We start from the raw sequence: 115,343 nt of genomic DNA on the forward strand, positions 1-115,343 counted from the left end.
GAGCGGGCTTCTTGAAGTAGCGCCTCTGGAGTTCCCGAGAATAAGATTTCTCCTCCGCCTTTACCGCCTTCGGGGCCTAGGTCAACAATCCAGTCCGCCGTTTTTATCACATCCAAATTGTGTTCAATTACTACCACTGTATTACCATGGTCTCGTAAGCGGTGAATGACTTGTAACAGCAATTCGATATCGTGGAAGTGCAAGCCTGTTGTTGGTTCATCCAAAATATATAAGGTTTGACCGGTATCTCTTTTACTGAGCTCGCGTGCTAGCTTAACTCGCTGTGCCTCGCCACCGGATAAAGTGGTGGCCGATTGACCCAATTTGATATAAGTAAGACCCACATCAATCAGGGTTTGCAGTTTTCGGGCGATCGCGGGGACTGCATCAAAAAATGGCCGAGCTTCTTCAACTGTCATTTCTAATACTTGATGAATGCTCTTGCCCTTATATTTTATTTCTAAGGTCTCACGGTTATAGCGTTTACCTTTACAGACATCGCAGGGGACATACACGTCTGGTAAGAAATGCATTTCCACCTTGATTACCCCATCACCCTGACAGGCCTCACAGCGACCGCCCTTTACGTTAAAACTAAATCGACCGGGTTTATAGCCGCGTGAACGAGATTCTTGAGTTGCCGCAAATAATTCACGTATTGGCGTGAATATACCGGTGTAAGTAGCGGGGTTGGAGCGAGGGGTTCGACCAATAGGACTTTGATCAATATCGACGACTTTATCGAGCTTATCTAAACCCGCTACTCTGTTGTAGGGGGCGATATCCTCTCCAGCCGCACCGTTTAGCTCTTTTTGAGCAATCTTGTATAAGGTGTCGTTGATTAGTGTGGACTTTCCGCTACCCGATACTCCAGTAATACAGCTGAGTAGTCCAAGCGGTAGGCTAAGGTCTACCTGTTTTAAATTATTGCCGCTAGCACCAAAGATCTGCAGCCAGTCTTCACCGGCCGGATGGCGTTTTTCGGGCACACCGATGCTTCTCGCCCCTGATAGGTATTGGCCAGTTAAGGAGCTTGGGGAAGCCAGTATTTCTGTTAACGAGCCTTGAGCGACCACCTCACCGCCATGTACCCCCGCTCCAGGACCTATGTCTACGATGAAGTCGGCGGCGCGAATGGCATCTTCGTCGTGTTCTACCACGATGACGGTATTACCAAGATCGCGCAGATGGTTAAGTGTGGCGAGTAAGCGCTCATTATCACGTTGGTGTAGGCCAATAGAGGGCTCATCAAGCACGTACATTACGCCTACTAAACCGGCGCCTATTTGACTGGCCAGACGAATACGCTGGGCCTCGCCCCTGATAAGGTATCGGCACTGCGATCTAGTGATAGGTAATCTAAGCCAACATTGATTAGGAATTTTAAACGCTCACAAATCTCTTTAAGGATCTTATCGGCAATTTGTGCCCGTTGGCCGCTGAGATTCAAACTCTCAAAAAAGGCCATCGCTTCGCCAATCGATTTGCAACTTATTGTAGGTAGATTGGTGCTACCAATAAACACATTACGCGCTTCTTCGCGTAAGCGACTGCCGCTACAAGAGGGGCATTCTTGATTACTAATGTATTTGGCTAATTCCTCACGAACAGCGTTTGATTCGGTCTCTTTGTAGCGGCGACGCATATTGGGAATAATGCCCTCAAAGGGATGTTTGCGAACCGTAACATCACCACGGTCATTCATGTATTTGAACTCGACGCTGGTGCGCCCAGAACCTTGTAATATGACTTTTTTGTGTTTTTCATCGAGGCTGTCAAAGGGGGCTTCTAAATCAAAGTCAAAGTGTGCCGCTAAAGATTTGAGCATTTGATAGTAGTAGAAATTACGTTTGTCCCAACCTCGAATGGCCCCGCCTGATAAGCTTAAAGACGAGTTAACAATGACTTTGTTGTCGTCGAAAAACTGATCCACGCCTAAACCATCACAAGTGGGACAAGCGCCAGCAGGGTTGTTGAAAGAGAAGATCCGTGGCTCTAACTCACTCATGCTATAACCACATACTGGACACGCAAAATTAGCAGAGAACAGATGACGGGTTTCGCCACTATCCATATCGACTAAAATGGCGCTACCTTCGGCTAATTCTATGGCGGTTTCAAAGGATTCTGCTAAACGTTGTGCCAGATCTTCACTGGCTCTTACCTTGAAGCGGTCTATCACCACTTCAATGTTATGTTTTTTATGCAGCTCCAATTCTGGAGGATCGCTAAGATCGCAGACTTCACCATCGATACGGGCGCGAATAAAACCTTGAGCCGCTAAGTTTTCTAGGGTTTTAACATGCTCGCCTTTGCGGTCTCGTACCACGGGAGCGAGTAGCATCAATTTGCTATTTTCTGGTTCCTCAAACACTTTGTCGACCATTTGGCTAATGGTTTGAGCGGCTAGCGGTTGGTTGTGGTGGGGGCAACGAGGTTCGCCAACCCTTGCATATAGCAGTCGTAAATAATCGTAGATTTCAGTAATTGTACCTACGGTAGAGCGTGGGTTATGCGAAGTCGACTTTTGCTCAATTGAAATGGCCGGTGACAGTCCTTCAATATGGTCGACATCGGGCTTTTCCATCAGAGAAAGAAACTGTCTAGCGTAGGCGGATAGTGATTCAACGTAACGACGTTGTCCCTCGGCATATAGGGTGTCAAATGCCAGTGAAGATTTGCCTGAGCCTGATAATCCCGTGATAACAATCAGTTTATCGCGAGGAAGAGTCAGTGAAATGTTTTTAAGATTGTGAGTGCGCGCTCCGCGAATATCGATACTGTCCATTATTACCTGTTCACTGCTGCAGTAAATCACCCAGTATTACACATTATTGCGGGAAATGCGCCGTGCAAACTTAAGCTGAAAGTGACTCATGCAGAGCCATCTTAAGCTGGTTTGCAGCTTGCCGCTTGTGTTAGCATGACCGGCTCTTGATTGATGAATTTTTGATGGTTGTATTTGTGCAAGACGGTTTAAATCCAACTGAAAAACGTGGTGCTTATTCTCTCGCTTTACTATTCGCTTTACGAATGGCTGGCTTATTTATGCTGATGCCGGTGTTAGCCGTGTATGGGCAACATTTGCAAGGTTTTTCTCCCTTATGGTTGGGCTTTGCCATAGGCGCGTATGGCTTAAGCCAAGCCTTATTTCAAATCCCCATGGGCTGGCTATCGGATCGTTTTGGTCGAAAACCAATTATCTTTTTAGGCTTGGCTATTTTCACTCTGGGCTCAGTGGTGGCAGCCATGGCTGACTCTATCCATGGTGTGGCTCTAGGTCGAGCTTTGCAAGGGATGGGGGCAATTGCCAGTACCGTGATGGCTCTAGCCGCAGACTTAAGCCGTGAAACCCAGCGAGCTAAAGTCATGGCTTTTATTGGCGTGAGTATTGGCTTGGCCTTTGCCGCGTCCTTGGTATTAGGCCCTGTTATATCTGCTGTATTAGGTTTATCTGGCTTGTTTTGGTTAATTGCTGGGCTGTCTATCTTAGCGATGTTAGTGGTGCAGTTTGTTGTGCCCAATGCCCAGTCAGTGGCGCCTAAGAGTGAGGTGAGTGCCAACTCACAACAGATGCTGAAGCTATTAAAACATCCTCAGTTATTAAGGTTGGACTGGGGAGTCTTTACCCTGCATTTAGTACTAACATCGCTGTTTGTGATTATTCCGTTGCGCTTAGTTGGCGCTGGCTTAGCGGCGGCAGATCATTGGGCCGTTTACTTGCCCGCGGTATTAATTTCGTTTGTACTGATGGTGCCCATGTTAATTATTGCCGCCAAACGTAATCAACAGCGTGGATATTTTATTTTTGCGATTGGCTTGTTGTTACTCGCCAACGTTTTGCTGCTAACTGAGCATGCTTCGATATGGTTATTGGCTCTAGTGCTCACTATTTTCTTCACCGGCTTTAATTACTTGGAAGCGAGTTTGCCGGCGCTTATTTCTAGTCTTGCTCCTCCGGGGAATAAAGGCGCGGCACTGGGGGTATTTTCAACCAGTCAATTCTTAGGTGCCTTTATTGGCGGCTCAAGTGCTGGAGCCCTGTATATGTGGACGGGCGCCTTAGCGGTCAATCTATTTATCAGCGTTTTGTTGCTATGTTGGATTGCGGTGAGTTGGGGAATGCGTGCGCAAAGTGGCATAAAAAGTTATTCATTGACGATATCATCGGCGGATCAAACAGCTAGTTTATTAAAAAAATTGCAGGTTTTACCGGGGGTTGTAGAAGCCGTTCTGATTGCCAGTGAAGGCACTGTATACCTGAAAGTAAAAGCAAAAGAGTTTGAATTGAATAGAGCATTGGATTTGGTGCGGGCAGGCTAGTATGATAGCGGGTCTTCCTCGCCACAACAGATAGATATAGGAGCGATATACATGGCCACTCGGGGCATTAATAAAGTAATTTTGGTTGGTAACTTAGGGCAAGATCCTGAAGTTCGATTTATGCCAAACGGAGGGGCCGTCGCCAATATTACTATTGCTACTTCCGAAAGCTGGAGAGATAAGCAAACTGGTGAACAAAAAGAGCGTACCGAATGGCATCGTGTTGTGTTGTTTGGCAAGTTAGCTGAAGTAGCTGGCGAATACTTGCGTAAAGGTTCACAGGTTTATATTGAAGGTCAATTACAAACACGTAAATGGCAGGATCAGAATGGCCAAGACCGTTACTCCACTGAAGTAGTGGTACAAGGCTTTAATGGTGTAATGCAAATGTTGGGTGGTCGTCAAGGTGGCCAAGGCCAAACAATGGGTGGCGCACCTCAGCAACAAAATCAAGGTAATTGGGGTCAACAACAGGCTCCACAAGCTCAGCAAGGCGGGTTCCAACAACAGGCTCCACAAGCTCAGCAAGGCGGGTTCCAACAACAAGCTCCGCAGCAGCAATCAGCACCACAACAGCAAGGCGGTTTTCAACCTGCGGCGAAGCCTGCTCCACAGCAAGCACCTCAACAGCAGCCTGCTCCGCAGTTTAACGAGCCGCCAATGGACTTCGATGACGACATCCCGTTCTAATCTTCCGGGTATCTGTTTTGTATAGTCATTAACTCTGAAAGCCCCGTCGTACGGGGCTTTCTTTTATCAATTAACTGTATAGAGGTTAATCAGGGGCTAGGTCCGACAAGCAAAATACCTTGCTCTAGAATCGGTATACTCGTGCAGTACACGTATCCACTTTTATCTCTCATTTTCCATATATTAAGTCACTAAGTCGTGCGTAGCACGGCCTAACGCAAAACTTAGATACTAAAAATCGTCTTTAGTCAACCTGGTTGTGTGATTTTTATCACGTTTATTTCGTTTGATTTTTTCCTTTGCATTGAGTTTGACGCGAACTATAGCTCTGAGCAACAAGATAAATGCTTTGGAGCGATTCATGATATTAAAGAAAGTTAAATTACTTGGTTCGAATGAGGTAATGCCGCTTGTTGAGGGGTGTGATGGTTTACCAGTTCTTCGGGTCAACAACTACGCATTAAGTGTTCTAAAAAATAAAGCCGCTCAATCTATTAAGAACGATGTCCGTGCGGTTATGCACTTAGAAAAGTGGGCGAGTAAGATAGGAACCTCTTGGAGGGAAGAGCTCAGTTCAACAAAAGCTTTTCCCCCAGCTCGATTTACTTCTTTAGTTATTCATCTGACGTACAAGTCACAAGATAATAATGATGCTGTTACTCCCTTGCTCCCAGAGCCCGTTGGGCAGGACTATTTCAATCATCGGTTGACTACCGCAGCTGGATATCTCGAATTCAATCATGACTCGGTGATGATAAGTCGCAAGATACGAATGATGACGTTACTCCCTCACTCTAAGAGTCGGTATAGTAAGGCTATTTCGCTCATCGGTTAAAGACAGCTGCTGAATATCTTGAATTTATCCATTACAAAGTTATCAGTAAAGGGCGCTATAATGAAACCGAAACATAGGTCCTAATTAATAAAATGGGGGGGCTCTGATTACTGTGCTCAAAAATTTGAATTTTCAACATGGTAGATTGAAATCAGTTAGATTAGTTTTACAAATGTTTCAGCGACTTAATTGTTCGAATTGATGTGGAACACCAGATATATTTTTTGTAATTTCTTCACCTATCATCCAAGACCCTGCTAATGATAGGTGGCTAGAATCTCTATATAAAGGAGTGCCAGTGTTAGTGTATGCAGAGCAATATCCATTGCTACATAGATTTTCCACAATATCAAAGTACCGTACGTTCTCTTTGTCGAGTGTGTAATCTTTTAGTATTTTATTTATAGCTACGATTTCTTCATCTAATTTATATTTTTTGTTACCATCACATATTATACTTGGTATTCCAATTGACTTTTCCTTACAAACTCGATCATAACCTTTAACATATGGAACGGTTCCTAGAATTATAATGACCTTTCCATTCTTTCTTAAGGTTTCAATGGTTTCAAAAATTGATGGGATAAATCTATTAGAACGAGCGTTATACTCTGCCCACGCGCTAGCCATTATTATGACATCATAGTTATAAATTATGTTTTTTATTTTTTTTAGCGATTTCCGGCATTTGTCTATTCGTTTGATTTCAACGAATTCTAATGATTCAACAAGTACCGGAGGGCAAGACGAGTGCTCTAAGTTTTTAAAGGTGAAGTTTGCATTTTTTGAAAATGCACCTATGATACCAATATAGTGTGCGGCATTTGAATCCCCCATAAAAGAACTTTAGGTTCTTTTTCTGTTTGAGCGTTCCCAATTATACATTTTTTATTTTTTATGTCTTCATCCTTAATTTCCCATCTTTGACAAACATAGTCATATTTATATGCGGGTTTTACACTTATCTTTTCGTATGCATTCTGATTTCTATGCATAAACATCCCATCTGATTTGTACATCATGAAGCTTAATGATGATATTATTATAGTGGGGATTAGGTATAAGTAAGAGGCTGTTTTAAGTACGCTTCCGTTGTATTTCCTTGTCGGTTTTTCTATAAAATAATATGAGGCCGTGGAAATGATTAATGTTGTTATGAAAATTAAAATTCCATTGATGAGGTTTATTTCAATCAAAGAGTAGCGGGAGAAGGAAAGTAACGGCCAATGCCAAAGATATGCAGAATAAGATATAAGGCCAATAAATACTAGTAAGCGATGCATTAGTATTCTCTTTATCCAACAAGTTCCATAATGCCCTGAAAGTATTAGCATTGCAGTTCCAGTTGTCGGTATTATAGCATAAAGTCCAGGGAAAATAATGTTTTCTGAAAAATAAAATAAAGAGGCTACGATTAGCGAAATTCCAGTTAATGAGAGCAGGAATAAAATGGAGCTGGGAATGGTGAGTATTGTTTTTTTTGAAACCAAATATGCGGTCAGTGAACCGATAAGCAATTCTCCCCCTCGAGTCGGGAGCATATAATAAACAAAAGATGGAGAACTTGCATATATATATTGCCCTAAAGAAAAAGAAATAAATGAGATGACAAATAGCGAGATTATAAAAGATGTTTTTTTGTGTGATTTTTTAAAAAATAACAGCGTCAAAGGCCAAAATATGTAAAATTGTTCTTCTACGCCTAATGACCAAAAGTGAAGGAGTGGTATTTCTTCGCTGGACTGAGCGAAGTAGCTTGAATCTTGGAATAGCCAGAAATAGATATTTGATAAAGAAAATAAAGCTGCAATGCTTGTTTTTGCTACTTCTTTAGTGTCTTCTGGTCGTTGAATTACCAAGCTGCATATGATAACACTAGCTATAACTACAAGCATTACAGGAGCTATGCGTTTAATTCTTCTTTTATAAAAATCAAATATGGAGAATTTATTTGATTTGATGTCGCTTAATATGTGAAGGGTGATAAGGTATCCGGAAATCACAAAGAAAATATCTACACCTATGAATCCACCGGGTAATATGGCTTTATTTATATGGAATATTATGACAGATAAAACCGCAATTGCTCTTATCCCATCTATATCCGCACGATAATTAGAATTAGATAGGGAGGGGAGGTTTAAATACATAGTTTAAGAATTCCGTTTCGCACAAAAAATATATTTTATTAGGTTTGGTAATTATGTTATCACGTGATAAATAGCATAATTAAAATAACTTGTCTAATGTTAATTTCTTGGTGTTTCAGCGGCCTAATAGCTCCGTTCAGAGCTATGAGAGTCGTTAACACAATGTCTCTGTCCCGCTGTATTCGGCTAGCTGATGAACGGGCATGCCTAGTCTGTCCCCGATTTCAAACAATAAGTTCGGCATTCATGAAAAGGTGTATGGGGAGGAAGCCAACTGCCGAAAGAGGCATGCTCTTTTCGTCAAAGAAACCAGCTGCACTTAGATGAATAATCAGATGACTATGGGGAGAAGATATCTGATTTTAGTTTTTTGGGACAGGGAATTTCAATACTAGAAACTACTTAAATGCCGCTGCTTGACAGGTTGGCGAACGTTATCGACGAGGCAAGATAGAGAAGAAGACTGTTATCAAACGTGCGTTTTTGTTATATGAAAGGCCAGACTTTGTTGAGAGCCGAGAGAGTTTTGGTCGTAGGGAAACTGATAAGGCTTTAGATGTATTAGTTCGATTTTTATTCAGGCATCAGTGCTCGTTCTAGTTATTTATTTTTAAAAGTTGATAGTAATTTTTGTAGATGAACTATTGGGATTGCATAGCTAATAGCACTGGGATCAGAGAGCACAGCTTCTTTAGTGGTTTTCACAAAGACTTTGTTGATAACGGCAATTACTTCACCAGTTTGGGGTGGTAGAGTGGGCTACCACTATTTCCGGGGTAAGCTGTCGCATCTAACTGATAAATATTATAGGGAGACTTAAGCCTTTTTAGTTGGGCTAGGCTTAATTCATTTGCATTGCGCGCCGGGATAACCACTGGCGTAATACTGGAAATGATACCGCGATGAGTTACCGGATAAAGCCCTAGCACTGCACCAATGGGAAAGCCGGTGAATGCGTATAATTCACCTTCTCTTACCTTTTGCTGGGAGAGAGTTAATGCTTGTAAGGCTTGGCCTTCTACTCTTAATATGGCTAAATCATGCTCTGTATCGCTGGCAACTAAGCTAACAAAGCGTATTTCAGGGGAGCGTCCTTGGCCAATAAATATGACTAGTTTTTCCTTTTGTTGTTGATTGAGGCTCTCTGGTAATACATGGGCATTGGTGGCCACTAAATGGTCTGCTATAACAAAACCGGTGCCGCGAAGGTTGGCGCGAGGGGAGTTTAAGCGGTTATAGGTGCCGATGCCTACCACTGAGGGCTTCACTTTTTCAATAGTATCAGCAAGTGCGCTGGAAGCTTCTACACTAAACAGTGATGAAACCAAGCTAATGATCAGAACCAAGGTGATTTTCATAGAGGATACTTCCTTAAACTAGGCTTTCATCTTAATTTTTAGCTCTAGCTAAGGCAAATTGCTTAGAGTAAAAATGACTGGAGTACCCTTGTACTCAGACAGATATGATAGGGACATTAAGTGATGAGTTTTAACTACCAAGATGCCTTTTCTAGAAATATTGGTTGGATAACAGAAGCCGAGCAACAAGTGCTTAGGGGAAAACGGGTTGCCATGGCTGGCGCCGGTGGTGTGGGCAGCGAACACATTGTCACCTTAGCGCGTTTAGGGATAGGTAAGTTTCATATCTCTGACTTCGATGAATATGAAGTGCATAACTTTAATCGTCAAGCCGGTGCTTTTATGTCGACCGTTGGTCAAGCAAAGGTCAAAGTTATGGAAAAAATTTGCTTAGATATAAATCCTGAAGCGGAGCTTAAGTCATTTCCTGAAGGCATATTCGAGCATAATGTCGATGAGTTTTTAGACGGTGTGGATGTTTATGTTGATAGCCTAGATTTTTTCGCTTTGGAAGCTCGAAAGTTGGTGTTTAAAAAGTGTTTAGAAAAAAATATCCCTTTGGTGACTGCCGCACCTTTAGGTATGGGCTGCGCTTTTCTCTGCTTTATGCCGGGAGGCATGAGTTATGAAGAGTACTTTCGTTTTGAAGATGCTAAAAGTGAAAATGAACAGTACATCAAGTTTCTAATTGGCCTTTCGCCCGCCATGTTACAACGGCCTTATTTGGTTGATCCGAGTAGAGCAGATTTTCATGCTAAAAAAGGTCCGTCCACGCCGATGGCTGTCAAGCTGTGCGGCGGAGTGGCAGGCACTTATGTGCTTAAGATTTTGTTAAACCGAGGTGAGTTGGTTACCGCTCCTTACGGCATTCACTTTGATGCTTATCGTAACAAGTTTAAAAAAACCTGGCGCCCTATGGGCAATCGAAATCCTTTACAGCGTTTAATGTTTAATATTGCCAAGAAGATCGTTTTGAAATAATGGCTATACTCAGGCCTTAGTCAGTGGCTGCTAGCAGTGTCGATTTATTTTACATTCTAATGACAAGTTTTTATTTGCTTTGTTTTATGTAACTGATAAATAAAGGTTTTTAAAGTTGGCATTGCAATTGCTTTACTAGGTTTGTATCTCGACTAGTGATGACCAAATGGATGGGCGATATGAATAAATTTAAATTAACTTGTTTAGCGGCAGGCTTAAGTGTGGCAAGCATTTCTGCTAACGCTTTTCTGATTACCGACTGGACATATCTTAATGATGCCGGCTTTGATCAATGGACTTCCAGTACTGATTCTATTGATCCTTCAGGTATCGATGCTACAGGGGCAACCTTAGATGTATTTGATGTTGAAGATTTATTTGGTGGTGAGTTACCTAAAACTCTAACCTGGGGGGCCCCCTATGGTTCAGGCAACCCGCGTAGCGCTTTGGAAATTGGTGAGGCGCAATCTGATTCAGTAACTACCAGCGTTGTTGATGGTGTTGGCACCTTAGATTTTGCAACAGGTACCGGCCTTACCCATGAAAACTGGGGTGTAACCGGTGATACTTTGGTTGCGGCTACATTATTTGATGGTTTGTTTTTAACACCTACCGCACCCGTAGTGGGCCCCGAGCTTATTGCTCCCGTGCTTCAATTTGCTGTTATTTTTGAAGAAACTTATAACACACCCACTGGTGGTGTTTGTAAATATGGTGATACTTTAGTGGGCGAAGAGGGGATTAACGTAGCTGGTTGTTCTGACTTATTTACTTTGGTATTGGGGCCAGACGTGACTTATCAAGTGGTGGATGGGGATATCTACTTGACTAACAGCTTTACTATCCCATTCGATGGGTATAATGAGTATGAGTATACCTTGACTACTCGTCTTCAGGGTTTAACAGTGCTGGATGATATCGATTGTGGTGACGCTGCAACTTGTATTGGCTTCTTAACAGAAGAACAAAAAACCAATGAGTTACAAGCTGGCTTTGCTATCTCGGCAGCTCGTGTTCCTGAGCCAGGTACCTTAGCTATCTTTGGTTTAGGTTTGTTAGGCTTAGCGTCTATTCGCCGCCGCGCATAATAATGAATAAAGCTGCTTAATGTGTAGCATAATAATAAAAAGCGCAGCTCTGTCTGCGCTTTTTTTATCAAACCTATCTAAACTAATAATAATTTGAATCTGGTGTTTTGATTAATTTCAAACTTTGAGAGCCAATTATGATTCGTAATAAATATGTCAAAAATCTCGCATCTTACCCTTATATTGGAGCCGTAGTAAGGGGAGGTATTTCGCTATTGGTTAAGCGTGAGGCGAAGTTAATTGCTCAGCATTTTTCTGAATATTTACGCCCAGTAGTGGCTTATGAGCCCGATACAGTAAAAGAAGCATTTCGGATCCGCCATGATGTATATTGCGAAGAGCTTAATTTTGAACCGATCCGTGAAGATGGAATGGAGCAGGATGAATTTGATGAGTATTCACGATTTTGTTTGATTGAGCATAAACCCAGCTCTCGTTTTGCGGGCTGCGTGCGTATTGTTTCGCCTTCGAATAATAATGAATTGTTGCCCATCGAGAAGTTTTGCTCAAAGGCGATTGATGGAGCAAAGTTTCATCCCTCGCAGTTTTCAAGAAATGAAATCTGTGAAATATCGCGTTTAGCGGTGCGTCCTCAGTTCCGTCGTCGTAAGTCTGATCAGTTTGAAGGCGCGGCAGCGGGTGCGATTAATGAACAAACCTATTCAGAAGAAGAGTTACGTTGTTTTCCTTTTTTAGCCATTGGTTTGTATCTTTCTATTGCTGCATTAGCAGTAAGAGCGGGCACTCATCATGCCTTTGTGATGATGGAGCCGCGTTTAGCCAGAAGTATGAGTTTCTTAGGTATTAAGTTTGAGCAACTTGGTCCCGCTGTCGATTATCATGGTTTACGGGCACCTTATTACATCAGTGCTGGTATGTTAACTCGTAGTTTACCAGTGGGATTTCAGGCTTTAATGAACAATATCGATAAAGAAGTTGAAAAAGGGTGTTTGGCAGCGCGCAATAGTGACAACGACGATGGCTACATTAGGAAAATGTATTCCTCACGTTTTAATCACAAGGTCTCTAACTCGCTTAGTTTGAGAGAAGATTATTCTTGGTCTGAAGAGCAGGGTTTGTACCTGCCTCGGCATAGTTGAGGCAGGTATCGAGTTAGATTTAAGATTTAGTTAAGCAGGGCTTCTAGCTCTGCTTTTTTATTTAACTGTTCAGGATTGAGCTCTTGTAAATTATTTAATACTTGCTGGGCTTTTTCTGTTTGCTGGTTGGTTATCAAAGCCTCAACGAAATGTAGCGCAATTTCATTATCATTCTGCAATAAGTAGCTTTGCTCTAATACAGTTGCCGCTTCGGCTGAGTTCCCCGATTTTAGAAGCATGTATCCGTAGCTATCTTTAACTTGAGCGATATTGGGATTTAATTCATGCGCTTGCTTGGCATAACTTAAGGCCTCGTCAAATTCCCCCATATCGTGATAAATCCAAGCTAAGTTGTTTAGCGCAATAATATTATTAGGCTCTTGTTGAAGAATATTTTGATACTCGGCTAGGGCTTGTTGTGGGTTAGCCTGCATTTGCAATTCAGCTAATTGTAATTTAAGCGGATTAGCCGCATCTTGATATTTTTCTATGGCGGCTTCAATAAAAGCAATGGCTTTAGCATTGTCACCGGCGCCTTTATAGGCTCGAATTAGTAAGTTAGCTGTTTGGGTGCTTGGGTAGTTTTGATATAGCTGCTCTAGAGTCGTAATGGCAGAGTCCCAGTTTTGTTGAACTAGGTAGATATAGCCTTGTTGCTGGAGTGCCGCTGGCGTTTGCTGTTGGCGAGCATTTAATTGATTTAATGCCTCTTGGCTCGCTTGCGCTTGGCCTGCTTTAAGCAGCAGTACTGAATGTACAAATATTAGTCTCTGATTATTTTTAAATAATTTTACGGCTTGTTCGCTTAAGCTTATGGCTTCTGTTAGTTCACCTTTTAGCTCATGCTGGTGGATGTTCTTTATGTAGGCCGCCAGTGAGAGGGGAGAGTTGTCTAGCCAGCTACGGTAAGTTAGCGCTGCTTGTTCGCTCTGCCCCGACTCTAGGTAGCTGTCCCCCAACAGTTGCCATACTCGGTCATCGCGTTGCAATGGACTTATTTGTTCGAGGCGTTCAATTGCGCTGGCTAGGTCTTGATTAGACAAAAAGTAGCGGGCTTGCTGTTCTATCAGTAGAACAGAATCTGGTGAGGCCTTTAGCTGCTCATCAATTAAGGTTTTTACTTCTTGGCTGCGGTCTAGCTGGGTAGCAAAATTCAATAAAAATTCAAACGCTCTTAAGTTATCAGGCTGTTGCTGCTTCACTTCTAAGGCTATCTGATAAGCTTTTTCGAGTTGCCCTTTTTGTGCATAGATGGACGAGCTAAACAGCAGCGCTATGATATCTTTAGGGTTATTTTTAAGAATTGCTTGGTAACTGGCTAGCGCTTCGTCGTAACGTTCTAGTTGCTCAAGAATGGCTCCTTTGAATAACAGCACGCTTTGCTCGCTAGGGTGCTTCGCTAACCACTCATCTAAGGCCTGTAATACCTGCTGCTGCTGCCCTTGTTGATAATAATAGGTTTGTAAGCCTAAAAAGGCCTGAGCATGATTAGGACTCTCTTCTAATACTTGCTGAAGCAGGGGGACGCCGGATGGATCATCTTGCTTGAGTTTGAGCAAACCAAGTTTGGCTTTTTCAGACAGACCGCCCACGTTGGCTGCTTTTTCGGCGATTTGTAGCGCCTCTGCCGGACGCCCTAAGCGGTTTAGTTGTAGGCTTACGGTGCTAAGAAAGTCACTATCTTGGTTGTCGGATACACTATCCTGATTGAGTTGATTGAATGCATCATCTAAATGACCAATTCTGAATTGGGTTGTTACATACAAGCGTTGCGCTAAAGCATTTTGTGGCTCTTTGCTCACCACTCGTTCGAGTTGGGTGAGAGCTTGCTGGTATTTTTGTAGTTTGTAGGCTGAGATCCCCGCAACCAGTTGAGTCGCGGTATTGTTAGAGCCGTTTTGTAAGGCCTTGGTAGCAATATTGAAGGCTTGCTCATAATCTTCGCTTTGAAAACGAATATAGGCTTTTAGCTGATTACTCAGCATATGATTGGGTGCAATTTGCAAAATTCTGTCGAGGTAGGGCTCGGCTTCAGAGAACTGTTTGTTTTTAACCAAAGCCTGTGCCAAATAAAGTGTATATTGACTGGCATCTGGTGCCAGCTCTACGGCTTTTCTGTAGGCCTCTACAGCATTAACATTATCGTTAGACATAGAAGCTAAGTGGCCTTTGAGTAACCAAATGTCGGTATTGTTTGGAGCTTCTTGGCTAAGCTGTTCAAGGGTTTGATTGGCTGCATTAAATTCATTGTTGGCTGCGGACAAGCTGGCCTTCACCATGCGAGAGTATGTGCCTTCATAACCCAACTCTTGTGCTTGATTTAAACTCAATTGCGCTTCATCAATTTGCCCGTTTCTAAATAATGACAAGGCATGAATGGCTAATAGTTCTGTTTCAACTTCGATATCAAAGGGGCGATTATTATTAATTAGTTCGGCTATCTGCTCTGATTGACCTTGATTAAGGTAAGTTCTAGCAAGCAAAGGGGCTAAGCGTTGCTTGTTGGCACCTAAGTCCTTGGCGCGTTCAAGTTCCTTTGCGGCAGCGGGGTAATTGCCTCTATCTAAGTATATTTCTCCTAGCTCAAGGCGAGCCTGAGCTAGGTTTGCATCCTTTTTAATGGCATTTTTTAACTCAATAACGGCTGCATTTTGCTGGTTTTCTTTGAGGTAATTTTGGGCTTTCGCTAAGTGCTCTTGGGCGCTGTCTCCGCCGCAGGCATTTAAGGTTAAAGCCAAGGCGGTGCAAAGGAAAATTTTTTTCATTCCAAACCTACGATTTATCATGCTCGTCCCTGTTTGTTGCTTGGATAAATTACACTAAAATAATACAGCTTAATTTAGCCGCTGTCTTACTTTGTCGGGGATTTGTTGTTTAGTCGAATTAGGCTCTTACTTTCTGCTTCAATATGCGGTTTAATTGCTGTTAGAAAATGTTTTTTAATTTGAAATGGATATAAACATGGACGTGAGTATTGCGGTAATTGGCTTGGGCTACGTGGGGCTGCCATTAGCAGTTGAATTTGCTAAAAAACGTAGTGTGGTTGGTTTCGATATTAATCAAACCCGAGTTGCTGAATTGCAACAAGGCCAAGACCTCACTCAAGAGGTGAGCAGTGAAGAGTTAAGCGCTGTTTCTGCCAACATGTCTTACAGTTCCAAGATTGAAGATTTAGCTAAATGTAATGTGTTTATTGTGACGGTGCCAACTCCAATCACAGAACATAAACAACCCGATCTTACCCCTTTGATTCGCGCTAGTGAAACAGTGGCGAAGGTACTCAAAACCAACGATATTGTGGTCTATGAGTCAACGGTTTATCCCGGCGCGACTGAAGAGCAGTGTGTGCCTGTTTTGGAAAAACATTCAGGGCTGACTTTTAATAAAGATTTCTTTGTGGGATATAGCCCAGAGCGAATTAACCCTGGCGACAAAACTCACCGTGTATCCACCATCAAAAAGATTACTTCTGGTTCGACACCCGAAATAGCCACCATCGTTGACGAGCTTTACAGTGAGATTGTGGTAGTGGGCACCCATAAAGCTAGCAGCATTAAAGTGGCTGAGGCTGCTAAGGTGATAGAGAACACTCAGCGCGACGTTAACATAGCGTTGATTAATGAGCTCGCCTTGATCTTTAATCGCTTGGGGATTGATACAGAAGCCGTACTAGAAGCGGCTGGTACGAAGTGGAACTTCTTACCGTTCAGACCCGGTCTGGTTGGCGGTCACTGTATTGGTGTAGACCCGTATTACCTAACTCATAAGGCTGAGTCTATCGGTTATCGCCCTGAAGTTATCTTAGCCGGTCGGCGTATTAACGATAACATGGGCCGTTATGTGGTATCGCAGTGCATTAAAGCCATGGTTAAACGTAATATTTCAGTAGTAGAAAGCAAGATTTTAATCTTGGGTTTAACCTTCAAAGAGAATTGTCCAGACATTCGTAATACCAAGGTTATCGATATTGTGCATGAGTTTGCTGATTATGGGGTTCAGGTGGATACCTATGACCCATGGGCCGACCAGCAAGAATGTCATGATGAATACGGCATCGATTTGGTGGAAGCGCCGCAACAAGGGCATTACGATGCAATTATTTTAGCGGTAGCGCATCAGCAGTTTAAAGATATGTCGGTTGAACAGATCCGCGCTTTTGGTAAAGCCGAGCATGTTTTGTACGACTTAAAATATCTATTGCCAGCTGACAAAAGCGATTTGCGTTTATAAGGAGTGCTTTTGGTGACACGATTTAATCAGGTTTGCGAGCAACTTCAACAACAACCCAAACGCTGGGCTATTACAGGCGTGGCGGGCTTTATTGGTTCTAATTTATTGGAAGCGCTGTTGAAGCTAAATCAGCAGGTTGTTGGCTTAGATAATTTTGCCACCGGCCACCAACATAACCTTGATGAAGTCAAAAGCTTAGTCAGCGAAGAGCAATGGCAGCGCTTCACTTTTATTGAAGGGGATATCCGTCAGCCTCAAGATTGCAAAGCCCTTATAGCTGATTGCGATTATGTGTTACATCAGGCCGCTTTAGGCTCGGTTCCACGTTCCATCAATGACCCTATCACCACCAATGATGTGAACATTTCTGGCTTCTTAACTATGTTACAAGAAGCCAAGCAGCAGCAAGTTTCAGCATTTGTGTATGCGGCTTCTAGCTCTACTTATGGCGATCACCCAGACTTGCCAAAGGTGGAAGATATAATTGGTAACCCTCTGTCGCCTTATGCGGTAACCAAATACGTAAATGAGCTCTATAGTGCGGTTTTTCAACGCAGCTACCAGTTCCCATCAATTGGCCTACGTTACTTCAATGTATTTGGTCCTCGTCAAGATCCTAATGGTGCTTATGCTGCAGTTATTCCTAAATGGACGGCTGCCTTGATTGATGAGGAACAAGTGTTCATTAATGGCGATGGTGAAACCAGCCGTGACTTTTGTTTTATCGACAATGTAGTGCAAATGAATATTTTGGCAGCCACTGCGGGTTTAACCACCAGTGAAGTCTTCAATGTAGCCTTAAATGATCAAACCTCTTTAACCCAGCTTTACGATTTATTACGTGACAACTTAGCTAAGCATGGTGTGGAGCGCTCGGCAAAGCCTGAATATCGCGATTTTCGCGCTGGTGATGTTCGTCATTCTCGAGCCGATATTAGCAAGGCTCAAACGCTGTTAGGTTATGCGCCGCAGTATAATATTGGGCAAGGCCTATCCCTAGCTATGCCATGGTATATCGAGCAAGCCCGAGCGAAGGCCTAGCGTTGAGAGTAATGCCTTTGCTTATTCACCTTACTAAAGGCTTAACCCTATTATGCGCCTCATTTAGTGATTTGGGCGTTCTGGTTGAGGAAGGCTAGCGTGCCTGAGCGCAGTAATATTCAATGGCAAGAAATTTCACAATTAGATCGCTTATTTAGCTTGGATGCCCAGTGGAAAAACTTAGCCAGTTTATGCGGTAGTCATTTATTTAATCGCCCCGAGTGGCTACGTTTGTGGTCGACTCAATTTTGGGATAAACACTGCAAGCTTCATTGCTTAGCCGGTTTTGTCGATGGCAAATTGGTGGCATTGGCTCCTTTTTATATTCGCCAGCTGGGGCAGCTGTTAAAGTTGCGACGTTTACACTTCCTAGGGCAGGGTGAAGCAGAAGAGGCTGAGCTTGCCGCCGAGTATCCAGATTTACTGGTGCAGCCAGAGTATTATGCGCAAGCTAAGGCATATATTACTCAATGGCTCGCCGCGCTGCGTTTTGATGAGTTGCATGTGCGGGCGCTAGTCGAAGGGAGCCTGTTGCATCAGTTATTGGCCCAATGGTCGACATGTTGTGAGAGTAAAGCCACCGCGTATTCTGTTCGTCCTTCGCTATGGTCTTGTGAGCAACTTGGGCGTAATGCTCGTTCTAAGTGGCGTCGAAGCGAGAAGAAGTTGGCAAAGCTTGGCGCCGAGTTTAAGTGGTTATCAGCGCAACAAGTAGAACAATATTGGCCGCAGCTGGTGGCAATGCATCAAGCGCGTTGGCAAGAGCTAGGGCAGTTGGGCGCATTTGCGGATCCGCGTTTTTTGTCGTTTCATCAACAGTTGCGTCAGCAGTATCCTGAACAAATAGCCATGAGCGGTATATTTGTTAAGCAACAAGCGGTGGCTTTAAATTACTATTTACGTAGTTCAGAATGTGCTTGTTTTTATCAATCCGGCTGGCAGCAAGCTTATCGTGAGTGTTCGCCGGGCTTTGCGTTACATGTGTGGAGTATTTTACATAGTCCTGCTAAACGTTATGACTTTATGATGGGTAATCAAGGGCAAAGTTATAAAGCACAATTTGGTTGTGATGAGATAAACTTGGTCACCTTACATCTGATTCAGTCTCCAGGGAGGAGAGCATTATTCAAGCTCGTCAGCAAGGTTCTTTAAACAAAGGTAAAGCGCTTGGTACGAGAAGGACACTTCCGATTAGGCCTAGAACCGCACCCGCAGCCTTCTTTTTCTTATGTTTATACAGTATTTCGGTACTGATCCGCCCGCACGAGTTTTCTCCGGCGACGTCTGAGTATATCTTTATTAAAATCTTTGCGATGCTGTCGTTTGTACTAACTCTATTTACGCTAAGGCCGATAACTTTGCGAGCCCAGCATTATATGTTGTTGGGCTTGGTGCCAATTATCATGGTTTCGGCTTTTTTGAATGGCTGGGGCACAGGCGGGATTTTTCAAGCTGAGCGACTGTTTGTTAGTTCTATTATTCCCTTCTTTTTATACAGCGTACTGATTAATTCTCCAGGGCGGCAGCGAGTGCTGATGTGGATCTGTATCGCAGCAGCCTTAGGCATGGTTTATAACGGCCATGTGCAACAGTCTAGCTTTAACGGCAGCTATGGTGCTGGTATCGGTGGCAGTATTACTGTGGGTCGAGAAGAAATGCGCATCAGCTATTTGGGTTTCTTCAGTGATCCCAATGATTTGGGTATGTTCTTAGTGATGAATATGCCATTTGTGGCCTACTTCTTTGCTAGAGGTGGCAAGTTGATGAAACTGCTGATGTTAGCGGTGATTGTGGCGCTGGGTTATGGCGTTTACATGACAGGATCTCGCGGCACCTTATTGGGTACCGTGGCGGTGGTGGGGATTTATTTCCTAATTAATAACGCCGGTGCCAAACTGATTTTATTTGCTGCCTTTAGCGCGCCTATAGCTGCGACCTTAATTGCTTCCTTTGGTGGTTTATCTTCCTCGGAAGCGTCCGCCGCTGGACGTTTAGATGCTTGGTATGACGGTATTCAAATGCTTATTTATAATCCGGTGTTTGGAGTGGGCATGGGGAACTTTATTGACCGACACGGTATTGTTGCTCATAACTCCTATGTGCATGTGGCGAGTGAGCTAGGCGTATTGGGCTATAGCTTATGGGGCGGAGCCCTAGTGATGAATATGTTAGTGGGCTACGCTATTTTGAAGCAGTTTAATCACTATAGTGAGGATGAGTCTGAAACCGAGCATGCCGACGAAACATTGGTCGAGAAGTACCGTGAAGAAGTGCTCCTTAACAAAGTATTGTTTTACTCAATGATTGGTTTTATGGTCACCGCTTTCTTTCTTAGTCGGCAGTTTACCTTATTGTTATTTATTTTTATGGGCATGCAAATGGCCAGTCACTTTCGCCTATTAAAAATGCGCCCCAGTCTACTTGAGATGTTCTCCGGTAAGATGGTGTGGCGCAGTATGGGTTATAGCTGGACAGTGATTGTAGCCGTGTATATTACCTTAAAAGTTGGCTTATAAGCGCGACCTGAAAGCATTCTGCCGAGCAGATTACAAGGATGAACGAAACAGACGATGCAATTATTTTATTATAAAGATGAGGTTGGTAATTTTGGTGATGACCTTAACCCTTGGTTGTGGCCAAAATTATTACCTCAGTTAATTGATGACGATGCAAGCGAGTTGTTGGTGGGGATTGGCACCTTACTTAATCATCGTTTACCTGAAGATAAAATATTACATATTGTGGGTTCTGGCGTCGGTTATGGGCATCTGCCACAGGTCACCGATAAATGGAAAATTCATGCCTTAAGAGGCCCTTACAGTGCGCAAGCCTTAAACCTTGACCCTCAGTTGGCGGTGACAGACTCCGCCTTATTGCTGCGTAATGTGATGGAACCGCAACACCTAGAGAGTGGTGATGTGGGCTTTATGCCGCATTATCTTAGTTGCCGTAGTGCCGATTGGCAAAATATTGCACAGGCTTGCGGTTTGCGTTTTATCTCTCCTGAATGGTCTGTGGAACGGGTGTTTGCAGAGATGGCGCAATGCCGTTTATTGCTCACTGAAGCCATGCACGGGGCGATTGTAGCCGATGCTTTGCGTTTGCCGTGGAAAGCATTAGTTCTAGGGGAGCATGTCAATCGCCATAAATGGCAAGACTGGTTATCCACCGTCAATATGACATATCAACCATTGCAATTGCCGAGTTATTTTCACCATGCTTCAGGGCTGGTCGCTGGCGCTAAAGATGAGCTTAAACGACAGTTACAGAGTCTTGGTTTGGGTAAACATTGGTATCCGCCTAAGCCGCGTAATTCTGGTGGCAAACGTCGCGCGCAAGTGTGTAGAAGCTTGACAGATATAGCTCGCCAAGTTCAAGGCGAGTTGAGTCAAGAGCAGCAGCAAAACCACTTGCTTACTCGGCTTAATCAAAGCCTAGAGCAACTTCATAACTAGCTTAGAGACAGGTCAAAAGATGACAGTGACGGTCAGTGTAATTATTCCCGCTTATAATTCTGCCAGTTTCATCCATAAGGCGATTGATTCAGTACTTGCTCAAAGTTTCGAAGATTACGAAATTATCGTGGTGAACGATGGCTCAAGTGATAATACCGTTGAATGTTTGGCCTCGTATGCTGGGCGTTTGCAGGTGATTACTCAACCCAATGCGGGAGCTTCAAAAGCAAGAAACACTGGCATTCAGGCGGCCAAGGGTGAGTTTGTGGCCTTTCTTGATGCCGATGACTTATGGCGCCCGAGTAAGTTGGAACAGCAGGTAGCCGCGCTACGAGCTAAACCCAATTGGGTGGCTTGTTATACCGAAACCTCTTATAAAGCGGATGAAGAAACTCAGATTCAACAACCAGAGCCACTTGCTAAGCTCGTCACTAAAGATCTGCAGCAGGTGTTTTTACATCCTTATTTAGTCACCTCCTCATTCATGGTGAGACGTGAAGTGCTAAATCGGGTTGGCTATTTTGATGAGGGTTTGAAGACGGCAGAAGATATTGATTTGTATTTGCGTATAGCTGAGCAGGGGCCGATTGGTTTGCTACAAACTAGCTTGGTATGGAAAGCCGATATAGAGGGCAGTTTAGGAAGCCTGTTGTCATCCTATCAAGATAACCTAACGGTCGTGGAGCGTTTTTTACAGCGACAGCAAGCCACAGAGCCGCATTGGCGAGTTTTAGCCAAGCAAGTAAAGGCGAAAATTTACCTCGATTGGGGCAAAGACTTGCTGTGGAATCAGCAAGCTGGTGAGGCGTTTAAAGTACTGTTTTGTTCTTTGCGGCTTCGTTGTTGTGGCCAGACCGCTTGGTTGATGCTGAAAGCTGTAATAAAGATGTTAGCGCGCAGAGGCTAGTGAAGTCTGTTTTTTAACTTAACTAAGCTGCGAATGAGGGATGAGTCTCTATGGTTTTTAATCGTTGCTTTTATGCGATGCTGTAATAGTGCTAGCTCCACAGCTAGGAACTGTCCGGGCTGAGTCGTTAAGCCGAAGTTGTTACAAATTTCTTGGCTTAGCGCCTTTGCCTTATAGCTAACTTGGTGGATACCTGAATCGACTACGCTGCCCTAGAAATTCATCATTTGGCCGTATTAGTGGTTTCTGATACTGAATGAAATACCCATTTTTAAAAGGGTCGAGAGCTGACACTTTTCCCCTCGTCTGCTGCTAATAGCTGGTGGTATAGCTTGTTTTTTGTCCATAAGAGCTTGCCACTTTCTGCTCTTGACTTGCTCTCCTGCACTGTCCTATGAATGTTTCAGTTATTGTCTGAGATCTTGGTTAGTTAATTTTTGTTTTATGTTTACTAAGTTACGAATCAATAATGTGTTTCTATTCTTTTTAATACTTGCTTTGAAACGATAGCGGAATAATTCTTGGTACCTTTTTAAAAGCAGGCTAGGTCGAGTCTGTAAGGCAAAGTCTTCAATGATTGAGGCATTTAAGGTTCTGGCCTTGAAGGTGACTTGATTGATTCCGCTGTCATTCTCCCCGTTATCGATGATATACATTGCGGCCGCAAACGGAACGTATTGGAACTTAGCATGTGAGCACTGAAATAGCTCATTGGCATGCTTGTGGCTGCCAAGTATTTTGTAGGTCATAAAATCATCAACACTATTTAGGATCGTTTGCTGATTTGTAAATATGGCTTGTTCTAAATAAGGAGTAAAGAGTTCCGCACGGTAGATGTTACAAGTGCCACAGGAAAGGTTGAATGGTTCGATTTCGTAGGCAATGTTACTACCTAATTTGTAACCAAAACCTTTATCGATGATGAAACCATCATAAGTCTGATTGTTTTGAGTAATGTGCTCTACTAGCCCTTTATGTAAATAGTCATCACCATCAACAAACATAATGAATTCAGGCTTGTTCTTAAGGGCGGCGTTTAAGCCAGCTAGGTATTTTGTTCCCTTGTCTTTACGAACGGCATTCCATTTATCCTGCTGGCTTTGTTCATCTACCACTACGATTTGCTCGGTTGGTGGAAAGTCAACATAGATCATGTTGGTTTTAATATCATAGGTGTCGAGATTAAACTGGCGTTGTTTCCTAAATCAGATTGAACTAACTCAGCAGTCGCGGATCTGATCTGTATCTATATCTGTCGGGTCACCAAACATGGGTAAAGCGAAAGGCAACATCACCAACTGGAAGCTGTACAACAGTGCACTGAAGCAACGCGGCTCATTGACCTTCTGGATGGATGAGAAAGCCATAGAACTATGGAATAACACTGAGCGTAGTGGTCGTCGAGGGCGCAGCCAAACTTACAGTGACACCGCTATCGCAACTGCGCTGATGATTAAAGGCGTATTCAAGTTACCACTGCGCGCTCTTGAAGGCTTCATCAACTCATTGTTTCGCCTGCTCAAGGTCGACTTAAAATCTCCCGATTACAGTTGTATAAGCAAGCGAGCAAAGACTGTTGAAGTCAACTATCGCCTACCTAGCCAAGGTCAAGCGGCTCACCTCGTTATCGATGCTACAGGTCTTAAGGTGTTTGGCGAAGGAGAGTGGAAGGTGCGTAAACACGGCGCTGAAAAGCGTCGAGTCTGGCGAAAACTGCATATGGCAGTAGATGCCCAGAGCCATCAGATAGTGAGTGCTGAGGTCTCGATGGACTGGGTTCACGATAGTGAAGTGTTACCCACCTTGTTGAGACCGCTGCGGCGCAAAGTGAAAGCAGTAAGCGCTGATGGTGCCTATGACACACGGCAGAGCTATCAAGAAGTACAACGTAAGAAGGCTGTTGCACTAATCCCTCCACGCAAGAATGCAGGTATGTGGGAAGCGGATCACCCACGGAACGTTGTAGTAAAAGCCTTGAAGCAAGGTGAGTTGGAAAACTGGAAACGGGACAATGCTTACCATCTTCGTTCACTATCGGAGACGGCGATGTATCGTTTCAAACAACTGCTTAGCGACAAGTTGAGTCTACGTTGTTACAACGCCCAAGTCGGCGAAATCATGGCCGGAGTGTGCGCGTTGAACAAAATGAGCAGGCTAGGTATGCCTGCTCGTCAGCTAGCTGAATAAAGAGGAAAGCGCCTTGGGGTTACTGCATTCTTGGCTCTGAATTGATCAACAAGGCCGATTAAACTCTGAACCTTGATTACAGACGATGAACAGCTCAAAGTTTTTATTTGTTTGGTTAGGCGTTGTTTCCTAAATCAGATTGAACTAACTCAGCAGTCGCGGATCTGATCTGTATCTATATCTGTCGGGTCACCAAACATGGGTAAAGCGAAAGGCAACATCACCAACTGGAAGCTGTACAACAGTGCACTGAAGCAACGCGGCTCATTGACCTTCTGGATGGATGAGAAAGCCATAGAACTATGGAATAACACTGAGCGCAGTGGTCGTCGAGGGCGCAGCCATACTTACAGTGACACCGCTATCGCAACTGCGCTGATGATTAAAGGCGTATTCAAGTTACCACTGCGTGCTCTTGAAGGCTTCATCAACTCATTGTTTCGCCTGCTCAAGGTCGACTTAAAATCTCCCGATTACAGTTGTATAAGCAAGCGAGCAAAGACTGTTGAAGTCAACTATCGCCTACCTAGCCAAGGTCAAGCGGCTCACCTCGTTATCGATGCTACAGGTCTTAAGGTGTTTGGCGAAGGAGAGTGGAAGGTGCGTAAACACGGCGCTGAAAAGCGTCGAGTCTGGCGAAAACTGCATATGGCAGTAGATGCCCAGAGCCATCAGATAGTGAGTGCTGAGGTCTCGATGGACTGGGTTCACGATAGTGAAGTGTTACCCACCTTGTTGAGACCGCTGCGGCGCAAAGTGAAAGCAGTAAGCGCTGATGGTGCCTATGACACACGGCAGAGCTATCAAGAAGTACAACGTAAGAAGGCTGTTGCACTAATCCCTCCACGCAAGAATGCAGGTATGTGGGAAGCGGGTCACCCACGGAACGTTGCAGTAAAAGCCTTGAAGCAAGGTGAGTTGGAAAACTGGAAACGGGACAATGCTTACCATCTTCGTTCACTATCGGAGACGGCGATGTATCGTTTCAAACAACTGCTTAGCGACAAGTTGAGTCTACGTTGTTACAACGCCCAAGTCGGCGAAATCATGGCCGGAGTGTGCGCGTTGAACAAAATGAGCAGGCTAGGTATGCCTGTTCGTCAGCTAGCTGAATAAAGAGGAAAACGCCTTGAGGTTACTGCGTTCGTTGGGCGTTGTTTCCTAAATCAGATTGAACTAACTCAGCAGTCGCGGATCTGATCAGTATCTATATCTGTCGGGTCACCAAACATGGGTAAAGCGAAAGGCAACATCACCAACTGGAAGCTGTACAACAGTGCACTGAAGCAACGCGGCTCATTGACCTTCTGGATGGATGAGAAAGCCATAGAACTATGGAATAACACTGAGCGCAGTGGTCGTCGAGGGCGCAGCCAAACTTACAGTGACACCGCTATTGCAACTGCGCTGATGATTAAAGGCGTATTCAAGTTACCACTGCGTGCTCTTGAAGGCTTCATCAACTCATTGTTTCGCCTGCTCAAGGTCGACTTAAAATCTCCCGATTACAGTTGTATAAGCAAGCGAGCAAAGACTGTTGAAGTCAACTATCGCCTACCTAGCCAAGGTCAAGCGGCTCACCTCGTTATCGATGCTACAGGTCTTAAGGTGTTTGGCGAAGGAGAGTGGAAGGTGCGTAAACACGGCGCTGAAAAGCGTCGAGTCTGGCGAAAACTGCATATGGCAGTAGATGCCCAGAGCCATCAGATAGTGAGTGCTGAGGTCTCGATGGACTGGGTTCACGATAGTGAAGTGTTACCCACCTTGTTGAGACCGCTGCGGCGCAAAGTGAAAGCAGTAAGCGCTGATGGTGCCTATGACACACGGCAGAGCTATCAAGAAGTACAACGTAAGAAGGCTGTTGCACTAATCCCTCCACGCAAGAATGCAGGTATGTGGGAAGCGGGTCACCCACGGAACGTTGCAGTAAAAGCCTTGAAGCAAGGTGAGTTGGAAAACTGGAAACGGGACAATGCTTACCATCTTCGTTCACTATAGGAGACGGCGATGTATCGTTTCAAACAACTGCTTAGCGACAAGTTGAGTCTACGTTGTTACAACGCCCAAGTCGGCGAAATCATGGCCGGAGTGTGCGCGTTGAACAAAATGAGCAGGCTAGGTATGCCTGCTCGTCAGCTAGCTGAATAAAGAGGAAAACGCCTTGAGGTTACTGCGTTCGTTGCACTGAATTGATCAACAAGGCCCGTTCGTTGCACTGAATTGATCAACAAGGCCTGTACAGCGAATTGTGTCATTTAGGACTTTATATTGGCGTTGTTTCCTAAATCAGATTGAACTAACTCAGCAGTCGCGGATCTGATCAGTATCTATATCTGTCGGGTCACCAAACATGGGTAAAGCGAAAGGCAACATCACCAACTGGAAGCTGTACAACAGTGCACTGAAGCAACGCGGCTCATTGACCTTCTGGATGGATGAGAAAGCCATAGAACTATGGAATAACACTGAGCGCAGTGGTCGTCGAGGGCGCAGCCAAACTTACAGTGACACCGCTATCGCAACTGCGCTGATGATTAAAGGCGTATTCAAGTTACCACTGCGTGCTCTTGAAGGCTTCATCAACTCATTGTTTCGCCTGCTCAAGGTCGACTTAAAATCTCCCGATTACAGTTGTATAAGCAAGCGAGCAAAGACTGTTGAAGTCAACTATCGCCTACCTAGCCAAGGTCAAGCGGCTCACCTCGTTATCTATGCTACAGGTCTTAAGGTGTTTGGCGAAGGAGAGTGGAAGGTGCGTAAACACGGCGCTGAAAAGCGTCGAGTCTGGCGAAAACTGCATATGGCAGTAGATGCCCAGAGCCATCAGATAGTGAGTGCTGAGGTCTCGATGGACTGGGTTCACGATAGTGAAGTGTTACCCACCTTGTTGAGACCGCTGCGGCGCAAAGTGAAAGCAGTAAGCGCTGATGGTGCCTATGACACACGGCAGAGCTATCAAGAAGTACAACGTAAGAAGGCTGTTGCACTAATCCCTCCACGCAAGAATGCAGGTATGTGGGAAGCGGGTCACCCACGGAACGTTGCAGTAAAAGCCTTGAAGCAAGGTGAGTTGGAAAACTGGAAACGGGACAATGCTTACCATCTTCGTTCACTATAGGAGACGGCGATGTATCGTTTCAAACAACTGCTTAGCGACAAGTTGAGTCTACGTTGTTACAACGCCCAAGTCGGTGAAATCATGGCCGGAGTGTGCGCGTTGAACAAAATGAGCAGGCTAGGTATGCCTGCTCGTCAGCTAGCTGAATAAAGAGGAAAACGCCTTGGGGTTACTGCATTCTTGGCTCTGAATTGATCAACAAGGCCTCTTGAGGTTACTGCGTTCGTTGCACTGAATTGATCAACAAGGCCCTTTATATTTATTGCCTTTTTTTTGATGGAGAGCTTTGGGTGAGGGTTTAGGTTGTATTAACTTTACCGCTACAATTTTAACGAATTTAAATTGACGTATGTTTGATGCTTAATTTTATGAATGTTTATAATTTTTGTTTATGATGTTGGTCTAGTTGGAGGGCTTGATGCTTGTAGGGTATTTACATTTTTTTCGCTTGCTGATAGGTTGTTGTGTAATTAAATGATATTTATATTTTTAGTGGTTTTGCTGAAGATGTAAAAGTTAATGATACGTGGCAATGTTTTATTAATTTTAAGGAGGGGTTATGGGACTAGTTATACTTCCGTTGCTTGTTGGGTGGGTTGTAGGAATTGGATATACATTGTATATGTTTTATTCATTGGTAACTAGCGAAAGAACCGTAGTATATGCTTTGGTGGCGCTAGGTACCGCTATACTTCTTTCGATAATATATGCGAATTTTTCTTTGTCGGTGTTCAAAGGCAAGGAGTCAGTTTGGGTTTTCGAGATTCCTATTTTTTTTCTGCTTAATAAGTTGGCAATTCTTGTTTATACGTTAGCTGTAACGTATAAACTATGGGGGCAAAGTTTGTCTCAATACTCACATATGCCAGCAGTTTGTTTTATTTTAGCGTTTTCTATATCAGTGGGAACTTGTATAGGTTGTGTTTACTCTGAAATATATGTGAAAAATAATAATATAAAAGTAACGCACTGATATTGTTTCTTAAATTATGTGGTTCTAATCTTATTGGGTGGCTCATGGGTTTTAGTTGTTTTATTTTTATCGTTATGCCTAGAGTGATTTATTATTAGCATGCTATTGGTTAGTGATATCCTCTATGGAGTTAGTAATGCGACCCGCTTGATTACCCTGAGTGACTGATGCAGGGGGCGTGTTTTAAACTAAACCAGTACTACAGCCCCGCCTCTTTAATATTCCGCCTTATTTATTATTGCATGTAAATTAATGATTAATTTAACAATATTGTTGGCGAAGTTATTATTAGGTTGGTAGCATCGCCAACTTATTGACTCTATAGTTAATATCCCATTGTTCGAGCAGCAAGGAAGCATATGTTTAAGGCAATCACAGCGAGCGGGGTATAAGGAAAGATGATGCAAGCTCACTCAGGCCCCACAGAGTACTCTAGGTTTAAGCAAACACGCTTAGTAGACGAGTTTGGCCAGTCTTATATTTTGTTACCAAAGCATCTTAGTCACTCAGCAATGCTAGGTGAAGCAGTTAACCGCCACATCGATAGCTATCGGGCGCAATCGCTATTACTCAACCACAACAGCATGTGGGGGCACCGTTTTGATGTAAACAAGCTTTACTTCGATCTATCGGGTGACTACATGGCTAAGTACAAAAGCGAGCAACAAAAAATTGCTTGGCTCAGTAATGGTATAGCCAGTGGTGAAGTCAAAGTATTTAAAGGCGAAAGTTTCGCAACGCCACCTCCTGGCAATATGGAAGGAGGCTTACCTGTTGCCACCGTTCCAGATGACATAACGTCACCAAAATCTAAAGCTGGCACCCCTAAGGATGCTTTAGGTCGTGGAGGTTTTGTCAATCAAAGTAGGCGAGTTACTTTAGATACAGTTAGCGATAGAAAAGAATTGAGTGATACCACTCTTTTGTTGCCAGATGATTTCGCGAAACTAGCCCTTAGCTATGGCGATTCTCCAAAGCAAATAGCTGCTAGAGAAAAAGTCGCAAGAGAATATTTGGAAAACAATGGCTTTACTAAAGAGCAGATTCACGACGCTCTAGGTGCTCCTGATGGAAGCAAAGACGGAGGAATTGATTTTACTCAGCCAGTTGAAGTTATAAGCTTTCCTCCTCCAGAAAGTATGACTCAGCATGTTAAGTCTCATGGTTATCCGGGAAATTGGTTTGACCCAAACTCTAACCAGGTACCAGACTCTTTAGGTATTAGTGGTGAAGGCAGAACAGTGAAGAAATTTAAAGTAGTTGAAAGCACTGGCTTAAAATCTGTAGCAAAACCTGTAATTGATAATTGGACGACTCCTGGCGTTGATGTTCATTGCCGCGGGGGAGGGACTCAGTTGTTAGTAAATGATGATACGAAATCTCGAATTATTAATATAAACCCTAAAGGTATTTAAGTGAATTATAAGAAACTTTCAGAGGCAGCAAACAAAGCGTTAGATGAATTCTCTAAGAGAAATGTATCTACAATTGATACAGTTATTTATGACTCAATAATTGAACAAATGCGCTTTATAAATAGTGAGGCAAGTTTAGGGCATGATCCCAGAAAAAGCCTTCCAGACGGAAAAACATTTACCTACGGCATTATTTCATCTCGCGCTTTTGCTTCTCCAGATGAACTACAGCTAAAACGACTGTTAGAGGATGTTACTTCAAATCTTTATCCTGAAGATTTTTGTTAAAAGCCGAAGTGTTGGATAATCCTTAGGGCTTTAGGGCTTTAGGGCTTTAGGGCTTTAGGGCTTTAGGGGCGTTGTTTCCTAAATCAGATTGAACTAACTCAGCAGTCGCGGATCTGATCAGTATCTATATCTGTCGGGTCACCAAACATGGGTAAAGCGAAAGGCAACATCACCAACTGGAAGCTGTACAACAGTGCACTGAAGCAACGCGGCTCATTGACCTTCTGGATGGATGAGAAAGCCATAGAACTATGGAATAACACTGAGCGCAGTGGTCGTCGAGGGCGCAGCCATACTTACAGTGACACCGCTATCGCAACTGCGCTGATGATTAAAGGCGTATTCAAGTTACCACTGCGTGCTCTTGAAGGCTTCATCAACTCATTGTTTCGCCTGCTCAAGGTCGACTTAAAATCTCCCGATTACAGTTGTATAAGCAAGCGAGCAAAGACTGTTGAAGTCAACTATCGCCTACCTAGCCAAGGTCAAGCGGCTCACCTCGTTATCGATGCTACAGGTCTTAAGGTGTTTGGCGAAGGAGAGTGGAAGGTGCGTAAACACGGCGCTGAAAAGCGTCGAGTCTGGCGAAAACTGCATATGGCAGTAGATGCCCAGAGCCATCAGATAGTGAGTGCTGAGGTCTCGATGGACTGGGTTCACGATAGTGAAGTGTTACCCACCTTGTTGAGACCGCTGCGGCGCAAAGTGAAAGCAGTAAGCGCTGATGGTGCCTATGACACACGGCAGAGCTATCAAGAAGTACAACGTAAGAAGGCTGTTGCACTAATCCCTCCACGCAAGAATGCAGGTATGTGGGAAGCGGGTCACCCACGGAACGTTGCAGTAAAAGCCTTGAAGCAAGGTGAGTTGGAAAACTGGAAACGGGACAATGCTTACCATCTTCGTTCACTATCGGAGACGGCGATGTATCGTTTCAAACAACTGCTTAGCGACAAGTTGAGTCTACGTTGTTACAACGCCCAAGTCGGCGAAATCATGGCCGGAGTGTGCGCGTTGAACAAAATGAGCAGGCTAGGTATGCCTGTTCGTCAGCTAGCTGAATAAAGAGGAAAACGCCTTGAGGTTACTGCGTTCGTTGCACTGAATTGATCAACAAGGCCGACTTTAGGGCTTAGATTTTTATTGGTGCCATCGCCGCAAACCGAGTGCGCCATTTAGGCAAGCTTGGTGGCTTATTTAAAAAGTTTGCTAAGCAACTAAAACAAAAAGCCAGATTTAAAACTAAATCTGGCCGTACCGGCGGAAAAGTTGAACAACAAATTGCTAAGCCTACGGGGGCGCAAGTGCCTACTGATGCGGGTAAACGCCGCGCGCTACTTAGCAACAAAAGAAGTCGACCTGAGCCTGATGAGTGGGTTTCTTATAAGACTCATAGTATCCAACAATCGCCAATGCAGTCCGAGCAGGGAAGAAAACTAGTAAAATCTTACGAACACACTGGCTTATCAAAAGCACAAGCTATACGTCGGGCTGATGAATTGATAAGAAGTGGTAGTACCTTGCCAGAAGCTGTAGCATTGAAGAAAGGGGATAAGTTATACAAATTAGTGCCTGAAGGTGAATATCCTGGGGAGTATTCCCCATATTTTGCTACCAAATCTGAGATTAAATCATTTGAACAGGCAAGGTATGATGAAATTACTGACAAAATTGGAATTCCATTGGAAAGTCAACAAACTAATAGGTTTGAAGTTTTTGAGGTAGAAGCTAAGCGAGATGTTGAGGTATTCGAGTCGATAATTGCTCCTACTACGCAAAAAGGATATTCACAGCCAGGCGGTGGAATGCAAACATTGATTACTGATAGGAGTGAATTTAGTAATCCTAAGTCGACAAATTGGAAGCTACCATGAGCGTACAAAAAGTAAGAGTAAATGAAAGAACGGGCCGTTTCATCGATATAGATCTAAATAAAGCGAATAGGCAAGCTTTAGAATTAAAAAATTATATTTTACATACATATACGCCATCTAACGATGTATATGATGTCATAGGTCAAGTCCTACCATTATGTGAATTAGTTTTAAGTGGGGGAATCAAAGAAGCTGTGGACGTAAATGAGTTGCCATTAAGATACCATACTAGAGAAGGACTGTTGCCTAACGATTTGGATGTATTATTTTCTGAGCTTTGCCTTACTATTACAGGAACCCCAAGGCGTTTTCCTCTTTATTCAGCTAGCTGACGAGCAGGCATACCTAGCCTGCTCATTTTGTTCAACGCGCACACTCCGGCCATGATTTCACCGACTTGGGCGTTGTAACAACGTAGACTCAACTTGTCGCTAAGCAGTTGTTTGAAACGATACATCGCCGTCTCCTATAGTGAACGAAGATGGTAAGCATTGTCCCGTTTCCAGTTTTCCAACTCACCTTGCTTCAAGGCTTTTACTGCAACGTTCCGTGGGTGACCCGCTTCCCACATACCTGCATTCTTGCGTGGAGGGATTAGTGCAACAGCCTTCTTACGTTGTACTTCTTGATAGCTCTGCCGTGTGTCATAGGCACCATCAGCGCTTACTGCTTTCACTTTGCGCCGCAGCGGTCTCAACAAGGTGGGTAACACTTCACTATCGTGAACCCAGTCCATCGAGACCTCAGCACTCACTATCTGATGGCTCTGGGCATCTACTGCCATATGCAGTTTTCGCCAGACTCGACGCTTTTCAGCGCCGTGTTTACGCACCTTCCACTCTCCTTCGCCAAACACCTTAAGACCTGTAGCATCGATAACGAGGTGAGCCGCTTGACCTTGGCTAGGTAGGCGATAGTTGACTTCAACAGTCTTTGCTCGCTTGCTTATACAACTGTAATCGGGAGATTTTAAGTCGACCTTGAGCAGGCGAAACAATGAGTTGATGAAGCCTTCAAGAGCACGCAGTGGTAACTTAAATACGCCTTTAATCATCAGCGCAGTTGCGATAGCGGTGTCACTGTAAGTTTGGCTGCGCCCTCGACGACCACTGCGCTCAGTGTTATTCCATAGTTCTATGGCTTTCTCATCCATCCAGAAGGTCAATGAGCCGCGTTGCTTCAGTGCACTGTTGTACAGCTTCCAGTTGGTGATGTTGCCTTTCGCTTTACCCATGTTTGGTGACCCGACAGATATAGATACTGATCAGATCCGCGACTGCTGAGTTAGTTCAATCTGATTTAGGAAACAACGCCGTTAGTAATGCGACCCGCTTGATTGCCCTGAGTGACTGATGCAGGGGGCGCGTTTTAAACTAAACCAGCACTACAGCCCCGCCTCTTTAATATTCCGCCTTATTTATTATTGCATGTAAATTAATGATTAATTTAACAATATTGTTGACGAACTTGTTATTAGGTTGGTAGCATCGCCAACTTATTGACTCTATAGTTAATATCCCATTGTTCGAGCAGCAAGGAAGCATATGTTTAAGGCAATCACAGCGAGCGAGGTATAAGGAAAGATGATGCAAGCTCACTCAGGCCCCACAGAGTACTCTAGGTTTAAGCAAACACGCTTAGTAGACGAGTTTGGCCAGTCTTATATTTTGTTACCAAAGCATCTTAGTCACTCAGCAATGCTAGGTGAAGCAGTTAACCGCCACATCGATAGCTATCGGGCGCAATCGCTATTACTCAACCACAACAGCATGTGGGGGCACCGTTTTGATGTAAATAAGCTTTACTTCGATCTATCGGGTGACTACATGGCTAATCACAAAAGCGAGCAACAAAAAATTGCTTGGCTCAGTAATGGTATAGCCAGTGGTGAAGTCAAAGTATTTAAAGGCGAAAGTTTCGCAACGCCACCTCCTAGCAATGTGGAAGGAGGCTTACCTGTTGCCACTGTTCCAGAAATTGTAAAAACTCGCTCGGCGTCGACTGAAGAATCCCTCGGTCACGGCGGTCAATCTACAGAAGACATTCGCGAAGCTTTAGAATTGTATTGCGCATTACCAGATGGCTCACCTGCGGCCAACTTGCCTTACAAAGCAACCTTAGCAGATGGCACAGTATTAAAAGGCATGCTCGATGCTGATGGTCAAGCTAACATAGCAAACCTTGAACCTAACAATGTAGATGTTGAATTTGGCGAACAGCCTGATGTTGCTGCGATAGCGGCAACCAGAGCAGAAATCACTGGCGTGTTAGATGCCATCATCGCTGCTGAACGTGCCGAAGGTGCGCAAGTTGCAGCCGATTATAATGAGCTTAACTTCGCTCAAAAGGGAATCGCTAGTATAGGTTCGCTGCTAACGGGGCTAGCAGGTGCCTTAGCCGATACGGCAGAATGTAGCTACAACCTTATAAAGCTTGGCTCTATGCAAGGGCAACTTAAGCGAGCCCTTAACGCTGGTTGGGATGCCTACAATGTAGATGACGATAAAGGCTGGGCAGAGAGCTTTGCCAGTAATTGGAGCACCAACCAGCACCAAGCTTATGTAAAAGCATTGGGTTTTGACCCCGCCTCCATCACTAAACAAAAGCTTGCTGAAGCCTATGAAATTGCTAGTTTCATTAGTGATGACAGTGAAATACAAGCCGCTCTAGTACAGTTTGTTAAAGATTTTGCCAAAGCGCAGCACCACACCGAGCTGACAGAAATGGGCGGGGCTGCCATCTTCGACATTGTACTAAGCGCCATTTTAGTGGCCCTTAGCGGGGGAACAGCAAGCGCCGCCATCGCCGTAAACCGAGTGCGTCATTTAGACAAACTTGGGGGCTTATTTAAAAAGCTTGCTAAGCAACTGAAACAAAAAGCCAGATTTAAAACTAAATCCGGCCGTACCGGCGGAAAAGTTGAACAACAAATTGCTAAGCCTACGGGGGCGCAAGTGCCTACTGATGCGGGTAAACAAAAGCCTGCTAATCATAAGCCAAAGCGTATTAGCCCAGTACAAACTATCGATGAAGCAGAAAAGCGCTTAAGCAGAGCTAAAGATGCTATTGCCGAAGCCAGAGCCTCTAATTCTCCACTGCCAAAAACACCCTATACCCTTGAAGATAAGCTGAATATTGTAGAAAACGGCCTTAACGAGAATGTGTTAGTGCGTATTATTGAGACTGGTCACTCAAAGGACTCTGGCACAATTGGTCAGGTTAAGAATGGCCGCGCAGTGACATGGACCGCCCCCATGAGCCAAGTCGAGCATGCGGATAGCGACGCGAAACTCATACTGAATGCTTTTGGTACTAGATATGACCCAAATAAAAATTACACGATGTTGCTTATCGATAATCAACAATTGGCTGAAGCAGGGGATGTAGTATCTATTATTCCCACTTTCGATAACATAAATAAAATAATTGCTAATAACCCTGATATGGGGATTGGCCCAAGCATTGCTAAAAAAGTAATGAACGAGGATTTTGCTCCTAAATATGAAGATTTTGCCAATAAAGCGTGGGAAGCGGGTGTGGATATGGATGATTATCAGGAAAGAAAAGTTTTTGCGAAGTCGCTGGGACATGATATTGACACCGCTGAGTTATTGAGCGAGCGGCATGATATAGCTACCAAAATTAGCGCATGGGAAATATTCACTGGTAACGGTATGACTCGTGATACTAATGTTGTTGAGAAAGTAGCTTATGGCCCTGTCGAAGTCTTTACGTATGATAAAAATCCACAGCAACTAGGTAAGTTAGAAAGCCTGGGGGTGATTAAGCGAATTGATTTATAAGGTAATCTAAATGAGATTTAAAAATTTACATGTTGAAGATCTAGATAATAATCCAAATACCGTTTTAGTCTTTAAGTCATTAAGGTCTAACGGTAAATATCGTTTCTTTTACTTGTTGTTAATGCATGATTATCTAGTGTTGGCATCAAAAGGGTGTTTTCCTGCGGTAAATGGCCAACCAGAAAAGTGGTTAGGTGGCACAGATATAGAAATACCTAAGTCAGGTTTATCTTGGTTTATCAATGCTATTGAGCAGAAGTTCATGAAAACAGAGGCTGAAGGTGGTTTAAAAAGGGAGGTGTTCACATATAGCACGGTGATTGACGGTGAGAAGCTAGTAGTTAAAAGGCAATTTGGCGTGCCAGGGTACGGTTTAATGAATTTTAACCGCAAGGAATACGTATTTAATGAGTCACCTCAGCTTGCAGAGTTCACGGACCAGATGCTATTTGAAAATGGTTTATTAGATGAACTCAAGCTGGTTGCTAAAAAAATAGACAATGGCGAGCTCTAGAAGTACCTCAGTTATTCTGATGTTAAGTGAACAAAAAGATGATGTTATCGCAATCTCTAACTACTTACTCGATCGATTTAGTGAGTATGCAATAGTCGACTCTAGTCCTGAAGGGCGTTTGCAAGCGCAGTTACTTTGGGTATTAGATAAGCTAAAGGAACCAAACTTTAGTTTGCCTTTGCCAGCAGAGCAGCTTAGCACGCTGCGTTACATATATACTGATGGCACTTTGAGCTTCCGAGCTAGTAACCCTGACGATATAAACTCTATATTTAAAGAGATTGAACTTCCGCTAGTGCAGCTTATATCCATAATAGTTGATAATGAGTTACTGGTTAAAACAGACTATTACCCGTACATTTCTAGAGTTATAGCGGAGTTAATCTCTTGCTTGGAAAATGCTTCTAGGGTTCTCAGTACAAATGAAGTCATTTTTCTCAAAGAGTTGGAGGAGCTAAAGTTAGATATTGATAGTGGTAAGCAACAACTGCCTTTCCAAAGCCATTTACCTAGATTTCCTGGTTACACTGAAGTTAAAAGCTTTAGAGGGAATACCATTGATGACATACCTAGGGCTAAAAATCTGTTTAAAATATTTAAAAATGCTGTGTTTAACGGTGTAAGGCCAAAAAGCTGGGTAAATGAAGCTGCGGCTAAACAAGCGGTAGAGGAACTTATTATTAATTCATAGTATGAATAACCTCCCTGTCTTTGATGCATCTACTTTTGTGCCAGTGCCTCGCAAGCCAGAATGGCCGGTATACCAGCCGGAAAACTTACCTAGCGCTTGGAAAAAAATTGCCGAGATTACTGATGTTAGGTTTAAAGATACGGTTCGTGATTGGCAGCTTTACTTTGATGGAGCTATGTTAATTATTCATTATTGGAATGATGGTATTAGCCCTTTTAGTGGTGAACCATATCGCTATGTAGAGCAATACGAGTTCCCCATTGGTGCAGCGGCTTGGTTTGTAGAAAACCTACCGCGTTTTTTCAATGCTGGAGACCCCTCTAAGCCACAACCCTCAAAGGGCTTTCATCACTACGACCGCACGGGTAGTGGCGGCGAAGGTTTAGGGATATCTAGGCTCATCCACTCTATAGGCAAAGATATTCCCGGTTACGGTTTAGATAACCTAAGCCGCTGCGGTCATCCTAATATGGTTCTATGCTAAAGCTTCGAGATGATTGATGGTTTTTTGTTCGATTTTTATGCTTTTAGTCAATATCAATAAGCGCCAACTCTGCCAAGCTTTAGCCTCCATTAGCACAGAAACTAGCCGGAGTGGATATGGACGGCAGAGTAAAGCATGTAGATATCGCAAAGGGTATTTCGATTAGTCTAGTGGCCATGCACCACAGTGAGTTACGGACTCTGTTTCCTGATTTGTAGGCCTATGCAGGTGATTGCTAGCCCTATGATTAAGCTTAGTTTTAATGTCATGATTAATTCGTCTAGTAAGCGCTCCACTCTTTAGAGCAGAGCGCTTAAACTTAAGCGCTTTAGTTTAATTAACGGGTTAAAATCCATTTACCGTTTTCGCGGCGGAACATCATGGGGTAGCTACTGTAAGTGCCGTTTGAATTAACAAAGCCAATGGCATTGCTGTCTTTATCACGGGTTAAGCTGACTAATTTACGGTTGTCTTCAAGGGTTATCCCAACATTTTTAGGAGCTCTGATGCGCAGAACCCAATCCGGGTCATCGATGTCTTCTTGCATACCGTCACGCAGAATTTTCTCTAAGCCACCTTTTTCATAATAAAAGGCGGCATCCCCCTCACGATTACGCTCAGCAAACATTGGCATGATGGAGTCGATATCATTGGCTGCCAGTGCGTCTTGTACTTTTTTATATTCGACAAATAAATCATTTACTACGGCGTCATAATCCTCATCGTTCATAGCATAGTAATCAGGTAGGGTATCACTATTAAAAAACGCCCATAAAGGTAGGCTGTTGGGTATGGTGACTTGGCGCTTATAGGTTAAGGCGCCTTCATATTCTGTTTCGACTATCTTGTTTATTTCATCTAGGTAGATATCACCATTGCCTGCTACTACTTGGTTATTATCGGTTAAACGGTATTGGCCTGCCGCTAGGCTTTCTGTCATTTCAGTATTAGCTTGCAGTTGTTTGCTATCAAACATCAGTAGAGGCAAGCGATAACGCACCTCCGAGTTATCTTCATCTTCGATCAATAAAGCGACTTTTATGAATGCGCCGGGTAAAAACTCACCGCCTCGCTCTGGCGGCAAAATTAAAAATTTAAATTCACTTTGTTCGGGATGCATCCACTGGTTAACAGGAAGATCTACGGTGACTTGATTAGCAGGATTGTATTCCCGAATGGAAGTTGCTCCATTTACATCGACATAATATGCGAGGCCATAAGCACTCAGCTCAAGTTTAAAAACAGGTTTGTTTTGTAACACACTCTCTTCTCCTAAAACTACAGCCCTCAAAAAGACCAAAATAAATAACGTGATAGTTACGGCAAAAGTTTTTCGTTTCTTAAAGATGAACATTATCTAATGTCGCTCCTTGTTTTGACCTGCCTGTATCGAAAATAGTAATCGGCTCTAGCAATACCTTCTCACCACTAACTTTCTTCTCTGATGAAAGCCCTCGACTTATAATACCGTTGCGCCTCCTGCTACTATTTGCTTTGCCTTTACTACTAGCTTCTTCAACCATCACTTTAGCGTGATAGCTATAAACCAACTTCATGCCGCTAAATACCGCTTTACCTGCCATAGAGGGTTGGTTGTTGATTTCAGTAGCATAAGCGGAAAATAACAGGCCAACGCCTTGCGCTCCTTCGGCGCCTTCTGCTTTTATTTCACTGCCAATTTGTACGCTAATAATAAATACTTCTACCTTTGCGTCGGTTACCGCTTTTAGGCTAATGCCTATACCCGCCTCAACTTTGCTTGCATCTGCGCCCTGAGTAGGTAAGCAACGGCCATCGGGTTTAAATTCCCAACCCAGTAGAGAGTCTACTCGCCCATCCATGCTTAGCTCTATCTCTACATTAGCGCTGGCTTTCACTTTGCCGTTGCCGAGTTTTACTCCCTCTTTAGTGGCTTTTCTCGCTTCTAGAATGGGGTCGGCCAGCTTGCCTGGAAATACTCTTTTAATAACGGCGGTAATTACATCACAGCTAAAGCTAAAGCCAATTAGGGGTTCAAATTTCAGGTCTAAATTGCCTTGTAAGCCTACATCGGGGCTGGCCTCCCGTTCAGCGAGCTTGAGCCCTCCACCAATGCTTAATTTAGGAGCGCTAAAGCCTGATTTAAATATTTCATAGCCATGACCGTTTTCGGCTTGCCCAACCAGAGATTTAACTTGTTGGATAATGCTGTTTAGTTGGTTTAAAAAATTTGAAAAACTATTGTTAGCTGAGGCGGTTTCTAGTGACCATTCAGATGCGCCCATTTTTCCTTTTAAGGACGAGGTGACTTCCCACTTGTTTACATAGCCTAGTGTTAAGCGTCCATCCCATTGATAAGGATCATAAGCGTGCACCTCTGCTGAAGATTGTCCAGAGCTACAACCTTGCGCTTTGAGTTGATAGCTTTGATAAGAGTCATACCCGTTGCTTATAGAGCCAATAAAGTCCTTTAAGTTAGCAACGTTTCGCCCACTGCTGGATGGTGCGTTTACCGAAAATTTAAAATTGCTCGCTTTCTTGGTAACGGCTATATCAGGACCGGTGACATTGATGCTTGGACATATTGAGCTGCCATTAGCACAGGAACCTTGTTGTTTCACAGTGATGCTGTCTTTACCTACCACCGCAAACCGCATTTTAGGGTTATCTGCTTGGGGTTTAAGAACATCAAATTCGTAGCCTCTCTTAGAGTGTCCGCAACTAATACTAAAGGCTGTTCGGTGGCATTCTGGTGTGATATCTGCCACTGTTTGAGGATTAAGGCCTGCGCTTGCTAAATTAGGGTATGGCTCGGTATTTGGTGCAGTACAGAGTGAGTCTTCAGCATATATGGCAGCGGGGACGCCATCTGTGTATCCTCCACGACCAAGTGAAGTCTCTTCACTTCTTGGGGCCGTTTGTGCCTTAGACGCTTGCGATGCAGAAGTGGCAGCAATGGGAATAGCACCCGTAGCGCTTGTTGGTGGCATAGGCGCAAAATTATTGCCTTTTAGTACTTTTATTTCACCGCTAACCATCGCATTGCTTAGCCAAGCGATTTTTTGTTGTTCACTCTTGTGGTGAGTCATGCAATCGCCAGACAGCTGAAAGTACAGCTTGTTTAAGTCGAATTGATGCCCCAAGTGCGACTGTGGTTTTTCAGTAAGGATTGTGCCCAATGAATATCTATCCGTTGGGTTACCAACTCACCTAGATTCGGCGAATGATTTAGTTGTCTGGGTAGAAATATGAAAGACTGGCCAAAAACATCCACTAACAGTGTTTGATTGAATACAGATTGCTCGATAGGGTTAGTGTTTAAATACATTCTTATCCCCTAAACCGTCCTTAGTTTGAACTGTCCTAGACATGCGACTCCCTGTCTGTTTGGCTGTTTAATATTGACTCCAAAGTCAATAGTGAGGGGATGCTATCAGGCTAGTAATAAGTTAGTCAACATAGATGTCTAAATATGTTTAACACTACTGTAAATGGTTTGCCAAAGCTTTGGGATGAGTGATGATTTTTTGTTTAACCAAGGCATGCTAGAGCTGTTTAAAGACATTGCTAAGCGCCATGCTGAAGGGGCGCTTTAAACTGAATTAAAGACTCGTAGGCTTTTGCGCTTGGGTTTCATTCTTGCCATTGGATTGAGTCGCTCTTCCCATTATTAGCTAACTTTGTAGCATCGGCTATTCTGCTATTTAAGAGCTTTTCAGTAAGGCTCTAGCTTCTTCATCACTCAACTCTTTGCCTACATGCACCACCACCTTATGGGCGCCTGAACTCAAGGCCAATTCTTTGAAAATCCGCTGTTCCACTTCCGATAATCCACCTTCTACCATCGCCATGGGATGAATTAATACTTTGGCACTTTTCTTAAGCAGTGCCTTTGGCTGAAGCTGTTTGATGAGAGTGGCTAGCAGCGGCGCAGCTACTGAAAACTGGCCCACTAACAGCCGCTCGGTGGTAAATGGGCTGGGCGCGCTGAGGGTTTTCCAGCCTTCGTTTAAAGCGAGGTTTTTCGCTGCAAAACGGCGTTGTTTCCTAAATCAGATTGAACTAACTCAGCAGTCGCGGATCTGATCTGTATCTATATCTGTCGGGTCACCAAATATGGGTAAAGCGAAAGGCAACATCACCAACTGGAAGCAGTACAACAGTGCACTGAAGCAACGCGGCTCATTGACCTTCTGGATGGATGAGAAAGCCATAGAACTATGGAATAACACTGAGCGCAGTGGTCGTCGAGGGCGCAGCCAAACTTACAGTGACACCGCTATCGCAACTGCGCTGATGATTAAAGGCGTATTTAAGTTACCACTGCGTGCTCTTGAAGGCTTCATCAACTCATTGTTTCGCCTGCTCAAGGTCGACTTAAAATCTCCCGATTACAGTTGTATAAGCAAGCGAGCAAAGACTGTTGAAGTCAACTATCGCCTACCTAGCCAAGGTCAAGCGGCTCACCTCGTTATCGATGCTACAGGTCTTAAGGTGTTTGGCGAAGGAGAGTGGAAGGTGCGTAAACACGGCGCTGAAAAGCGTCGAGTCTGGCGAAAACTGCATATGGCAGTAGATGCCCAGAGCCATCAGATAGTGAGTGCTGAGGTCTCGATGGACTGGGTTCACGATAGTGAAGTGTTACCCACCTTGTTGAGACCGCTGCGGCGCAAAGTGAAAGCAGTAAGCGCTGATGGTGCCTATGACACACGGCAGAGCTATCAAGAAGTACAACGTAAGAAGGCTGTTGCACTAATCCCTCCACGCAAGAATGCAGGTATGTGGGAAGCGGGTCACCCACGGAACGTTGCAGTAAAAGCCTTGAAGCAAGGTGAGTTGGAAAACTGGAAACGGGACAATGCTTACCATCTTCGTTCACTATCGGAGACGGCGATGTATCGTTTCAAACAACTGCTTAGCGACAAGTTGAGTCTACGTTGTTACAACGCCCAAGTCGGCGAAATCATGGCCGGAGTGTGCGCGTTGAACAAAATGAGCAGGCTAGGTATGCCTGTTCGTCAGCTAGCTGAATAAAGAGGAAAACGCCTTGAGGTTACTGCGTTCGTTGCACTGAATTGATCAACAAGGCCGTTTGGTTATGTAATGAATTAATAGTTTTTTGTAATAATTCATTAATTCGCCCAAAATCTTTGGCTGTTGCAGGATGGCGAATACAGGTGATAATCGAAAGCACAATAAATTCCTTTTTAGTGGCCTTAATTTCCTTTATTTCTTACTAAGGCTAAAGCTTCTTTGACTGAATTCTTATCTAGCATATTAATTAAGGCTAAGTAACTTAGGCCGCCAACAGCAATCTGTACTATTAAATTAAGCGCTAGATTGTGGAAGCTTATTGATTTTACTAAATAAACCATGCATAGCATTCCGGCTCCAGCCAGCACTGGTGGGATGAAGCATTTAATCAACAGATTAAAAGGCGTGCTGAGTATTCGGCTATTACGCCAAGCCACGAGCATATAGCCAAGTGGATAAGCGCATAACCAAGCAAACGCGAGCCCTGTTGCTCCAAAACGCGCACCGATATTTATACTGACAAACATAACAGCAATCATAATACAGAGATTTATTAGCATATGCTTGACGCGCCTCAAGCTTTTTAACGCTGGCCCGAATAGTTCCTCACTGAAGCGTAGCGGCATTATAATCAGCATAATGGCAGTGGGTATAATTGCTCCTTGCCATTTATCGCCAAGTAATAAGGGAATGACGACATCGATTACAGAAGCTAAACCCCAAAAAATCGGTAAGGTAAAGCCAATACACAGGCGTTGTACTTTAAGTACATATTTAGCGATCAGTGTGCCTTGGTCTTGTATTTGCGCATAAGCCGGGAAGGCAACTTGGCGAAGTAGGGGCATTATTTTTTTCTGTGGCGTCAGGGCTACCTGTAAGCCAATGGCATACAGGCCTATCTCTGCTGGCGTCATTAATCTCCCGCCAATTGCCACATCCATATTGGTAAACACATAAAATAACATTGATAGTACAGATAGCAGTATACCGAACCTTAGCATACCTCTAATTTGATCGGTCCTGAAGCTGGGAAAGAAAAGAGTGGGTTTAGTGAGGAATGTTAAAATACAGCGTAGAACGTTGTTAAGTAATTCACCATAAACTAGGGACCATAATCCAAAATCTGAGTAGGCCATTACTAGTGTAACTATGGCGGCGATAATGTTAGAAGTGGCAGCAATCAATGATACTTGTTTAAATTCCATATTTTTCGCCAACAAGGCTGCGGGGATCACCTCAAAGGCTAAAAATAAAAAACACCAAGCGTTAATTTTTAGAACCTCACTGACCGTGTTTGATTGATAGTAAGCAGCAACGGGCTCAGCTAAACCATACTGGATGAGGAAAAAAGCGCTATGACTGAGAATGATTGCTCCAAACATTTGTTTAAGAACTACTTGGTTTAAGTCTTTTCGTTGAATAATAGAAGCGGTAAATAACGAGCTAAGAATAATGATGAAAAAACCAGATAAAACAGCCGACATAGCAACTACGCCATAATCGACCGGGCTTAGGATGCGAATCACCCAAAAGGTTATTGCCCAACGTAGTACTTGAGTAACTATTTTTCCCAGCGCCACCCATTTTAGAGAGCGCATTACTTGATGTTTTATAGCAGTGCTTGGTCTTGTGTTACTCATTTTGCTCTCTCAAAGAGCATTCTTTTTATGAATTGGTTTTTTAAAAGTGTTTTTTTAATTAATTTTTTTGTCTTTGTTTTAATTCTTTTGGGCGTATTTATTAATAATAATAATGTGGCTTTGATGTATAAATGTTTCGGGAATCTTGTTTTTTTATACTTTGAATATTGCATTATTTCTTTATGTAGAGGGTTTTTGCTAAAAATCATATTGGTGATGAATTTGTTTTTATTGTCAAAGTAAGTTGACAGCTTAAATACGCCTGCGTAGAGTTGAAGGTTGCCACTCAACTCTAATGTTAAAAGTGTTCTCATACATTTTGAACATTTTGAGCAGTTATCGGCTTTCTCTTTAGACAAAACACACACATCCAAATATTTATAGCTTTGAGTTAATCTAGAAACTTTTAAGGTTTTTTCCACCCTTGTATATTCACTTCCTACGGACAGCATAGTTAAACTTTCAGTGGCTATTAGTGGTAAAATGAATGCGTCAGCAAAAGCTATGTCGTAAGTTTTTTCGACTTTTAATGCTTCGTAGCTATAAGCGGAAGAATATAGGTAAAACTTAAGGATAGGCTGTAAAAGAAGCGCTACTGAAGCATTACGAAGAGTATGGGTAAGCTGAAAATCTAACTTGCCAGCATAAAAATTTTCTACATTAGAGTTTACTTTAAATAAAGGGAGTTTTAACTCTGAAGCTGCAGATTTTAGTTTGTTAAAGCGTGAATTAAATAATTGTGTCGCCTTATCTTTACCGTGTGATCCGACATTGCTAAAAAGTAAATGTGAAATCTTTAATTGCTTAGGAGCGTTGTTTTGATAATAATCACTAAGGGTGCTATAGGAATCTATCCCTGCCGAGAAACCTGTTGCTACACCTAATGATCCCGTTGGTGTGCTCGTGGTTTTTTTGGCTGTTATAGAGATTTTTTTTAATTTAGGCATAAGGCTGCAAAGAATATTTTGCAGAGGGCCTTTAACGTTAAAAAGTAGCCTTTCCGATAAAGGCCCATGAATAACTATATCTTGCCCTTTAAGCATCGCTGGGATAAGAAGGGCTATAAGTGCAGCATCGCAACTACTGCTTAGTTTCTCGTTATGTTCGGCTTGTAAGTTGAACCATAGTGATGTTGATATTCCATTTTGTTCAATACGAGCTTCGTATTTTAACCCATCGTCTTGGTATAACTTTGGTGCGTAGATTTGCATGTTCATTATTTCCATAACCTCAATCAAGTTTCTGAGCTATATAAATTCCATCAAGTAGCTCTTGATCTGCCTCGCCGATTTTTTATGAGGTGTTTTTTCAACGGTTTTATCCCCGAACTACGATATAAGTCGCCTTTAATCACGGAAATAGAAAAGCCGCTGTATATTAACTATTAATAATTTTTCCGCAATTATTGAGTAATAACCCTTTGGGTTGCTCTGTACGATAGAGATCATGCTCGGTGACCAGTAGCATTAGGTCGGCCCATTGTTCAGCTTGCTTCAAGCTATTTAGTTTAGGGCATTTCCAATTGCTGACATAAGGGTCATGGTAGGCCACATCTACATTAGCTTGCTTAAGTTCCGTTAATATGGCTTCAGCAGGTGTTTCGCGGCAGTCATCTACATTAGGTTTGTAAGCTACACCAAGTAGGGCAACTTTTTTACCTTTAGTTTTAGCGAGTTCGGTTAACACTTTTCTCGCTATATCTATAGGTCGTTGATCATTGATTTTTCTGGCATGGCGAACGAAGTCTCCCGCTTTAGTGTTTTCAACTAAAAACCACGGGTCTATAGGAATACAGTGACCACCAACTCCAGCTCCTGGAGTCAGTATATTTACCCGAGGGTGACGGTTTGCTAGTTGTATGGTTTCAAACACATCAATGCCAATTTCATCTGAAATGGCTGCCAGCTCGTTAGCAAAGGCAATATTGATGTCTCGAGAGGTGTTTTCGACTAATTTCACGCATTCGGCAGTGGTGCAGTTAGTAGAGAAAAACTCACCTTTAACGAAGCTAGAGTATAATCTCTGAGCCAATCTTCCTGCGGATTTTGATGGCGAACCTATAATTCGGTCATTATGCACTAACTCATGAAGTGTTTGCCCCGGAATTGCTCGTTCGGGCAGTGTACGACTTCAACATTTAAGCCCTTATCTCGAAAAATATTACTGACTAATTTTGACGTTCCTGGTGCTATTGTAGACTCGATAATGACTAATTGACCATTTTGAGCAACATCTAGAATACTATCTACTGCACTTAACACGTAACTTAGATCACAGCGCCCTTCTTTGTGTGGCGTAGGGACCGCTATTAAATAAATATCAGAGCTGCTTACTTGGGTACTAGCACGGAAATGTTTAGTAGCAATTACTTTATTGAGCAGTTCGTCTAAGCCTGGTTCGTCAAAAATATTGATGGCTTGGTTAATACTAGCTACTTTATTATGATTTAGATCTACACCAGTTACATTTATTCCAGACTCGGCAATAAGGCAAGAAATAGGTAAGCCCATGTAACCTAAACCAATTACGGTAACACTTAAATCTTGGTTGTCTTGATTGCGTTTTTCTGGATTGGTTACCGAGATTTGTTGGATTGCATCAATAATTTTTTCGGCCACATTACCTTCACCAAATGGGTTTTGCCAATGGTATTCGCTATGGTTTCGCCAAGCTTCTATGGCGGCAAGGGCTTTATCTAAACTTCGACCAACTAATACATTCGCGCCTACTTCGATTGTTTCTGGTCGTTCTGTATTTTCCCTCAAGGTGACACAAGGAATCCGCAACATACAAGCTTCTTCTTGAATCCCCCCGAGTCTGTCATAATTAGAGCGGCATTTTTTTGCAATTGAATAAAGTCTAAGTAACCCAAAGGGGGCGTTAAGATGATTTTTTCATCTAATGTGATAGCATATTCTTCTATTTTTTTTCTTGTTCTTGGGTGAATAGGCCAAACAACTTTTTCTTGGTATTTATTAGCAATATGAGTGACTATATTGACTAAAGAGACCAAGTGGGATTCTACGTCAACGTTAGAAGCTCGGTGGGCTGTTAATAGCAAATAGTTATTAGGCTCAATCGCGAGACTGGATAAAATAGTACTGTTCTTTTCGGCTAAAGGAATGTGCTGGAATAAGGCATCTGAGATAGTATTACCAACCTCGTAAATTTTTTCTTTGGCGATCCCTTCATCGGCTAATACTTTGCTTTGATTTTTTGACACTGAAAAAAGAAAGTCACTCATATGGTCGGTGAGTACTCGATTTGTCTCTTCGGGCATTGACTTATCGTAACTGCGTAAGCCTGCTTCTATATGTCCGACCTTTATATTTAACTTGGAGGCTGCTAATGCACCCGCTAGAACCGTATTAGTATCCCCTTGGACGAGGACCAAGTCAGGCTTCTCTTGTTCTAGGATGGGCTCTATTTTTATCAGAATGTTGCCAGTTTGGTTACTGTGCAAGCCTGAACCAACGTGGAGGTTGTAATTAGGTGTTGGAAGAGATAATTCTTGGAAGAAGATATCGTCCATCTCTGGGGAATAGTGTTGGTTTGAATGGATAATGATAAATGGGATAGCGCGTTGCTGACACACTCTAATGACCGGAGCCATTTTTATAATTTCAGGTCGCGTCCCTACAATAATCGCAATTTTCACTTTATTTCCTTACAGTGAATTTTCCAAGGCATCAGCAAACCAGTGCTTCGCTGCTGTTTGATAATATACTAGACTTTACTCAAAAAAACGATTTGTAACCATAGAGTTTTTTAAGGGACTGAGTTTGTTTATTTTCATGTTGTATGTACACTCGAAGATATGAACTGAATTGATATTTCCATGTTTTTGTTGAGGGATAGCTGTGTCTTGGTAAGATATAGTTTATAAAGGATTATAAAATGAAAGTGTTACATGTGTTGGAGTATTCTCGACCCAATATTAGTGGTTATTCGTCCCGCTCTGACGCCATAATTAAGCACCAGCGAAGAGCTGGCATTGATACTTGTCAGATGACCAGCCAACGTTATCAAGACTTCGAACAGGAGCTTGAACATGCCGACGGCCTCGATTACTACCGAACCCAATCTTCTAAAAGCTTGCTTAGCAAAATTCCGTTAGTTAGTTACATTGACTATATCTTGCATTTATCTAGACGGATTGAATTTGTTGTTGAGCGAGAGCAACCTGAACTCATTCAGGCTCATTCACCAATGTTTAATGGTTTTGCTGCCAGTATTGTGGCACGCAAGTTCAATATTCCAGTAGCCTATGAAGTGAGAGCGTTGTGGGAAGATGCTGCTGTAGATACCGGGAAAGCAAAAGAAGGAGGTGTAAGGTATCGAATTATTCGTGCAGTAGAGCAGATGGTATTTAAACGAGTTAATTCGGTAAGTTGTATCTGCGAAGGGTTGCGTAGCGAGGTCGTGTCTAGGGGAATTGACGCTGGTAAAGTATTTGTTACTCCTAATGCAGTTGACATTGAAAATTTTACACAGTCTTTTGTAAAAGATGGCCAGTTAGAACAAGAACTAGGTTTGGGTGATAAAAAAGTGTTGGCTTTTATTGGTTCTTTTTTTAAGTATGAAGGACTGCAGTTAGCAATAGAGGCGTGTGCGCTATTAAAGCAACAGCGTTCTGATATCCATCTGTTATTAGTGGGGAGCGGAAACGATGAACCAACCTTAAAACGCTTGGTCAAAGAACTTAATATTGATGAAATGGTGACCTTCACCGGCCGAGTGAGTTTTGAGCATGTTCAACGTTATTACAGTCTAGCTGACGTTATGGTATTTCCTCGCGAGAGCATTCGTTTAACAGAATTAGTCACGCCATTAAAACCCTTAGAGTCTATGGCACAAGGAATACCTGTTATAGCTTCGGATATTGGCGGTCATCGAGAGTTAATAGAGCATAATCACAATGGCCTACTGTTTGAACATGGCAATGCGGAAGCGTTGGCTACCACAGTACTAGATTTAATTGATAATTCGAACTTGACTGAAAAGCTGATTTCCAATGGTTTGTCATACGTTAAAAAAACTCGTAATTGGGATAACACTGGAAAAGTATATCTGCCTGTATATCAAACATTGATTTCTGAGCTGACACATGTCAAATAAAGCAAAATTACTAATTGTTACAAACTTATACCCTGTTCCTTGGGCTCCTAATCGTGCTTCATTTAATGCTCAGCAATTTGCTCAATTGGAACAGTATTTTGAAGTGTCTATCCTAGTGTTTGTACCTTGGCTAGAATGGTTGCGACATCGAAAACAATGCCAAACGACGACTTCGTTAAAATATTTACCTTACTTTTATTTACCTAAAGTTGGCCGCAAACTTTATCCATTTTTCCAAGGTTTAGCTTTGAGCTTAAATAGTCGTTGGATAAGAGCTAAAGCTCCCAACATAGTGTTGGCTTCTTGGGGCTATCCTGATGCAGTAGCGGTTATGAGGTTTTTTTCTAAACTCAATCAAACTTGTTTTATAAAGGTGCATGGCACTGATGTGAATGGAAACTTCAAATTTGCAGAGCGTAAACGACAAATGGTGAATGCAATGAAGCAAGCTGAAATGGTGTTTTGCCCCAGTTTGGCTTTAGCGAAACGGCTGCTCGATGAGTCTGTTGACCCCGATAAAGTTGTAACTATCTACAATGGTGTCGATAGAAAGATTTTTTTCCCTGGAGATAAGCGAGCAAATCGTTTGGTATTTGTTGGCAACATCATAAAGACGAAAGGCGTATTGGAATTGTATCAAGCTTTCAAGTTTATCCACCATAAACGGCCTTTATTAACATTAGAATGGGTTGGTGAGGGAAGCTTACGTAAGCAATTGGAAGAGCAAGCAAAGCAAGATGGTTTAGGTAGTAAAGTAATTTTTCATGGGAGCTTACCGTTGATAAAAGTAGCGGATATAGTAAGGCATTCGCTATTACTGATATTACCTAGCTATCAAGAAGGTTTGCCCAACGTGTTGCTAGAAGCGTTTGCTTGTGGAACACCGGTGGTTGCTAGTGCGGTAGGGGGAATTCCTGAAATTGTGAATGATAAAACTGGTGTTTTAATTAATGAAATTTCAGCACCGGCTATTGCTGAAGCTGTTATTTACGCATTGGAACATGATTGGGACTATGCAGCATTAGAGGAATTTGCGAGCTCTTTCGATTGGCAACGTAATGCAAAACAAGTTGCCGATTATTTGAATAAAGCGATTAACTAACCTCTATGATTAATTTCAATAGCTGTCCAAACTCAGCCCATCGAGAAGTGTATGCATCTAATTAAATCTGATTTAAAACAAAAAAAACTTATATTTCAGCAGGATGGAGCAAACGTTAGCATGTTGCGCATATTGATGGCCGATGGCACCAGCGCCAACATTATTTATCGTTGGATGCGCTGGTGCGCTACTCATAACTTGGCTTTAATCGCCTACTTTTTCCAATGGCTGAATAAGTTTATCAATGGCTGTGTGATTGGCAGTGGTGCTGATTTTGGCCCCGGTTTTGTGATTATGCATCCGGTTGGAGTAGTGATTAACTCTAAAGTCAGTGGTGGCTCGAATATTACCGTGGAGAGCGGAGTGGTGATGGGCGATGAAAAGGGCCTATCACCGTGTTTAGGCTCCAATATTTTTGTCGGCACTGGTGCTAAAATTATTGGCCCACTTACGGTGGCTGACCATGTGAAGGTGGGGGCTAACGCGGTGTTAACTAAATCGGCGGAAGAGGGGCAAACCATGTTGGGGATCCCGGCCAAGCCCTATATCCCTAAACCCCAAGCGGAGCAGTAAATGGAATTGTTATTTTGGCTGTCGGTCGCTTTGATTGCTTATAGCTATGCTATTTACCCCTTGGTCTTGTTGATAGTGAGTGGTATTCAACAGGCTATGCGAGATACGCGCTATCTTTGGCGTCGTCGCGAACGTCGCTCAGAGGAAGCCAAGGTATGGCCCAATGTGTCGATTATTATCGCTGCTTACAACGAAGAGCAATGTCTACAGCAAAGGATAGATAACTTGCTGCAGCTTAGTTACCCCAAGGAAAAGCTAACTATTCATATCGGTTCCGACGGCAGTAGCGATGCCACGGCAAGAATTTTAATGGCGGTACAAGCGAGTCATTTTAGAGCGCATATTTTTGAGCAGAATCGCGGCAAAATTAATGTGTTAAACGATTTGGTTGCCTTAACTGACGATTCCATTTTGGTGATGTCAGATGCCAATACTCATTTTGAAACTGACGCCATAGAAAACCTAGTAAAACACTTTGATAGCCCAGAAGTGGGCGCTGTTTGCGGTGAGCTGCACCTCGTTGACTCGGAGTCTGCCGATAACAAAGACGGCATTTACTGGCGTTATGAGCAAATGCTCAAGTTTCATGAGTCGCGCATTGGTGCCTTGCTCGGAGCCAACGGTGCCATCTACGCGATTGCCAAGCCCTATTATCAAACCCTTCCGAGCAATACCATCGTTGATGATTTTATGATCGTGATGAACGTGTCGAAACAGGGCAAGCAGGTGGTGTACGAGCCCAACGCGGTGGCTTATGAAGAAGTCGCCCCTTCGTTACAAGATGAAGAGCAACGACGAGTGAGGATAGGTACGGGGAATTACCAAGCGTTTACTCGCTGCTTGTGGGCCTTAAATCCCTTACGCGGGGCGCGTTGTTTTGCGTATCTCAGCCATAAAGTGCTGCGCTGGTTCACTCCTCATTGCATGTTAGTGGCACTGTTAAGTAACCTATTGCTAGCGGCTCAGCCTGCCTATGCGGGTTTATTGCTAATTCAGTTGTTGGCCTATGGATTGGCGATGTGGGGTAAGCGTAAGAGTTCTCGAGGAGAAAGCCTGCCAGGTAGTTTGGCTTTTCTTACTTTTTTTGTATCGATGAATGTGGCGCTGTTTAAGGGCTTTTATTCATTTTTATTTAAAAATGTGCAAGGCACATGGCAAAGGACGTCACGGTGACAATAATTTTAGCCTTGGTTGTAGTACTGCTGCTAAGTCTAGCAGCAGTAGCCCTTATTATTCGTAAAAAGCAGATGCACCTATGGTTGCCACATTATTTGCAGCGCAAGTTTAGCCCAAGGGCTAAGCATCAAGGTCCCACTCATATTCTGTTTTGTTTTGTTGATCATTACGAACCGCAATGGGGTAAAAACATTAGCCTTGAGCAGGAACGGGCTAGGGTTGACCGCTGGTTTAACGACTATCCGCAAGTGGCCGGAAAACACCAAGACGCCGATGGCTGCTTTCCTAAGCATTCGTTCTTTTATCCGGAAGAAGAATACCGTTATGAGCACTTGGCTAAAATCGCTGATTTATGTGCTCGAGGCTTTGGTGAGATAGAAGTTCACCTGCACCACGAAGACGATACCAGTGACAATCTACGTAAAACCTTAGAAGGTTTTACCGAATTGCTGCATGAGAAGCATGGTGCATTTGTGCGCGATGAGCAAAGCGGTAAGCTGCAGTACGCTTTTATTCATGGCAACTGGACCTTAGATAATTCTCATCCTGAAGGCAAACTATGTGGGGTTAATGATGAGCTGATAGTGCTTAAAGAAACCGGGTGTTTTGTTGATTATACCTTCCCTTCGGCGCCGAGTATCACCCAGCCCGCTACGGTTAACTCTATTTATTACGCTAAAGACGATCCCGATGCACCTAAGTCTCACAACCGTGGCCAAATGGTAAAAGTGGGTGGCCAAGCATGGGGAGATTTAATGTTAATCAATGGGCCATTGGATCTAAATTGGAAGGTGCGCAAGAAAGGTATTTTCCCACAAATTGAGAATGCCGATGTACGTAGCAGCATGCCGCCTAGTGAAAGCCGCATCGATCTTTGGGTTAAGGCCAATATTCATGTACAAGGGCGGCCCGAGTGGCGCTTTATTAAGGTTCATACCCACGGTACTCAAGAAGCCGACATGCCGACCTTACTGGGTCAACCTTTTGAGCAAATGTGTGATTATTTGGAAAGCAAATATAACGATGGTGAGAACTACGTACTGCATTACGTATCGGCGCGTGAGATGTACAACATTGCCAAGGCTGCAGAGGCGGGTGAAAGCGGTAACCCAAACCAATATCGAGATTATATTGTAGGTTCACCGAGGTACAAAAGATATGAACCTAATGAGTAACTTCCGGGGGAGGCTAAAGCAGTACTTTACTTTTAAAGATTCGGTGTCTAAGCGATATGGTAATGGTCTGTATGTGTTTAATTATCATCGTATAGGTAACCCAGCTGATACAGAGTATGACCCAAACGTGTTTAGTTGTAGCGTAGATAATTTTGAGCAGCATTTAAGGTTTTACAAGTCTAATTTTTGCATGCTTGACGAAAATACATTACTCGAATTGTTTCGCGATAAATCTTACTTTGATAAGCCGTATGCGTTGATTACCTTTGATGATGGTTATGTGGACTGTTTTGATTATGCATTTCCTTTGTTGCTAAAACATAATTTGTCAGCTGTATTCTTTATTGTGACTGATTTTGTTGATGGGCGAGAACTTGCCTGGTGGGATAAAGTTGCTTATTTGTTGAAAAACACAACAGTTAAGCAAGTTCAGTTACCACACTGGAGTAAATCTTATCCTATAGTGCGGAGCAACATTGCCAAATCAATCAAAGGCATTCTTAAGGCCTTTAAGGATGATTCAAGCTTATCCATTAAAGATAAAGTCAGTTTTCTAGAACAAGCGTGTAATGTGGATTTGCCGCAAAAAGTAAGCTTGTACCTATCATGGCATCAAATTGAAGAAATGTTAACAGCGGGAATGGGAATTGGTTCTCATACATTAAGCCACCCCATTCTTTCGCATTTGTCGGATCTCGAACAGATGGAAGAATTGGCTAGCTCAAAAGTTAAACTATCTAAGGCCTTGGGTCAAACCCCAACTTTATTTTCGTATCCAGTAGGTAAAGCGGGAACGTATAACTCCGTATCTGAAGACTTAGTTAATAAATTGGATTACCAGCTAGCATTTGCTTTCAAGGGCGGGGTAAATACTCAGTTGGATATGTCTTTGCGATATAACATTGATAGAGTATCTGTTGATGGAGATAAATCAGTAGAAGAGTTAGCCCGTTTTATTTTTAAGGTGATTTGATACTAGTGAGCGAGGATTAGTAGATGAAAAATAGTGTATTGGGAGTGTTATTGCTTCTATTGTCGTTACCCAGTGTTGCAGTAATTTTGCCTTGGGAGCAGAGTGGAATGAGTAGAGATTCACCAAATTGGGCTAAGATCGAGCAGTCAAATGGCACTATTTGGGTTGTAAATGGTAGCTATAAAGGGACAGTGGAGACGGGCAGCTATGAATCTCCTTTTTCAACAATTAATAGTGCCTTAAAAAAAGCAAGACCTGGTGATGAAATTTGGATCGAACCGGGAATCTATGAAGAGCATGTTAGAATAAGAACCCCTAGAATTACTCTTCGCTCTACCGAGTTACATCAAGCCAAAATAACCCAACCTATTAATAATAAAAAGCAGCAGCAAACAATAAGAATTGACTATACAGCTTCGGGGACTAGATTGATTGACTTAGATATAAGTGGCGGCTATTTTTATGCTATATCTATGCATGTCAGTTGGAAGGGGGGTGGCAAGATGGTGTTTCTAAAGTCATTTTGTCTCGTAATTTAATACACGGAAGCGGCAGGGACGCAATAAAAATTAATCCTTATGTATGGGATGTATTAATAGAACGAAATCATATCTTTAATAGTGGCCTAAGAGATCCAAAGAATGCCGAAGGTATAGATGCTGTGAATGCCCATGGTATAACTATTCAAGATAATTACTTCCAAAATACAGCTACTAACTCCGTTTATGTTAAAGGTGGATCATCAGATGTTCTAATTCAACGAAACTTTGTTGTTAATGCTGGTGTTGCAGGTATATTAGCTGGCTTTGACACAAGTCCTGAGTTTTTTGATAAAAAAAGAAACCCTAAAATGTTTGAAGCAAGAAATGTACGAATTGAAAATAATGTTGTTATTGGTAGTAATGGGGCAGGAATAGGTGTTTACTCAGGTGAGAATATTAATATTAATAATAACACAGTATTAAATGCAGCAAAGAGTTATCATTCTCCTATTTATTTTGGCTTAAGCTTTCAAGATAAAGATCCTGAGGCTAAACGCTCTCCTAGCCGAAATGTATCGATATATAACAATATTTTTTCAACCATTAGGGATGATGATGTGGTCTTTGAAATAAGGTATTTACATCATCCAGAGCTAGGCCCCTTGTCTTCCTTAGTTGACTCTATCTCCTCCGATAATAATATATACATTTCTAAAGGGGGTGATATTTATTTTAATGATATGAGAGAGGGGGGGGGGCTAAATTTACTGGGCTAAATGAGTGGCGTAAACATTGTGACTGTGACTTTAACTCCGAAAAGGGATTGGTAGATGTTGAAATATCAAACGTTAAAGACATTCCATTTTTTAACAAATTATCTAATACTGGATTTTCTCCAAAGCTTGACTTTTATCAGAATGAAAGGACCACTAAAACTTCGGTTGGCGCTATAGATATCCCATTAACATCTAATTTAAAATAACATTATGAAAGTAGTTCACTTAGTTAGTAGCCTAAATTTAGGTGGTGCTGAACGTTTAGTTTATAACCTAGCTTTAGAGCAACAGAAACTCGGTATAGATGTAACGGTGATGTCATCAGGGAAAAAAAGTGACACATTTTATTCCATGTTACAGGCTCACAATATTGATGTCGTGCTTATCGAAGGGGCATTTTTACAAAGATTGTTGTTTGCCTTTAGACTGTTACGCAAGTTTAATATTGTTCATTTTCATTCTATCCCTCTAGTAAGAAGTTTGTCACCGATAATTCCTTGTTTAGTGAGCCAAAAAGTTATTTTTACCGTTCATGGAGAAACCTCTCCTAAAGCGCTAGGGATGAGGCTGTCTTTAGCATTCTCTCGTTTGTTTATGTTTAAAGTTCTTGCTGTGTCTGAAGCAATTAGACACTCTCTTAAGGACCGTTTTAATTACCCTGTTGATAGCATAGGGTTGATTGCTAATGGTGTGCCAATTGCTAAGGAAATTAAACCTTTCTTTAATACGCGCCCCTTAAGATTGGGTTTTGTTGGACGCTTGATTCCCTTAAAAAATGTACCCATGATAATCGAAGCCTTGTCAATATTAGACCACTCTTCTGTAGAATTAAATATTTTTGGCGATGGAGAGTGTAGAGGTGATTTGGAATGTTTGGCTTCAAAAAAAGGTGTGAATACAATATTTCATGGGAATGAGCCAAATCAAGAAAAAATATATAGAACGTTTGATTTACTCATTATCAGTTCTAATACAGAAGGGTTACCAATGGTGTTGCTTGAGTCTATGTCAAGAGGTATACCTGTGGTTTCAACTAATGTTGGTGCGATCTCTACAGTAGTGAAGCATAAAAAGAATGGATATTTAATAGAAGTTGGAGACGAGGCTAGCTTATCTAAGATTATTAGGGCGCTTCTTTTGAGTCCTGAAGTGCTAAGTTCTTGGAAAAAAGCGTCTTATGATTTAGTTCAGCAAGAGTATTCTATTGAAAAAATTGCCAAACGTTATTTGGAATTATATAAATAACCTGAGTTCGATTTAAGCCATCGCCATTAGCCCCGTTTTTTCGGTGTTGTTGATGTTTAGTAATGGCTTTTCTGGTTTTAGACAATACAATGAGGTCTCCCTGCAAGTTCAACGTAAAGCTATGTAAGTTTCGGTGACGAGAATGCTCTATCTGAGATATGTTTTTCAGTTGGTCATTGATTGTCTCGATGATGAATCTTTTCGACAGCATGGATCTATCCCAAGTAGTCAGAATTTTAGCCTTCGTGTTTTTGCGGTGAGTAGTTATTAGGGTAATGCTATCCTTTTTTAGTTCTGCTTAGCGCACTACTGATATAGCCTTTATCAGCATAGAGCCAGTCAAGTAACCCTTTCGATAACTCAAGCACCGGCTTTCTATCACCGTTATCAGCTTAGTCACAACAATATCACGAGGTGATTGGTGATGATGTGAAGCTTAACACTATAGAACGAGCCCATGGTCCCTTTCGCTCTCGCTGCAGTTCCTTTGAACACTTTATGTTTTGGTATACGCAGGTTATGGCAGACTTTAATACTTGTTGAATCAATGAATTAAACGCCTGTAGGTTCACCTTTTACGTGAGTAAAGAAAGAGCTCAATGGAACAAGTACCGACGGTATAATCTCCAAAAAGCGGGTATAGCTAAGCAGCGTTGGGAACTCATTTTTGTAGTAACGGTGAATAATACCAAGATAAAAGTTCTTAAAGTCACGTTGGTGCGACATATGGAAAGTAATCATGATGGTCATTGCTTCGCTTTCAGACATTCGGCTTTTGCGATTACGTTTACGCTTTTCAGTGTCAATTTTCAGTTTTCGCCACTGAGGTAGAAAAGTCTTACAAAAGTCGTCGACATGGCAGAATCGCTTAGTTAACTTTTTCATAGCTGGTTCCTTTGCGATGATTTCCTTTTTAGTCAAAAGACCTGATCGCGGAACCAGCTTTTAGTTCTCATTTATTTCCATCCCGAGTTCAGGTTAAATAGGCTTTAATTTAGTGCTAAGTTGTTGAACTGCGAGTTAATCTGTTTACGTATCTCTTCTTTTGTTAGCTCACAATCTTTTTTTATGCATAGGGCGCTTATGGCCAAAATAGCTGTACTGCGATTCCCATGCATTATATCGATCAGTTTTTGCCTTTTTAGAGCACTTTTTTGTGATCGTAATCCGCTGTTGCTAGCGTAGCTATAGCCTAATAATCCGGGATGATTACTTATAGAGCGGAAGAAAACAAAGTTTATCGCTTGCTCTTTCTCTACCCTGTAAATATGTAAATTTTCGGGTACCACGTTATTGAAATAATATGAAGCCTTGTTATCTAAGCCTAAGCCACTGAAGCGATATAACCATAACTGTAACTGTAATTGTTCAGCTTGGAGCTGGTATTGCTCTAGGCTTTGATATTTATCTATTAATAGCGGCGGATGTAAGCTGCTATTTATAGGTCCGGAAGCTTGATTTAACTTGTCTGCATCCAAGTTGGGCCAATCGATCATGCTGGGCGAGAAAATAGCTAATGCCAGCACTACAAATGCCAGCGAACGAGGCGCTGGCAGTGTTGAGGAAGGGGGGGGCTAGGTTCTGGCTTTTTAGGTAGGTCGCTAAGCTTGGCGCCTACATAGAAAGCTAAAATTAAATAAGGAATATACAAATACCAGCCTAGATCGTTATGGTCGTGGATGATATCGCTTTGCATTTGGGTTTGGTGGCCAATCAAAATAATCATGATGATGCGCACCCAGTTAACAATTAGAGCGCCAATTAGCCCGGCGACTAAAAACAGCGCCGCTTTCTTTACATTGCGAATATTGAAGTAAATATACAGCAAGCAAAGAAACAGTGAGGTAATAAAATACCGTAAGCCACTGCAGCCATTAGCTATCTCAAATTGGCCTGAGGGAATAGATACCACATTACCTTCAAAATAGCTGGGGATGCTGGTGTAGGACATCACCAGTTCTACCATGCTAGTGGATAGTTGCTGTAAGGGGGGAGATAGTATTCCCCAGATAGGGGTGGCAAATATCATCACCAAAGAATAAACATAGAGGCTGAATCTATGCTTGAAGATACTCAGTAAACTAAACAGTAAAATAAACGGCAGCAGCGCCCGTGCAGGAAGGCTGAATTGGGCTAAATAAAACAGTAACTCTAAGGCGAGACTAATAATCAGCAAGCCTAGCCATATACTCGAGGCTTGGCGAAATTGCAGTTGCTTACGGCAGTCGTAAAGCACATAAATTGCTACCAAAGGGATTAAAAACGCATGAGAGTATGTGCCGTCATCAAAGCTATATCTCCAAATATCTAATACCACTGGCCAAAATAAGCCGAGCAGAATGGCTGTGAGTAAAATCGCCACCGCCATTTCGATGAAGCCGCTATGGGCTTTGCTTTGTTCTTCAGTGGTAGACGGCGATTCCAAGGATTAGCGTCCTTTGCCAAATAAGATAATTTCAGCCGTGCGTACCAGTATCAGTAGGTCGAGTAAGAAGCTACGGTGTTTAATATAATACAGGTCAAACTTGAGCTTTTCTAAGGCGTCGGCTTCGGTACTGCCATAAGGGTATTTAAGTTGTGCCCAGCCGGTTAACCCCGGTTTCACGTTATGGCGCTGGTTGTAATAAGGTATCGATAGCACTAACTCTTTTACAAACGCAGGACGCTCAGGTCTTGGGCCAACAAAGCCCATATCGCCAACCAATACGTTATAAATTTGTGGTAGTTCGTCAACCCGGTATTTACGTATAAAGTTACCCACCCGAGTGACTCGAGGGTCTTTCTCTTGAGCCCATTTAGCGCCATCTTTCTCGGCATCGGTGCGCATCGAGCGAAACTTGTAAATATTAAAAGGCTGGCCGTTTAAACCAATACGCTCTTGGGAATACAGTACTGGCGCTTTAATGCCTTCCTCAAGTTTAATCATCAGCACGGTGATCAACATTAGTGGCCAAGTAAGAAATAATACGATTAGCCCCAAGAAGGTGTTGCATATCCAGTCTAATGAACTTCTTAAATAGTTGGTGGAATGGAAACCGTTACTGTAAATCACCCAAGAAGGGTAAATCAGGTTGACCGCTATTTGGCCTGATTCTCGCTCGATGAAGTCGATAATATCGGTAATTTCTACGCCGCGTAACTTACATAAAAATAAGCTATCTACCGGGAGGTTAGCACGTCGTTCATCGGCGGCGATGACGATTTCTTCAACCCCGTGAGTGAGAACAAAAGACTCCAAGGGTTGATCGAGTTCGATGATGGTTTCACGTTTGATGCCATCTTCAGAGTCGCCCTGCATTCTTACAAATCCGGCCATTTCAAAACTAACGCGGTCTGATTTGCGGCGCATTCGTTTTTCAATGATGCTGGCGCGCTCTCCGGCCCCCAATACTAAAATGCGTTTACGCCCCAGATGTTCGTAACGCATTTTTAAGGCAAAGTAACGAATGGTGGTTAAGCCGATTATCACCGTGGCATAGAGAACTTCTCTAAAGTTACCGGGAAATACGTTGAGAGGGGTTAATACGTAAACCACAGAAGAGATAAAGTAGCCTAGGGCAACACTCACCAGTAAACGACGTATTACCCCACGAAAGGTTTCACGGATTTTCTGGTTATACAAGCCAACTGACAATATTGACAGCTGTATGGGGAAAATAAATAGTGCACAGTGCAGCAGTAAGATGCCTTCGCCATAATTGGGAATATTTTTGAAGCCAGTGAAACGAAGTAATTCCACGCCAATCACAAATATACCAACAAGCAATAAAAACTCGGCAAGAATGACCGCTCTACTACCAGGATCTAGATTGTGAAATTTCGAACCAGCCACGCTTCTTCCTTGAAACAGATTGTTAAATTCTAATGTAAGGCCCCCAAGTATAGCGAGATTTCAGGTCGGTGACACTAAAAATGCAAGTAACTTGCGCCGTTCTAGTAAAGCTTCAGAATGTTACTTTACTATTACATTTCTGTCACACTGAAGATAAATGTCAATATATTTAAACTATTTAGCCCCAGAGATTTACAACATGCGCGCAAGCGCACTATCATGGGAAAAAGGACTAGTGAAATCAATCTTGTTTGGTGAACTTACAGCGTAATGGACAGTGCTATGAAAAAACTTAATACAGTGGTAATTAAATTACTCTCGGTTATGGCGATAGGGCTTTTCCTTACCGCGTGCTCAAATTCTTTATCAACCTTACCCAGCGCGTCAATACATCCTTCGTTGACGAAAAATCCTGCCGATTACCAATATTTAATTGGTCCCGGTGATCAGCTGAATATCTTTGTTTGGCGTAACCCTGAGATATCAGGCACCTTTTTAGTGAGACCCGACGGTATGGTTTCAACCTCTTTGGTTGAGGATCTAAAAGTATCAGGGAAAACACCGACCCAGCTAGCGCGCTTAATCGAATCAGAATTAGCTGAGTTTATCCGTGATCCCATTGTTACCGTTACGGTTGCTGGTTTTGTTGGCCCCTTCAGCGAACAAGTTAGGGTTATTGGTGAAGCCTTTGAACCACAAGCGATTAACTACCGAGAAGATATGACCCTGTTGGACGTAATGATTCAAGTTGGAGGCTTAACTGAATATGCCGATGGCGATAATGCGCGTCTAGTTCGTGTGGTTGGTGGAGAGCAACGTTCTTATAAAATTTTAGTAGGAAAGTTAATTCAAGACGGTGAGATTGAAGCCAATGTGGATGTTCTTCCTGGTGATATTATCATTATCCCAGAAGCCTGGTTTTAGTCGGAGTACTGAGTTAAATGCAAGAGTTAATTGAGGATTTTCTGCAGTACCTCCGCGGAATATGGTTAAAGCGCCGTTATATATTGCTTGCCCTGTGGATTATTTGCCCGATTGGTTGGATTGCAGTGACCCTGCTACCCAACCAATATACAGCCGAAGCGCGTGTCTATGCCGATACGCGTTCTTTATTGCAGCCCTTATTAAAGGGCTTAGCTATTCAGACTGACCCGGGTCAGGAATTAGCGATGATGGAGAAAACGCTATTAAGCCGGGGCAATTTAGAAAGGATAGCACGCGCCAGTGATGCTGATATAAGGGTCAATAGCAGTGCTGAGTACGATGAGTTGCTGGACGACCTGAAAGAGACTATCGAAATCGACAAAACTCGCCGAGAAAATCTCTACACCATTACTTTTAGTGGTGATCCCCCACAATATGTGCGTGACGTAGTGCAGGCAGCCCTTGATGTATTTGTAGAAAATACCCTAGGGGAGAAGCGGCAAGATACCGATACGGCCAATTCTTTTATTAATCAGCAAATACAAGAATATGAAGCGCGCCTCATTGAGGCGGAAAAACGCCTAGCCTCATTTAAACAAGAGTATACGGAGTTTCTTCCGGGCAAAGAAACCACTTACTACAGTAATTTAGAAGCGGTTAAAAAACAGCTAGAGGAAACTCGTCTACAGCTTAGCGAGGCCCAGACAAAACTTACCTCGGCGCGAGCCCAACTAGCCAGTGAAGAAGCGCTAGCGTCCCAGCAAACGGCAAAGGTCAGAACCGAGTTTGATGATCGTATTCTGGCTATGCAAACTCGCTTAGATGATTTGTTGCTACGTTATACCGAACGTCATCCCGATGTGATTGAGATGAAGCGTCAAATCGCTTCGCTACAACGACAAAAAGACAACGCTATTGTTAACGCTAAAACACCAGCCGCGATAGCCTCTGAGTCGGTGATTTATCAAGATTTAAAAATAACGGTCAGTCAACTAGAGAATGAAGTGGCCTCACTTAAGGTGCGAGAGCAACGCCACCAAGAAAAAGTTGAAAGCCTAGAACAGCGCTTGCGCCAAGTACCTGATGTGGAAGCTAAATTAACAGGCTTAAACCGTAACTACGAGATTACTAAATCAAAATATGAAGATTTACTGTCACGTAGAGAAAGTGCCTTAATATCTGAAAGTGCCGGTAAAACCACTGATGATATTAAATTCAGGGTGATAGATGCACCTCGAGTTCCGCTTGAGCCTTCTGGGCCTAAACGACCGCTATTTATTGCTGGTGTGTTGATTTTGGCTCTGGGTATTGGGGTGGGCTTGTCGTTTGTCTTTAGCCAAATTAATCCTGCGGTTTCCAGCGTTCAACAGCTATATCAGCAAACCGGCTTTCCAGTTTTTGGTGTGGTATCTGCTACTCAAAGCTCGGGCTTAGCCAAAATAGAGAAGCGAAAAATGCGGGTATTTGTATTGTCAAATGCCGTGTTGTTGTGTGGCTTTATTGGCTTCATGGTGATTAACTTGTTACCCAATTTACACAGTAAGATTATTTTAGGCTTAGGTGGATTGTTATGAGTACGATTGAAAAAGCCATGGGCAAGCTTGCTCAGCAAGCACAGGCAAAAGAGAAGCCACCTGAGAGCGCAGTGGAAGATCAGCAAGTGGCGGCCGCTAATTTCTCTGCTAATGCCTCAGTTAAAGATAAGCCGGTTTTGCAAATTGATTCAGCGGTGTTGAAGCGTTTGGGCATGTTGTCGGATATTCGCTCTCGAGAGACTCGAGTATTGAGCGATGAATACCGTGGTATTAAACGTAAGTTATTGAAAAATGCCTTTGAGCCGGGGTTGATTCCACAAAATAAAAGCAACCTTATCATGGTGACGAGTGCTAATCCCGGTGAGGGTAAAACCTTTACGTCGATTAACTTAGCATTGAGTCTTGCCTTAGAAAAAGACAAAACCGTATTGTTAATTGATTCAGATGTGCTCAAGCCAACGGTGAGTAAAACCTTGGGCATTGGCCAGCACATGGGCTTAATGGAATATTTATTAGGCCAAACTGATGATGTGGCTGATGTTATTTATCATACCAACATTCCAAATCTACGTATTATGCCAGCGGGTATGCCCCACCATTTAAGCAATGAATTGTTGGCCAGCGAAAAAATGCGGTCGCTAACAGAAGAGCTTAATAGTCGTTATTCTGACCGGGTGGTATTGTTTGATAGCCCTCCCGTGTTAGGAGTTAATGAAACCGTAGTTTTGTCCAACTTTGTTGGTCAGGCGGTGGTGGTGGTCGAACAAGATAAAACTAAATTGGCAGCAGTTAAATCGGCGGTATTGCAGTTTAGTGAAGAGTTAGCAATCGGTTATGTAATGAATAAAGCGGTGCACGGAAAAACAGGAACCTATGGATATGGCTACGGATATGGCTACGGATATGAGGAAGAACGCAGCGCCTAGGTTTTTTATTGCGCTTGTTATTGCTGGTGGATGTGTTTTATCGGCCCGGGCTGCTGAGGTGGAGTTTAGCCCGGAAGTAGATATAGAAGCAATTTATACGGATAACGCCGAACTTACAGAGGTTAACAAAGAATCTGGTGAAATAGGGATTATTTCCGCTGGGTTTTCCACTGAGGTTCTGGGTAAGGATGGAGAACTTGCTTTAGATTATCTTGCTCGCCAAACTTACCATTCATACAATTCTGATAAAAATAAGCTTTACCACGAGCTTGATTTCCTCGCCGACAAAAAGCTAGGACGCTCTGGCTTTAGCGCAGATGTCACGGCGAGCATGGAGATCCTCCCTGCCGATGTAAGCAATAATGCCATTACTGATGTTGTGGCTGGAGACCTTATTCAAGGCAGTGAATTGGGTGTGGGTTTTGCTTATCAATCAAACCCTCGTAAGTGGATCGATCTGAATGCGCGCGTCTCAGCAAGTTTGTATCGCTATGAAGATGAACGAGGCAATAACAATGACTACGATGCTTCATTGGTGTTTAAAAATGGTCGCAGAGTTAAGCAAGTATTTTGGTTAGTTGATTCTAGTTATATTCGCCGAGAAGCTCGTGGTAATACTCAAGAGACCGAAAGCGTTCGCTATAAGGGGGAGCTGGGTCTACAACAGCGAGCCGGATTTAGCCCTTTTATTCGTTATTACGCCGAAAGCTACTTAGAAGGGATCAGCTCTTCTGCTAAGTTTGGCGAGTCGGAAAGTTGGGGGCCAGCACTACGTTATTTTCGCAGCAAGCTGAGCTACCTCGAGGTGAGTTATAACTTTTCCTTAGATAAAGAGAAAAACGACGACTATGTAGGGGCGGCCATTAATTTAGAGCCCAATCGTCGAACTAAATTTTTCTTCGAATACAGTAAGCGCTTTTATGGTGATGCCTATGAGTTTATTTTCGCTCATCAAAAGCGCCGAATTAGCACCGATATTAGTTACCAAGAAGAGCCGACCAGCTTTGACCGCCGTTTCTTCGTTGAAGGCGATAACGTCGAAGAACAAAAGCTGGATAAAACCTTTCGCTGGAATACGCGTTTAGATTTACGTCGTTCTGCACTTGATTTCGAGTTGCGCCATCAAACGCGTGAAGGCTTAAGAGATACTACGGATTTTATTAAAGACACCACCTACGGCGGTGGCCTTAGTTATGATCACAAATTGTCGCGTAAGTTGAGTTTGGCTTTGGCTTTTGATTATGACCACTATACTTTTGACCAACTTAATGGCGTGGAACAAATCGACAAATATAGTCGCTACGACTTGTCTTTAGAGCAAGATCTTATGGAAGGCTTCTTTTTAACTTATCGTTATCAATTTACTCATCGTAGCTCAAATGTTGCTGGGCGCACTTATGATGAAAACCGAGTTTCAATTAACGCTACTAAGCAGTTTTAAATATGTATGAGTCTTTTTTTGGGCTAAGTGATAAGCCATTCAAACTTAGCCCTGATCCCAAGTTCTTTTTTGCCAGCCCCCACCATGATCGCGCGGTATCTTATTTGCGCTACGGTTTATCCCAAGGGGAAGGTTTTATTGTTGTCACCGGGCCGATAGGCACCGGAAAAACCACCATCGCCAGAAGTTTGTTGGCCTCGGTGGATGACTCTATTGTTGCAGCCCAGATTGCCACCACTAAATTGGCTCCCGATGAGTTAGTTCGTCTAGTGGCAGCGCAATTTAATATTGATGTTGAAGGGCTTAATAAGGCAGAAATTTTAAAACGATTCGAGCAATACTTATTAACTTTAAACCAACAGGGAAAGCGTGCTCTTTTAGTGGTGGATGAGGCGCAAAACCTTCCCGCTGAAACGGTAGAAGAGCTGCGTATGTTGTCGAATTTTCAGCTCAATGATAAACCGCTATTTCAAAGCTTTTTGTTAGGTCAAGAAGAGTTAAAGCCGATTATCGAGTTGCCAGAAATGGAGCAATTTCGGCAGCGAATTATTGCCTCTTGTCATCTTAAACCCTTCGATGCCGAGCAAACCCAAGGTTATATCATCCACCGTTTAAAACAGGTGGGCTGGCAAGATAATCCCAAGCTAGAAGATGATATTTTTGAGCAAATCGCCGACTTCACCAAAGGTATACCGCGGAAGATTAATATTTTCGCCGACCGTTTGTTTTTATACGCCTTCCTAGAAGATTTACATACTATCACTCAAGCAGACGTGGCGGCGGTGATCGAGGAAATGGGCGGAGAACTTTCTGGTTCATTGCAGGGTACGCCCGAGCAGCAAGGTGTGAGTGACTTAGACGCCGTGCTGGGGCGCCAATACGATGCCCTACCCAGTGGGGCATCACCGCTCAGTGACAGTCATATAAAAGCGGCCTTGCTCGATGTCTCGGGTTATCTGGAAGAAGTGGTATTGCGTAAAATTAAAATTATCCGCTATCTGGATAAAATGATTGAGAAGAAGCGCAAAGAGATCGTCGAGATGGGTGATAATAGCTAGCAGCACGCTTTGCCTCTGTGCTAGCTACTGAGTCAAAAATGGAACAAAGTCTTTGAGCATGATTGTTGGTTTTCTAGGCTACAGTGTCGCAGCCGTATTTTACTTGTTGTTTAGTTTGTTGCTGCTAACCACCAAACAAAGTGGTTTTCAGCGTCAGGCTTTAAGTTTGTCGGTGTTTTTCACTTTATTGTGGGCTTTGGCGGCGGCCTTACAGATCTGGTTTGCCATGCCCTTAGTCTTTCTCTATGCCGTGGAAACCCTGCGTAATGGTTTATGGTTTCTGTTGCTCTATGCCACCCTAGTCCCGCATTTTGAATTTAGCCAGTTAGTTCATGGACCGTGGCGTAAAAAAGGCATTTTGCTTGGTTTACTGCTGACCGCCATTTTACAGCTGGGGGTGGGCTTTAGTGGTTTTAACCTAAATACCCTATGGTTAGTATCTCAATTAGCGCAGGCGATAATAGGTTTATGGCTGATTGAACAGTTGTATCGGCGTATTGAGCTTAACGCTCGCGATGCCATTAAGCCTATGTGTTTAGGTTTGGGCGCTGTGTTTGCCTTTGATTTCTCGCTTTATGCCAATGCTTTAATCACTTCTGGTATTTCTTTTGATTTCTGGAGCTTGCGTGGTTTTGTGGCTTTAGTTGCCGCGCCTTTAGTATTGCTCAGTGCTCGGCGAGTGAAGCGCTGGTCAACTAAAATCTACGTATCGCGGGATGTGATTTACCACAGTACGCTATTGTTAGTGGCTGGGGCTTACTTGTTGGTGATGTCCTTAGTGGGTTATTACATACGCTATGCCGGTGGCGATTGGGGGAGCATGGCGCAAAGCGGTTTCTTCGCCTTAAGTGTGCTGGTATTAGTCAGCTTGTTTTTGTCGGAACGTTTACGCAAGCGACTTAAAGTACAAATCACCAAGCACTTCTTTGCCAATAAGTACGAATATCGTGAAGAGTGGATGAAGTTTGCAGCGGTGCTAGAAAGTCAGCAAGGCTCTCCTTATAGCATCGCATTAAAAGCGATTAATCAGCCTTTCGATTGCCAATACGCCTGCTTAGCGGTGACCGAAAACGGTCGTATGGTGGTAAAAAATACCTACAATATTCGTGACGATGATCCGCAAGCCTTACTTTGCCTCGAACTGTTTGGTCAACAAGCGATAGAGCATCAATGGATTGTTGATATTGAAGAATTAAAACAAGACAGCAGTGTATTGCCGTTTAAGGTGCATACCAACAGCCTGCATAATATAAACAAGTTTAGTTATGTGATACCTATGAGTACCGATGCGGGGTTTAAAGGGCTTATCTTACTATCTGCGCCTACCGCCATTCATAGCGTTAACTGGGAAGACCGAGACTTAATGCGCGCGATTAGTCGCCAACTAGCGGTGTTTTTAAATCTTCATCGTTCAAATTTGGCCTTGGCAGAGAGTCAGCAGTTCGATACCTTTAATCGTATGTCTGCATATTTAGTGCACGACTTGAAAAACGTGCTGGCGCAGTTACAGCTATTATCGAAAAATGCGGTGAAGCACAAGCATAACCCTGAGTTTATCGATGATGCCTTTGAAACCGTCGACTCAGCGGTAAACCGTTTATCTAAAGTGGTTGGGCACTTAAGTAAAAAACAACGGGTTGATACGGTGGTGGCGCCTTTCTCTTTAAAACCCGCGCTGCAGCAAGTGATTAAATCTCGCTCAATTAGTTTGCCTTTGCCATTGCTGGAGTACCACTTAGACGATGGGTTCGAGCTAGTTTGCGATCAAGAACGTTTTATTAATGTGCTGACTCATTTAATACAAAATGCTCAGGACGCCAGTGAAGACAATGGCAGTGTTACCTTAAGAGCGAGCCAAGTTGAGCAACAGTGCTTAATTGAGATAGAAGACCACGGTGAAGGCATGAGTATTGAGTTCATAGATACTCGTTTATTTAAGCCTTTTGATACCACCAAAGGTAATGCAGGTATGGGAGTGGGCGCTTACGATGCTAAACGCTTTGTGGAAGAGTTGGGTGGTCATATCCATGTGCAAAGTAAGCTAGGAGAAGGCAGCTTATTTGAGCTTTACCTGCCTATTCATAAAATTTAGTCAGCCAGTTAAAAACTGGTCGAGCCAAATGGAAATAATACGATGGAAACGTTACTGGTTGTTGAAGATGATCCCGGTATTCAAAAGCAATTAAAGTGGAGTTTCAGCGACTACGAGGTGATTGTCGCCGGAGATAGAAAAGAAGCCATCACTGCCTTGCGCCGCTATGAACCGAAGGTGGTGACTTTAGATTTGGGCTTGCCGCCAGATGAAGCCAATGCCAGTGAAGGTTTGGCCACGCTTAAAGAAATGCTGGAATTGAATTCTAAATTGAAAGTGATAGTGATTACCGGCAATGAGGACAAAGACAATGCGCTCAAAGCTATCGCGATGGGCGCGCATGATTTTTATCATAAACCGATTGACGACGATACTTTGTCGGTGATTATCTCTAGAGCTTTCTGGGTCGCTAATATTGAATTGGAGAATGAAGCGCTACGCGGTGCTTCTCTCGATAGCAACGGCTTTTTAGGTAACTCTCCACAGGTGCAAAAAGTCTGTCGCATGGTAGAGCGCATCGCCCCCACCGAAGTGACCACCTTGCTATTGGGGGAAAGTGGTACTGGTAAAGAGGTGCTGGCTCGGGCTATTCATCAACAAAGTCCTCGTAAAGATAAGCCCTTTATCGCAATTAACTGTGCTTCGATCCCTGAGAACTTGCTTGAAAGTGAACTCTTCGGTTTTGAGAAAGGCGCTTTTACCGGCGCCCATAAAACGACCGAGGGTAAAATAGAATGTGCTCATGGCGGCACTCTATTTCTTGATGAAATTGGTGACATGCCCTATCCCTTGCAAGCAAAAATTCTACGTTTCTTGCAAGAAAAGGTGGTTGAGCGAGTGGGGGGGCGCAAAGAAATTCCAGTGGATGTGAAAATTGTTTGTGCCACTCACCAAGACTTGCAGCAAATGGTTGAAGAAAAAGCCTTTCGGGAAGATTTATTTTATCGCATAAGTGAAATTACCATCAATATTCCGCCGTTGCGTGAGCGTGGTGAAGATGTGGTGTTGCTAGCACGCGCCTTCTTGCAAAACTATAACAAGCAAATGCAGCGTAATATCAATAATTTCAGCGATGATGCCATTGCCGCCCTTACGCGGCATCGTTGGCCGGGCAATATTCGCGAGTTACAGAACAAGGTGAAATCGGCGGTGATAATGGCCGATAGCAAGCAAATTACTGCAGAAGATCTGGCCCTGCCTTTGGCTGACGGTGATGAAGAACAGTTAAAGCTCGCCTTAAATTTGCGCCAAGTACGTGAAACTGCCGAGAAACAAGCGATTAATAAGGCATTGGCCTTGAGTAATGGCAACATCTCCAATACCGCTGGCTTATTAGGCGTTACTCGTCCCACGCTATACTCTTTACTTGAGAAATATGGATTAAAAACCGATTAGGACCGTTATGGATAAATCACAAACAGAAATGAATATATTAGTGACTCCAGAAATGGCAAATTTCTCGGGGAAAATGCACGGTGGGGCGATGTTAAAAGTATTGGATGAAGTGGCCTTTACTACGGCTATTCAATACTGTGGCAACTACGCTGTGACCTTATCAGTAGACCAGGTGTTATTTAAGAATCCGGTGGAAATCGGTGAGTTTGTGACGTTTTTAGCCTCGGTGAATTATACCGGTAGAACCTCAATGGAAGTGGGTATTAAGGTGATAGCTAAGAACCTAAAGGAACAAGTGGTTCGTCATACCCATTCCTGCTTTTTCACCATGGTGGCGGTTGATGAACAGGGTCATGCGATTGCTGTTCCCCCATTAAAACCGAGCACCGAGCTGACTAAGCGCCGCTATAACGATGCCTTACGTCGCCGTCAGCAAAGGATTGATAATCAGAAAAAATAAGACAAGCTTAATTAAAGCTTGTCTTAGTCTATGTCTTTAAACCAGCTTATGTTGTTAGTGCCGCTTAATAGCCGTTTAGCCGGTCGAAATATTCGGGCAGGAGTAACGATATTTGTGGAATATAAGTAATTAGCATTAAGAACAACAACAGTAAGCTCAACCAAGGTAGACAAGCTTTAATTACCCAGCCCATACTTTTGCCCGTAATGCCGGCGCTAACAAACAGGTTTAAGCCCACCGGTGGAGTCAGCATGCCTATCTCCATATTTACCACCATGATGATACCCAGGTGGATGGGGGTCTATGCCCGCTTGAGCAGCAATGGGAAACAAGATAGGGGCCATAATCAACAAGATGGCTGAAGGCTCCATAAAGTTACCGGCGATCAGCAGCAAAATATTCACCACCACTAAAAATGCCGAAGGTGGCAAACCATAGGCCACGATGGATTCGGCGATCATATGAGGGATCCGCTCTGTGGTGAGCACATGCGCAAATAACATGGCATTAGCAATAATGAATAGCTGCATAATGCTAACTCTGATAGCCTTCTAGCTCCAGAGTTTGACTTAAAGAGCGCAAAATATCCGGGTCGTCATCGATAAGAATTCCCTGTTTATCCACCTTGGCCTCTTCACAATTATTCGGGCGATTGGGCTTGGGGCAGGCGGATCACAAACTCCGGCTCCAAATCTGCTTTATTGCTAACGGTTATTTCTCCACCAAAGGATTCAATTAAACGTTTTGATATCGCCATTCCTAGGCCTAAACCTTGTTTTTTGGTGGTGTAGAAGGGTTCAAATATACGTTGTAGTTGCTCTTCGCCGAGCTCTGGGCCATTGTCCCAAATAGCGATGCATTGCCAATCATCTTGCTGGAATTGACTGATCCCCAAACGCGGTTGCGGTTGTTGTTCTAGGGCGTCGATGGCGTTGTTGAGCAGGTTAATTAACACCTGCTCTAGGTGAATAGGGTCAACCTTCACCCACTGCTCGTCCTGACCAGAGAACTCAATTTTAATATTATTGGCGACGATGCGATTGGCCAAAATGGACAGTGCCGCGTTAATTGCGCTGGAACTGCTAAGCACTTGGCTTTGACCGCTGGATTTGCGCGAGAAAATCTTAAACTTGGCGATCATCTTACTTATCTTGCTACTGAGCTTGAGGATCTCCTGAAGATTGCTGCTTAGCTGTTGGTGCTGTTGCTGTTGTTGAAAGCGCAAGGCATTTTCAGCGTAGTTACGCAGTACGGTGAGCGGTTGGTTAAGCTCATGATTGATCCCTGCAGAAAGCTCTCCTAAGGTAGCTAATTTAGCCGCCTGCACCAATTCATCTTCAGTTTTTTTTTAAGGTCTGAGCGGTGCGCTGGTCATCGTCCAGAGCTTGCTGAAGTTGCCTGTTCGCTCGCGTTAATTCGGCGGTACGCTGCTGGACTCGGCCTTCTAAGAGCTGATTTGCTTGAGCTTGTAACTGACGACTGGTTTGCAATTGTCGCCAATACAAGTAAAGCAGAACCAAGCCCCAATAGAGCAGCGAACACATTAGCAAGGCCTCGCCAAGCTCGCTGCTATAAGAACTTTGTGGCGATAGCGCATACAAGTGCCAGCCTGCAGTAGGCAGTACTCGGTGGATGCTAATGTAATTGTTTAAGTCACCGCGATAGTTGGGTAACGCAATGCCGTCGTTATTTTTGCGCTGAGCGATGTTGGCTAACTGATGCTCGCCATATTGGCGAGAGTTAATAATTTGTTGGCGCAGAGACTCGGCCATGGGGCGGATACTGTGGTATAGCCAATGGTTTTGTGAAGCATAAAAAACCACCCCGTGTTTATCGGTGAGCAGGTACTCAAAGTGCGGATCGCGCCAGCTTCTTTCAATAATATTTAATGCCACTTTCACCACCACTACGCCGATCACTTTTTGCTCATCAAACACCGGAGCAGAAAAGTAGTAACCTCGTATCCCTGAGTGCAAACCAAGGGCAAAGTATTGGCCGTACTTACCTAGGATGGCGGTTTGAAAATAAGGGCGATAGCTGTAGTTACTGCCAACGAAGGAGCGTGGGCTTTGCCAGTTGCTGGAAGCAATGGTGGTGCCATTTATATCTAGTAGATAGCTGACATCGCTACCTTGACGTTGGTTGATCTCTTGTAAATAAAGGTTGAGCTGTTGACGGCGTTGAAGGCTTAGGTTGAGTCGCAGAGGCTCCACGATTTGTTGCTGAAAGGCTAGTACCTTGGGGAAATTACGAAAACGGTCTAATTCATGTTGAATACTGCGTTGTAAACGTTGGCTCTCGCCAAGTAGGCGCTGTTTCTGTTGTTGTTTCGCTTGGTATTGAGCGCTGACTCCTGCCAATAACATTAGGATTAACCAACATAGACCCAGTAGAGCCTTATGCCCCGGGGGAATACCGATTTTAAAGCGCTGTTCCATCGCAGTTAAGTCAACTTTTTCCATAAAACCAGCTTATAAGAGAAATCGAAATCTTGCTGGCGGATTAGTCACATAGTCCGATTTTGGGGCGCTAAATCGGGGCGCTAGCTTCCTTATATTACCTAAGGTTATAAAGAATCCCGTTTTATTCTTTATTGTCTTGGCTAGGGCTTGGTTAGACTAGCAGCAATTACGAATCTAGGGTGCGATAAAATGCTGTTAAAGGAACTTTCGTCATTGGCTAGCCCATTGTCTGAGCAACAGGTACAACTGTTACAACAGGCAACGGCTGAGCTGTCGGTTACTCAACTTGCCTGGGTCAGTGGCTATCTTGCGGGCATTGGTCAAACGGCGGGTATACAAGCGCCGCAGGCCCAAGCGCAAGCTGCGGCCAAGCTAACCATTGTTTACGCTTCGCAAACTGGCAATGCCAAAGGTGTTGCTGAAGAATTGCACAGTGCGGCGGTGGCTAAGGATATTAATGCTGAGCTGGTCAATGTGGCTGATTACAAAGCCAAGAGTTTGAAAAATGAAACTCATCTGTTGATCGTTGCCAGTACCAATGGTGAGGGCGAGCCACCCGATGATGCTATTGAGTTCCATGAATTCTTGTTTTCTAAGAAAGCCCCTAAACTGGATAAATTGCATTACAGCGTGTTGGCTTTGGGCGATTCCAGTTATGAATTTTTCTGCCAAACCGGTAAAGATTTTGACCAGCGCCTAGCTGAATTAGGTGCGCAGCGAGTATGTGAACGGGTTGATTGTGATGTTGACTACGACAAGGCTGCAGCCGATTGGACTGAGCTCGCTTTAAGCGAAATTCAGCAAACTTTAGTCAACGCGCCAAGTGCCTCAGTGGTCAGCTTGCCTGTGGCTGGAAGCGCTAGCAGCCAATATAATAAAAAGAATCCTTATGCTGCATCTTTAAGCGTTAGCCAGAAGATTACCGGACGTGATTCAGCGAAAGATGTTCGCCACGTTGAAATTGACTTAGGCGAATCGGGGATTCAATACCAAGCCGGTGATGCCTTAGGAGTTTGGTTTGAAAATGACCGTGAGCTAGCCAGCCAAATTATTGCTCGCCTTGGTTTGTCAGAAGATGAGTCAGTACTGGTTGATGAACAGCCTCTGAGTTTGTTAGACGCCTTGGTTGAAAAGCTTGAGCTTACTCAAACCAGTGCCAGCTTCGTACAAGCTTGGGCGCAGTGGTCAGGCAGCAAAAAGCTGCAGGCGATAGTTGCCGATAAAGATAAGCTCAGAGAATACGCGGCCAACCATCAGGTTATTGATGTTTTATTAGAGAAAAAAGCCAAGGTGGCGGCGCAAGATTTTGTGGATGCGCTGCGCAAGCTGACTCCGCGCTTGTATTCAATTGCATCTGCTCAGGCTGAAGTTGAAGAAGAAGTGCATTTAACGGTGGGTGTGGTGCGCTACCAACAGGGTGACGAGCAGCGCTTAGGCGGCGCCTCTGGTTTCTTGGGCGCTCGCGCTGAAGAAGGTGCGAGCGTGAAGGTGTTCGTTGAACATAACGATAACTTCCGTCTACCAAGCAATCCCGATACACCAGTGATTATGATTGGCCCTGGCACCGGTATTGCGCCGTTCCGTGCCTTTATGCAGCAGCGTGATGCCAGCGATGCCGAAGGTAAAAACTGGCTCTTCTTCGGTGATCAAACCTTCACCCAAGATTTCCTCTACCAAACTGAGTGGCAAGGCTACTTGAAGTCGGGCTTATTAACCAAATTAGATGTGGCGTTTTCTCGCGACCAAGCGGAAAAGATCTATGTACAAGATCGCCTCAAAGAAAATGCGGCTGAAGTCTACCAATGGTTGGAAGAAGGGGCGCACCTATACATATGTGGTGACGCTAATCGCATGGCTAAAGACGTGCATCAGGCCTTGATTGAAATTATCGTTGAACAGGGTAAACAAAGCCCCGATCAAGCAGAAGAGTATTTAAAACAGTTACGCAGTGCTAAGCGTTACCAGAAGGATGTTTACTAATGAGTTCTAAGTTAATTGTCGAAGGCCAGTTGTCAGATAATGAACGCCTAAAGCGAGAAAGTAACTTCCTACGAGGTACCATTGAGGAAGATTTAAAAGACCGTATTACCGGTGGCTTTAGCGCTGATAACTTTCAGTTGATCCGTTTTCACGGTATGTATCAACAAGATGACCGTGACATTCGTGCCGAGCGGGCCAAGCAAAAGCTGGAGCCCTTACATAACGTGATGTTACGTGCGCGGATGCCTGGCGGGATTATTCAGCCCAAGCAATGGCTGGCGATTGATAAATTTGCCGCCGAACATACTATGTACGGCAGTATTCGCTTAACCACCCGTCAAACCTTTCAGTTTCACGGTGTATTAAAGCCCAATATCAAGTTAATGCACCAAACGCTGAACAGCATTGGCATAGACTCGATTGCTACGGCGGGTGATGTGAACCGCAATGTGCTGTGTACCAGTAACCCTGTTGAGTCTGAGCTACACCAAGAAGCTTACCAATGGGCGACTAAGATCAGTGAGCATCTATTACCTAAGACTCGCGCTTATGCCGAGATTTGGTTAGACGGTGAAAAAATTGAAGGCGGTGATGAGGAGCCTATTCTAGGTTCCAACTATCTACCTCGTAAGTTTAAAACCACGGTAGTGATCCCCCCGCACAACGATATTGATGTGCACGCGAACGATCTTAACTTCGTGGCGATTGCTGAAGAGGGGAAATTGGTGGGCTTTAATGTGCTGGTGGGCGGTGGTCTAGCCATGACTCACGGTGATAAGTCGACCTATCCTCGTCGCGCCGACGACTTTGGCTTTATTCCGCTTGAGAAAACCTTAGATGTGGCGGCAGCGGTAGTGACCACGCAACGTGATTGGGGTAACCGAGTCAATCGTAAAAATGCCAAAACTAAGTACACCTTGGATCGTGTCGGCATCGACACCTTTAAGCAAGAAGTGGAAAAACGTGCCGGCATTAGCTTTGAGCCAAGCCGAGCCTACGAGTTTACTTCTCGCGGCGACCGGATTGGCTGGGTTGAAGGCATCGACGGTAAGTATCACTTAACCTTGTTTATCGAAAATGGTCGTCTATTAGATTACCCTGGTAAAGCCCTTAAAACTGGAGTGGCGAAAATTGCCGAAATTCATCAAGGTGATTTTCGCATGACTGCCAACCAAAACTTGATAGTGGCGGGTGTGGCTGCGCAAGATAAAGCCAAAATTGAGCAGCTAGCTCGCGAACATGGCTTAATTGATGATAGCCATAGCCCACAGCGCTTAAACTCGATGGCTTGTGTGGCTTTTCCAACTTGTCCATTAGCGATGGCTGAGGCCGAGCGCTACTTACCAGGTTTGGTAACAGAGGTAGAGCAATTACTAGCCAAGCATGAGATGAGTGAACAACATATCATCTTGCGTGTTACCGGTTGCCCTAATGGCTGTGGCCGCGCGATGTTGGCCGAGGCGGGCTTGGTGGGTAAAGGTCCCGGTAAATACAACCTCTACCTAGGTGGTAATCAAAATGGAACGCGTATCCCTAAACTTTATTTAGAAGGGATCAGTGAACAACAGATTTTATCAGAGCTAGATGGCTTAATTGCGCGCTGGTCTAAAGAGCGTGAACAAGATGAGGCATTTGGTGATTTTGTCATTCGTGTCGGTATTGTCGCTGAAGTAAAAGTAAGCGCTAGGGATTTTCATGATTAGCTTTGATTTAGAGCAGTTAGCGGCCTTGCCGGTAGAAGCAAGGTTAGCTGAGTTAGCTGAGGTGAACCAAGAGCTTGAAAGCTTGAGTGCCCAGCAGCGAGCGGAATGGGCTTTGGCCCATTTACCCCAGCAAGTGGTATTAACCTCTAGCTTTGGTATTCAAGCTGCGGTGAGTTTGCACATGCTGACCCAAATTAAACCGGATATTCCAGTGATATTGACCGATACCGGTTATTTATTTCCAGAAACCTACCGCTTCATCGACGAATTGACGGCGCGCTTGGGTTTAAATTTGAAGGTCTACCAGTCGAAGCTGTCGAATGCTTGGCAAGAAGCGCGTTTTGGTAAGTTGTGGGAGCAAGGGGTAGAAGGGCTTAAGCAATACAATACCCTCAACAAGGTTGAGCCGATGCAGCGCGCCTTTAAAGAGCTAGAAGTGCAAACTTGGTTCTCGGGCTTGCGTAGAAGCCAGTCTTCGACTCGCTCTGAGTTACCGGTATTACAAGTGCAAAATGGTGCCTTTAAAGTTTTACCGATCATTGATTGGAGCAACAAAGACGTTCATTACTACCTCAAAGAGCATAACCTGCCATATCATCCGCTGTGGGAACAGGGTTATGTGTCGGTAGGCGACGTACAAACATCGCAACCTTTGCAAGCTGGAATGAGCGAAGAAGATACCCGTTTCTTTGGTTTGAAGCGTGAATGTGGCTTACACGAAGAAGTCGCTGGTAGTGGTATTTAAGCTTATTTATGTTTAGAAAAAACGCGGCTAAGGGCCGCGTTTTTTATTGCGGCGAAAAGTGCTTGTGCAGCAGTTGTTCAAGATGCTCCTGATAAGAGCTCAGAACATCGGATTCGATTAGCTTGGCTAACTCGTCACCAATCGGTGTGAAGCGGTAATACAGCAGTTTACAGCCCTTTAAACGAGGACGCAGGCTGTAATGGCTTTGGCCGTGAACCAAGCTAGTATCATGATGAACCGAAGGGCTGATCTCTAGCTCTCTATCAAATATTAAGCCCAGCTCAATCAATTGCAGAATGTGGTTGTAGGGCATACGGTGCTGGCCCAAACTGATTTTGTCCCAGCGCGCTCTTACTAGCCCTAAGTTACTGGCTGGGCGAAGTACTCCTGTCACGAGTTTGTGATTGTTTTCGCCGCCAATAATAGAACTTAATTGACAGGCTAATTGGAACCAGCTCGCTTCGCGTTGAGTCATTAGGGTTAAGGTGCGCAAGGCTTTCACCGAAAAGCTCCCGTGGGTGGCCAATTCTTGGCTGAGGATGTCGGCCCAAAGCATTTGCATAGTTTTTACTTGAGTCTGGCAGGCAAGGTTTAAGAATTCAGTCATCCAATCGGCATCGGGCTCGCTGCCTACATCTTGCTCGCTGGTTTTCTGCGAGGCGTAATAAAAAATATTCTCTAAATTTTTTGTTGAGTGGCTTTTTCGACAACGGCTCTGGCTTGAGCCCGCTGAGACCAAGTTGAAGTAGGCTTAGTACTTTGTAGCCTAGCATCCAAGCCACGTTGCTTGGCTAATTTGGCTAGCTGCAATTTACTGTTTTCCACTTGGCTGCTTTTATTCTCAATAAATGGTTTGTTTGACATTGGGGGCTCCTCGCTAGCCATTGTTTTACTGAGAATTTAGCGATAAAGCAAGTTTGCAATCGTTGTTAAAAGTGTTAAATTTAGGTTAATTGGTTTATTGGGAGGTCGCAGTGTTAAAAAATCTTAGCTTGTGGACCAGACAACATAAAATATTGGCGGTATTGATAAGCGTATATGTGCTTACTTTGCTGATTTTAATGCTTATGTTCGAGTAGGCGTAATCGCTTACGCCTGTTTGTTTAGATATTTTCTTTAATTAATGCAAGCACCTGCTTAATCTCATCTGTCTGCAATTCTCCTTCCTTGGCAAAAAGCACCTTTCCTTTGGCATCAAGCAAAATGATCGCTGACGACTTGTTTTTAAGCTGCCATTGCTTAAACAGAGCGCCGGTTTCATCTAGAACAAAGCTGGCGTGAGGAAATTGTTGCTTGTTTTTCTTTAACTTACTCTTCACCAAGCCTGAGGTGCCAAACATGGCATCGTCTAAATTAACTACGGTAATGGTTTGATAGGATTGTTCAGCGAATTTGGCTTGTTTCACCGCTTCTATCATTGCGGCATTAAGCTTTTTGGCGCTGCTTCTACCTGCTATCGCATGGATTAGCCTCACCTTACCGCTCAGCTCTTGGCTACTCCAAGGCTGGTAAGTGATCTCGTTATTGTTGAGTTCTAACTCCCCAGCTTGGCGAATTTCAACCTGAGGCAAGGGCTGGCCCGGTTGTATAGTTAGGGCCATCGCCCAGGCTGGCAAAAAACTAAGTAAAATGAATAAATGTTTCACATTGGCTTCCTTTTGTGGCGTCGTTACTCAGGTCAGACCTGTGTAAAACATTTATAACAAATTTTAAACAAATGTTAATAGAGCGCGTCGCTGATCATTTGCACATCTGCGAGCAACATCTCTTTTATTAACTCCACGGAGCCAGACACTAAGGTATGGGCGCGGTTGTCGATCATTACCGTGGGCCCTTCTATACCACTGCTGGCATCAACCGTAAGCCAAGCTGGTGAGGCACTGCCTATACTGCTGGCGGGGTAGACCATATACAGCGGATGATCGGGCGCCAGTTTGCTGAACACAATGGCCAGTAATAGCGCGCGCTCGTCACTGTCTGCTAGGTTGTCGGTTAAGACGTCGATGGGGGAGCTAAAGCCAATAATGTTCTCTTGCTTCTGCGGAATGGTCAGCAACCAAGCCTGGACTTCTGCTAAGGCTAGGTTGACGTCCTGTTGCTTAAAGAACTCGCTCAAACCGTTAATCCGCTGGCGATTACGATAAAACAGCTGTGAGTAGTTGGGGCGAACGCAAGGGTATTGAGCACCTCGCGGGTGAATACAGGGCAGTAAGCCGAGGTGACGAAAAGCATCACGGGTGTATTGTTGGTAGGCTTCCCAAAGCAACTGAGAAGAGGGGCTATTATTTTGGCTACTTAAGGTTGTCAGTATGTCGTCTACCCGCTGCTCTGGCTCATCGATGTATTGGTTGATCATATTTACAGCATGTTGCAGCCGAGGGCTTAGGTAGGCACTAATTGCCTGAGAAGGATAGCTTAAGCTGTAGTTGAGCCGAAAAGTTTCTACTTTAGACTGAGTTAGTTGCTGCTCAGAAAATTGCAATATCAGTTGTTGGTATTTGCCCTGAGGTGTTTGCCAGTGCCACTCGGCGCTCATGGCAGCTTGATTGGGCACTATTCTGTCGAGTTGAGTCGCCGATGCACAGGCACTAAAGACTAGCAGATAGAACGCAACGATTCTTAACATAAAAGCCTCTCAGTGCTTATTTGCTATCTATTAACTAAATAGCACCGATTGGCTGTTTTGTTAAGTTTGCGAGTATTTTGTTAACTTGGTGTTAGTTTGGGCAGGTGCCGATTTGGTAAGAGCTAACCGCCGGGTCGCCACAGGCTGAGCAAGCGTTACCGTACTCCACTAATTCTCCGGAGACTTCGGCACAAACGGGGTCGTACTGCATGGTACAAACTTCAGGGCGTGGTTCTTGGCAAAGTCCGTCGGCTTGCAACATCGTTTCAGGGCTTTGACTACAGGCGATTAATAGCGCTGAGAAAAGGGCAACAACAAGATGCTTAATCATGAGGAATAACCTAAACTTTAAAAAATTTAATTGTAGATGAAAAACTTATGTGGCGTCGACTCATTTACCTTCTGTTCTGCTTCGCTCTGCCCTTGGCGGTAGCCAGTGCAGGGCAGATTATTGTGCAGAAGAGCTCTGATGAAAATAAAGTAGATATTTTTGCTTTAAAACAAGAATTGTTGCAGCAACAAATTTGGCAACAACGTTTACGTGACCAGGCCCAATTGCGCTGGTTAAGTACCCTTCCCTTAGGCTGCATTTTTAGCCCGCAAGGTGATTATCAGTGTGGGTTAACTTGGTATCGCCCTTACCGTTATCAGCAGCAACAGTTGTATATTGAGATTCCTCCGCAATAATCTTCAGCGATAAATTGCGACGGACTGCAAAACTGGTGACGAATAAGTGTTATTCTAAACCTTGGTTTTTAGTCTCTAACACTCAGTATTTTATGCATATTCATATTTTAGGTATTTGTGGCACCTTTATGGGCGGCTTGGCGATGTTAGCCAAGGAGTCGGGCATGCGAGTCACCGGCAGTGATTTAAATGTTTATCCGCCAATGAGCACCCAGCTCGAGTCTTTAGGTATTGAACTAATCCAAGGTTATGACCCTTCTCAATTGCAACCGGCTCCTGATTTAGTGGTGGTGGGCAATGCTATGAGTCGCGGGAATCCCTGTGTTGAATATGTTTTAGATAAGGGGCTGAAATACTGTTCTGGGCCGGAATGGTTGAAGAATTACATATTGGCCGAGCGCTGGGTTCTAGCGGTTGCTGGTACTCATGGTAAAACCACTACCGCCAGCATGTTGGCTTGGATTTTAGAAGATAACGGAATGCAACCGGGCTATTTAATTGGTGGGGTTCCGCGTAATTTTACTGGTTCAGCTCGCTTAGGTGCTAGCCCATTTTTTGTGGTGGAAGCCGATGAGTATGACAGTGCTTTTTTTGATAAGCGCTCAAAGTTTGTACATTATCAACCGCGAACCTTAGTGATCAACAACCTAGAGTTTGATCATGCCGATATCTTCGATAACTTAGCCGCGATAGAAAAGCAGTTTCATCATTTACTGCGTATCGTTCCCAGCACTGGCCGCGTGATTACACCTAGCGATAATTCAGCCATTCAGCAGGTGCTTAATCTAGGCTGTTGGTCGGAACTAGAGCAAACTGGAGAGGGCAAGAATTGGCAATGGCAGGCCCTAGCAAGTGACTTTAGTTGTTTGAAAATTCTATTAGATGGGGCTGAGCAGGGCGTCTTAAATTGGTCGTTAATCGGCCAACATAATGCCGAAAATGCGCTAATGGCGATTGCTGCTGCTAGGCATGTGGGGGTATTACCCAGCTTGGCAATAAGTAGTCTAGAGAAATTTAAGCCACCCAAACGGCGTTTGGAACTATTGGCAGAGCGTGGCGGAATAAGGCTGTTTGATGATTTTGCTCATCATCCAAGTGCTATTCGTAGCACCCTCGCTGGGCTACGTGCTCAAGTGGGTTCAAAGCGCATTATTGCCATTTTGGAGGCGCGCTCTAATACTATGAAGATGGGCGTGCACCAGCAGAATTTAGCCGAAAGTCTTCAACAAGCGGATAGCGTATTGCTCTATCAGCCCGATCCCAAGAATCAGTACATAGCCAATACTGCGGCACAACTCGCCCAAGCTCAAGTGCTGAGCAATATCGATGAGATAGTTCAAGTGGTGGCGAACACGATGAGCGATGGCGATCAAATCTTAGTGATGAGCAATGGCGGATTTGAAGGAATACACGCTAAATTAAAGGCTTTGCTTCAGTCTTAACTAGGTGTGCCTATAAAAAAGGGCCCCCAAGGGCCCTACTTATTGCTTACTGACCGGGTGGTCGTAACAGCGATAGTACGAAGTCATTCAAGAAATCTACCACCTCTTGACGCTCTGGGCTGTCAGGTCGATTAATCATTTGTACCGCTAGGTACAAACCGGCGTTAATCGCTTGAGCTGCTTGCAGAGCATTAAGTGCGCTGGTGATTTCGTTGTTGTCGAATCCAGCTTGAATGCTGTCGCCAATTTGCTGGTTAATTTTAGCCATCACCGCACTAAAACGTGGCCATACGTCTTCGCGAACCGAAGAGCTCCACTCTAACCAGATGTGAATCACATCAGAATTACTGTAAGCCAATTCAACCAAGCCAGATAAATGCTGCTGTACAGCAGTTAGCGCATTCTCATCGCTAGGATAGGTTTGTGCAACCAAGCCCAACATGGTTTGCTCAACTTCTGATAGAACGGCATCGACAAGGTCTTCGCGGGTATTGAAGTAGTTAAACACTGTGGCCACAGAGACATTTGCCAATTCGGCGATTTCGGCGTGACCAGCACGACCAATACCTCGACGGGCAAAAATTTCAATGGCACATTGCATAAGTTGTTTACGGCGGACTTCCGGCGACAGCCGAGTACGGCGCCTTAGAGTGCTAGTTTGCATAGTTTTTGTTCTCGCGTTTGTTATTCATTTTTTTTATGAGGTATTTCTTGTTTACCATTTTGGACAAAAATCATCTAAAATGTGCCGCTCAGTTTAAGAGAGCCGCTAAAATTTGAATACCTTCGACTAAATCATAGTGTATTTATAAGCTAATTAATAGTTATTGATATAAGTAACTACAGGTTTAGTTGTTAATTTTTTGATATTTATTGTGTTTTTTTTATTCTGCTTATATTCGTGTTAGATAAGTTTTTGCTGAGTACTCAGCCAGTCAATAGGTTCGTATTATGAAACATCGCGTAGAAGAAATGATCAGTGAGCAGGAGATAGCTCAACGTGTCGAAGCAATAGGGAAAGAAATCAACTCTAAATTCTCCTCTGACCGTAAACTGGTGCTCATCGGCCTATTACGCGGTTCATGTATCTTTTTGTCTGATTTAGCTCGCCAGATCGACCGTAAACTCACTTTAGATTTTATGACGGTATCGAGCTACGGTAGTAGCATGGTGAGTACCCGCGACGTTCGTGTATTAAAAGATTTGGATGATGATATCAAAGACTGCGATGTGATCATCGTGGAAGACATTATTGATACCGGCAATACCCTGAGCAAGGTGCGTGACATGCTGGCATTGCGTGAACCACACAGCGTGAGTATCTGTACTTTACTCGATAAACCTTCGCGACGCGAGGTTGATGTGCCAGTCGATTGGGTGGGTTTTACCATCCCCGATGAATTTGTTATTGGTTACGGGCTTGATTTTGACCAATACTATCGCAATCTACCTTACGTAGGGAAAGTGATACCGTTAGACTAACGGTTCTTCATCAGGCCCTAAGGGGCCTTTTTTTTATTCTTCAATTTAAGTTGGCATTATGCAGGCGTTAGCAATTCAGGGTTTGAAAAAGACTTACCCCGGCGGGGTGCAGGCGGTCAAAGGTTTTGACTTGGTAGTTGAGCAAGGTGATTTTTTTGCTCTGCTTGGGCCTAATGGTGCAGGCAAGTCGACTTCTATCGGGGTGATCACTTCGTTAGTCAATAAGTCCGCTGGAACGGTGAAAATCTTTGGCCACGATATCGATACTGAGCTAGAAGAGGCCAAGTCTTATGTTGGCTTGGTTCCTCAAGAGTTTAATTTCAACCAGTTTGAAACAGTGCTGCAAATTGTTGTCAATCAGGCGGGCTACTATGGTGTGCCGCGCTCACTGGCAATTCAGCGAGCCGAGAAATATTTATCTCAACTCGATCTTTGGGAAAAACGTAATGCACGGGCACGCGAGCTGTCGGGTGGCATGAAGCGTCGGCTGATGCTCGCGCGAGCACTAATGCATGAACCCAAGCTGTTGATTTTGGATGAACCTACCGCCGGTGTTGATATTGAACTGCGCCGTTCAATGTGGTTGTTTCTTAAACAGTTAAATGCTCAGGGCATTACCATCATTCTTACCACTCACTATCTGGAAGAAGCGGAAATGCTATGTCGCAATATTGGCATCATCGACAAGGGTGAGTTGGTCGAACATACCTCGATGAAGCGCCTACTATCGAAGCTTAACCTAGAGACTTTTATTTTCGATATCGAACAATTGCCGGCTAATTTCGCTTTGGCGGGCTTTGAAAGTCGCCGGGTTGATGAGCATACGCTAGAAGTGGACGTAGAAAAAAGCCAAGGTTTAAATGCTGTTTTTCGCGCTTTAGATGAAGCGGGTATCGAGGTGCAAAGTATGCGCAATAAGGCCAATCGCTTAGAAGAGTTGTTTGTGAGTTTAGTGGCGCAAGGGAGACAAGCATGAAGTTCGCTTTATACGGCACCGCGTTAAAAAGTATTCTAACTAAAGAAATCATTCGCTTTGGACGTATCTGGGTGCAAACCTTAGTGCCGCCTGCCATTACCATGAGTTTGTACTTTGTGATTTTTGGTAATCTAATTGGCTCGAGAATCGGTCAGATGGGTGGTTATAGTTACATGGAGTTCATCGTTCCGGGTTTGATTATGATGTCTATCATTACTAACTCGTACTCCAATGTGGCCTCGTCGTTTTACAGTTGTAAGTTTCAGCGCAACATTGAAGAATTATTGGTGGCGCCAGTACCCAATTACATCATTATTTGGGGCTTTGTGGGGGCGGTGTCGCTCGAGGTTTGTGTGTAGGCAGTATTGTTACTGCGGTATCACTGTTTTTTGTGCCACTGCAGCTGCATAGTGTGAGCGCCATTGTGCTTACGGTGATATTAACCTCGGTACTGTTTGCCCTAGGTGGTCTAATTAACGCCATTTATGCGAATAGTTTCGATGATATCAGTATTATTCCCACCTTTATTCTTACGCCCCTAACCTATTTGGGCGGGGTATTTTATTCGATCAGTTTGCTGCCTGGTTTTTGGCAAGGCGTGTCACAGATCAACCCAATCGTTTATATGGTGAATGCTTTTCGCTTTGGCTTTTTGGGGATCACCGACGTCTCTTTGTGGCTGTCTTTTAGCATGATTATTGGTTCCATTGTGGTGTTGTATACTTGGGCCTATATATTGATTAAACGTGGTTACGGATTAAGAGCATAATGCAAGGTAACTCTCGTAGTGTTAGCTCCAATCAAGAGGGGCTGCATGAAAACTTAGATAAGGTGGTATTACGCCATCTAGAGCAGCCCTTTCTAAAGCCTTATCAGCAGCATACGCTAGACGCGTTCTTGAAACTTGAAAAGCAAGTGGAGGCGGCTAATCGTCCGTTGATATTTGATTCTTGTTGTGGAACCGGCCTTAGCACTGCTGCTTTGGCGCAATTGCATCCCGATGCCTTGGTGGTGGGCATGGATAAGTCGGCCCATCGTTTAACCAAACATCAGGCGCACTTTGACCAGTTAGGGCAAAACTACCTGTTGCTGCAAGTTGACTTAAATGACTTTTGGCGCTTGGCCGTTGAAGCTGGCTGGCAGCTTAGTCATCACTATATTCTTTATCCAAACCCCTGGCCAAAGTCACGTCATTTACAGCGTCGTTGGCATGGTAGTGCGGTATTCCCCTTCATCCTTAAACTGGGGGGCCAGTTAGAGTTGCGTAGCAATTGGAAAACTTATTTAGAAGAGTTTCAAGTTGCTTTGCAGCTAGCGGGCTTTCAAAGTCAGCTAAATGCTTACCAAACCGAGCAGCCTATTACGGCCTTTGAGCGCAAATATCAAAACAGTGCGCAAGCCTTGTGGCAATTACGCAGTCAGCTTAGTGCTTAGCGTTTTGTTGCGCCTCTAAATGGGCGATGCCGGCATCAAATAGCTGGTAGAGCCCTTCTAATACCTTAGTGGCCTGTTGAAAATACTCATTTACCGGAATTGTTGGCTGGGGTTTGTTAATTAGCTCTTGCTCTATGGTGATTAATAGCTCTTCAAGCAAACCTTGGTAAGTGGGTTTTTCAGGAATGAAACTGTGGGCAAAATGATTCAGCGATTGGGCATCTATTTGACCAATTTTGTTATGTAAAAAGGCTAAGCGTATGCGCTCCACACTGGTGCTTTGTTGCGCAGCGGCTAAGCCACTACCTAAGGCGCGCACTTGGCCAATGGACTCGGCAGTTTCCAGTAATTCATACCATAAAAAATCAATATTCTTATACTGTTTGCTGAGTGACGATAGGCTGTAGTACTCGGCCAGATCCTGAGACAAAAACAGTAAGTTCTTAATCATTAGGCTGTGCTGAGCAATGTTGTTTTCCAAGTTGTTGTCTTTCCAACTGTGTTGCAGCTTTGCCCAGTGCTGAACGAAGCTATCCCAGCGCGATTGAGCACTAACAAAGGCCTCGTTTTCTAGCTCTAGACTGTAGCTTTTAATATCTTGCTGTTGCTGCTGCAGTGCTGGGGCTTGTTGCTTATCACCGTTGAGCATGGCTGAGCTAAGCCCGCGGTGCTTTTGCAAGGATACAATCAGATTTTTCAGTTGTTTTAAGGTGTTTAAGCCGGCATAACGCTGTTTCAGGCGGTGGCGACCTAGAGTCCAAGACAGCAAGCTTGATAAAACAATCAGGCTGAGCACACCAGCAGAGATAAGCAAAATGGTATTCATTTTAAGCTCCTTGTTGGCTTAACACGTTGAGATGTTTAGCAATGTAGGCACTTTGTTCGGCGCTGTTGGTATTGTTACGAGCTGCGTCAGCGACTTGGTTAATATGCTGCGATAGTTCTATCGTGGCGGCGTGTTGCTGTTCACTGTTACTGGCGATAATCTCCGTTTGTACTTGTAACTCTTGGTTTTTAGCATAAATCTTGGTTAACTGTTGGCGCGAGTGTTCTACCTTGTGCTGAATGGCCTCGGCTTGTGAGCTTAGCTCGGTAATATCGGCTAACACCTCATCAATATTACTCATGATGTCTTGCATGCTTTGGCTGATTTGATTGGCTGAGTCGCGGCTGCGCATTGCCAATGCTTTGACTTCATCGGCAACAATGGCAAAGCCCCGACCATGCTCTCCGGCACGTGCAGCCTCTATTGAGGCATTCAAGGCAAGAAGGTTAGTTTGTTCAGCAATCGCTTCAATGGCCTTAGAAATATTACTAACCGCATGGGATTTCTGATGCAGTTGGGTAACTCGATTAAGGCTTTGTTCACCCTGAACCACCATTTTTTCGCTATTTTGTTGGGCATCCATTGCCGCTTCTTGGCCTAGTTCCGAAAAGCGCCTCGCTTCGAAGCTGCTTTCTGCTACTCGTTTTACCTGCTCTGCCACATCCTTAATACTCTCACTCATTTCGACAATGGCACTGGCCGATGCTTGGCTGCTATCGGCTTGTTGTATTGCGCTTGAAGCCACTAATTGAGCCTGTTGGCTTAGCTCTTTAGAACAGTGGTTAATTTCATTGAGCGCGTCTTGTTGCAGGGCCACTTGCCTAGCTTGTTCGGTCACTTGCTCTAATTGTTGCTGGCGAAGATCTTGAAATAAGTAACTGGCTAGGCCTTTTTCATGCAACTGATTGGGCTGATTGACCTGCTTAATCAATAGCTGAAGAATACTTTGGTTAGCGAGAGCGAGAATAATACTTAAGCCAATCAATAACAGACTGCTCAGATGGGCTTGGGGATAACTGTTTACAATGCTTAAAGCAATTAAAATGATATAGCCCAGCAGCAAGCTGTAAAAAATAGTGGCAGCGCTTCGCATCTGCACTCCTTGGTAAAGTTAGTCTTAGTGCTTATTGAGTAATAAAGCAAAGACCGTACCCTTTGGCGATGTTGGGGTAAAAGAACGTTGCGCTAGCAGTTCGCCCAAGACAATGATTTTCTGGTGGTGGAGACGAGTTTCATTGAACTCTTGGCTGTGATTTAGGTTTTGCCAATGTTGAATTAAAGCCTCTAATTGAGCACAAACGCGGTAATTTTGCTGAGTTTGCAGTTTTAGAATAATGTCATCAACTTGCTCTTTGGCGCGGTCCAGTAAAGTGGGGGGAAAGAATGGATCGCTGAGGTATTGAACCTGAAGACGCCAATGCTGGCGGATCGCTTTATTCAGTGCTTCAAAGAGTCGCTTTCGAGCTAAAAACTGTCGTTTATCGGCCCGGTTCTGGGCCGACAGCTGAAAGGCAATGAGGACTAAAAGCAATATCAACAAGCTGCCCAATATTAGGCTCATATTTAGCACCAAGGTTCTCCTGCGCGATTAACTTTGTTCTACTGGTATTACAGCAAAAAACAAACCAAGCGTTTGTCCAGTGGCGGTGGTAACGGTGTTTGTATCTATATTTGTGAGATAAGTTGGTGAAATATCTGTTTTTATCGATCCCTGCTTTAATCTTTCAGGGTTTTATCAGGCAGTCTTAGCTGAGGAATTAGCGGGCGCGCACGTAACTGGTGCGCCCGCTATGGGCTTGCTCTATTTTGGTGCTAGGCCAATTGCACCGGAATATCTTTACTGGTTCTTACAATGTCATTGTTTTCATTAAGATAAACTAAAGATGGCTTATGACTTTTTGCCTGTTCGTTATCCATGGCAACATAAGCACAGATAATTACTCGGTCGCCTACTGCTGCACGCCGCGCCGCAGCACCGTTAACTGAGATGATTTTTGAGCCACGCTCTCCAGAAATCGCATAAGTTGAGAAACGTTCACCATTCTCAATGTTATATATATCGATTTTCTCATACTCGAGAATACCTGCTTGATCCAAAATATCTTGGTCAATAGCGCAAGAGCCTTCGTAATTGAGTTCGGCGTGGGTAACACGAGCCTGATGAAGCTTGCCTTTTAGCATGGTGGTTTGCATCGAGATCCTCTCTTTATAAAAATGAACTAGTTAACGCTTACTACGCAGTTATCGATAAGCCTTACCTCACCTAAAAATGCGGCCATAAGAATCACTGCATGACGAGATTGCGCAGATAATGGAGTTAAGCTAGCGGCATCAACCACGTCGATGCCGTCGCAAATAAAACCGTGTTGCTCTAATTGCTGCTTGGTCTGTTCCACCAATTGCGTGATGTTATTAAGCTTTAGCTGTTCTGCCAGCTGGTGCATCTGTTGCGCCAATATAGGGGCCTTCTCACGTTGCTCTGGGCTTAAGCGGTTATTGCGTGAACTCATGGCTAAGCCGTCAGTTTCTCTAACAGTGGCCAGCCCACGGATCTCTATTGGTAGCAATAGGTCTTTAGTCATCTTGCGGATTAGCGCCAACTGCTGGAAGTCTTTTTCGCCAAATACTGCCAGATCCGGCTGAACCAAGTTGAATAGCTTACAGACTACCGTGGCGACACCTTCAAAATGGCCGGGGCGTAATTCGCCTTCTAGTATGTCGGATAGTCCGGGGACCTTAACTTTGGTTTGTTCGGCTAAGCCGTTGGGATAGAGCACGGCGGCGCTGGGTACAAAGGCGAAGTCGGCACCGGCCTCGGTCAAGGCTTGTAAGTCTTGCTCTAGGGTACGCGGGTAAGAGTCTAGATCGCTGCTGTTATTAAATTGCAGAGGGTTGACAAAAATCGATACCACCACACGGTCACAATGGCGCTGCGCCTCTTTAACTAGGGCAATATGCCCTTGATGCAAGTTGCCCATGGTTGGGACAAAGCCCAGTTTAAGGCCTTGTTGACGCACCGCCTTTAAGGCATCGCGTAATTGCTCTGGCTGCTCGAAAACATTAAGCATTAGTTGAAACTCTGAGCTTCACCTGGGAATTCACCCGAGGCGACTTGATTGAGATAAAGGCTGATTGCACTGCGAATATCCCCTGTTTCGGCTAAGAAATTCTTAGAAAACTTAGGGATGTGTCCCTTGCTGATACCAAAGGCATCATGCATTACTAAAATTTGGCCATCGGTGACATTGCCCGCGCCAATGCCAATCACTGGTATGCTTAAGGCCTCGGTAATTTGCTTGGCCAGCTGAGTGGGAACACACTCTACAACTAACAGTTGGATGCCCGCGGCTTCTAAGGCTTTAGCGTGATCAATCATTTGCTGCGCTTGTTGCTCACCGCGCCCTTGCACTTTATAACCACCAAATAGGTGAACCGATTGAGGAGTTAGCCCTAGGTGGCCACAAACGGGTACGCCGCGCTCTACCAAGCCCTTAATGGTAGGGCTTAGCCATTCACCACCTTCCAATTTGACCATTTGCGCGCCAGCTTGCATCAGCTGAGCGGCGTTTTGGTAACTTTGTTCTGGAGTGGCATAAGACATAAACGGCATGTCGGCTACGATCATGGCTTTGTTGGTGCCTCGAGCCACACAGCGAGTATGGTAGGCGATGTCGTCAATGGTGACGGCTAGGGTATCGTTGTGTCCCTGTAATACCATGCCCAAGGAGTCACCGATCAGCAACAAGTGCATGCCAAGCTCATCAAATAAAGCGGCAAAGCTGGCGTCATAGGCGGTGATACAGGAAAATTTCTCGTTGTTTTGCTTGAATTTTTGTAGTTGAGAAACTGTAATTCTGCTCATAGTTGGTTACCGTTTACTTCGCATCTGGAAGTAAATTATCTAGTGAATATGCTCATCAAGCCCAATCTTGAGGGCGTTTGAAAATTTCTAATCCGTTATTATCGATAGATTCTGCTAGTTGTGCCACCGAACTTCCATCGGGTAAGCACAAATCTGCGGCAATTTCAGCGAGCGGTAATAATACAAACTCTCGTTGCTTCATTCCATAGTGTGGAATGCTTAGCCGAGGTGTATCGATCACTTCCTGGTCGTAAAGCAGAATATCAAGATCTAAGGTTCTAGGCCCCCAGCGTTGCTGTTTACGAACGCGGCCTTGTTGCTGTTCGATATCTTGAGTGAAATCGAGTAGCTCTAAGGGAGATAACTCGGTGCTAATATGTAATACCGCGTTAAGGTAGTCGGGTTGATCTTGTGGACCCATGGGGCGACTGCGGTAGAGCGATGACGCAGCCAGCAAGTTAATTTGCTGGCTGGCGGCAAGGGTTTGTCTCGCCGCTATTGCCTGTTGAAGTGGTTCGACTAAGTTGCTACCTAGTGCGAGAAAACAATGGCTCATGATTCGTTAGAAGGCTTTTTAGGTTTACGACGACGGCGCTTATTGTTGCGCCCCGCGCTTTTGTTGAGCTCACGAACCATGCTGTTACGCCCTTGTTCGTTACTGCGTTGCCATTGTTGCCACCATTGAGCCAGCTCGCCTAGTTGTGTATCTTGGCTAGCCTTGGCCCGCAATTCCAAGAAGTCAAAGGCTGCTCTAAAGCGTGGATGGCTAAAGGTTTGGAAGGCGCGTTTGCCAAAACGGCGGTCCAGTCGAGACTGCAACTGCCAAATCTCTCTAACCCCAGTCGTGAAGCGTTTAGGTATTGCGATACTCTTACATTGTTCACTTAGTACCCAGTTCATGGCCATAGCCATGGCATCATGTTCACCCAATGACAGCTCGATTAATAGCTCATCTTTTTTGATTTCCAGCAGCGGCCATAGTAACGCGGCAAAGATGAAGGCCGGAGTCACTTTTTGCTCACCGCGAACTCGTTTATCGGTGCTAGCCAGCGCCATTAAGATAAAGCGTAGTTCGGGAGCATCTTCATCCCATTGTTGGAGCAAAGGCTTCAATAAGGGGAATAAGGGGTAGAGTAACTGGGTTTGCGCCAGCATCTTGAAGGTTTCTTTACCTTCGCCACTTAACAGCAGCTTAAGGCTTTCTTCAAACAAACGCGCTGCAGGTATGTCTTTTAATAAATGACCGTATTCGGCAATCGGCGCAAGGCTTTCTGGCGCGATATCGAAATCTAATTTGACTGCAAAGCGCACTGCTCTGAGCATCCGTACCGGATCTTCGCGGTAACGGGTTTCTGGGTCACCGATCAGTTGTAAGCGTCGCTCGGCAATGTCGCCAATGCCGCCAGCAAAGTCGACTACCGAGAAATCGGCGATGTTGTAATACAGTGCATTTACTGTGAAGTCGCGGCGTTCGGCATCTTCTTCGATGCTGCCATAGACGTTATCACGTAATAGCATGCCTTCGTCACTGCGTTTAGAATCGGTATTGGCTTGCTCACTATCGTGGTGACCACGGAAGGTAGCCACTTCGATAATCTCTCGACCAAATAGAATATGGGCAAGACGAAAGCGGCGGCCCACTAGGCGGCAATTTCGGAATAAGGCCTTGATTTGCTCAGGGGTGGCATTGGTGGCGATATCGAAGTCTTTTGGCTGTTTGCCCAAAAGTAAGTCGCGAACACCACCACCTACCAAGTAGGCTTGATAACCGGACTTGTGTAGACGGTATAAAACCTTAAGGGCATTTTCGCTAATGTCTTGACGTGAAATATTGTGCTCGGCACGCGGAATCACTTGTTGCTCTATAGTCACTGCTTGCTTGCTATTCGGCTTGATGATCCGTTTATATACCTTGGCCAGTTTACGTAAAATGGTTGCCCCCTTGAGCGCACTATACCTAGATGGTGAAAAATAAGGCGCTAATATAGCTTTTTTAGCAAGAAATACAACTTATTCACTAGCTGTTTAACGAGATTTTGGGCAGTGTTGCCAGCTGCCAATTCGCCACAGCCTTGTCTACTATTTGCTCACAGCTTAGCTCAATCCATTGGCTTTCGTTGGCTTGCCCTAGATAATTCAAGGCTTTTAGCAATAGTTGCTGATTTTGTTTTCCCGAAATGGAAGGGGCATGGTTTTGCTTGCTTAGCTTATTGCCGTGTTGGTCGAGTACCAGTGGTAAATGCAAGTAGGCTGGTGCTGGTAGGGCTAAGCGTTGAAAAATAGCGATTTGTTTACCAGTGGTATACAGCAGATCGGCTCCTCTCACTACCTCGGTAATGCCTTGGTCGGCATCATCTAAGCTGACAGCCAAGTTATAGGCATACAGGCCATCGCGGCGTTTAATGATGAAGTCTTCTGCGGCTTCTGCGGCAGGCAGTTGTACTTCGCCATAGACTTGGTCGTGGAAGTGGTAAATCGCTTGCTGATTATCAAAACGCAGCGCTAAACCGTCACCACTGAGCTGTTTGTTTCTACAATGGCCAAGATAAACGCCGCCAGAAGCTTTGATTTGTTTACGAGTGCATTGGCAGTAGTAGGCTTGTTGTTGGCTTAGCCAATATTCAATTTGCTCTTGGTAGCGCTTAAGCTGCTGACTTTGGTAGCGTACTTCGCCATCCCAATATAAGCCAAACTGTTCCAATTGCTTTTGAATTAAGTCACTGGCGCCAGCTTGTTCGCGCGGCGGGTCAATATCTTCAATTCGAAGTAACCATTGGCCTTGCTGGGAGCGGGCTTGTAAATAACTGCCGAGGGCGGCAACTAAGGAGCCTAAGTGTAAAGGGCCTGAGGGGGAAGGGGCAAAGCGGCCTATGTAGGGCTTAGTTGTCATGATGAATACTTAACAATAACAAGCCAAGCAGTTACCACGGCAAATGGTAACTGCTGGCTGGTAAGTTCGCTTAGCCGACTAATTGTTTCTCTTTAATTTCGGCTAGCGTTTTACAGTCGATGCATAAATCAGCTGTAGGGCGCGCCTCTAAGCGGCGGATCCCAATTTCTACTCCGCAGGCCTCGCAGAAGCCGAAGTCTTCATCAAGCTTTAACAAGGTCTTCTCAATTTTCTTGATCAGCTTGCGTTCGCGGTCGCGAGTACGAAGTTCAAGGCTGAATTCTTCCTCTTGAGCTGCGCGGTCCACTGGATCAGGGAAATTAGCCGCTTCATCTTTCATGTGCGTTACTGTACGGTCAACTTCTTCACGAAGTTGGTTACGCCACGCTTCAAGAATAGTGCGGAAGTGGTCTAACTGAGCATCGTTCATGTACTCTTCGCCAGGCTGAGCTTGATACGGTTCAACCCCTGCGATAGAGAGCACACCTAGTGTTTTCTTTTTGCCGTCTGGCATACTTCTCTCCCAAATTCCGTGCGACTTTTTTCGATAAAACAGTCGAGGATGTAAATTAGGCGGGTATCTATAGCAGAAAGGCAAACGTACCGCAAATGAATTGCTGATAATTTGCTAATCCCGCCTAAGCTAGGTAAAAGAATTAGACCTATATGTTTATTTTTTGATCACCCCTTGGTTGGTATTGGAGCTGGATGTTCATTCACAAAAATGTAACTTTTCATATCTAATCATCTAGCTGCAAATCGCCGTGAATGCCAGTTTTCACTAAGGGATAATGTTCAGTCTGAGCTGTACACCGAATATTACAAAAAAACTATGTGCTAACAGTGAAAGGGCCGCTGATGCGGCTAAATTGTTAAGCGATGTTTCTCTGCTTAAGGGAGTTGTTCGTTAAGCCTTTTATTAGCCCTATGGACTGGCCTTACTTCATGCTGATTTACTTTGAGGGAGTACCGACAAATTCAAAACATTGGCGTAAGTCCGGCTTATAACACAGCACCTCTACGCCCGCCTTCTGGGCTTTTTCCAGTAATTCAGCATACTTTGGGTCAATGTGTTGGGCGGCTTTAACCGAAGTGATGCCGCTATGCAAAATGGCGAATAGCAGCACTGCGCGATGGCCGGCTTCGACAATTTTAATTAATTCCAGCAGGTGTTTTTGACCACGTTGAGTAACGGTATCGGGGAAGTAACCTTGAGCGTTTTCCAGTAAGGTGCAGCTTTTTACCTCAACAAAACAGGTCTCATTGTCGCGGCTTAGCATGAAATCAATACGGCTATCACCATATTTAACTTCAGCTTGTACTTGGTAGCCTGATAAGGACTCGATCTGGCCCGCACGCAGGGCATTGCCGACAAACTCATTGGCTCTGGCGGTATTCACACAAATCAGTCCATCACGCTCGGTGAGTTCCCAAGTGTGCTGATATTTGCGTTTAGGGTTGTCACTAGTGCTGTACCAAATCTTATCTCCTTCGCTGCCGCAGTTGGTCATTGCTCCGGTATTGGGTACGTAAATTGTGCTGCTGTGCTGGCCTATTTGCACATCGGCGAGGAAACGCTTGTAGCGCTTAATTAGTATTGCGGGTTTAACTTTGATCATTAAGCTCACTTAAATGTGCGGTATCTGCAGCGCATCCAGCCGCTAAGCTAAACGCGTATTTTCATAATGGGCATGCTAACACCTAAAGTAGGCTGCTTAGAAGGGCTGAAGATAACTTGGGTCGCCGAGCGGCTTTCGCTACACTAGGCGCGTTTATATTATGATTTTAAGGACTGACCTTGAGTGCATTGCCCATAGCTCAATTGTTTCCCGAGTTATTAGCCAAACTTAACCAGCAGCGACAATTTGTGATTGGTGCTCCTCCAGGGGCGGGCAAGTCCACCGCCTTGCCTTTAATGCTGCTACAACAAGCTAAGTTGCCGGGTAAAATTATTTTGCTCGAGCCGCGGCGTTTGGCGGCGCGCAATATTGCTCAGTTTCTTGCTTCTCAATTAGCCGAGCCGCTAGGGCAAACGGTGGGTTATCAAATGCGTGGCGAGCAGCGCTTATCGGCGAATACCCGTTTGGTGGTGGTAACCGAGGGGATCCTAACCCGCTTGATTCAAAATGATCCCGAGCTTAGCGATGTGGCGATGATTATTTTTGATGAGTTTCATGAGCGCAGCATACATGCCGACTTAGGTTTGGCCTTGAGCTTGGAAGTTCAGCAAGTGTTTAAGCCGGAACTTAAATTGATGCTGATGTCGGCCACTTTAGAAAACCAGGCTTTATTGTCACTACTGCCTGAGGCGCTAGTGCTAGAAAGTGCTGGGCGCAGTTTTCCGATTAGCTATAGCTATCACCCGATAAAACGCGATTGGCAGTGGGCCGATAACTTGGCTCAATTGGTATTGCTGGCGGCGCAACAGCAAAGTGGCAGCATCTTGGTATTTTTACCGGGTAATGCTGAAATTCGCCAATTAGCAGAACGCCTGAGTGGGCGCTTGCCAGATGAACTGAGCTTACATCAGCTCTATGGTAAGTTGAGTTTGGCCGAGCAACAGGCGGCGATTGAGCCCGCAGAAGCGGGGCGGCGTAAACTGGTGTTGGCGACCAACATTGCCGAAACCAGTTTAACCATTGAGGGTATCTCTTGTGTGATAGACAGTGGTTTGGAGCGTCAGGCTAGTTATCACGCCAGTAGTGGAACCACCCGCTTGCAAACTAAAATGATTTGCAAGGCCTCGGCGATTCAGCGCGCTGGACGGGCAGGGCGTTTGCAGGCTGGACATTGTTATCGCGCCTATAGCGAAGAGCAATTAAACCATCGCCCCTTTGCCAATCCGCCGGAGATAACTCGCAGTGAGCTAAGCCGTTTGCTGATTGAGTTACAGCAGTGGGGAGCCGAAGCCGAGGACTTACAATGGTTGGATCTGCCGCCCGCTGCCCATTTGGCGCAAGCGCGCGAGTTGTTAAGCGAGCTTGGTCTAGTCTCTCAAGGCCGCTTGAGCAAAGCTGCTCAGCAGCTGGGGGCGAGTGGTTTAGCGCCACGTAGTGTGGCCATGTTGCAGCAAGCGCAGTCTTGGCAACAGCAGCTATCGCAGCCCGGACTGTTGTGGCGAGCCTGTGAATTAGCCGCCTTATTGGATGTGAGTGGGCCGCTTGCTAATGGCTCGCTAACTCAGGCTTTATTGCAATTAAAAGGGGCGCAAAAACAGCAGTATCAGCAGCAGCTTTCTCGCCTCGCTCAGCGTTTTAAGAGCCAGCCCGCGGTTAGCGTTGCCGAGTATTGGGATGGCTTACTATTGGCGCAGGCCTTTCCTGATAGGATCGCGCTAAAACGCCAAGGGCACAGTTACCATTGTAGTGGGGGTTTTGGCGTGGAGGTGGATCAACAACAGCATCACTTAGCTAAGCAAACAGCCTTGGTGGTGGTTGAACTGTTTTGGCCAGAAGGGCATAAGCAGGGCAAGGTGGCATTGGCCTGTGAGTTGGATTTGGCGCTGTTACAACAGTATCAACCCAGCCGCTTCACTACCCTGTTACACTGTCAGTGGTCGGATAGCGCCAAGCGCATCGTGGTGGAGCAACAGCAGCGTTTGGCACAGCTAGTGCTCAGTAGCCAAGCGGCTGAGCAGGTGCCCGCAGAGTTAATAAGCCAAGCGTGGTTGAGGCAAATTAATAACAAGGGTTTTGGCTGGCTTCCTCTGGATGATAAGGCTCTAGCTTGGTTGGAACGAGTGCGCTGTGCTGAGCAATGGTTTAGCGAGTTGGGATTGGCTGATTTTAGCCAACAGGCCCTGCTTGATGATGCCGAAACTTGGCTGGCCTTGCAGTTACAGAGCTGCCGTAGTTGGCAGCAGTTGAAGGCGCTGGATTGGTTAGCAGCCTTAAAATCGCGGCTTACTTGGCAACAACAGCAGCAACTTGAGCAAGTGGTTCCCAGTCATTACTTAGCGCCTTCGGGGAATAAAGTGGCGATTCGTTATCAGCTTGGTCAAGCACCGGTGGTATCGATTAAGTTGCAAGAAATGTTTGGTCAGCCGCAATCCCCGATGCTGGGCAATAAAGTGGCTATTACCTTAGAGCTGCTCTCTCCGGGGGGGAAACCCTTGCAGTTGACCCAGGATTTAGCCAGCTTTTGGCAATCTGCCTATGTTGAAGTGAAAAAAGAAATGAAAGGGCGTTATCCTAAGCATCCTTGGCCAGATGATCCGGTGGCGGCGCAGGCTACGCATAAAACTAAACGTCAGTTGGCTCGTTAGTGCAACACTTAGCCATCGATTAAGCCCAGCCTATTTCTCTTAGTACTGGGCGATTTTCACTTAAAAAACCACCGCGGTGAGAGTATCCTAAGGCTTCCCCAAATGAAGCGACCTTAGCGTGGCTGGTGTTATCCATTCGTATTTTTAGTAGTAAGGCAATATGAGTCCTAAAAAGCCCAGTTCTGCAGCCAAGAAACCCACAAGTAAAGCCGCACCGCGTAAAAAGGCCGGTGCTAAACCAGCGGCCAAGCGGCGCGCTAGTTCAGCGAAAAATAAGTCTAGTACTAAGCCATCCTGGGGCAAGCGTCTATGGCAATTAAGTTGGAAGCTAGGCTTAGTGGTGATGGTGATGTTACTCGCTTGGGGTGTGCTGCTTGATAGCAAAATCCAGCAGCGTTTTAGCGGCGACAAGTGGCAGCTTCCTGCGGCGGTGTACGGCCGTGAGTTACAGCTTTATCCGGGGCTGCGTTTAAGCCGTAAAGAGTTGCAAGATGAATTGGCTTTGCTGAATTATCGTAAGGTGAAACGTGCCCGACGTGGCGGCGAATACGCGGTATCGAAAACCCGTATTGAAGTGGTGCGGCGCCAGTTTGAATTTGCCGACGGCCTAGAGCCCGAGTTGCCGATGTTGCTTACTTTTAGTCCTTCTCGTCTAACCAAGATCCAACATCGCGATAGTGGTGAAGAGATCGCGCAAACTCGCTTGGACCCAGTATTACTAGAGCGGCTTAACGTGAGCGAGCAAGAAGACCGCTTGTTTGTGCCCTTGCAGGAAATACCCGAAAGTCTAAAGAAAGCCTTGATCCTCACCGAAGATCGCCAGTTCTATCAACATGATGGTGTCTCGCCCTTGGCGATTGCCCGAGCTTTGGTGGTGAATGTAAAAGCCGGACGCACAGTGCAGGGTGGCAGTACCATTACTCAGCAATTGGCTAAAAACTTCTTCCTTACTCGCGAGCGCACGCTGTGGCGTAAGTTACAAGAGGCCTATATGGCCTTGCTGATCGACTTTCGTTATAGCAAAGATGAAATTCTAGAGAGTTATTTCAACGAAGTTTACCTTGGGCAAAATGGCAGCAATGCGGTACACGGCATTGGGCTTGCTAGTTATTTCTACTTTGGGCGACCCGTTAGTGACCTAAGCGTAGAGCAGGTTGCTTTATTGGTGGCGGTGATTAAAGGACCATCCTATTACGATCCGTGGCGGCATCAGCAACGCGCCTTGAATCGTCGAGATCTCGTGCTGCGTATTTTAGCCGAAGAAGGAGAGCTATCTTCCGAAGCCTATCAGCTGGCGGTGCAGCAGCCGCTAGGTTTGAGTGAACGCGGTAGCATGGGTTATCAAAAGACCCCCGGTTTTGTTTCTTTAGTAAAACGAGAACTACGCCAGCACGCCAGCGATTGGCGTGAGCATAACGGAGTGAAGGTATTTACTACCCTCGATCCCCTATCACAGCGTCATGCGCAAACTGCGGCTCAGGCTGTGTTAGCCGAGTTGGATAAGGGCGCGAAAAATCAGTTGCAAACAGCGATGGTGATTAGCGAGCGCTATAGCGGAGCGATCCGCGCCTTAATTGGCGGTAGAGAAAAAAACAATCAGGGCTTTAACCGAGCTTTAGATGCACGCCGTCCGATTGGCTCGTTAGTTAAACCCTTTGTTTACCTCAGTGCTTTTGAGCAAGGTCATCAATTGGGTGAATTATTAGAAAACAGCCCCTTAAGCGTGCCCTTGGATGATGGTAGCCAATGGCAACCGCAAAACTACGATAAAACTACAGGTGAGCCTGTTATGTTAGTAGATGCCTTGGCTCATTCTTTAAATATTCCTACGGTGAGGCTTGGTTTAGCAGTGGGTTTAGACTCGGTCGTGAATACCTTGCATAAAGCCGGTTTGCAGGAGCAAGTTCAAGCTTATCCTTCTTTATTGCTAGGCAGCCTCACTCTTTCTCCTTTCCAAATGGCTCAGCTCTATCAAACCTTGGGGGGCGACGGTGAGTATCGTCCCTTGTATGCAGTGCAGCAAGTTAACGATGCTCATGGCCAAGTTTTATATCGCGCCGACCTGAGTGCAGAGCGCCGCTGGTCGGAAATGGGCAACTACTTAAGTCTTTACGCTATGAGCCAAGTGACACGTAACGGCACTGCGCGTTCCTTAAAGTGGCGTATTCCTAAGGTGGATTTGGCAGGAAAAACCGGTACTACAAACGACTTACGAGATAGCTGGTATGTGGGCATCGACCAGCGCGAGATAGTTACAGTGTGGGTGGGGCGCGATGATAATAAACCCGCCGGTGTAACCGGATCTTCAGCCGCCTTGCCGGTGTATGCGGCCTACTTAAAAACCTCTTACCCGCAATCTTTGAGGCCGATGCAACCTGATAACTTAGCGTGGGTGCATTTTGCTCAGTCAAGCGGGCAACCGGTGGCTGCTGGCTGTGGTGATAGTCAACTATTGCCAGCGCCAAATGAGCAAACTAAATTAGCTAAAGGCTGCGTAAAGCAGGCCGCCAGCAAAGCTAAAACTTGGCTACAAAGTCTATTTAATTAAATAAAGGAATCGAGATGCTACAAGCAAATCAGGCACAAATAATGTTGCAACTGCAAGACAAGATGAATGCCAAGGTGAATCCCGAGTGGCTGGTCACTCGTTCTCCGTTTTTGCGTGCGGTTGTGATAGAAGGGGCTGAAGCCATCGAACATCATGGATGGAAATGGTGGAAGAAGCAGGATTGTGATTTGGCCCAGTTACAAATGGAGCTAGTCGATATTTGGCATTTTATTTTGTCAGAATTACTGCTGCAGGCCGAGGGTGAACATCAGCAGGCGCAAGCGGCGATTTTTGCTGATATTGACCAGCAGAGCGTGCAGTTTGATGGCCAAGATTACCATTTTTCCGAGCTTGAACTACTGCAGAAGCTAGAGTTGTTAATTGGTTTAGCCGCTGCCAAACGTTGTAGCATCGGCTTGTTTTCCGCTCTGCTGGTAGATTGTCAAATGTCTTGGGTAGAGTTGTATCAGCAATATGTCAGCAAAAACGTATTAAATTTCTTTCGTCAAGACAACGGTTACAAGCAGGGAACCTATCGTAAAACTTGGGATGGCCGTGAAGACAATGAGCATTTAGTTGAATTAATGACTCAGTTAGACGCTTCTGCCGACAGTTTTCAGGATGATTTGTACCAAGCGCTACATCAACGCTACGCTGTATCAAAATAATGTAGGCTTTGACACAATTTGGCGCAGTAATGCGCCACAATTGCGCAGTGCGAGCTAAGCGAAAAGCTAGAAATCAAAGCTTGTTTGGTTTATTTCACTATGTTGTGGTTTATTTTTGGGTTTATCGATTGTTGACAAGCTTTTCAATAAAATACTGTTGGCTATCTCAATATTTCATGCTGTAAAGCAGACTCTTGGCCTTGATATTGCTCTAGTTATAGTAAGCCAGCAATAAGGCGGCTTAGATTAAATTTTTCAAAGTAGTAGAGGTAATAATTATGGCTTTTTCAAGTTTTCGTGGTGCTTCAGGTGCAACTTTCTGTCCAAGTAAATCTAATGATCAGCAAACTCGTCGTGAAGCAAAGTAAGTGGCTAGCCACGCGGCATGAATCAATCTAAAAAAGCGCTTATTCGATATTAAGCGCTGGTTTTTCTCTTGATAAACTTTGGCTCGGTTGCCTAGTTTTAATTGGCTCTAGGCCGATAGCGATCATTAAAATGGCTCTGCTCATCAACCTGAAGGAACAGCTTACGCTGACAAACATGGTGTGACTTGCTTGGGTGTAGTGGTTGCGACTGGTAAGCACTATTAGTGCTGACTTGAGTACTAATAAATGTTTCTTTTTGTATGGCTTCAAACATACGAACTCCTTTATCTTAGTTCGCGCGCAGGGCGCTTTAGCTGTATTTGTTAGCCGCCCGCAAGTTGGCAATAAATCGGCGACCCCTTTAAGATATTATTTGGCCGTCTAGATGTCTAATCTCTTTTGCTTCCATCTCATAATTTTTAGTTATTTACGCCGTTGGCAGGTAGACTAAGGCTAAGTGATTGACTGAGTAGGCTTTAAATGCTGCGTTTATTTACCATGTTAATGGCTTGGTTGGCGGTAGTGCTGGGAACCATTGGCATCTTCCTTCCCTTATTACCTACCACGCCGTTTATTCTATTAGCGGTGATGTTGTTTTCCCGCAGCTCGCCGCGCTTTGAAGCGTGGCTTAATAATCATCCCCGTTTTGGCCCATTGATTAACGATTGGCGCCAGCATGGTGTAGTGAGTCTCAAAGCCAAGTGCAGTGCCACTGTGATGGTGGGCTTTTCTTTGGGCCTAATGCTTTGGATGAAACTACCCCAGTTGGCCATGTGGCCAGCAATAGTCTGTTTAGCCGCGGTAATGCTATTTTTATGGACTCGCCCTTCCCAAAAATAACCGCTAGCTTCTGCCTCTTTTGCCTATAATTAACTTTTTAGTTAATAATAGCTTTGAATAGTGGGGGAGTTGAGTGAAAAGGCGTATTGCAACAAGCATAATACTGATGCTGTTTACGGCAAGTGCATGGTCAGGTAAAGGGACTGAGGTCTCCAATATTAATTGCGATGGTACTTGGATTCGTTCCGAAACCGATAAGCTTGAGCTACTTAGTGCTTGTGGAAAGCCCACCTTTAGTGAAGTAGTTAGCGGCGATAACCATATTAAGCTGGAAGGTTTGCTGTATCAGCTAAATGACAATAAATACGTGATTTACCTAAACCGCGGCAAGGTGGTTAAAATAGAATGGTTGCGTTAAGCCGCGCTTTAGCAGCGCGGCTTGCTGAGTTATTTTAGCTTGGCAAAGCAGCGTTCTGCTGCGGCAAGGGTCGCATCTATATCTGCTTCGCTATGGGCGAAGCTAGTAAATGAGGCCTCAAAAGCTGAAGGGGCAAGATAAATGCCTTCTTCTAACATCAAGTGGAAGAAGCGTTTAAAGCGCTCGCTGTCACAGGCGCAGGCTTGGGCGAAGTTGGTGACTTGTTCGGCTTCAGTAAAGAAGAAACCTAACATGGCTCCCACCTGATTCACCGCCAGTGGGATCCCTTGGCGCTCTGCTGCTTGTTTCAAGCCTTGAGCTAAACGCTCGGTTATCTGGTTGAGATGTTGATGTACCGCTGGGTCTTTTATCGCATTTAGGGCCGCTAAACCAGCCGCCATGGCGATGGGGTTACCGGAGAGCGTTCCTGCTTGATAAACTGGGCCAACTGGGGCTAGCTTATCCATGATCTTCTTACTACCACCAAAAGCGCCTACTGGCATGCCGCCGCCAATTACCTTACCTAAGCAAGTGAGATCGGGTGTTACCTCGTAATAAGCTTGCGCACCGCCTAAGGCAACACGAAAGCCGGTCATGACTTCATCAATGATAAATACCGCTTGGTATTTATCACAAATATCACGTAGCCCTTGTAAGAAGCCGGGTAGTGGTGGAATACAGTTCATATTGCCAGCCACCGGTTCCACGATGATACATGCAATATCTTCAGGGTAGGCGGCAAACAAGGCTTCTACCGAGGCTAAATCGTTATAAGTGGCGGTGAGGGTATGCTGGGCAAAGTCGGCGGGAATCCCTGGGGAGCTAGGTTGACCGAGGGTCAGTGCACCGGAGCCGGCTTTTACCAACAGTGAGTCAGCATGGCCGTGGTAACAACCTTCAAATTTAAGAATTTTGTCTCGTCCGGTGTAGCCGCGGGCCAGGCGAATCGCGCTCATGGTGGCTTCGGTGCCAGAGTTGACCATGCGTACTTGATCCATCGATGGCACCAGTTTACAGACTAAATCTGCCATGGCTATTTCGCTGGCGGTGGGCGCACCAAAGCTCAAGCCCTTGGCGGCTGCATCTACTACCGCTTGATGAATGGCTGGATGATTGTGACCTAAAATCATTGGTCCCCAAGAGCCAACGTAATCGATGTAGCTATTGCCGTCGACATCATAGATGCGCGCACCCTCTGCTCGTTCAATAAACAGCGGGGTTCCGCCTACGCCGTTAAAGGCGCGAACCGGTGAGTTAACGCCTCCGGGAATTGTCTGCTGGGCTTGACTAAAAAGTTGTTCTGAACGAGACATAGCGCATCCTTTAAAATATCTGAAAATGGCTGTGGAAGCCTAAAAGTGGGCTCACTATAACAAACTATCTACAGGGTCTGAATCTCTGGTTTGTTGCTAGGCATAATTCTCGGTAAACTGTCGCTTTTTGAAAGTTAGTAGGTATTCAGTGGCCAAGCCTAAATTATTAGTTGCCAGTCTCATCGGGGCTTTAGCGCTCACCAGTATTTATGGTTTGTCGGTGGTGGTTGAACAAAAGGACCTGATGATCAGCCAATTACAAGATGCTGTGAGTGAGGCCTTAGATGGGCAATCGGTATTACAACAGCGTTTGGCTTTAAGCAGTTTAGAACAAGACAGTAAAATTGCCGAGTTGGCTCGTGTAGAGAAGCAAGTTCAGCAACTTACCGATGAGAATCTCAGTCTTAAACAAGAACTGTTGGTATATCGAAAAATTATGGCTCCCGAGCAGCAAGCCGGTGGCATGAAGATCGAACAGTTACATATTGAGCCGATGCTGAGCCCGGGTTATTACCGTATTGATGTATTACTGATGCAAGTGGCGCGTAATAAGCGCTGGTTGCAAGGCAAGCTACAATTGCAACTGATGGGAAGCCAAGACGGAGAACCCGCCAGCTATAATGTCGCCGACTTGCAACAGCCAGCCTCCGAGCTTACATTTAAGTTTCGTTACTTTCAGGAGCTCAGCTCCGAAATTAAGCTACCTGAAGGCTTTCAAGTTGAGCGAGTGGAGTTAAGTGCCTTTATTAAGGGCAATAAGTGGAATAAAGCTGCGCAAATCGACTTGCAGCAAGCTTGGCCGGATTTGGGTAATACTTGAACTAATTACTCAGGTATTAGATAATCCGCGTGAGTTAACATTTTTAAGGAATTGATAGTGTCAGAGCAAGCTGTAACTGAACAAGCCGCATTTCCGATCCAATTCACCGATGCCGCAGCGGCTCGGGTGAAAGAGTTGGTTGCTGAAGAAGAAAATCCAGCGCTTATGCTGCGAGTTTATGTCACTGGTGGTGGTTGCTCTGGATTCTCTTATGGCTTTACCTTTGATGAGAAAGTCAATGAAGGTGACACCCTCGTAGAGAAGCAGGGCGTGTCGATGGTTGTTGATTCAATGAGCCTACAATATTTAGTGGGTGGGGTGGTTGATTTTACCTCCGGCTTAGAAGGTTCACGCTTCTTGGTGAATAACCCTAATGCCAGTACTACCTGTGGCTGTGGCTCATCATTTAGTATTTAGGCTAGGGCTAAACAAGCTTTACAAAGCCACCTGCGGGTGGCTTTGTTGTTTTTTCCTTACGCCTGCTTTGTCGTTATTTTGTCAGCCGCCTAGATAAAGCATGTTACTGGTGTAACTTAGCCTATATAATCAACAACACTTGCTATCATCAACAGGGAGTGTTTGATTGTGTCGGCCAAGCTAGGGCGGTTTTTTGCAGCTCGCCCGTATATTTTATCTATTGTTATCATTGCGCTAGTGACTATTTGGATGTTCAGTGGCCAATACTCCCAAGCCGAAGCTGAAACTGAAACCCAGTCCCACAACGAATCTCCGCATAAACTTACTCGAGTTCAAGTTCAGCGTTATCACGCTCAGCAAATCGAGCGTAGTTTACAACTTTACGGTCAAACCGAAGCCAAACGTCAAAGTGTGATTTCCGCCGAAGTGGCAGGGCGTCTATTAGAGTTTTTGGTGGCGGAAGGACGTCCCATCACTAAGGGGCAAGCGTTGGCGCGGCTAGATATTCAAGACCGTCGCGCGCAATTAGGGCGCGCCGAGGCTTTATTGGAGCAACGCCGTATAGAGTACGCTGGGGTTAACGCGCTGAGTAAGCAAGGCTTCCAAGGTAAGGCCCGCTTAGCCGAGGCCAAAGCCGCATTGGTCGACGCGGAATCTATGGTGAAGTCGCTTAATCTGGCAATTGACAATACCCTGGTATTAGCTCCCTACAGCGGCATTTTTGAGGAAAATATCGTTGAAGCGGGTGCTTATTTAGGCATTGGAGACCCTATTCTGCGGCTTGCCGATACACAACAACTGTTAGTGCGCACCGATGTTTCGGAGCGTGATGTGGCTTTACTTGAACTAGGACGAAAAGCCTATGTAAGCCTTGTGACAGGACAGCTCTTAGAAGGCAGGGTTGAGTTTATAGCCAGCGTGGCCAATGCCAATACTCGTACCTTTAAGGTGGAAGTCTTACTAGATAATGCCGAGCAAAAACTTAAGGCTGGAGTGAGTGCCAGTGTACGTTTTCCTTTGGAAACGGTAGAGGCGATTAAAGTAAGTCCGGCTGTGTTGGCTTTAGATGAGCAGGGGCAGCTAGGTGTAAAAACCGTGGTAGATGGGCGGGTAAAGTTTGTGGCTGCTCGGCTGGTTCGTTCCGAACCCGATGGTGCCTGGTTATCGGGTTTTAGTGGTGATGTTGATGTAATTGTATTGGGGCAGGGTTTTGTTAAGGCTGGAGAGCAGGTTGAGGCGCTCACTAAGGCCGATATAGAGCAACAGAGGGCGCTATAATGCACGCCTTTATTGAAGCTATTTTATCGCGCACCCGTACCGTACTATCGTTACTGGTATTCCTGTTTATTGCCGGCATCATTACCTATATCAATATTCCTAAAGAGTCTGATCCCGACGTTGATATTCCCGTGATTTATGTCTCGATCCCCCATGATGGTATTTCTCCCCAAGATGCTGAACGCCTGCTACTGCGGCCGATGGAGCAAGAGTTACAGGGCATTGAAGGCATTAAAGAAATGACCGCGGTGGCCAGTGAAGGGCACGCTTCGGTGGTATTAGAGTTTATTGTGGGGGTGGATATTGACCAGGCTTTAGCCGATGTAAGGGCTAAGGTAGACCAAGCTAAACCTAAGTTACCGGCAGGCGGTGAAGAGCCGGAGGTGCATCAAGTCACCTTAGCCACCGAACAGCCTGCGATTACGGTGTTGTTATCGGGGGATGTACCGCTACGCGCCTTACTCAGTATTGCTCGAGATCTACAAGATCAGCTAGAAGCAATGAAACAGATCTTGGAAGTGAGCATTGGCGGCGACCGAGAAGACTATTTAGAGATAGTGGTAGACCCGTTATTGATGGAGTCTTATGGCCTAGACCAGGCTGATATTTATAGTTTGGTTAGCCGCAATAATCGCCTAGTGACAGCGGGAACCTTGGATACCGGCAGCGGCCGTTTTGCGGTAAAAGTGCCGGCGGTATTTGAGAATGTTAAAGATGTGATTGAGTTGCCCATTAAGGTGGATGGTGACCGCATCGTTACCTTTGGCGATGTGGCCACGGCACGGCGAACCTTTAAAGACGCCAGCACTTATGCGAGGGTGAATGGTAAGCCAACTATTTCCTTGGAAGTGAGTAAGCGTCCCGGAGAAAACCTGATCGAAACCATTGAACAGGTTAAAGCGGTGATTGCCGAAGAAAGTAAATTTTGGCCAGACAGCGTGCAAATTGATTACGCTGGTGACCAGTCTAAAGACATTCAAACCATGCTGTCGGAGCTGCAAAACAATATTCTATCGGCGGTGTTGTTAGTGGTGGTGGTGATTATTGCGGTGATGGGCTTACGCTCCTCGCTGTTGGTCGGCATCGCTATTCCCGGTTCGTTTTTGGCTGGGATCTTGCTGCTTTCGCTGGGCGGCTTAACCATAAATATGGTGGTGCTATTTTCCTTGATTATGGCGGTGGGGATGTTGGTGGACGGGGCCATTGTGGTGACCGAATTTGCCGACCGACAAATGAGTGAGGGCGTATGCCGTCATCAGGCCTATTCATTGGCCGCGCAACGGATGTCGTGGCCGATCATTGCTTCTACAGCCACCACCTTAGCGGCCTTTGCTCCCTTGCTAGCTTGGCCGGGGATAGTTGGGCAATTCATGGGGTATTTGCCGCTCACCTTAATTGCCACCCTTAGTGCCTCGTTATTTATGGCGCTAATTTTTGTACCAAGCTTGGGTAATTTATTTGGCCGGCCGCGTTATTTAAGCGCCAAACAGCGTGCTGCTTTAATTCATGCCGATGAAGGCCAGTGGCAGAAATTACACGGTTTTACCGGACTTTATATTAGCCTATTAAAAAGGGCAATTGCTGCGCCTTTGCGAGTATTGGCCTTGGGCATTGTCATCGCCGTAGCGGTGGTTTTCGCTTATGTTCATGCAGGTAAAGGGGTGGTGTTTTTCCCTGAAGTGGAGCCGGTGGGGTACAACATTATCGTTCGCTCGCATGGTGATTATGCCACCGATGAGAAGTTACAAATCATGCAAGAGGTAGAGGCAAGGATCCTCGATATAGAGGACTACACCACCTTATATACCAAGGTTGGTGGGGACGACTTAGGTAATATTCGGGTTAATTTGAAAGACTGGAATCAACGTCGCCCGGCCAACCAAATCATAGCTGAGATGCGCCAACGTTTAGCCCCGTTAGCCGGCCTTGAAATAGAGTTTCGCAAAGATAAAGCCGGCCCCCCTGGAGGCAAAGATTTACAACTAGAGCTTAGTTCTCGCTTTCCTGAGCGCTTAGAACCGGTGGCTAAACAGCTACGCCAAATGGTAGACGATAATCCTCATCTGATTAACGCTGAAGATAGCACCACCAAGCCGGGCATAGAGTGGCAGCTTAAAGTGGATCGGGCCAAGGCGGCCCGTTTTGGAGCCGATGTGAGCCTATTAGGTAATACCGTGCAGTTTGTAACGAACGGCTTGAATGTAGGTGAGTACCGTCCCGATGATGTGGATGACGAGCTAGACATTCGGGTGCGTTTCCCGGCGGAAAATCGCAGTATTAGTCGGCTGAGCGAGCTGCGGGTGAAAACCCAATATGGCTTGGTGCCTATCACTAACTTTGTCAGTTTGCAGGCGCAAACCAAGCAGGACGTGATCAACAAGGTGGATGGACGTCAAGTACTCACGGTGAGCGCCGATATTGCGCCGGGGCAAAACTTGAGTTTGGAACTGCCTAAGTTGCAGGCGCAGATGCAGCAGTTAGCGTTGGATCCCTTGGTGGATATTCGCCTACGCGGCCAAAACGAAGATGAAGAAGAAAGTACCCAGTTCTTGGAAAAGGCCTTTTTGGTTGCGCTGTTTGTGATGGGACTGATATTAATCACCCAATTTAATAGCTTCTATCAGGCCTTATTAATTCTTTCGGCGGTGTTATTTTCCACCGTAGGCGTATTGCTAGGTTTGCTGATTGCTGGTCAACCCTTTGGCATTATCATGAGTGGCTTAGGGGTGATTACTCTGGCAGGGATTGTGGTGAATAACAACATCGTCTTAATCGATACCTACAACTTGCTGCGTAAACAGGGTCTAAACGCCCAAGAGGCGATTATGCGCACCGGTGCTCAGCGTTTGCGCCCGGTAATGTTAACCACTATTACGACCATTTTGGGTTTGATGCCGATGGTGCTGCAACTCAACATCGATTTGTTTGAGCGGCGCATAGAGTTTGGCGCGCCGTCTTCGCAGTGGTGGTCGCAGTTGGCTACGGCGGTGGCGGGCGGCTTGAGTTTTGCCACCCTGTTAACCCTTATTCTGACGCCTTCATTGTTGATGTTGGGCAGTAAGTTGGGCCGCGATAAGCAGCCTGTAGCTGAGGCTGCAACAGCGCCAGCGGCTTTAGAGAATTAGTGCTAAGGTTCAGCCTGATAGCTGGCTACAATCAATAGTAATAGCGATGGGAATCGCTATTTGTGCGAGCCGGTGGGGATTATCACTATCAAGGACACTGCTGACTCAGTTAAGCTTAGGCTAGTTAGCGGGGTAGCAGCCGCCCAAAATGGCTGGCCGCGTCGCACCAGTCACCGAGGGGGCATTACCCGGCTGTTGCTCTATAAAGCAACGTGCCAGCCAAGCAAAGGCCAGTGCCTCTAAGGCTTGTTCAGCAATACCTAACTCCGAACTACGGCTCAGCCTTAATTGCGGCAGAGCCTCGGTAAGTAACTCCAGCAAAAACTCATTATTATCTCCGCCGCCACACAGATAAAGCGTGCCACTGCGCTGTTGTTGCAGTTGCTGAGCAATGCTTTGCGCGGTGAGGTGGTGCAGGGTGCACTGAATATCCGCCGCTTGGGCCAGGCTAAACCGGGGCTGTTGTAAGTATTGGTCTAGCCATGACAAATTAAAATACTCACGGCCAGTACTTTTGGGAGGTTCAAGCTTGAAGTAGTCATCATTCAGTAACTGTGTTAATAGCTCAGGCAAACATTGGCCACTGCGGCCCCAGCTTCCCTTGTCATCATAGCTTAAGCCTTCGGGGTGATGACGTTGATAGAATTGGTCGAGCAGAGTATTACCCGGTCCGGTATCGTAGCCTAGTAAAGCTTGCTGCGGTATTAAGCGGGTAATATTGGCGATGCCACCAATATTAAGAATGAAGCGTGCTTCGCTAGCATGGCTAAACATGGCCTGATGAAAGGCTGGTACCAAGGGCGCTCCCTGACCGCCTAAGGCCATGTCTTTATTGCGAAAGTCGGCAATAACATCAATTTGGGTAGCCACTGCAATATGGCTAGGGCTGCCAATTTGCAAGCTAAAACCCAGTTCGGGAAAGTGTCTAATGGTCTGGCCGTGGCTACCAATTGCCCGTACTTGTGAAGGGCTTAGTTGAGCTAGCTTAAGCGCGGCATTGGCGGCTTGAGCGAACAGCTCGGCTACCTCCACGCTGGCTTCTGCCATGTTGACCAGTTCATTAGCTGCGGGGCTACACAAGCCATGCAGTTGCTTAAGTAGCTTAGCGGGAATGGCCTGCTGGTGGTGGGCCAGAATACTAGGCGGGCTTTGACTAAAATCGGCCACTACCGCGTCAACCCCATCCATACTGGTGCCCGACATCAGGCCTAAGTAGATATCTTTCATTAGCGGCCTAGTTCATGGCTAGCAATACCCGTTTGGTATTGTCTAGCTGGGCTATACGGGCTTTTGCCAGCGGCAAAAAGCGTTGCTTTTGTTCGCCCTGTAGCGGCTTAGGACTCGGTAACTTAACGGTACGCGGATTTTTGTGTACCCCATGTACTAAAAACTCGTAGTGTAGATGCGGGCCGGTGACTCGTCCGGTGGCTCCCAGCGTGCCAATCACTTTACCCTGTTTCACGCGTTCGCCAGTTTTTACGTAACGTTTTTGCAAGTGTAGGTATTTGGTGACATAGGCGCTGCTGTGCTGAATAAACACGTAGTTGCCGTTGTATTTGTTATAGCCTGATTTAGTGACTCGCCCGTCGCCGGCTGCCATTATCGGGGTGCCGGGTCGAGCTGCGTAATCAATGCCGTTATGTGCTCTGACTTTACCGGTCACTGGATGCAGGCGACGAGGATTGAAATTAGAGCTGATGTATTTGAAGTTAACTGGTGCGCGCAGGAAGGCCTTTCTCATCGGCCGACCTTCGGGAGTATAGTAGTTGCCATCTTCATTACGTACGGCGCGAAATACTTCGCCTTGGTTAGTAAATTCGGCGGCAATAATGTCACCGTGTCCGGCAAATTCCCCGTCTACATAGAGTTCTTCAAATAACACCGTGAAGCTGTCATTTTTTCTAATATCTAAGGCAAAGTCGATATCCCAACCAAAGATGGCGGCCAGCGCCATAATTTGCCCCTGAGTTAAGTTGGCGCTGATCCCGGCATTCCAGAAGCTAGAACTAATGGTGCCTTGGGCAAAGTTGGTTCTGACTTCTAAGTCTTGGGTATCGATACGGGCTTGAAATTGCTCTTGCTCATCACGGTTGATAACTAGGCTCTGATATTTCGACTGGGGATAGCGCAGTTCAACCAACTGGTCGTTACCATCAAGATAGAAATCCAGCACGTCGCCGGGATGCACGGTGCGTAATTTTTTGGCTTCGCCACCTAGCTGGTCAATAGCCAGCAATGTGCGTTGACTTAAACCCACCCGGGAAAAGATCAGCGCTAGGCTGTCACCCGATTTCACGGTTTGCCTTTTTAAGGTATAAAACTGCTCGTTGGGTTTGGCTTGTTGGCTGGGCGGAAGTTGCAGTTGCAGCGGGTAGCGCATGCCTAATTGTAGCTCTGCACCTTGTTCGATTTGGCTGAGCCAGTTTTCATCACCAAGTTTGTTTGTTATAGCTGTCGCTTGAATCGGCTCTGCTAGGGGCTGCGCTGCTGGGTTTTCTTGAGCCGTGGCGCTGGGAGCTTCGGCCTTGCTTAGGCTTGGCTGGTTGCTCGCTGTAGTCGCCACAGGAGTGACTTCCTCTTGGGGCTCTTTTGGTCTTTGTTGGATGTCTGCCAAAGAGGGCTCAGCTTGGGTTTGCTTGGTTTGGTTTAACTCGATAGAGCTTTGTGGTTTAAGGCTTAAGTCTAAGCTTTGGCGCTGACTGGCGCTGGGAGAATTTTTTTCACTAGGAATGAGCAAAGCGGCCAACACCACAAGGCAGAGAATAACAAGAATACGACGATGGCGTTTAGGTAATAAGCTTTGCAATCTACTTCCAACATACAAACAAGTGATTATCGCGATTGTAGCCAGATGCTCTGCAGAATGCCAGAGCAGGCGTTGTTGAGCCTAGTCTGTGGCGGCTGAAGCGTGATTAAGACCCAATTTAGCGCGCCCTGGCTAAACTTGGTGCAAGTTAAAAGTAGCCGTTTTAAGCTGGTGCTTACTGGGTTATTACAGATGAAGATGATGACTTGGTTGTTGACTAAAGTTTTGGCTAGTTTTTAGATTTATTGACTGCTGATTATTGTTAAAGTGGTGGTTAGTTTTAAATGTGTTGGATGTTGTGGGTTTTGCCAAAAACTGGCACAGGATTTCCATTATCTATAGTGAAGATTTTTCTTCACTCGTATATGCTCTCGTCCCACTCAGTTTTCTGAGTGGTTTTTTTTTCGCGTATCGTCCAGTGCTTGGCAAAGTGCAGTGAGGCTTTCCAAGTAGCGCAGGGTAAAACGGTGCGCCTTATCTGGGTCGAGAGAGTAGATCGTGTGGTGTTTCACCGCTTGCAGTTGCGGCCAGTTCTGCCAAGGGTGAGTAAATTCCCATTGCACGACCACAATGGCTTGTGGATCTGCTGCCAGCACCCATTCCTCGGAGGGTACCGGATAGGGGGCGGGGGCTTCGGCCATAATGTTTTCGCCGCCACATAACTCAATACCGTCGTTAAGCCAACTTTTTGCCGAGATGCTGCGCAGTGGTTGGTGCCACATTTGATAAAACACACTGACTTTAGCTTGTTGTTGGTAACGTTGGCGCAGTTGATGTAGTTTTTGTTTTACTTTCTGACTGAGAGCTTGACCACGCTCATCCTCGCCCAGGGCTTGCCCTAGCTTGGCAAATTGCTCGGCCAGTTCGTCGAGTCGCTGCCCTTTGGAAACATACACTTTTATCCCCAGCGCACGCAGCTGTTCAGCCAAATGGCGCTGGTTACCTTGTTGCCATACCAGCACTAAGTCGGGTTTAAGGGTAATGATGCTTTCTATGCTGATGTATCGATAGTTACCAATGCGCGGTAATTGTTTAGCCGCTTCCGGATAGTCGGCATAGTCAACGGTGGCGACCAGCCTCTCTCCGGCACCCAGCGAATATACTTGTTCAGTCAGGTGAGGTGCTAGCGCAATGATACGCTGCGGCTTGGCATGGCCGATAGTGGCCACTAGCAGCAATAATCCAGTGCATAGCCGGATTAAGTGCTGCGGCTTATAAATAAACAATACGCGCCACATAAATTGGGCTGAGCAGCAGTAAATACAACAAGGCGCTCATGTTCAACTTTAAGGCTAAACGGTCTAGCGCCTTCGCCTCGGGGTATTGCTGCATGGGACCAAAGCGAGCTTGCTCGACCTTTTGTTGTTGGTAGTGGCGTGGGCCACCTAATTCGCTTTGTAAGCTACTGGCGGTGACGCTAAGTAAGCTGCCGCTTGCACTGTAGGGCCAGCGAAATCCTTGACTCAAGGCCTGAGTATTGGTTTTCCAATTTCCGTAAAAGCTGATGATGCGAGCCAGCAGCTGAAAGGGCAACCAACTGAGTAAGTGATAGAGTCGGCTGGCGCTGTTGCCAAACTGTCGATATTGGCTGAGTTTGGGGTTCCAAGCGTAGTGTAAGTCAACAATGATACGGTAGCATAAGGCGGGAATGATACCGCCCAGCATGAACCAAAATACCACTCCAAACCAGTTGGCGGCTAAGCGCAGTATGAGCATTTCAGCGCTGGCCTTGGCTACACCGACCGCCGATAAGTGCTCACAGTCGCGTAGTACCCAAGGGCGTAGTTGGCCTCTGGCGTTTTGGTGCTGCTGTTGATTGAGTTGTTGGGTAATTTGTTGGAAGCGATGCATCGGGGCATGCCATTGCACCAAGCAAAATAAAACTAAGCCATCTAGTAGCACCGTTAGTGGGTTAAGCCGAGCGAACAGCCACAAACCCAGGGCCATGGGCATTACGATACTCAGCAGCGCAATGCTGCCCGCTAAACGCTGCTGCTGCGGGCCATTGGCACTGCGATTAACCTTAGTGGCGAGGCGCTCGCCCAGCCAAGCAAAGCCGTTACTGAGCCGGGCCAATGTTTGTCCCGGCAGTAGGCGCTCTAGGGCAATCCCTAGCAGTGGCAGGCTAAGGCTTAACCAAAGCCAAGAGCTCTCGTCCATTAGGCTTTGAGTTGCTCCAACATAGCAACCACTAGCGCAGTAGAGTGCTTAGCGGCGGTTTCTAAAAATTCATCAAAGGAAGCGGGGGATTCTTTACCTGCAATATCAGACAGCGAGCGAATCACCACAAAGGGCACCTCGGCTAAGTGACAAACTTGAGCAATCGCCGCGCCTTCCATTTCTACCGCTGCCATTTTGGGGAAATCGGCGCGCGCCTTGGCTACTCTCTCGGGATCGGCCATGAAGATATCGCCGGTACAGATTTGTCCGCGCACGATTTTATGGCCAGACAGTTGTTTGGCAGCCTGTTCGGCGATTTCAATTAGCTGAGGATCGGCTTTATAAGCCGCAGGGTTAGCTGGTAGCTGGCCCATTTCGTAGTTGAAGGCGGTGAGGTCTACGTCGTGATAACGCAGTTCATCGGAAATCACCACATCGCCGACTTTTAAGTTGGCGTCGAAACCGCCGGCCGAGCCAGTATTAATCACTTGGCTCGGTTGATAACGTTGCAATAATACGGTTGTGGCAATTGCTGCGGCCACTTTGCCAATGCCTGAGCGGGTTACCACTACTGGGTGCTGGTTAATCTCGCCGCTGTAAAATTCGCAACCAGCGAAGCTATAGGTGTCGCAGTTGTCGATCATTTTGCGAAGTGCTACCACTTCTTGTTCCATTGCACCAATAATCGCTGTTGTCATAACCGTCTCTTTATCATAGGGAAAACTAGGCGAAATATTACCACAAGCAGGGCGTAGGAACAGCTACAGTTCGCGGACAAATACCCGTTGGGTTTTACGTTGTTTGAAGCCGATGTGTTGATAA

General features: G+C 44.9%; 102 protein-coding genes and 8 pseudogenes (2 of these 110 only partly in view). 61 read left to right on the forward strand and 49 right to left on the reverse strand.

All coding sequences use genetic code 11. The features are described from left to right. Positions 1–2,788: pseudogene (gene uvrA / locus AR383_RS16055) on the reverse strand (excinuclease ABC subunit UvrA); it reaches 37 nt to the left of the window's first position. Between the two features lie 164 nt (positions 2,789–2,952). Here uvrA and AR383_RS16060 point away from each other — a divergent pair. The 3 genes from AR383_RS16060 (at position 2,953) to AR383_RS16070 (ending at position 5,848) form a co-directional block, all read left to right on the forward strand. Then, positions 2,953–4,323, forward strand: a complete 1,371-nt coding sequence (locus AR383_RS16060) for an MFS transporter (protein WP_055735073.1) — start codon at positions 2,953–2,955, stop codon at positions 4,321–4,323. 51 nt (positions 4,324–4,374) lie between these two features. After that, positions 4,375–5,013 carry a single-stranded DNA-binding protein gene (locus AR383_RS16065; protein WP_055734043.1) on the forward strand — a complete coding sequence of 213 codons (639 nt, stop codon included), beginning with the start codon at positions 4,375–4,377 and terminating at the stop codon, positions 5,011–5,013. Between the two features lie 361 nt (positions 5,014–5,374). Then, positions 5,375–5,848: a hypothetical protein gene (locus AR383_RS16070; protein WP_055734044.1), complete on the forward strand. Its 474-nt coding sequence runs from the start codon at positions 5,375–5,377 to the stop codon at positions 5,846–5,848. A gap of 177 nt (positions 5,849–6,025) precedes the next feature. Here the strand turns inward: AR383_RS16070 and AR383_RS16075 are convergent, their stop codons facing one another. The 3 genes from AR383_RS16075 to AR383_RS16085 form a co-directional block, all read right to left on the reverse strand. Further along, complete coding sequence (locus tag AR383_RS16075; protein ID WP_055734045.1) at positions 6,026–6,685, reverse strand: SGNH hydrolase domain-containing protein; 660 nt, start codon at positions 6,683–6,685, stop codon at positions 6,026–6,028. Next, entirely contained in the window at positions 6,646–7,998 is a 1,353-nt protein-coding gene (locus AR383_RS16080; RefSeq protein ID WP_055734046.1) for an acyltransferase family protein, read from the reverse strand. The genes AR383_RS16075 and AR383_RS16080 overlap by 40 nt, the downstream gene beginning before the upstream one ends. A 728-nt stretch (positions 7,999–8,726) precedes the next feature. Then, the gene (locus tag AR383_RS16085) at positions 8,727–9,356 is read right to left on the reverse strand and encodes a S1 family peptidase (RefSeq protein ID WP_335338349.1); all 630 of its coding nucleotides are present in this window, start codon (positions 9,354–9,356) and stop codon (positions 8,727–8,729) included. A 123-nt stretch (positions 9,357–9,479) separates the two neighbouring features. Here AR383_RS16085 and AR383_RS16090 point away from each other — a divergent pair, with 123 nt between their 5' ends. The 3 genes from AR383_RS16090 to AR383_RS16100 all read left to right on the forward strand — a co-directional run bounded on the left by AR383_RS16090 (position 9,480) and on the right by AR383_RS16100 (position 12,525). Beyond that, entirely contained in the window at positions 9,480–10,337 is an 858-nt protein-coding gene (locus tag AR383_RS16090) for a ThiF family adenylyltransferase (protein WP_188407589.1), read from the forward strand. Between the two features lie 179 nt (positions 10,338–10,516). Next, positions 10,517–11,425, forward strand: coding sequence for a THxN family PEP-CTERM protein (locus AR383_RS16095; RefSeq protein ID WP_055734048.1), 909 nt, complete (start codon positions 10,517–10,519; stop codon positions 11,423–11,425). 137 nt (positions 11,426–11,562) lie between these two features. Then, complete coding sequence (locus tag AR383_RS16100) at positions 11,563–12,525, forward strand: PEP-CTERM/exosortase system-associated acyltransferase (RefSeq protein ID WP_055734049.1); 963 nt, start codon at positions 11,563–11,565, stop codon at positions 12,523–12,525. 26 nt (positions 12,526–12,551) lie between these two features. Here AR383_RS16100 and prsT read toward each other — a convergent pair whose 3' ends face one another. Further along, a complete protein-coding gene (prsT, locus tag AR383_RS16105) occupies positions 12,552–15,290 on the reverse strand; it encodes an XrtA/PEP-CTERM system TPR-repeat protein PrsT (RefSeq protein WP_055734050.1) in 2,739 nt (912 codons plus the stop codon). A 196-nt stretch (positions 15,291–15,486) separates the two neighbouring features. On the opposite strand from prsT, the gene tviB reads away from it, so the two are divergent. The 6 genes from tviB to AR383_RS16135 all read left to right on the forward strand — a co-directional run bounded on the left by tviB (position 15,487) and on the right by AR383_RS16135 (position 22,158). Then, positions 15,487–16,755 (forward strand): Vi polysaccharide biosynthesis UDP-N-acetylglucosamine C-6 dehydrogenase TviB, encoded by a 1,269-nt coding sequence (gene tviB / locus AR383_RS16110; RefSeq protein ID WP_157051763.1) that lies wholly within the window; start codon positions 15,487–15,489, stop codon positions 16,753–16,755. Between the two features lie 12 nt (positions 16,756–16,767). Then, positions 16,768–17,796 carry an NAD-dependent epimerase/dehydratase family protein gene (locus tag AR383_RS16115; protein WP_055734052.1) on the forward strand — a complete coding sequence of 343 codons (1,029 nt, stop codon included), beginning with the start codon at positions 16,768–16,770 and terminating at the stop codon, positions 17,794–17,796. A gap of 99 nt (positions 17,797–17,895) precedes the next feature. Beyond that, positions 17,896–18,948, forward strand: coding sequence for a GNAT family N-acetyltransferase (locus AR383_RS16120; protein ID WP_055734053.1), 1,053 nt, complete (start codon positions 17,896–17,898; stop codon positions 18,946–18,948). 206 nt (positions 18,949–19,154) lie between these two features. Continuing rightward, a complete protein-coding gene (locus AR383_RS16125) occupies positions 19,155–20,312 on the forward strand; it encodes an O-antigen ligase family protein (protein WP_232304752.1) in 1,158 nt (385 codons plus the stop codon). A gap of 54 nt (positions 20,313–20,366) precedes the next feature. Further along, a complete protein-coding gene (locus AR383_RS16130; protein WP_055734055.1) occupies positions 20,367–21,251 on the forward strand; it encodes a glycosyltransferase family protein in 885 nt (294 codons plus the stop codon). A 19-nt stretch (positions 21,252–21,270) separates the two neighbouring features. After that, the gene (locus AR383_RS16135) at positions 21,271–22,158 is read left to right on the forward strand and encodes a glycosyltransferase family 2 protein (protein WP_055734056.1); all 888 of its coding nucleotides are present in this window, start codon (positions 21,271–21,273) and stop codon (positions 22,156–22,158) included. Positions 22,159–22,565: 407 nt separating this feature from the next. Here AR383_RS16135 and AR383_RS16140 read toward each other — a convergent pair whose 3' ends face one another. Beyond that, positions 22,566–23,273 carry a hypothetical protein gene (locus AR383_RS16140; protein WP_157051764.1) on the reverse strand — a complete coding sequence of 236 codons (708 nt, stop codon included), beginning with the start codon at positions 23,271–23,273 and terminating at the stop codon, positions 22,566–22,568. Positions 23,274–23,427: 154 nt separating this feature from the next. Between AR383_RS16140 and AR383_RS16145 the strand changes: the two genes are divergently transcribed. The 9 genes and pseudogenes from AR383_RS16145 (at position 23,428) to AR383_RS16190 (ending at position 32,345) form a co-directional block, all read left to right on the forward strand. Continuing rightward, on the forward strand, positions 23,428–24,345 hold the full coding sequence (locus AR383_RS16145) for an IS5 family transposase (RefSeq protein WP_055734058.1): 918 nt from the start codon (positions 23,428–23,430) through the stop codon (positions 24,343–24,345). 198 nt (positions 24,346–24,543) lie between these two features. Continuing rightward, positions 24,544–25,461, forward strand: a complete 918-nt coding sequence (locus AR383_RS16150) for an IS5 family transposase (protein ID WP_055734059.1) — start codon at positions 24,544–24,546, stop codon at positions 25,459–25,461. 114 nt (positions 25,462–25,575) lie between these two features. Then, positions 25,576–26,493 (forward strand): annotated as a pseudogene (locus tag AR383_RS21375) (IS5 family transposase). Positions 26,494–26,695: 202 nt separating this feature from the next. Then, positions 26,696–27,613: pseudogene (locus AR383_RS21380) on the forward strand (IS5 family transposase). A 1,464-nt stretch (positions 27,614–29,077) separates the two neighbouring features. After that, positions 29,078–29,851: a polymorphic toxin type 46 domain-containing protein gene (locus AR383_RS16170; protein ID WP_188407615.1), complete on the forward strand. Its 774-nt coding sequence runs from the start codon at positions 29,078–29,080 to the stop codon at positions 29,849–29,851. Beyond that, positions 29,852–30,139, forward strand: coding sequence for an immunity protein Tsi6 family protein (locus AR383_RS16175; RefSeq protein ID WP_055734062.1), 288 nt, complete (start codon positions 29,852–29,854; stop codon positions 30,137–30,139). It begins immediately after the preceding gene. A gap of 147 nt (positions 30,140–30,286) precedes the next feature. Continuing rightward, positions 30,287–31,204 (forward strand): IS5 family transposase, encoded by a 918-nt coding sequence (locus tag AR383_RS16180; protein WP_055734059.1) that lies wholly within the window; start codon positions 30,287–30,289, stop codon positions 31,202–31,204. Positions 31,205–31,305: 101 nt separating this feature from the next. Then, complete coding sequence (locus AR383_RS16185) at positions 31,306–32,013, forward strand: Rossmann-fold NAD(P)-binding domain-containing protein (RefSeq protein WP_055734063.1); 708 nt, start codon at positions 31,306–31,308, stop codon at positions 32,011–32,013. Beyond that, positions 32,010–32,345 carry a hypothetical protein gene (locus tag AR383_RS16190; RefSeq protein WP_055734064.1) on the forward strand — a complete coding sequence of 112 codons (336 nt, stop codon included), beginning with the start codon at positions 32,010–32,012 and terminating at the stop codon, positions 32,343–32,345. Before AR383_RS16185 ends, AR383_RS16190 begins: the two co-directional genes overlap by 4 nt. On the opposite strand, the pseudogene AR383_RS21385 reads toward AR383_RS16190, so the two are convergent. Continuing rightward, positions 32,330–33,247, reverse strand: a pseudogene (locus AR383_RS21385) (IS5 family transposase). The gene AR383_RS16190 and the pseudogene AR383_RS21385 sit on opposite strands and share 16 nt — an antisense overlap. A gap of 349 nt (positions 33,248–33,596) precedes the next feature. On the opposite strand from AR383_RS21385, the gene AR383_RS16200 reads away from it, so the two are divergent. From AR383_RS16200 to AR383_RS16215, 4 genes are read left to right on the forward strand one after another with little or no spacing between them, the layout of a single operon-like run. Next, positions 33,597–35,816: a hypothetical protein gene (locus tag AR383_RS16200; protein ID WP_157051670.1), complete on the forward strand. Its 2,220-nt coding sequence runs from the start codon at positions 33,597–33,599 to the stop codon at positions 35,814–35,816. A gap of 10 nt (positions 35,817–35,826) precedes the next feature. After that, positions 35,827–36,330, forward strand: coding sequence for a hypothetical protein (locus tag AR383_RS16205; protein WP_055734065.1), 504 nt, complete (start codon positions 35,827–35,829; stop codon positions 36,328–36,330). A 19-nt stretch (positions 36,331–36,349) separates the two neighbouring features. Beyond that, positions 36,350–37,021: a hypothetical protein gene (locus AR383_RS16210; RefSeq protein ID WP_055734066.1), complete on the forward strand. Its 672-nt coding sequence runs from the start codon at positions 36,350–36,352 to the stop codon at positions 37,019–37,021. Between the two features lies 1 nt (position 37,022). After that, positions 37,023–37,505, forward strand: a complete 483-nt coding sequence (locus AR383_RS16215; RefSeq protein WP_055732616.1) for a hypothetical protein — start codon at positions 37,023–37,025, stop codon at positions 37,503–37,505. A gap of 337 nt (positions 37,506–37,842) precedes the next feature. Here the strand turns inward: AR383_RS16215 and AR383_RS16220 are convergent, their stop codons facing one another. From AR383_RS16220 to AR383_RS16230, 4 genes are all read right to left on the reverse strand, one after another. Next, positions 37,843–38,766, reverse strand: coding sequence for a hypothetical protein (locus AR383_RS16220; RefSeq protein WP_157051765.1), 924 nt, complete (start codon positions 38,764–38,766; stop codon positions 37,843–37,845). A 79-nt stretch (positions 38,767–38,845) separates the two neighbouring features. After that, a complete protein-coding gene (locus AR383_RS16225; protein WP_157051766.1) occupies positions 38,846–40,573 on the reverse strand; it encodes a hypothetical protein in 1,728 nt (575 codons plus the stop codon). Positions 40,574–40,605: 32 nt separating this feature from the next. Then, on the reverse strand, positions 40,606–40,812 hold the full coding sequence (locus AR383_RS21605) for a hypothetical protein (RefSeq protein ID WP_157051767.1): 207 nt from the start codon (positions 40,810–40,812) through the stop codon (positions 40,606–40,608). Between the two features lie 376 nt (positions 40,813–41,188). Further along, a complete protein-coding gene (locus tag AR383_RS16230; protein ID WP_055732625.1) occupies positions 41,189–41,437 on the reverse strand; it encodes a hypothetical protein in 249 nt (82 codons plus the stop codon). 163 nt (positions 41,438–41,600) lie between these two features. Between AR383_RS16230 and AR383_RS16235 the strand changes: the two genes are divergently transcribed. Further along, positions 41,601–42,518 carry an IS5 family transposase gene (locus AR383_RS16235; protein WP_055732624.1) on the forward strand — a complete coding sequence of 306 codons (918 nt, stop codon included), beginning with the start codon at positions 41,601–41,603 and terminating at the stop codon, positions 42,516–42,518. A 19-nt stretch (positions 42,519–42,537) separates the two neighbouring features. Here AR383_RS16235 and AR383_RS21610 read toward each other — a convergent pair whose 3' ends face one another. From AR383_RS21610 to wecB, 6 genes and pseudogenes are all read right to left on the reverse strand, one after another. Further along, the gene (locus tag AR383_RS21610; RefSeq protein WP_157051768.1) at positions 42,538–42,678 is read right to left on the reverse strand and encodes a hypothetical protein; all 141 of its coding nucleotides are present in this window, start codon (positions 42,676–42,678) and stop codon (positions 42,538–42,540) included. Between the two features lie 22 nt (positions 42,679–42,700). Next, the gene (locus AR383_RS16240; protein WP_083481652.1) at positions 42,701–44,158 is read right to left on the reverse strand and encodes a lipopolysaccharide biosynthesis protein; all 1,458 of its coding nucleotides are present in this window, start codon (positions 44,156–44,158) and stop codon (positions 42,701–42,703) included. Further along, positions 44,155–45,369: a hypothetical protein gene (locus AR383_RS16245; RefSeq protein ID WP_157051769.1), complete on the reverse strand. Its 1,215-nt coding sequence runs from the start codon at positions 45,367–45,369 to the stop codon at positions 44,155–44,157. Before AR383_RS16245 ends, AR383_RS16240 begins: the two co-directional genes overlap by 4 nt. A gap of 166 nt (positions 45,370–45,535) precedes the next feature. Further along, the gene (locus AR383_RS22180; protein ID WP_232304753.1) at positions 45,536–46,237 is read right to left on the reverse strand and encodes a nucleotide sugar dehydrogenase; all 702 of its coding nucleotides are present in this window, start codon (positions 46,235–46,237) and stop codon (positions 45,536–45,538) included. Next, complete coding sequence (locus tag AR383_RS22720) at positions 46,237–46,668, reverse strand: NAD(P)-binding domain-containing protein (protein ID WP_417858488.1); 432 nt, start codon at positions 46,666–46,668, stop codon at positions 46,237–46,239. Before AR383_RS22720 ends, AR383_RS22180 begins: the two co-directional genes overlap by 1 nt. Before the next feature lie 141 nt (positions 46,669–46,809). After that, positions 46,810–47,771 (reverse strand): annotated as a pseudogene (gene wecB, locus AR383_RS22190) (non-hydrolyzing UDP-N-acetylglucosamine 2-epimerase); the annotation flags it as partial. A gap of 284 nt (positions 47,772–48,055) precedes the next feature. On the opposite strand from wecB, the gene AR383_RS16255 reads away from it, so the two are divergent. The 9 genes from AR383_RS16255 (at position 48,056) to AR383_RS16295 (ending at position 56,778) form a co-directional block, all read left to right on the forward strand. Then, the gene (locus tag AR383_RS16255; protein WP_055734071.1) at positions 48,056–49,276 is read left to right on the forward strand and encodes a TIGR04063 family PEP-CTERM/XrtA system glycosyltransferase; all 1,221 of its coding nucleotides are present in this window, start codon (positions 48,056–48,058) and stop codon (positions 49,274–49,276) included. After that, a complete protein-coding gene (locus AR383_RS16260; RefSeq protein ID WP_055734072.1) occupies positions 49,266–50,378 on the forward strand; it encodes a glycosyltransferase in 1,113 nt (370 codons plus the stop codon). The genes AR383_RS16255 and AR383_RS16260 overlap by 11 nt, the downstream gene beginning before the upstream one ends. A 120-nt stretch (positions 50,379–50,498) precedes the next feature. Further along, complete coding sequence (locus AR383_RS16265; RefSeq protein WP_229711191.1) at positions 50,499–50,951, forward strand: serine O-acetyltransferase; 453 nt, start codon at positions 50,499–50,501, stop codon at positions 50,949–50,951. Next, positions 50,952–52,124, forward strand: a complete 1,173-nt coding sequence (locus AR383_RS16270; RefSeq protein WP_055734074.1) for a glycosyltransferase family 2 protein — start codon at positions 50,952–50,954, stop codon at positions 52,122–52,124. Next, positions 52,121–53,302: a hypothetical protein gene (locus AR383_RS16275; RefSeq protein WP_229711189.1), complete on the forward strand. Its 1,182-nt coding sequence runs from the start codon at positions 52,121–52,123 to the stop codon at positions 53,300–53,302. The genes AR383_RS16270 and AR383_RS16275 overlap by 4 nt, the downstream gene beginning before the upstream one ends. Positions 53,303–53,375: 73 nt before the next feature. Beyond that, the gene (locus AR383_RS16280; RefSeq protein ID WP_188407446.1) at positions 53,376–54,275 is read left to right on the forward strand and encodes a polysaccharide deacetylase family protein; all 900 of its coding nucleotides are present in this window, start codon (positions 53,376–53,378) and stop codon (positions 54,273–54,275) included. Positions 54,276–54,298: 23 nt separating this feature from the next. Then, complete coding sequence (locus tag AR383_RS16285; RefSeq protein WP_055734077.1) at positions 54,299–54,814, forward strand: hypothetical protein; 516 nt, start codon at positions 54,299–54,301, stop codon at positions 54,812–54,814. After that, a complete protein-coding gene (locus AR383_RS16290) occupies positions 54,760–55,533 on the forward strand; it encodes a right-handed parallel beta-helix repeat-containing protein (RefSeq protein WP_198150163.1) in 774 nt (257 codons plus the stop codon). Before AR383_RS16285 ends, AR383_RS16290 begins: the two co-directional genes overlap by 55 nt. Before the next feature lie 210 nt (positions 55,534–55,743). Beyond that, complete coding sequence (locus AR383_RS16295; RefSeq protein ID WP_055734079.1) at positions 55,744–56,778, forward strand: glycosyltransferase family 4 protein; 1,035 nt, start codon at positions 55,744–55,746, stop codon at positions 56,776–56,778. Positions 56,779–56,790: 12 nt separating this feature from the next. On the opposite strand, the pseudogene AR383_RS21390 reads toward AR383_RS16295, so the two are convergent. The 4 genes and pseudogenes from AR383_RS21390 to AR383_RS16315 all read right to left on the reverse strand — a co-directional run bounded on the left by AR383_RS21390 (position 56,791) and on the right by AR383_RS16315 (position 60,610). After that, a pseudogene (locus tag AR383_RS21390) lies at positions 56,791–57,663 on the reverse strand (IS982 family transposase). 104 nt (positions 57,664–57,767) lie between these two features. Further along, positions 57,768–58,304 carry a hypothetical protein gene (locus tag AR383_RS16305; RefSeq protein WP_055734080.1) on the reverse strand — a complete coding sequence of 179 codons (537 nt, stop codon included), beginning with the start codon at positions 58,302–58,304 and terminating at the stop codon, positions 57,768–57,770. Continuing rightward, positions 58,304–59,203, reverse strand: a complete 900-nt coding sequence (xrt, locus tag AR383_RS16310) for an exosortase (RefSeq protein ID WP_055734081.1) — start codon at positions 59,201–59,203, stop codon at positions 58,304–58,306. Before xrt ends, AR383_RS16305 begins: the two co-directional genes overlap by 1 nt. Positions 59,204–59,206: 3 nt before the next feature. After that, entirely contained in the window at positions 59,207–60,610 is a 1,404-nt protein-coding gene (locus tag AR383_RS16315; RefSeq protein ID WP_055734082.1) for a TIGR03013 family XrtA/PEP-CTERM system glycosyltransferase, read from the reverse strand. A 282-nt stretch (positions 60,611–60,892) separates the two neighbouring features. Between AR383_RS16315 and AR383_RS16320 the strand changes: the two genes are divergently transcribed. Genes AR383_RS16320 through AR383_RS16355 form a run of 8 tightly spaced genes read left to right on the forward strand, consistent with a single transcriptional unit; the run spans position 60,893 to position 70,441 of the window. Beyond that, positions 60,893–61,534: an XrtA/PEP-CTERM system exopolysaccharide export protein gene (locus tag AR383_RS16320; RefSeq protein WP_229711187.1), complete on the forward strand. Its 642-nt coding sequence runs from the start codon at positions 60,893–60,895 to the stop codon at positions 61,532–61,534. A 17-nt stretch (positions 61,535–61,551) separates the two neighbouring features. Next, complete coding sequence (locus AR383_RS16325; RefSeq protein WP_055734084.1) at positions 61,552–63,108, forward strand: XrtA system polysaccharide chain length determinant; 1,557 nt, start codon at positions 61,552–61,554, stop codon at positions 63,106–63,108. Then, positions 63,105–63,995: an XrtA-associated tyrosine autokinase gene (locus AR383_RS16330; RefSeq protein WP_055734085.1), complete on the forward strand. Its 891-nt coding sequence runs from the start codon at positions 63,105–63,107 to the stop codon at positions 63,993–63,995. The genes AR383_RS16325 and AR383_RS16330 overlap by 4 nt, the downstream gene beginning before the upstream one ends. Next, positions 63,973–65,436, forward strand: coding sequence for a TIGR03016 family PEP-CTERM system-associated outer membrane protein (locus AR383_RS16335; RefSeq protein WP_055734086.1), 1,464 nt, complete (start codon positions 63,973–63,975; stop codon positions 65,434–65,436). Before AR383_RS16330 ends, AR383_RS16335 begins: the two co-directional genes overlap by 23 nt. A 2-nt stretch (positions 65,437–65,438) precedes the next feature. After that, a complete protein-coding gene (locus AR383_RS16340) occupies positions 65,439–66,494 on the forward strand; it encodes an XrtA/PEP-CTERM system-associated ATPase (protein WP_055734087.1) in 1,056 nt (351 codons plus the stop codon). A 58-nt stretch (positions 66,495–66,552) separates the two neighbouring features. Then, a complete protein-coding gene (gene prsK / locus AR383_RS16345; RefSeq protein ID WP_055734088.1) occupies positions 66,553–68,586 on the forward strand; it encodes an XrtA/PEP-CTERM system histidine kinase PrsK in 2,034 nt (677 codons plus the stop codon). 42 nt (positions 68,587–68,628) lie between these two features. Continuing rightward, positions 68,629–69,981, forward strand: coding sequence for a PEP-CTERM-box response regulator transcription factor (gene prsR, locus AR383_RS16350; protein WP_055734089.1), 1,353 nt, complete (start codon positions 68,629–68,631; stop codon positions 69,979–69,981). Positions 69,982–69,988: 7 nt separating this feature from the next. Then, a complete protein-coding gene (locus AR383_RS16355) occupies positions 69,989–70,441 on the forward strand; it encodes an acyl-CoA thioesterase (protein WP_055734090.1) in 453 nt (150 codons plus the stop codon). A 64-nt stretch (positions 70,442–70,505) separates the two neighbouring features. Here the strand turns inward: AR383_RS16355 and AR383_RS16360 are convergent. The 3 genes and pseudogenes from AR383_RS16360 to AR383_RS16370 all read right to left on the reverse strand — a co-directional run. Next, a pseudogene (locus AR383_RS16360) lies at positions 70,506–70,983 on the reverse strand (TRAP transporter large permease subunit); the annotation flags it as partial. 98 nt (positions 70,984–71,081) lie between these two features. Further along, complete coding sequence (locus AR383_RS16365) at positions 71,082–71,768, reverse strand: sensor histidine kinase (protein WP_055734092.1); 687 nt, start codon at positions 71,766–71,768, stop codon at positions 71,082–71,084. A 10-nt stretch (positions 71,769–71,778) separates the two neighbouring features. Next, positions 71,779–72,903, reverse strand: coding sequence for a PDC sensor domain-containing protein (locus AR383_RS16370; RefSeq protein ID WP_055734093.1), 1,125 nt, complete (start codon positions 72,901–72,903; stop codon positions 71,779–71,781). Positions 72,904–73,092: 189 nt separating this feature from the next. On the opposite strand from AR383_RS16370, the gene AR383_RS16375 reads away from it, so the two are divergent. The 3 genes from AR383_RS16375 to AR383_RS16385 are packed head-to-tail and all read left to right on the forward strand — an operon-like array spanning position 73,093 to position 77,331. Beyond that, a complete protein-coding gene (locus AR383_RS16375) occupies positions 73,093–74,883 on the forward strand; it encodes an assimilatory sulfite reductase (NADPH) flavoprotein subunit (protein WP_055734094.1) in 1,791 nt (596 codons plus the stop codon). Next, positions 74,883–76,586: an assimilatory sulfite reductase (NADPH) hemoprotein subunit gene (gene cysI, locus AR383_RS16380; protein WP_055734095.1), complete on the forward strand. Its 1,704-nt coding sequence runs from the start codon at positions 74,883–74,885 to the stop codon at positions 76,584–76,586. The genes AR383_RS16375 and cysI overlap by 1 nt, the downstream gene beginning before the upstream one ends. Then, positions 76,579–77,331, forward strand: a complete 753-nt coding sequence (locus tag AR383_RS16385; RefSeq protein ID WP_055734096.1) for a phosphoadenylyl-sulfate reductase — start codon at positions 76,579–76,581, stop codon at positions 77,329–77,331. Before cysI ends, AR383_RS16385 begins: the two co-directional genes overlap by 8 nt. A 43-nt stretch (positions 77,332–77,374) precedes the next feature. Here AR383_RS16385 and AR383_RS16390 read toward each other — a convergent pair whose 3' ends face one another. From AR383_RS16390 to AR383_RS16410, 5 genes are all read right to left on the reverse strand, one after another. Further along, positions 77,375–78,070, reverse strand: a complete 696-nt coding sequence (locus AR383_RS16390; RefSeq protein ID WP_083481655.1) for a TIGR03899 family protein — start codon at positions 78,068–78,070, stop codon at positions 77,375–77,377. Further along, positions 78,010–78,195 (reverse strand): hypothetical protein, encoded by a 186-nt coding sequence (locus AR383_RS21810; RefSeq protein ID WP_055734098.1) that lies wholly within the window; start codon positions 78,193–78,195, stop codon positions 78,010–78,012. Before AR383_RS21810 ends, AR383_RS16390 begins: the two co-directional genes overlap by 61 nt. A gap of 239 nt (positions 78,196–78,434) precedes the next feature. Then, the gene (locus tag AR383_RS16400) at positions 78,435–78,977 is read right to left on the reverse strand and encodes a YtfJ family protein (RefSeq protein WP_055734099.1); all 543 of its coding nucleotides are present in this window, start codon (positions 78,975–78,977) and stop codon (positions 78,435–78,437) included. Between the two features lie 74 nt (positions 78,978–79,051). Next, the gene (locus AR383_RS16405) at positions 79,052–79,957 is read right to left on the reverse strand and encodes a hypothetical protein (RefSeq protein WP_157051772.1); all 906 of its coding nucleotides are present in this window, start codon (positions 79,955–79,957) and stop codon (positions 79,052–79,054) included. Positions 79,958–80,048: 91 nt separating this feature from the next. Beyond that, on the reverse strand, positions 80,049–80,288 hold the full coding sequence (locus AR383_RS16410) for a hypothetical protein (protein ID WP_055734101.1): 240 nt from the start codon (positions 80,286–80,288) through the stop codon (positions 80,049–80,051). 47 nt (positions 80,289–80,335) lie between these two features. Between AR383_RS16410 and AR383_RS16415 the strand changes: the two genes are divergently transcribed. Both AR383_RS16415 and mpl read left to right on the forward strand, forming a co-directional pair. After that, positions 80,336–80,644 (forward strand): hypothetical protein, encoded by a 309-nt coding sequence (locus AR383_RS16415; protein ID WP_055734102.1) that lies wholly within the window; start codon positions 80,336–80,338, stop codon positions 80,642–80,644. Positions 80,645–80,736: 92 nt separating this feature from the next. Next, complete coding sequence (mpl, locus tag AR383_RS16420) at positions 80,737–82,086, forward strand: UDP-N-acetylmuramate:L-alanyl-gamma-D-glutamyl-meso-diaminopimelate ligase (RefSeq protein WP_055734103.1); 1,350 nt, start codon at positions 80,737–80,739, stop codon at positions 82,084–82,086. Positions 82,087–82,132: 46 nt separating this feature from the next. Here the strand turns inward: mpl and AR383_RS16425 are convergent, their stop codons facing one another. Then, positions 82,133–82,750 (reverse strand): TetR/AcrR family transcriptional regulator, encoded by a 618-nt coding sequence (locus AR383_RS16425; RefSeq protein WP_055734104.1) that lies wholly within the window; start codon positions 82,748–82,750, stop codon positions 82,133–82,135. 287 nt (positions 82,751–83,037) lie between these two features. Here AR383_RS16425 and hpt point away from each other — a divergent pair, with 287 nt between their 5' ends. From hpt to trmB, 4 genes and pseudogenes are all read left to right on the forward strand, one after another. Further along, on the forward strand, positions 83,038–83,568 hold the full coding sequence (gene hpt, locus AR383_RS16430) for a hypoxanthine phosphoribosyltransferase (RefSeq protein WP_055734105.1): 531 nt from the start codon (positions 83,038–83,040) through the stop codon (positions 83,566–83,568). A gap of 58 nt (positions 83,569–83,626) precedes the next feature. Further along, positions 83,627–84,544: an ABC transporter ATP-binding protein gene (locus tag AR383_RS16435; RefSeq protein ID WP_188407441.1), complete on the forward strand. Its 918-nt coding sequence runs from the start codon at positions 83,627–83,629 to the stop codon at positions 84,542–84,544. After that, positions 84,541–85,313, forward strand: a pseudogene (locus tag AR383_RS16440) (ABC transporter permease). The gene AR383_RS16435 and the pseudogene AR383_RS16440 overlap by 4 nt, the downstream one beginning before the upstream one ends. Beyond that, entirely contained in the window at positions 85,313–85,978 is a 666-nt protein-coding gene (gene trmB, locus AR383_RS16445) for a tRNA (guanine(46)-N(7))-methyltransferase TrmB (protein ID WP_055734107.1), read from the forward strand. The pseudogene AR383_RS16440 and the gene trmB overlap by 1 nt, the downstream one beginning before the upstream one ends. On the opposite strand, the gene AR383_RS16450 is transcribed toward trmB, so the two are convergent. The 11 genes from AR383_RS16450 to sfsA form a co-directional block, all read right to left on the reverse strand. Next, positions 85,968–86,804 carry a nitrate- and nitrite sensing domain-containing protein gene (locus tag AR383_RS16450; RefSeq protein WP_055734108.1) on the reverse strand — a complete coding sequence of 279 codons (837 nt, stop codon included), beginning with the start codon at positions 86,802–86,804 and terminating at the stop codon, positions 85,968–85,970. The genes trmB and AR383_RS16450 overlap by 11 nt on opposite strands. Before the next feature lies 1 nt (position 86,805). Beyond that, positions 86,806–87,897 carry a methyl-accepting chemotaxis protein gene (locus AR383_RS16455; RefSeq protein ID WP_055734109.1) on the reverse strand — a complete coding sequence of 364 codons (1,092 nt, stop codon included), beginning with the start codon at positions 87,895–87,897 and terminating at the stop codon, positions 86,806–86,808. 24 nt (positions 87,898–87,921) lie between these two features. Continuing rightward, positions 87,922–88,365: a hypothetical protein gene (locus tag AR383_RS16460; protein WP_055734110.1), complete on the reverse strand. Its 444-nt coding sequence runs from the start codon at positions 88,363–88,365 to the stop codon at positions 87,922–87,924. 251 nt (positions 88,366–88,616) lie between these two features. Next, positions 88,617–88,997 (reverse strand): aspartate 1-decarboxylase, encoded by a 381-nt coding sequence (panD, locus tag AR383_RS16465; RefSeq protein ID WP_055734111.1) that lies wholly within the window; start codon positions 88,995–88,997, stop codon positions 88,617–88,619. A gap of 26 nt (positions 88,998–89,023) precedes the next feature. Continuing rightward, complete coding sequence (panC, locus tag AR383_RS16470) at positions 89,024–89,872, reverse strand: pantoate--beta-alanine ligase (RefSeq protein ID WP_055734112.1); 849 nt, start codon at positions 89,870–89,872, stop codon at positions 89,024–89,026. Beyond that, positions 89,872–90,666, reverse strand: coding sequence for a 3-methyl-2-oxobutanoate hydroxymethyltransferase (panB, locus tag AR383_RS16475; RefSeq protein WP_055734113.1), 795 nt, complete (start codon positions 90,664–90,666; stop codon positions 89,872–89,874). Before panB ends, panC begins: the two co-directional genes overlap by 1 nt. Positions 90,667–90,721: 55 nt before the next feature. Next, positions 90,722–91,222 (reverse strand): 2-amino-4-hydroxy-6-hydroxymethyldihydropteridine diphosphokinase, encoded by a 501-nt coding sequence (gene folK / locus AR383_RS16480; protein ID WP_055734114.1) that lies wholly within the window; start codon positions 91,220–91,222, stop codon positions 90,722–90,724. Beyond that, a complete protein-coding gene (gene pcnB, locus AR383_RS16485) occupies positions 91,219–92,532 on the reverse strand; it encodes a polynucleotide adenylyltransferase PcnB (protein ID WP_188407448.1) in 1,314 nt (437 codons plus the stop codon). Before pcnB ends, folK begins: the two co-directional genes overlap by 4 nt. Before the next feature lie 151 nt (positions 92,533–92,683). Next, a complete protein-coding gene (gene gluQRS, locus AR383_RS16490) occupies positions 92,684–93,556 on the reverse strand; it encodes a tRNA glutamyl-Q(34) synthetase GluQRS (RefSeq protein ID WP_055734116.1) in 873 nt (290 codons plus the stop codon). Positions 93,557–93,626: 70 nt separating this feature from the next. Continuing rightward, positions 93,627–94,070, reverse strand: coding sequence for an RNA polymerase-binding protein DksA (gene dksA, locus AR383_RS16495; protein WP_055734117.1), 444 nt, complete (start codon positions 94,068–94,070; stop codon positions 93,627–93,629). Between the two features lie 439 nt (positions 94,071–94,509). Continuing rightward, the gene (gene sfsA / locus AR383_RS16500) at positions 94,510–95,175 is read right to left on the reverse strand and encodes a DNA/RNA nuclease SfsA (protein ID WP_055734118.1); all 666 of its coding nucleotides are present in this window, start codon (positions 95,173–95,175) and stop codon (positions 94,510–94,512) included. 179 nt (positions 95,176–95,354) lie between these two features. Here sfsA and hrpB point away from each other — a divergent pair, with 179 nt between their 5' ends. From hrpB to AR383_RS16515, 3 genes are all read left to right on the forward strand, one after another. Then, positions 95,355–97,820, forward strand: coding sequence for an ATP-dependent helicase HrpB (gene hrpB, locus AR383_RS16505; protein ID WP_055734119.1), 2,466 nt, complete (start codon positions 95,355–95,357; stop codon positions 97,818–97,820). Positions 97,821–97,980: 160 nt separating this feature from the next. Further along, entirely contained in the window at positions 97,981–100,368 is a 2,388-nt protein-coding gene (mrcB, locus tag AR383_RS16510; protein WP_083481657.1) for a penicillin-binding protein 1B, read from the forward strand. Between the two features lie 14 nt (positions 100,369–100,382). After that, entirely contained in the window at positions 100,383–101,036 is a 654-nt protein-coding gene (locus AR383_RS16515) for a dUTP diphosphatase (RefSeq protein ID WP_055734120.1), read from the forward strand. A gap of 465 nt (positions 101,037–101,501) precedes the next feature. On the opposite strand, the gene AR383_RS21615 is transcribed toward AR383_RS16515, so the two are convergent. Then, positions 101,502–101,678, reverse strand: coding sequence for a hypothetical protein (locus AR383_RS21615; protein WP_157051773.1), 177 nt, complete (start codon positions 101,676–101,678; stop codon positions 101,502–101,504). 206 nt (positions 101,679–101,884) lie between these two features. Between AR383_RS21615 and AR383_RS16520 the strand changes: the two genes are divergently transcribed. Next, a complete protein-coding gene (locus tag AR383_RS16520; RefSeq protein WP_083481658.1) occupies positions 101,885–102,244 on the forward strand; it encodes a YbaN family protein in 360 nt (119 codons plus the stop codon). Positions 102,245–102,350: 106 nt separating this feature from the next. Then, the gene (locus AR383_RS16525; RefSeq protein WP_055734121.1) at positions 102,351–102,602 is read left to right on the forward strand and encodes a hypothetical protein; all 252 of its coding nucleotides are present in this window, start codon (positions 102,351–102,353) and stop codon (positions 102,600–102,602) included. 29 nt (positions 102,603–102,631) lie between these two features. Here AR383_RS16525 and hemL read toward each other — a convergent pair whose 3' ends face one another. Continuing rightward, positions 102,632–103,915, reverse strand: a complete 1,284-nt coding sequence (gene hemL / locus AR383_RS16530) for a glutamate-1-semialdehyde 2,1-aminomutase (RefSeq protein WP_055734122.1) — start codon at positions 103,913–103,915, stop codon at positions 102,632–102,634. A gap of 148 nt (positions 103,916–104,063) precedes the next feature. On the opposite strand from hemL, the gene AR383_RS16535 reads away from it, so the two are divergent. The 4 genes from AR383_RS16535 to AR383_RS16550 all read left to right on the forward strand — a co-directional run bounded on the left by AR383_RS16535 (position 104,064) and on the right by AR383_RS16550 (position 109,555). Next, complete coding sequence (locus AR383_RS16535) at positions 104,064–104,735, forward strand: DUF6776 family protein (RefSeq protein ID WP_055734123.1); 672 nt, start codon at positions 104,064–104,066, stop codon at positions 104,733–104,735. Positions 104,736–104,792: 57 nt separating this feature from the next. Continuing rightward, positions 104,793–105,152, forward strand: coding sequence for an iron-sulfur cluster insertion protein ErpA (gene erpA, locus AR383_RS16540; RefSeq protein ID WP_157051774.1), 360 nt, complete (start codon positions 104,793–104,795; stop codon positions 105,150–105,152). A gap of 168 nt (positions 105,153–105,320) precedes the next feature. Beyond that, positions 105,321–106,430, forward strand: a complete 1,110-nt coding sequence (locus AR383_RS16545) for an efflux RND transporter periplasmic adaptor subunit (protein WP_055734125.1) — start codon at positions 105,321–105,323, stop codon at positions 106,428–106,430. Next, positions 106,430–109,555, forward strand: coding sequence for an efflux RND transporter permease subunit (locus AR383_RS16550; protein ID WP_055734126.1), 3,126 nt, complete (start codon positions 106,430–106,432; stop codon positions 109,553–109,555). The genes AR383_RS16545 and AR383_RS16550 overlap by 1 nt, the downstream gene beginning before the upstream one ends. A 120-nt stretch (positions 109,556–109,675) precedes the next feature. On the opposite strand, the gene AR383_RS16555 is transcribed toward AR383_RS16550, so the two are convergent. The 6 genes from AR383_RS16555 to AR383_RS16580 form a co-directional block, all read right to left on the reverse strand. Further along, the gene (locus AR383_RS16555; protein WP_055734127.1) at positions 109,676–110,782 is read right to left on the reverse strand and encodes an anhydro-N-acetylmuramic acid kinase; all 1,107 of its coding nucleotides are present in this window, start codon (positions 110,780–110,782) and stop codon (positions 109,676–109,678) included. Between the two features lie 7 nt (positions 110,783–110,789). Next, positions 110,790–112,361: a peptidoglycan DD-metalloendopeptidase family protein gene (locus AR383_RS16560; protein WP_055734128.1), complete on the reverse strand. Its 1,572-nt coding sequence runs from the start codon at positions 112,359–112,361 to the stop codon at positions 110,790–110,792. A gap of 380 nt (positions 112,362–112,741) precedes the next feature. Continuing rightward, positions 112,742–113,587, reverse strand: coding sequence for a cobalamin-binding protein (locus tag AR383_RS16565; protein ID WP_188407439.1), 846 nt, complete (start codon positions 113,585–113,587; stop codon positions 112,742–112,744). Further along, a complete protein-coding gene (locus AR383_RS16570) occupies positions 113,574–114,521 on the reverse strand; it encodes a cobalamin biosynthesis protein CobD/CbiB (protein WP_055734130.1) in 948 nt (315 codons plus the stop codon). The genes AR383_RS16565 and AR383_RS16570 overlap by 14 nt, the downstream gene beginning before the upstream one ends. Then, on the reverse strand, positions 114,521–115,219 hold the full coding sequence (gene mtnN / locus AR383_RS16575) for a 5'-methylthioadenosine/S-adenosylhomocysteine nucleosidase (RefSeq protein ID WP_055734131.1): 699 nt from the start codon (positions 115,217–115,219) through the stop codon (positions 114,521–114,523). The genes AR383_RS16570 and mtnN overlap by 1 nt, the downstream gene beginning before the upstream one ends. Before the next feature lie 63 nt (positions 115,220–115,282). Then, a protein-coding gene (locus tag AR383_RS16580) for a GNAT family N-acetyltransferase (protein ID WP_055734132.1) crosses the window boundary here: on the reverse strand, positions 115,283–115,343 show its final stretch. The gene runs 368 nt beyond the window's last position; only the last 61 of its 429 coding nucleotides appear in the window; its start codon lies off the right edge, out of view; its stop codon occupies positions 115,283–115,285.

The organism is Agarivorans gilvus, assembly GCF_001420915.1.
Classification (GTDB): domain Bacteria; phylum Pseudomonadota; class Gammaproteobacteria; order Enterobacterales; family Celerinatantimonadaceae; genus Agarivorans; species Agarivorans gilvus.

Coding starts and splice junctions, on each gene's coding strand:
- dksA (WP_055734117.1), bottom strand. CDS start 94,070: ATGCCAGACGGCAAAAAGAAAACACTAGGTGTGCTCTCTATCGCAGGG.
- AR383_RS16095 (WP_055734048.1), top strand. CDS start 10,517: ATGAATAAATTTAAATTAACTTGTTTAGCGGCAGGCTTAAGTGTGGCA.
- AR383_RS16550 (WP_055734126.1), top strand. CDS start 106,430: ATGCACGCCTTTATTGAAGCTATTTTATCGCGCACCCGTACCGTACTA.
- mrcB (WP_083481657.1), top strand. CDS start 97,981: ATGAGTCCTAAAAAGCCCAGTTCTGCAGCCAAGAAACCCACAAGTAAA.
- AR383_RS16180 (WP_055734059.1), top strand. CDS start 30,287: ATGGGTAAAGCGAAAGGCAACATCACCAACTGGAAGCTGTACAACAGT.
- AR383_RS16255 (WP_055734071.1), top strand. CDS start 48,056: ATGAAAGTGTTACATGTGTTGGAGTATTCTCGACCCAATATTAGTGGT.
- AR383_RS16340 (WP_055734087.1), top strand. CDS start 65,439: ATGTATGAGTCTTTTTTTGGGCTAAGTGATAAGCCATTCAAACTTAGC.
- AR383_RS16225 (WP_157051766.1), bottom strand. CDS start 40,573: ATGACTCACCACAAGAGTGAACAACAAAAAATCGCTTGGCTAAGCAAT.
- AR383_RS16215 (WP_055732616.1), top strand. CDS start 37,023: ATGAATAACCTCCCTGTCTTTGATGCATCTACTTTTGTGCCAGTGCCT.
- AR383_RS21605 (WP_157051767.1), bottom strand. CDS start 40,812: ATGTATTTAAACACTAACCCTATCGAGCAATCTGTATTCAATCAAACA.
- AR383_RS16200 (WP_157051670.1), top strand. CDS start 33,597: ATGATGCAAGCTCACTCAGGCCCCACAGAGTACTCTAGGTTTAAGCAA.
- AR383_RS16070 (WP_055734044.1), top strand. CDS start 5,375: ATGATATTAAAGAAAGTTAAATTACTTGGTTCGAATGAGGTAATGCCG.
- AR383_RS16240 (WP_083481652.1), bottom strand. CDS start 44,158: ATGAGTAACACAAGACCAAGCACTGCTATAAAACATCAAGTAATGCGC.
- AR383_RS16415 (WP_055734102.1), top strand. CDS start 80,336: ATGTGGCGTCGACTCATTTACCTTCTGTTCTGCTTCGCTCTGCCCTTG.
- AR383_RS16090 (WP_188407589.1), top strand. CDS start 9,480: ATGAGTTTTAACTACCAAGATGCCTTTTCTAGAAATATTGGTTGGATA.
- AR383_RS16555 (WP_055734127.1), bottom strand. CDS start 110,782: ATGAAAGATATCTACTTAGGCCTGATGTCGGGCACCAGTATGGATGGG.
- trmB (WP_055734107.1), top strand. CDS start 85,313: ATGCAAGGTAACTCTCGTAGTGTTAGCTCCAATCAAGAGGGGCTGCAT.
- prsR (WP_055734089.1), top strand. CDS start 68,629: ATGGAAACGTTACTGGTTGTTGAAGATGATCCCGGTATTCAAAAGCAA.
- AR383_RS16235 (WP_055732624.1), top strand. CDS start 41,601: ATGGGTAAAGCGAAAGGCAACATCACCAACTGGAAGCAGTACAACAGT.
- AR383_RS16460 (WP_055734110.1), bottom strand. CDS start 88,365: ATGAGCCTAATATTGGGCAGCTTGTTGATATTGCTTTTAGTCCTCATT.
- AR383_RS16435 (WP_188407441.1), top strand. CDS start 83,627: ATGCAGGCGTTAGCAATTCAGGGTTTGAAAAAGACTTACCCCGGCGGG.
- AR383_RS16080 (WP_055734046.1), bottom strand. CDS start 7,998: ATGTATTTAAACCTCCCCTCCCTATCTAATTCTAATTATCGTGCGGAT.
- AR383_RS16270 (WP_055734074.1), top strand. CDS start 50,952: ATGGAATTGTTATTTTGGCTGTCGGTCGCTTTGATTGCTTATAGCTAT.
- tviB (WP_157051763.1), top strand. CDS start 15,487: ATGGACGTGAGTATTGCGGTAATTGGCTTGGGCTACGTGGGGCTGCCA.
- AR383_RS16455 (WP_055734109.1), bottom strand. CDS start 87,897: ATGCGAAGCGCTGCCACTATTTTTTACAGCTTGCTGCTGGGCTATATC.
- AR383_RS16405 (WP_157051772.1), bottom strand. CDS start 79,957: ATGTTAAGAATCGTTGCGTTCTATCTGCTAGTCTTTAGTGCCTGTGCA.
- AR383_RS16515 (WP_055734120.1), top strand. CDS start 100,383: ATGCTACAAGCAAATCAGGCACAAATAATGTTGCAACTGCAAGACAAG.
- AR383_RS16355 (WP_055734090.1), top strand. CDS start 69,989: ATGGATAAATCACAAACAGAAATGAATATATTAGTGACTCCAGAAATG.
- AR383_RS16075 (WP_055734045.1), bottom strand. CDS start 6,685: ATGGGGGATTCAAATGCCGCACACTATATTGGTATCATAGGTGCATTT.
- AR383_RS16135 (WP_055734056.1), top strand. CDS start 21,271: ATGACAGTGACGGTCAGTGTAATTATTCCCGCTTATAATTCTGCCAGT.
- AR383_RS16410 (WP_055734101.1), bottom strand. CDS start 80,288: ATGATTAAGCATCTTGTTGTTGCCCTTTTCTCAGCGCTATTAATCGCC.
- AR383_RS16170 (WP_188407615.1), top strand. CDS start 29,078: ATGGCTAAGTACAAAAGCGAGCAACAAAAAATTGCTTGGCTCAGTAAT.
- prsT (WP_055734050.1), bottom strand. CDS start 15,290: ATGAAAAAAATTTTCCTTTGCACCGCCTTGGCTTTAACCTTAAATGCC.
- AR383_RS16425 (WP_055734104.1), bottom strand. CDS start 82,750: ATGCAAACTAGCACTCTAAGGCGCCGTACTCGGCTGTCGCCGGAAGTC.
- AR383_RS16205 (WP_055734065.1), top strand. CDS start 35,827: ATGAGATTTAAAAATTTACATGTTGAAGATCTAGATAATAATCCAAAT.
- AR383_RS16285 (WP_055734077.1), top strand. CDS start 54,299: ATGAAAAATAGTGTATTGGGAGTGTTATTGCTTCTATTGTCGTTACCC.
- AR383_RS16100 (WP_055734049.1), top strand. CDS start 11,563: ATGATTCGTAATAAATATGTCAAAAATCTCGCATCTTACCCTTATATT.
- AR383_RS16335 (WP_055734086.1), top strand. CDS start 63,973: ATGAGGAAGAACGCAGCGCCTAGGTTTTTTATTGCGCTTGTTATTGCT.
- mpl (WP_055734103.1), top strand. CDS start 80,737: ATGCATATTCATATTTTAGGTATTTGTGGCACCTTTATGGGCGGCTTG.
- panB (WP_055734113.1), bottom strand. CDS start 90,666: ATGAGCAGAATTACAGTTTCTCAACTACAAAAATTCAAGCAAAACAAC.
- AR383_RS16130 (WP_055734055.1), top strand. CDS start 20,367: ATGCAATTATTTTATTATAAAGATGAGGTTGGTAATTTTGGTGATGAC.
- hpt (WP_055734105.1), top strand. CDS start 83,038: ATGAAACATCGCGTAGAAGAAATGATCAGTGAGCAGGAGATAGCTCAA.
- AR383_RS16260 (WP_055734072.1), top strand. CDS start 49,266: ATGTCAAATAAAGCAAAATTACTAATTGTTACAAACTTATACCCTGTT.
- AR383_RS16085 (WP_335338349.1), bottom strand. CDS start 9,356: ATGAAAATCACCTTGGTTCTGATCATTAGCTTGGTTTCATCACTGTTT.
- AR383_RS16325 (WP_055734084.1), top strand. CDS start 61,552: ATGCAAGAGTTAATTGAGGATTTTCTGCAGTACCTCCGCGGAATATGG.
- AR383_RS21615 (WP_157051773.1), bottom strand. CDS start 101,678: ATGTTTGAAGCCATACAAAAAGAAACATTTATTAGTACTCAAGTCAGC.
- cysI (WP_055734095.1), top strand. CDS start 74,883: ATGAGTTCTAAGTTAATTGTCGAAGGCCAGTTGTCAGATAATGAACGC.
- AR383_RS16525 (WP_055734121.1), top strand. CDS start 102,351: ATGCTGTTTACGGCAAGTGCATGGTCAGGTAAAGGGACTGAGGTCTCC.
- AR383_RS16060 (WP_055735073.1), top strand. CDS start 2,953: ATGGTTGTATTTGTGCAAGACGGTTTAAATCCAACTGAAAAACGTGGT.
- AR383_RS16065 (WP_055734043.1), top strand. CDS start 4,375: ATGGCCACTCGGGGCATTAATAAAGTAATTTTGGTTGGTAACTTAGGG.
- panD (WP_055734111.1), bottom strand. CDS start 88,997: ATGCAAACCACCATGCTAAAAGGCAAGCTTCATCAGGCTCGTGTTACC.
- AR383_RS16385 (WP_055734096.1), top strand. CDS start 76,579: ATGATTAGCTTTGATTTAGAGCAGTTAGCGGCCTTGCCGGTAGAAGCA.
- AR383_RS16295 (WP_055734079.1), top strand. CDS start 55,744: ATGAAAGTAGTTCACTTAGTTAGTAGCCTAAATTTAGGTGGTGCTGAA.
- panC (WP_055734112.1), bottom strand. CDS start 89,872: ATGCTTAATGTTTTCGAGCAGCCAGAGCAATTACGCGATGCCTTAAAG.
- AR383_RS21810 (WP_055734098.1), bottom strand. CDS start 78,195: ATGTCAAACAAACCATTTATTGAGAATAAAAGCAGCCAAGTGGAAAAC.
- AR383_RS16370 (WP_055734093.1), bottom strand. CDS start 72,903: ATGGAAAAAGTTGACTTAACTGCGATGGAACAGCGCTTTAAAATCGGT.
- hemL (WP_055734122.1), bottom strand. CDS start 103,915: ATGTCTCGTTCAGAACAACTTTTTAGTCAAGCCCAGCAGACAATTCCC.
- AR383_RS16150 (WP_055734059.1), top strand. CDS start 24,544: ATGGGTAAAGCGAAAGGCAACATCACCAACTGGAAGCTGTACAACAGT.
- AR383_RS16265 (WP_229711191.1), top strand. CDS start 50,499: ATGTTGCGCATATTGATGGCCGATGGCACCAGCGCCAACATTATTTAT.
- sfsA (WP_055734118.1), bottom strand. CDS start 95,175: ATGATCAAAGTTAAACCCGCAATACTAATTAAGCGCTACAAGCGTTTC.
- AR383_RS16210 (WP_055734066.1), top strand. CDS start 36,350: ATGTTAAGTGAACAAAAAGATGATGTTATCGCAATCTCTAACTACTTA.
- AR383_RS16190 (WP_055734064.1), top strand. CDS start 32,010: ATGAGCGTACAAAAAGTAAGAGTAAATGAAAGAACGGGCCGTTTCATC.
- AR383_RS16145 (WP_055734058.1), top strand. CDS start 23,428: ATGGGTAAAGCGAAAGGCAACATCACCAACTGGAAGCTGTACAACAGT.
- AR383_RS16320 (WP_229711187.1), top strand. CDS start 60,893: ATGAAAAAACTTAATACAGTGGTAATTAAATTACTCTCGGTTATGGCG.
- AR383_RS16450 (WP_055734108.1), bottom strand. CDS start 86,804: ATGAATACCATTTTGCTTATCTCTGCTGGTGTGCTCAGCCTGATTGTT.
- AR383_RS16330 (WP_055734085.1), top strand. CDS start 63,105: ATGAGTACGATTGAAAAAGCCATGGGCAAGCTTGCTCAGCAAGCACAG.
- gluQRS (WP_055734116.1), bottom strand. CDS start 93,556: ATGACAACTAAGCCCTACATAGGCCGCTTTGCCCCTTCCCCCTCAGGC.
- mtnN (WP_055734131.1), bottom strand. CDS start 115,219: ATGACAACAGCGATTATTGGTGCAATGGAACAAGAAGTGGTAGCACTT.
- AR383_RS22720 (WP_417858488.1), bottom strand. CDS start 46,668: ATGGGCTTACCTATTTCTTGCCTTATTGCCGAGTCTGGAATAAATGTA.
- AR383_RS16570 (WP_055734130.1), bottom strand. CDS start 114,521: ATGGACGAGAGCTCTTGGCTTTGGTTAAGCCTTAGCCTGCCACTGCTA.
- AR383_RS16520 (WP_083481658.1), top strand. CDS start 101,885: ATGCTGCGTTTATTTACCATGTTAATGGCTTGGTTGGCGGTAGTGCTG.
- folK (WP_055734114.1), bottom strand. CDS start 91,222: ATGAGCCATTGTTTTCTCGCACTAGGTAGCAACTTAGTCGAACCACTT.
- prsK (WP_055734088.1), top strand. CDS start 66,553: ATGATTGTTGGTTTTCTAGGCTACAGTGTCGCAGCCGTATTTTACTTG.
- AR383_RS16245 (WP_157051769.1), bottom strand. CDS start 45,369: ATGCAAATCTACGCACCAAAGTTATACCAAGACGATGGGTTAAAATAC.
- AR383_RS16375 (WP_055734094.1), top strand. CDS start 73,093: ATGCTGTTAAAGGAACTTTCGTCATTGGCTAGCCCATTGTCTGAGCAA.